General features: G+C 69.4%; 98 protein-coding genes and 2 pseudogenes (1 of these 100 running past the window's edge). 55 read left to right on the top strand and 45 right to left on the bottom strand.

Annotated elements, in window-relative coordinates:
- The 6 genes in view from MIC98_RS00685 to fabG are tightly spaced (at most 32 nt apart) and all read left to right on the top strand, a layout consistent with a single transcriptional unit that may run on beyond the window.
- Positions 1-162: the 3' portion of a dehydratase gene (locus MIC98_RS00685; protein WP_057640073.1), read on the top strand. 132 nt of this gene lie to the left of the window's left edge; the window shows 162 of its 294 coding nt (coding positions 133-294); the start codon falls outside the window, past its left edge; it ends in the stop codon at positions 160-162.
- The gene (locus tag MIC98_RS00680; RefSeq protein WP_239734932.1) at positions 159-1,142 is read left to right on the top strand and encodes an acyltransferase; all 984 of its coding nucleotides are present in this window, start codon (positions 159-161) and stop codon (positions 1,140-1,142) included. Before MIC98_RS00685 ends, MIC98_RS00680 begins: the two co-directional genes overlap by 4 nt.
- Complete coding sequence (locus MIC98_RS00675; RefSeq protein WP_239734931.1) at positions 1,081-1,752, top strand: LolA-related protein; 672 nt, start codon at positions 1,081-1,083, stop codon at positions 1,750-1,752. The genes MIC98_RS00680 and MIC98_RS00675 overlap by 62 nt, the downstream gene beginning before the upstream one ends.
- The gene (locus MIC98_RS00670; protein WP_239734930.1) at positions 1,749-4,091 is read left to right on the top strand and encodes an MMPL family transporter; all 2,343 of its coding nucleotides are present in this window, start codon (positions 1,749-1,751) and stop codon (positions 4,089-4,091) included. The genes MIC98_RS00675 and MIC98_RS00670 overlap by 4 nt, the downstream gene beginning before the upstream one ends.
- Positions 4,078-4,509, top strand: coding sequence for a phosphotransferase (locus MIC98_RS00665; RefSeq protein ID WP_239734929.1), 432 nt, complete (start codon positions 4,078-4,080; stop codon positions 4,507-4,509). The genes MIC98_RS00670 and MIC98_RS00665 overlap by 14 nt, the downstream gene beginning before the upstream one ends.
- A gap of 32 nt (positions 4,510-4,541) precedes the next feature.
- Positions 4,542-5,270 carry a 3-oxoacyl-ACP reductase FabG gene (gene fabG, locus MIC98_RS00660; protein ID WP_239734928.1) on the top strand — a complete coding sequence of 243 codons (729 nt, stop codon included), beginning with the start codon at positions 4,542-4,544 and terminating at the stop codon, positions 5,268-5,270.
- 6 nt (positions 5,271-5,276) lie between these two features.
- On the opposite strand, the gene MIC98_RS00655 is transcribed toward fabG, so the two are convergent.
- From MIC98_RS00655 to MIC98_RS00645, 3 genes are read right to left on the bottom strand one after another with little or no spacing between them, the layout of a single operon-like run.
- On the bottom strand, positions 5,277-6,053 hold the full coding sequence (locus MIC98_RS00655; protein WP_239734927.1) for a glycosyltransferase family 2 protein: 777 nt from the start codon (positions 6,051-6,053) through the stop codon (positions 5,277-5,279).
- Positions 6,046-6,825 carry a beta-ketoacyl synthase chain length factor gene (locus MIC98_RS00650; RefSeq protein ID WP_239734926.1) on the bottom strand — a complete coding sequence of 260 codons (780 nt, stop codon included), beginning with the start codon at positions 6,823-6,825 and terminating at the stop codon, positions 6,046-6,048. Before MIC98_RS00650 ends, MIC98_RS00655 begins: the two co-directional genes overlap by 8 nt.
- Before the next feature lie 5 nt (positions 6,826-6,830).
- Positions 6,831-8,054, bottom strand: a complete 1,224-nt coding sequence (locus MIC98_RS00645) for a beta-ketoacyl-[acyl-carrier-protein] synthase family protein (RefSeq protein ID WP_239734925.1) — start codon at positions 8,052-8,054, stop codon at positions 6,831-6,833.
- A gap of 208 nt (positions 8,055-8,262) precedes the next feature.
- On the opposite strand from MIC98_RS00645, the gene MIC98_RS00640 reads away from it, so the two are divergent.
- Both MIC98_RS00640 and MIC98_RS00635 read left to right on the top strand, forming a co-directional pair.
- Positions 8,263-8,538 (top strand): YcgL domain-containing protein, encoded by a 276-nt coding sequence (locus MIC98_RS00640; protein ID WP_239734924.1) that lies wholly within the window; start codon positions 8,263-8,265, stop codon positions 8,536-8,538.
- Complete coding sequence (locus MIC98_RS00635) at positions 8,531-11,851, top strand: ankyrin repeat domain-containing protein (RefSeq protein WP_239734923.1); 3,321 nt, start codon at positions 8,531-8,533, stop codon at positions 11,849-11,851. The genes MIC98_RS00640 and MIC98_RS00635 overlap by 8 nt, the downstream gene beginning before the upstream one ends.
- Positions 11,852-12,038: 187 nt before the next feature.
- On the opposite strand, the gene MIC98_RS00630 is transcribed toward MIC98_RS00635, so the two are convergent.
- A complete protein-coding gene (locus MIC98_RS00630; RefSeq protein WP_239734922.1) occupies positions 12,039-13,838 on the bottom strand; it encodes a monovalent cation:proton antiporter-2 (CPA2) family protein in 1,800 nt (599 codons plus the stop codon).
- Positions 13,839-14,161: 323 nt separating this feature from the next.
- Here MIC98_RS00630 and mgtE point away from each other — a divergent pair, with 323 nt between their 5' ends.
- The 3 genes from mgtE (at position 14,162) to MIC98_RS00615 (ending at position 19,081) form a co-directional block, all read left to right on the top strand.
- Entirely contained in the window at positions 14,162-15,532 is a 1,371-nt protein-coding gene (gene mgtE / locus MIC98_RS00625; RefSeq protein WP_239734921.1) for a magnesium transporter, read from the top strand.
- 83 nt (positions 15,533-15,615) lie between these two features.
- Positions 15,616-18,330: a bifunctional acetate--CoA ligase family protein/GNAT family N-acetyltransferase gene (locus tag MIC98_RS00620; RefSeq protein WP_239734920.1), complete on the top strand. Its 2,715-nt coding sequence runs from the start codon at positions 15,616-15,618 to the stop codon at positions 18,328-18,330.
- 25 nt (positions 18,331-18,355) lie between these two features.
- Entirely contained in the window at positions 18,356-19,081 is a 726-nt protein-coding gene (locus tag MIC98_RS00615; RefSeq protein ID WP_239734919.1) for an alpha/beta fold hydrolase, read from the top strand.
- Positions 19,082-19,123: 42 nt separating this feature from the next.
- On the opposite strand, the gene dkgB is transcribed toward MIC98_RS00615, so the two are convergent.
- On the bottom strand, positions 19,124-19,927 hold the full coding sequence (gene dkgB / locus MIC98_RS00610; RefSeq protein WP_239734918.1) for a 2,5-didehydrogluconate reductase DkgB: 804 nt from the start codon (positions 19,925-19,927) through the stop codon (positions 19,124-19,126).
- A 33-nt stretch (positions 19,928-19,960) separates the two neighbouring features.
- Entirely contained in the window at positions 19,961-21,175 is a 1,215-nt protein-coding gene (locus MIC98_RS00605) for an MFS transporter (protein WP_239734917.1), read from the bottom strand.
- Between the two features lie 127 nt (positions 21,176-21,302).
- Here MIC98_RS00605 and MIC98_RS00600 point away from each other — a divergent pair, with 127 nt between their 5' ends.
- A complete protein-coding gene (locus MIC98_RS00600) occupies positions 21,303-22,205 on the top strand; it encodes a LysR family transcriptional regulator (protein ID WP_239734916.1) in 903 nt (300 codons plus the stop codon).
- A gap of 111 nt (positions 22,206-22,316) precedes the next feature.
- On the opposite strand, the gene MIC98_RS00595 is transcribed toward MIC98_RS00600, so the two are convergent.
- Positions 22,317-23,273, bottom strand: a complete 957-nt coding sequence (locus MIC98_RS00595; RefSeq protein WP_239734915.1) for an aldo/keto reductase — start codon at positions 23,271-23,273, stop codon at positions 22,317-22,319.
- Positions 23,274-23,420: 147 nt separating this feature from the next.
- On the opposite strand from MIC98_RS00595, the gene MIC98_RS00590 reads away from it, so the two are divergent.
- Together MIC98_RS00590 and MIC98_RS00585 are read left to right on the top strand one after the other, a co-directional pair.
- Positions 23,421-24,278: a methyltransferase gene (locus MIC98_RS00590; protein WP_239734914.1), complete on the top strand. Its 858-nt coding sequence runs from the start codon at positions 23,421-23,423 to the stop codon at positions 24,276-24,278.
- Positions 24,279-24,394: 116 nt separating this feature from the next.
- Positions 24,395-24,937 carry a pseudouridine synthase gene (locus tag MIC98_RS00585; RefSeq protein WP_239734913.1) on the top strand — a complete coding sequence of 181 codons (543 nt, stop codon included), beginning with the start codon at positions 24,395-24,397 and terminating at the stop codon, positions 24,935-24,937.
- A 91-nt stretch (positions 24,938-25,028) separates the two neighbouring features.
- On the opposite strand, the gene MIC98_RS00580 is transcribed toward MIC98_RS00585, so the two are convergent.
- Together MIC98_RS00580 and hrpB are read right to left on the bottom strand one after the other, a co-directional pair.
- Positions 25,029-25,385 (bottom strand): hypothetical protein, encoded by a 357-nt coding sequence (locus tag MIC98_RS00580; protein WP_057640092.1) that lies wholly within the window; start codon positions 25,383-25,385, stop codon positions 25,029-25,031.
- Between the two features lie 360 nt (positions 25,386-25,745).
- The gene (hrpB, locus tag MIC98_RS00575) at positions 25,746-28,256 is read right to left on the bottom strand and encodes an ATP-dependent helicase HrpB (protein ID WP_239734912.1); all 2,511 of its coding nucleotides are present in this window, start codon (positions 28,254-28,256) and stop codon (positions 25,746-25,748) included.
- A gap of 105 nt (positions 28,257-28,361) precedes the next feature.
- Here hrpB and MIC98_RS00570 point away from each other — a divergent pair, with 105 nt between their 5' ends.
- A complete protein-coding gene (locus tag MIC98_RS00570) occupies positions 28,362-29,156 on the top strand; it encodes a TatD family hydrolase (RefSeq protein ID WP_057640094.1) in 795 nt (264 codons plus the stop codon).
- A gap of 63 nt (positions 29,157-29,219) precedes the next feature.
- Here the strand turns inward: MIC98_RS00570 and MIC98_RS00565 are convergent, their stop codons facing one another.
- The 6 genes from MIC98_RS00565 to MIC98_RS00540 all read right to left on the bottom strand — a co-directional run bounded on the left by MIC98_RS00565 (position 29,220) and on the right by MIC98_RS00540 (position 34,218).
- Complete coding sequence (locus tag MIC98_RS00565) at positions 29,220-29,921, bottom strand: hypothetical protein (protein WP_239734911.1); 702 nt, start codon at positions 29,919-29,921, stop codon at positions 29,220-29,222.
- Positions 29,922-30,053: 132 nt separating this feature from the next.
- Entirely contained in the window at positions 30,054-30,992 is a 939-nt protein-coding gene (panE, locus tag MIC98_RS00560; RefSeq protein WP_239734910.1) for a 2-dehydropantoate 2-reductase, read from the bottom strand.
- A 122-nt stretch (positions 30,993-31,114) separates the two neighbouring features.
- Entirely contained in the window at positions 31,115-31,867 is a 753-nt protein-coding gene (locus tag MIC98_RS00555; RefSeq protein ID WP_057640097.1) for a DUF3800 domain-containing protein, read from the bottom strand.
- The gene (locus MIC98_RS00550) at positions 31,867-32,658 is read right to left on the bottom strand and encodes an ABC transporter permease (RefSeq protein ID WP_239734909.1); all 792 of its coding nucleotides are present in this window, start codon (positions 32,656-32,658) and stop codon (positions 31,867-31,869) included. The genes MIC98_RS00555 and MIC98_RS00550 overlap by 1 nt, the downstream gene beginning before the upstream one ends.
- Positions 32,659-32,745: 87 nt before the next feature.
- The gene (locus MIC98_RS00545; RefSeq protein WP_239734908.1) at positions 32,746-33,699 is read right to left on the bottom strand and encodes an ABC transporter ATP-binding protein; all 954 of its coding nucleotides are present in this window, start codon (positions 33,697-33,699) and stop codon (positions 32,746-32,748) included.
- A gap of 108 nt (positions 33,700-33,807) precedes the next feature.
- Positions 33,808-34,218: a hypothetical protein gene (locus MIC98_RS00540; protein WP_057640100.1), complete on the bottom strand. Its 411-nt coding sequence runs from the start codon at positions 34,216-34,218 to the stop codon at positions 33,808-33,810.
- A gap of 85 nt (positions 34,219-34,303) precedes the next feature.
- Here MIC98_RS00540 and MIC98_RS00535 point away from each other — a divergent pair, with 85 nt between their 5' ends.
- The 9 genes from MIC98_RS00535 to MIC98_RS00495 all read left to right on the top strand — a co-directional run bounded on the left by MIC98_RS00535 (position 34,304) and on the right by MIC98_RS00495 (position 42,452).
- Positions 34,304-35,083 carry a ferredoxin--NADP reductase gene (locus tag MIC98_RS00535; protein ID WP_083490067.1) on the top strand — a complete coding sequence of 260 codons (780 nt, stop codon included), beginning with the start codon at positions 34,304-34,306 and terminating at the stop codon, positions 35,081-35,083.
- A gap of 121 nt (positions 35,084-35,204) precedes the next feature.
- Entirely contained in the window at positions 35,205-36,380 is a 1,176-nt protein-coding gene (locus MIC98_RS00530; RefSeq protein WP_239734907.1) for a GGDEF domain-containing protein, read from the top strand.
- A 195-nt stretch (positions 36,381-36,575) separates the two neighbouring features.
- Positions 36,576-36,746 (top strand): hypothetical protein, encoded by a 171-nt coding sequence (locus tag MIC98_RS00525; protein ID WP_161808894.1) that lies wholly within the window; start codon positions 36,576-36,578, stop codon positions 36,744-36,746.
- On the top strand, positions 36,743-37,339 hold the full coding sequence (locus MIC98_RS00520) for a hypothetical protein (protein ID WP_239734906.1): 597 nt from the start codon (positions 36,743-36,745) through the stop codon (positions 37,337-37,339). Before MIC98_RS00525 ends, MIC98_RS00520 begins: the two co-directional genes overlap by 4 nt.
- A complete protein-coding gene (locus tag MIC98_RS00515) occupies positions 37,336-37,533 on the top strand; it encodes a helix-turn-helix transcriptional regulator (RefSeq protein ID WP_057640104.1) in 198 nt (65 codons plus the stop codon). The genes MIC98_RS00520 and MIC98_RS00515 overlap by 4 nt, the downstream gene beginning before the upstream one ends.
- 69 nt (positions 37,534-37,602) lie before the next feature.
- Positions 37,603-39,150 carry an alpha/beta hydrolase gene (locus tag MIC98_RS00510; RefSeq protein WP_239734905.1) on the top strand — a complete coding sequence of 516 codons (1,548 nt, stop codon included), beginning with the start codon at positions 37,603-37,605 and terminating at the stop codon, positions 39,148-39,150.
- A gap of 25 nt (positions 39,151-39,175) precedes the next feature.
- Positions 39,176-39,931, top strand: a complete 756-nt coding sequence (locus MIC98_RS00505) for an ATP-binding cassette domain-containing protein (protein WP_057640105.1) — start codon at positions 39,176-39,178, stop codon at positions 39,929-39,931.
- Positions 39,928-41,121, top strand: a complete 1,194-nt coding sequence (locus MIC98_RS00500; protein WP_057640106.1) for an ABC transporter permease — start codon at positions 39,928-39,930, stop codon at positions 41,119-41,121. Before MIC98_RS00505 ends, MIC98_RS00500 begins: the two co-directional genes overlap by 4 nt.
- A gap of 353 nt (positions 41,122-41,474) precedes the next feature.
- Positions 41,475-42,452, top strand: a complete 978-nt coding sequence (locus tag MIC98_RS00495; protein WP_239734904.1) for an IS110 family transposase — start codon at positions 41,475-41,477, stop codon at positions 42,450-42,452.
- 193 nt (positions 42,453-42,645) lie between these two features.
- Here the strand turns inward: MIC98_RS00495 and MIC98_RS00490 are convergent, their stop codons facing one another.
- Both MIC98_RS00490 and MIC98_RS00485 read right to left on the bottom strand, forming a co-directional pair.
- A complete protein-coding gene (locus tag MIC98_RS00490) occupies positions 42,646-43,635 on the bottom strand; it encodes an energy transducer TonB (RefSeq protein WP_239734903.1) in 990 nt (329 codons plus the stop codon).
- Positions 43,636-43,846: 211 nt separating this feature from the next.
- Positions 43,847-44,428: a TIGR00645 family protein gene (locus tag MIC98_RS00485; RefSeq protein ID WP_239734902.1), complete on the bottom strand. Its 582-nt coding sequence runs from the start codon at positions 44,426-44,428 to the stop codon at positions 43,847-43,849.
- A gap of 112 nt (positions 44,429-44,540) precedes the next feature.
- Between MIC98_RS00485 and MIC98_RS00480 the strand changes: the two genes are divergently transcribed.
- A complete protein-coding gene (locus MIC98_RS00480) occupies positions 44,541-45,230 on the top strand; it encodes a glutathione binding-like protein (RefSeq protein ID WP_239734901.1) in 690 nt (229 codons plus the stop codon).
- Positions 45,231-45,315: 85 nt separating this feature from the next.
- On the opposite strand, the gene MIC98_RS00475 is transcribed toward MIC98_RS00480, so the two are convergent.
- The 6 genes and pseudogenes from MIC98_RS00475 to rpsU form a co-directional block, all read right to left on the bottom strand.
- Positions 45,316-46,287 (bottom strand): bile acid:sodium symporter family protein, encoded by a 972-nt coding sequence (locus tag MIC98_RS00475; RefSeq protein ID WP_239734900.1) that lies wholly within the window; start codon positions 46,285-46,287, stop codon positions 45,316-45,318.
- A 26-nt stretch (positions 46,288-46,313) separates the two neighbouring features.
- Positions 46,314-46,802 carry a sulfur transferase domain-containing protein gene (locus MIC98_RS00470; protein ID WP_239734899.1) on the bottom strand — a complete coding sequence of 163 codons (489 nt, stop codon included), beginning with the start codon at positions 46,800-46,802 and terminating at the stop codon, positions 46,314-46,316.
- Between the two features lie 119 nt (positions 46,803-46,921).
- The gene (gene dnaG, locus MIC98_RS00465) at positions 46,922-48,649 is read right to left on the bottom strand and encodes a DNA primase (RefSeq protein WP_239734898.1); all 1,728 of its coding nucleotides are present in this window, start codon (positions 48,647-48,649) and stop codon (positions 46,922-46,924) included.
- Positions 48,650-48,762: 113 nt separating this feature from the next.
- Positions 48,763-49,608: pseudogene (locus MIC98_RS00460) on the bottom strand (YihY/virulence factor BrkB family protein); the annotation flags it as partial.
- A gap of 267 nt (positions 49,609-49,875) precedes the next feature.
- Positions 49,876-50,322, bottom strand: a complete 447-nt coding sequence (locus MIC98_RS00455) for a GatB/YqeY domain-containing protein (protein ID WP_239734897.1) — start codon at positions 50,320-50,322, stop codon at positions 49,876-49,878.
- 136 nt (positions 50,323-50,458) lie between these two features.
- Positions 50,459-50,674 (bottom strand): 30S ribosomal protein S21, encoded by a 216-nt coding sequence (rpsU, locus tag MIC98_RS00450; RefSeq protein WP_002808376.1) that lies wholly within the window; start codon positions 50,672-50,674, stop codon positions 50,459-50,461.
- Between the two features lie 121 nt (positions 50,675-50,795).
- On the opposite strand from rpsU, the gene tsaD reads away from it, so the two are divergent.
- The 5 genes from tsaD to MIC98_RS00425 all read left to right on the top strand — a co-directional run bounded on the left by tsaD (position 50,796) and on the right by MIC98_RS00425 (position 56,643).
- Entirely contained in the window at positions 50,796-51,857 is a 1,062-nt protein-coding gene (tsaD, locus tag MIC98_RS00445) for a tRNA (adenosine(37)-N6)-threonylcarbamoyltransferase complex transferase subunit TsaD (RefSeq protein WP_239734896.1), read from the top strand.
- A 150-nt stretch (positions 51,858-52,007) separates the two neighbouring features.
- Entirely contained in the window at positions 52,008-52,370 is a 363-nt protein-coding gene (gene folB, locus MIC98_RS00440) for a dihydroneopterin aldolase (protein WP_057639193.1), read from the top strand.
- A 16-nt stretch (positions 52,371-52,386) separates the two neighbouring features.
- Complete coding sequence (locus tag MIC98_RS00435; RefSeq protein ID WP_239734895.1) at positions 52,387-53,664, top strand: mechanosensitive ion channel family protein; 1,278 nt, start codon at positions 52,387-52,389, stop codon at positions 53,662-53,664.
- 26 nt (positions 53,665-53,690) lie between these two features.
- Entirely contained in the window at positions 53,691-55,874 is a 2,184-nt protein-coding gene (locus MIC98_RS00430) for a glycoside hydrolase family 3 N-terminal domain-containing protein (RefSeq protein ID WP_239734894.1), read from the top strand.
- Between the two features lie 262 nt (positions 55,875-56,136).
- A complete protein-coding gene (locus tag MIC98_RS00425; protein WP_239734893.1) occupies positions 56,137-56,643 on the top strand; it encodes a hypothetical protein in 507 nt (168 codons plus the stop codon).
- Positions 56,644-56,777: 134 nt separating this feature from the next.
- On the opposite strand, the gene MIC98_RS00420 is transcribed toward MIC98_RS00425, so the two are convergent.
- From MIC98_RS00420 to MIC98_RS00385, 8 genes are all read right to left on the bottom strand, one after another.
- On the bottom strand, positions 56,778-57,002 hold the full coding sequence (locus tag MIC98_RS00420; RefSeq protein WP_239734892.1) for a hypothetical protein: 225 nt from the start codon (positions 57,000-57,002) through the stop codon (positions 56,778-56,780).
- A 124-nt stretch (positions 57,003-57,126) separates the two neighbouring features.
- On the bottom strand, positions 57,127-58,761 hold the full coding sequence (locus tag MIC98_RS00415; protein WP_239734891.1) for an acyl-CoA dehydrogenase family protein: 1,635 nt from the start codon (positions 58,759-58,761) through the stop codon (positions 57,127-57,129).
- A 43-nt stretch (positions 58,762-58,804) separates the two neighbouring features.
- Positions 58,805-59,950 (bottom strand): PQQ-dependent sugar dehydrogenase, encoded by a 1,146-nt coding sequence (locus MIC98_RS00410; protein WP_239734890.1) that lies wholly within the window; start codon positions 59,948-59,950, stop codon positions 58,805-58,807.
- A gap of 94 nt (positions 59,951-60,044) precedes the next feature.
- Positions 60,045-61,328 (bottom strand): cation:dicarboxylase symporter family transporter, encoded by a 1,284-nt coding sequence (locus MIC98_RS00405; RefSeq protein WP_239734889.1) that lies wholly within the window; start codon positions 61,326-61,328, stop codon positions 60,045-60,047.
- 72 nt (positions 61,329-61,400) lie between these two features.
- Positions 61,401-62,228, bottom strand: coding sequence for a L,D-transpeptidase family protein (locus tag MIC98_RS00400; protein ID WP_239734888.1), 828 nt, complete (start codon positions 62,226-62,228; stop codon positions 61,401-61,403).
- Between the two features lie 17 nt (positions 62,229-62,245).
- Positions 62,246-63,106, bottom strand: coding sequence for a MurR/RpiR family transcriptional regulator (locus MIC98_RS00395; RefSeq protein WP_239734887.1), 861 nt, complete (start codon positions 63,104-63,106; stop codon positions 62,246-62,248).
- A gap of 803 nt (positions 63,107-63,909) precedes the next feature.
- Entirely contained in the window at positions 63,910-65,007 is a 1,098-nt protein-coding gene (locus MIC98_RS00390; RefSeq protein WP_057639202.1) for a dipeptide epimerase, read from the bottom strand.
- Positions 65,004-66,434: an SH3 domain-containing protein gene (locus MIC98_RS00385; RefSeq protein WP_239734886.1), complete on the bottom strand. Its 1,431-nt coding sequence runs from the start codon at positions 66,432-66,434 to the stop codon at positions 65,004-65,006. Before MIC98_RS00385 ends, MIC98_RS00390 begins: the two co-directional genes overlap by 4 nt.
- 297 nt (positions 66,435-66,731) lie before the next feature.
- On the opposite strand from MIC98_RS00385, the gene MIC98_RS00380 reads away from it, so the two are divergent.
- From MIC98_RS00380 to MIC98_RS00335, 10 genes are all read left to right on the top strand, one after another.
- The gene (locus MIC98_RS00380) at positions 66,732-68,051 is read left to right on the top strand and encodes a transglutaminase domain-containing protein (protein ID WP_239737969.1); all 1,320 of its coding nucleotides are present in this window, start codon (positions 66,732-66,734) and stop codon (positions 68,049-68,051) included.
- Positions 68,052-68,101: 50 nt separating this feature from the next.
- Entirely contained in the window at positions 68,102-71,140 is a 3,039-nt protein-coding gene (locus MIC98_RS00375; protein WP_239734885.1) for a TonB-dependent receptor, read from the top strand.
- Positions 71,141-71,238: 98 nt separating this feature from the next.
- The gene (locus MIC98_RS00370; RefSeq protein WP_239734884.1) at positions 71,239-72,795 is read left to right on the top strand and encodes a serine hydrolase domain-containing protein; all 1,557 of its coding nucleotides are present in this window, start codon (positions 71,239-71,241) and stop codon (positions 72,793-72,795) included.
- 55 nt (positions 72,796-72,850) lie between these two features.
- Positions 72,851-73,594 carry an N-acetylmuramoyl-L-alanine amidase gene (locus MIC98_RS00365; RefSeq protein WP_239737967.1) on the top strand — a complete coding sequence of 248 codons (744 nt, stop codon included), beginning with the start codon at positions 72,851-72,853 and terminating at the stop codon, positions 73,592-73,594.
- Positions 73,595-73,624: 30 nt separating this feature from the next.
- Positions 73,625-74,323, top strand: a complete 699-nt coding sequence (locus MIC98_RS00360) for a M15 family metallopeptidase (RefSeq protein ID WP_239737964.1) — start codon at positions 73,625-73,627, stop codon at positions 74,321-74,323.
- Positions 74,324-74,382: 59 nt separating this feature from the next.
- Positions 74,383-74,763 carry a hypothetical protein gene (locus tag MIC98_RS00355; RefSeq protein ID WP_239734883.1) on the top strand — a complete coding sequence of 127 codons (381 nt, stop codon included), beginning with the start codon at positions 74,383-74,385 and terminating at the stop codon, positions 74,761-74,763.
- Between the two features lie 223 nt (positions 74,764-74,986).
- Positions 74,987-75,328: a hypothetical protein gene (locus MIC98_RS00350; RefSeq protein WP_057639208.1), complete on the top strand. Its 342-nt coding sequence runs from the start codon at positions 74,987-74,989 to the stop codon at positions 75,326-75,328.
- Positions 75,329-75,416: 88 nt separating this feature from the next.
- Entirely contained in the window at positions 75,417-76,154 is a 738-nt protein-coding gene (locus tag MIC98_RS00345) for an HAD family hydrolase (RefSeq protein ID WP_239734882.1), read from the top strand.
- Positions 76,151-76,720 carry a hypothetical protein gene (locus tag MIC98_RS00340; RefSeq protein WP_239734881.1) on the top strand — a complete coding sequence of 190 codons (570 nt, stop codon included), beginning with the start codon at positions 76,151-76,153 and terminating at the stop codon, positions 76,718-76,720. The genes MIC98_RS00345 and MIC98_RS00340 overlap by 4 nt, the downstream gene beginning before the upstream one ends.
- Positions 76,721-77,096: 376 nt before the next feature.
- Positions 77,097-78,455 (top strand): VOC family protein, encoded by a 1,359-nt coding sequence (locus tag MIC98_RS00335; RefSeq protein WP_239734880.1) that lies wholly within the window; start codon positions 77,097-77,099, stop codon positions 78,453-78,455.
- 810 nt (positions 78,456-79,265) lie between these two features.
- Here the strand turns inward: MIC98_RS00335 and MIC98_RS00330 are convergent.
- From MIC98_RS00330 to MIC98_RS00320, 3 genes are all read right to left on the bottom strand, one after another.
- Positions 79,266-82,385: an efflux RND transporter permease subunit gene (locus MIC98_RS00330; protein ID WP_239734879.1), complete on the bottom strand. Its 3,120-nt coding sequence runs from the start codon at positions 82,383-82,385 to the stop codon at positions 79,266-79,268.
- Between the two features lie 10 nt (positions 82,386-82,395).
- The gene (locus tag MIC98_RS00325) at positions 82,396-85,620 is read right to left on the bottom strand and encodes an efflux RND transporter permease subunit (RefSeq protein WP_239734878.1); all 3,225 of its coding nucleotides are present in this window, start codon (positions 85,618-85,620) and stop codon (positions 82,396-82,398) included.
- A 276-nt stretch (positions 85,621-85,896) separates the two neighbouring features.
- Positions 85,897-87,105: an efflux RND transporter periplasmic adaptor subunit gene (locus MIC98_RS00320; RefSeq protein ID WP_239734877.1), complete on the bottom strand. Its 1,209-nt coding sequence runs from the start codon at positions 87,103-87,105 to the stop codon at positions 85,897-85,899.
- Positions 87,106-87,409: 304 nt separating this feature from the next.
- On the opposite strand from MIC98_RS00320, the gene queF reads away from it, so the two are divergent.
- From queF to aceK, 5 genes are all read left to right on the top strand, one after another.
- The gene (gene queF, locus MIC98_RS00315; RefSeq protein ID WP_239734876.1) at positions 87,410-88,219 is read left to right on the top strand and encodes an NADPH-dependent 7-cyano-7-deazaguanine reductase QueF; all 810 of its coding nucleotides are present in this window, start codon (positions 87,410-87,412) and stop codon (positions 88,217-88,219) included.
- A gap of 98 nt (positions 88,220-88,317) precedes the next feature.
- On the top strand, positions 88,318-88,617 hold the full coding sequence (locus MIC98_RS00310; protein WP_239734875.1) for a LysM peptidoglycan-binding domain-containing protein: 300 nt from the start codon (positions 88,318-88,320) through the stop codon (positions 88,615-88,617).
- A gap of 71 nt (positions 88,618-88,688) precedes the next feature.
- Positions 88,689-89,165 carry a hypothetical protein gene (locus MIC98_RS00305; protein WP_239734874.1) on the top strand — a complete coding sequence of 159 codons (477 nt, stop codon included), beginning with the start codon at positions 88,689-88,691 and terminating at the stop codon, positions 89,163-89,165.
- Between the two features lie 459 nt (positions 89,166-89,624).
- Positions 89,625-91,850, top strand: coding sequence for an NADP-dependent isocitrate dehydrogenase (locus tag MIC98_RS00300; protein WP_239734873.1), 2,226 nt, complete (start codon positions 89,625-89,627; stop codon positions 91,848-91,850).
- Positions 91,851-92,158: 308 nt separating this feature from the next.
- Positions 92,159-93,871: a bifunctional isocitrate dehydrogenase kinase/phosphatase gene (gene aceK, locus MIC98_RS00295; protein WP_239734872.1), complete on the top strand. Its 1,713-nt coding sequence runs from the start codon at positions 92,159-92,161 to the stop codon at positions 93,869-93,871.
- A 146-nt stretch (positions 93,872-94,017) separates the two neighbouring features.
- Here the strand turns inward: aceK and MIC98_RS16985 are convergent, their stop codons facing one another.
- The 5 genes from MIC98_RS16985 to MIC98_RS00275 form a co-directional block, all read right to left on the bottom strand.
- The gene (locus MIC98_RS16985) at positions 94,018-94,140 is read right to left on the bottom strand and encodes a hypothetical protein (protein ID WP_275584454.1); all 123 of its coding nucleotides are present in this window, start codon (positions 94,138-94,140) and stop codon (positions 94,018-94,020) included.
- Between the two features lie 162 nt (positions 94,141-94,302).
- Complete coding sequence (locus MIC98_RS00290) at positions 94,303-95,133, bottom strand: hypothetical protein (RefSeq protein ID WP_239734871.1); 831 nt, start codon at positions 95,131-95,133, stop codon at positions 94,303-94,305.
- A 20-nt stretch (positions 95,134-95,153) separates the two neighbouring features.
- On the bottom strand, positions 95,154-95,315 hold the full coding sequence (locus MIC98_RS00285; RefSeq protein WP_239734870.1) for a hypothetical protein: 162 nt from the start codon (positions 95,313-95,315) through the stop codon (positions 95,154-95,156).
- Positions 95,316-95,345: 30 nt separating this feature from the next.
- A complete protein-coding gene (locus MIC98_RS00280) occupies positions 95,346-95,780 on the bottom strand; it encodes a hypothetical protein (protein WP_239734869.1) in 435 nt (144 codons plus the stop codon).
- A gap of 49 nt (positions 95,781-95,829) precedes the next feature.
- Positions 95,830-96,177, bottom strand: a complete 348-nt coding sequence (locus MIC98_RS00275) for a hypothetical protein (protein WP_239734868.1) — start codon at positions 96,175-96,177, stop codon at positions 95,830-95,832.
- A gap of 270 nt (positions 96,178-96,447) precedes the next feature.
- Between MIC98_RS00275 and MIC98_RS00270 the strand changes: the two genes are divergently transcribed.
- Complete coding sequence (locus tag MIC98_RS00270) at positions 96,448-96,816, top strand: helix-turn-helix transcriptional regulator (RefSeq protein WP_232528955.1); 369 nt, start codon at positions 96,448-96,450, stop codon at positions 96,814-96,816.
- Here MIC98_RS00270 and MIC98_RS00265 read toward each other — a convergent pair.
- The 4 genes from MIC98_RS00265 to trxA all read right to left on the bottom strand — a co-directional run bounded on the left by MIC98_RS00265 (position 96,806) and on the right by trxA (position 101,182).
- Positions 96,806-97,321 carry a recombinase family protein gene (locus MIC98_RS00265; RefSeq protein ID WP_239734867.1) on the bottom strand — a complete coding sequence of 172 codons (516 nt, stop codon included), beginning with the start codon at positions 97,319-97,321 and terminating at the stop codon, positions 96,806-96,808. The genes MIC98_RS00270 and MIC98_RS00265 overlap by 11 nt on opposite strands.
- 21 nt (positions 97,322-97,342) lie before the next feature.
- A protein-coding gene (locus MIC98_RS00260; RefSeq protein ID WP_239734866.1) for an IS3 family transposase occupies positions 97,343-98,499 on the bottom strand; the annotation gives its coding sequence in 2 pieces (ribosomal slippage) (positions 97,343-98,259 and positions 98,259-98,499; 1,158 coding nt in all).
- 395 nt (positions 98,500-98,894) lie between these two features.
- Positions 98,895-100,631, bottom strand: coding sequence for a transcription termination factor Rho (gene rho, locus MIC98_RS00255; protein WP_057641493.1), 1,737 nt, complete (start codon positions 100,629-100,631; stop codon positions 98,895-98,897).
- Positions 100,632-100,852: 221 nt separating this feature from the next.
- The gene (gene trxA / locus MIC98_RS00250) at positions 100,853-101,182 is read right to left on the bottom strand and encodes a thioredoxin TrxA (RefSeq protein ID WP_057641494.1); all 330 of its coding nucleotides are present in this window, start codon (positions 101,180-101,182) and stop codon (positions 100,853-100,855) included.
- 199 nt (positions 101,183-101,381) lie between these two features.
- Between trxA and rhlB the strand changes: the two genes are divergently transcribed.
- The 7 genes from rhlB (at position 101,382) to MIC98_RS00215 (ending at position 108,108) form a co-directional block, all read left to right on the top strand.
- Positions 101,382-103,061 (top strand): ATP-dependent RNA helicase RhlB, encoded by a 1,680-nt coding sequence (gene rhlB / locus MIC98_RS00245; RefSeq protein ID WP_239734854.1) that lies wholly within the window; start codon positions 101,382-101,384, stop codon positions 103,059-103,061.
- 264 nt (positions 103,062-103,325) lie between these two features.
- Positions 103,326-104,012, top strand: coding sequence for an ATP-binding cassette domain-containing protein (locus MIC98_RS00240; protein WP_057641495.1), 687 nt, complete (start codon positions 103,326-103,328; stop codon positions 104,010-104,012).
- A 14-nt stretch (positions 104,013-104,026) separates the two neighbouring features.
- Positions 104,027-104,968, top strand: coding sequence for a permease-like cell division protein FtsX (gene ftsX / locus MIC98_RS00235; RefSeq protein ID WP_239734853.1), 942 nt, complete (start codon positions 104,027-104,029; stop codon positions 104,966-104,968).
- 7 nt (positions 104,969-104,975) lie between these two features.
- Positions 104,976-105,818 carry a response regulator gene (locus MIC98_RS00230; protein ID WP_239734852.1) on the top strand — a complete coding sequence of 281 codons (843 nt, stop codon included), beginning with the start codon at positions 104,976-104,978 and terminating at the stop codon, positions 105,816-105,818.
- Positions 105,815-106,552: a uracil-DNA glycosylase gene (gene ung, locus MIC98_RS00225; RefSeq protein ID WP_057641498.1), complete on the top strand. Its 738-nt coding sequence runs from the start codon at positions 105,815-105,817 to the stop codon at positions 106,550-106,552. Before MIC98_RS00230 ends, ung begins: the two co-directional genes overlap by 4 nt.
- A 183-nt stretch (positions 106,553-106,735) precedes the next feature.
- The gene (gene rpoH, locus MIC98_RS00220) at positions 106,736-107,611 is read left to right on the top strand and encodes an RNA polymerase sigma factor RpoH (protein WP_057641499.1); all 876 of its coding nucleotides are present in this window, start codon (positions 106,736-106,738) and stop codon (positions 107,609-107,611) included.
- A gap of 95 nt (positions 107,612-107,706) precedes the next feature.
- Positions 107,707-108,108, top strand: a complete 402-nt coding sequence (locus tag MIC98_RS00215; protein ID WP_239734851.1) for a GFA family protein — start codon at positions 107,707-107,709, stop codon at positions 108,106-108,108.
- A gap of 6 nt (positions 108,109-108,114) precedes the next feature.
- Here the strand turns inward: MIC98_RS00215 and MIC98_RS00210 are convergent, their stop codons facing one another.
- Positions 108,115-109,410, bottom strand: a complete 1,296-nt coding sequence (locus MIC98_RS00210) for an NAD(P)/FAD-dependent oxidoreductase (protein ID WP_057641501.1) — start codon at positions 109,408-109,410, stop codon at positions 108,115-108,117.
- Between the two features lie 133 nt (positions 109,411-109,543).
- On the opposite strand from MIC98_RS00210, the gene MIC98_RS00205 reads away from it, so the two are divergent.
- Positions 109,544-110,365, top strand: a complete 822-nt coding sequence (locus tag MIC98_RS00205; RefSeq protein WP_239734850.1) for an NYN domain-containing protein — start codon at positions 109,544-109,546, stop codon at positions 110,363-110,365.
- A 62-nt stretch (positions 110,366-110,427) separates the two neighbouring features.
- The gene (locus MIC98_RS00200) at positions 110,428-111,048 is read left to right on the top strand and encodes a glutathione S-transferase (RefSeq protein WP_239734849.1); all 621 of its coding nucleotides are present in this window, start codon (positions 110,428-110,430) and stop codon (positions 111,046-111,048) included.
- Positions 111,049-111,282: 234 nt separating this feature from the next.
- On the opposite strand, the pseudogene MIC98_RS00195 reads toward MIC98_RS00200, so the two are convergent.
- Positions 111,283-113,204 (bottom strand): annotated as a pseudogene (locus tag MIC98_RS00195) (TonB-dependent receptor); the annotation flags it as partial.

Raw genomic sequence — 113,204 nt, 5'->3', positions numbered from 1 at the left:
GCCCTGCGCCTGCCGCAGGTGAAGTTCATGGCGCCGCTGCTGCCCGGGCAGCCGGCCCGGATCGAACTGGACGGGCAGGCGCCGCGCTGGAAGTTCCGGGTCTGGCGCGGCGACGTGCTGCTGGCCCGCGGCGAGCTGGCGGCCGGCGACGTGGCGGCATGAACGACGCCGACTGGAAGCACCGGCCCGAGGGCGGCGGCCGCGCCGCGATACGGCTGATCGCCGCCATCGCCCGCCACGGCGGCCGCGGCATCGCCGGGCTCTGCCTGTATCCGATCACCGCCTATTTCCTGCTGGTGCGTGGTGCCGAACGGCGTGCCTCGCGCGCGTACCTCGGCCGCGCGTTGGGCCGCCGCGTCGGCCTGTGGGACGTGGCGCGCCACATCCATACCTTCGCCGCGACCATCCTCGACCGGCTGTTCCTGCTTGGCGGGCGCATGGACCTGTTCACCATCCGTACCGAAGGCACGGGGCAACTGCTCGATTGCCTCGACCAGGGCCGTGGCGTGCTGCTGTTCGGCGCGCACCTGGGCAGTTTCGACGCGCTGCGCGCGCTGGGCCGGCAGCGGCCGGACCTGAAGCTGCGGGTGCTGCTGGACCGCGCCCACAACGCCGCCATCACCGAACTGCTGGCCGAACTCGACCCCGGCCTGGCCGCGGGCATCATCGACGCCGGGCAGGATGGGCCGACGGTGGTGCTCGCCATCCGCCAGGCACTGGACGAGGGCGCGATGGTGGCATTGCTGGTGGATCGCACACGCCCGGGCGAGGCCGCGCTGCCGGCGCCGCTGCTCGGCGCGCCGGCGGCGTTCCCGAGCGCGCCGTGGCTGGTCGCCAGCGTGCTGAAGGCACCGGTGATGCTGGCCTTCGGCCTGTACCGCGGCGGCAACCGCTACGATCTGTTGTTCGAGCCGTTCGCATCGACGGTCGAGGTGCCGCGCGCGCAGCGTGCCGAGGCCTTGTCGGCGCTGGTTCACCGTTATGCCGGCAGGCTGGAGCACCACCTGCGAAGCGCCCCCTGGAACTGGTTCAATTTCTATGATTTCTGGCATTCCCAAGCCCTTCCTCCCGTATCGCCGGATGCTGTCGGCGGCCCTGGCCGCGGGCTGCGGCATCGCCCCGGCGCTGGCCGGCGACGTTGATGCGGCGTGGGTCCTGCGCCAGCTGGCGCAGCCGGCCCCGAGCCAGACCGGCTTCGTCGAGCTGCGTGGCTCGGCGCTGCTGAAGGAGCCATTGCGGGTGGAGGGCCAATACCGCCGCCCGGACGCCGGCACGCTGGTGCGCGAAGTGCGCGCGCCCTACGCCGAAACCACCACCATCGCCGATGGCAAGGTCAGCATCGACCGCGCCGGCAAGCCGCCGCGCGTGTTCCCGTTGCAGCGCGTGCCGGAGCTGTCGGACCTGCAGGCCAGTTTCGGCGCATTGCTGTCCGGCGACCTGGCGGCACTGGAGCGGGATTACCGCCTGCACGCTTCCGGCAGCGCGCAGCACTGGCAACTGGTGCTCACGCCGAAGGCGCGGGCGCTGGCCGCGCGGGTGCGCGAGGTGACGCTGCGCGGCCGCGCCGGCGAACTGCGCTGCATCGAGACGCAACCGGCGCGGGGCGACCTGCAGCGCACCCTGCTCGGCAGCGCGGCCGCTGCCGCCGGCGAAGTACGCCAGGCCGACGCGCTGGCCGCGTTGTGCCGTGACGGCCGCGATGGCGATGGGCCGGCTCCCGCCGGGCTCGCTCCCGGCAGGAGCGGGCATTGAAGCTGACCCCGCGCCGGCGCATCGGCCTGGCGATCGGCTGGCTGCTGCTGCTGGGGCTGCTCAGCGCGTGGGTCGGCCAGCGCATGCAGGTCAGTGGCGACCTGCGCAAGTTCATGCCCGATGCGCGCACCCCGGCGCAGAAGCTGCTGCTCGACGAACTGGGCGAAGGCCCCGGCGCGCGGTTGCTGCTGCTGGCCCTGTCCGGCGCGGCGCCGGAACGGCTGGCCGCGCAGTCGCGGCAACTGCACGCGGCGCTGGCGGCCGATCCGCGGTTCGAGCTGGTCGCCAATGGCGGGCAGGCCGGGCTGGAGGCGTTTCCCGAACGCCTGCTGCCCTACCGCTACCTGATCGACGACCTGCCCGCCGACGCCTTCGACACCGGCCACCTGCGCGATGAACTGCAGGCGCGGCTGCAGGATCTCGCATCACCCGCCGGCGCGCTGGTCGAGCCGCTGCTGCCGTTCGATCCCACCCTGCAGGTCCTGCGCGTGGCCGAAGCCCTGCAACCGGCCAATGCGCCGCAGCGCATCGACGAGGTCTGGTTCGACCACACCGGCACGCAGGCACTGCTGCTGGTGCAGACGCACGCGGCCGGCTTCGACCCCGGTGCGCAGCAACAGGCGGTGGATACGATCAACGGCATCTTCGAGCGCATCGCCGCCGGCAGCGGCAGCCGGCTGGAGACGAGCGGGCCGGGCGCGTTCTCGGTGAAGATCGGCAACCGCACCGCCCGCGAGGCCGGCACCATCGGCAGCATCGACACGATCGGCATGATCCTGCTGCTGTGGCTCGCCTACCGCAGCTGGAAGATGCCGATCCTCGGCTTCCTGCCGCTGGCCAGCGCCGGGTTGGCCGGGTTGGCCGCGGTGGCGCTGACCTTCGACGGCGTGCACGGCATCACCATCGCCTTCGGCTTCACCCTGATCGGCGTGGTGCAGGACTACCCGATCCATTTCTTCAGCCACCAGCGCCCCGGCCGCTCGCCGTGGGACAACGTGCGCGCGCTGTGGCCGACGCTGGGCACCGGCGTGGTCGCCACCTGCATCGCCTACCTGACCTTCCTGTTCTCCGGCGTCGAGGGGCTGAAGCAGCTGTCGGTGTTCACCATCACCGCGCTGGCCACCGCGGCGCTGGCTACACGCTACCTGTTGCCGGCGCTGCTGGACCCGGCCACCCGCGACTTCGCCGATTCGGCATGGCTGGCCCGCCTGTGGCGGCATACCCGGCGGCTGCCGCGCCCGCGCCGCTCGCTGGCGGTGCTGGCGGCCGCCGCGCTGGCGGTGCTGGCCTGGGCGCCGGGACCGTTCTGGCAGAACGACCTGGGCAAGCTGACGCCGGTGGATGGCGCCGACCTGCTGCGCCATGCGCAGTTGAGCCGCGAGCTGGGTACGCCGGACGTGCGCTACGTGGTCGCCGTGCACGGCGGCGATGCGCAGGCGGCGCTGCAGGCCAGCGAGCGGCTGCGCCCGGCGCTGGACCGGCTGGTTGCCGATGGCGCGCTGGAGCGCTACGACATGGCCGCGCGCTACCTGCCCAGCGCGGCGTTGCAGCGCCAGCGCCAACAACGGTTGCCGGACGCGGCCACGCTGCGCGGCGCGCTGGCCGCGGCGGTGGCCGCCACGCCGTTCCGCGACGATGCGTTCGAGCCCTTCGTCGCCGACGTGCAGCGCGCCCGCGACGCACCGCTCTTGCTGCCGCGGGACCTGCGCGGCACGCCCCTGGCGACCGTGGTCGGCGGGCTGCTGCTGCAGGGCGGCGGCCAGGCCACCGCGCTGGTTTCGTTGAGTGGCCTGCACGACGTGGCCGCGGTGGCGACCGCCGCGCGCCTGCACGGCGCCGAGCTGCTGGACCTGAAGCACGCCTCCGAATCGCTGGTGGCCGATTACCGCGGGCGCGTGCTGGCGGCGCTGGCCGTCGCCGTGCTGCTGCTGGCCGCCACCGTGTGGGTGGCGCTGCGCTCGCCGCGCCGCGTGCTGCGGGTGCTGCTGCCGATGCTGCTGGCCACGCTGGTGGTGCTGGCCACGCTGCGCGGCGCCGGCATCGAACTGAACCTGTTCCACCTGATCGGGCTGATCCTCGCCGCCGGCCTGGGCCTGGACTACGGCCTGTTCTTCGAGCATGCCGGCGACAGCCTTGCCGACCAGCTGCGCACCTTCCACGGCCTGCTGGTGTGCAGCGTGATGACGCTGCTGGTGTTCAGCCTGCTCGGCCTGTCCTCGATCCCGGTGCTGCGCGCGATCGGCGGCACCGTGGCGCTGGGCGTGGTATGCAACTTCGTGCTGGCGCTGCTGATCGCGCGCGAACCCTGGCAGGAGGCCGCGGCCGATGCTGGCGCGTGAGGACATCCTGCAGCTGGTCCCGCACCAGGGCGGCATGTGCCTGTGGGACGAGGTGAGCGCATGGAGCGCCACGGACATCGCGCTGCGCGCCTTCAACCACCGCGCCCCGGATCATCCGCTGCGCAGCGGCGGCCGGCTGCACGCCATCCATCTGTGCGAATACGGCGCGCAGGCGATGGCGGTGCACGGCGGCCTGCGCGCACGCCAGCGCGGCGGCGCGGTGCAGCCCGGCGTGCTGGTGGCGCTGCGCGACGTGCAGCTGCACCTCGCGCGCATCGATGATCTCGACGGTGCCATCGAGGCCACCGCGCAGGTGCTGGCCGAGGCGGAAACCAGCCAGCAGTATGCGTTCCGCATCAGCCACGGCACGCGCGTGCTGGCCGAAGGGCGCGCCGCGGTGATGCTGCAACCCGGATGATGGATAAGGCAATGCACGAGGAGGGAATGACGATGGGCACGAAGCGACGCGCGCTGGTCACCGGCGGCAGTGGCGACCTGGGCGGTGCGATCTGCCGGCGGCTGGCCGCCGATGGCGTGCACGTGATCGTCCATGCCAACGGCAACCTGGCGCGGGCGCAGGCGGTGGCCGCGGAGATCGCCGCGGCCGGCGGCAGCGCGCAGGCGGTGGCCTTCGACGTGGCCGATGGCGCGGCCACCGCGGCGGCGCTGGAAATCCTGCTGGCCGACGGCCCGATCCAGATCGTGGTCAACAACGCCGGCGTGCACGACGACGCGCCGATGGCCGGCATGGATGCGGAGAAATGGCGGCGGGTGATCGACGTCTCGCTGCACGGCTTCTTCCACGTCACCCAGCCGCTGCTGCTGCCGATGGCGCGCACCCGCTGGGGCCGCGTCGTCAGCATTTCCTCGGTGGCGGCGGTGCTCGGCAACCGCGGCCAGAGCAACTACGCCGCGGCCAAGGCGGCCTTGCATGGCGCCTCGAAGTCGCTGGCGCGGGAAATGGCCAGCCGCGGCATCAGTGTGAACGTCGTCGCGCCGGGCGTGATCGCCGGGAGGATGGCGGCCGACGCCTTCCCGCCCGAGGTAATCAAGCAGATGGTGCCGGCCGGGCGCGCCGGCAAGCCGGAGGAAGTGGCGGCGCTGGTTGCCTTCCTGTGCAGCGATGCGGCCGCCTATGTCAACGGACAGGTGATCGGCATCAACGGCGGCATGGGCTGACCCGGCTCAAGTCTCGTCGATGACCGGCGGATTGGCGCGGATGGTGCGATGCACCTGCCGCACCCGCCCGTGGCGCAGCGCGAAGCGCACGATGTGGCTGGTGATGCGGTACAGGTCGCGCAGCGGGCGGAAATGGCTGGGGCGGAAGCATTCGCCATTGCCGGCATCGCGGTAGCGCGATTCGATCGGCACCGAGACGCAGCGCGTGCCCAGCCGCCGCGCGGCCGAGATCAGTACCTGCGCCTCGAACACGAACCCCTCGCCGGGCACCTCGTGCATGGCGATCACTTCGGCCGGGTAGAAGCGCTGCCCGCTCTGGCTGTCGGCCACCTGGTAATGCGTGCCCCAGGCCACGCCCCAGTCGCCGAATTCGTTGGCCAGCCGCCGCAGCAGGGGCTGCGAGGCGCGCTTGCGCAGGCGCGCGCCGATGATGATGCAGCCGGGGTGGCGGTTGGCGCTGGCCAGCAGCCGCGGCAGGTCGGAGGCGGCATGCTGGCCGTCGCCATCCAGGGTCAACGCGCCGCGCAGGCCGCGCCGCACCGCCTCGGCGAAGCCGCTGCGCAGTGCCGCGCCCTTGCCGCGGCGCTGCGGGTGGCGCAGCACGGTGACCGGCAGGTCGGCGATGCGCACGGCGGTGTCGTCCTCCGAGCCATCGTCGACCACGATCACGTGCGGGAAATGTTCCAGCGCACCCTCCACCACCTCGCGGATGCGCAGCGCTTCGTTGAGCGCCGGGATCACCACGGCGACGTCGTCCGGGCCAAGCGGCAACGAATCAGCCATGCCCGATGTCGACCCGCAGCCACTGCCCCGCGCCGGCCGGCAGCCATGCCTGTTCCTGTTCCAGCGCGAGCGCTTCCAGCAACGGCAGTGCCGGCTGCATCGCGTTGCCGGCCAGCAGCCGCGACAGCGGCCCGGGCACCTGCGTGCCGGTCTGCCCGGCCAATTCCAGCCGCAGCACCGGCAGGCCGGGGCAGGGCATGCGCGAGAGCACCAGCGCGATGCCGAGCAGGCCCTCGCTGGGCACCAGCGTGCCCAGCGGCCCGCAGGCCGGGCCGTCATAGGCGACCAGCAGCACCGCTTCGCTGCCCGCGGCCAGCTGCGCCACCGCCTCGACCAGGCCCTGCGCGAAGCTGCCCGGCCCGGCGCTGATCGCGGTGGCCGGCGCGTGTGCGCCGGTGCCGATGGTCCAGTAGCCGGCGGCGGCGTTGTGTACCGAGTTGTGGAAGCGGGTCGGCGAAATCGCGCGCGGGTCGTCGGCCAGCGTCGTGCACATGTAGTCGGTGATCGACATCTCGCCGTGGGTGGAGGCGAACACCGACGGCAGCGTCGCCGCTTCGCGCCCGGCTGCCTCGCAGGCGGCCAGCGCGGCGTCCAGCGCCACCGCCACGGTGGCCGGCGCGCGGCGGCGCTCGTTGGCCGCCAGCAGCGTCGCCGCCGGGCGCGCCGGTGCCTGCGGCGGGCGCCGGCCTTCGCGCACCCAGGCGCAGGCCGCGTCCCAGTCGGGCAGCCCGCTGCCCCAGAAGCCGATGCCTTCGACGATTGCTTCGCGCACGTGCCTCACCCCGCCTTGCCGAATACCAGCGAGCAGTTGTTGCCGCCGAAGCCGAAGGAATTGTTCATCGCATGGCCGATGTCCGCGCATGCGTTGTCGAACCGGATCTGCGGGCCGCAGGCTGGGTCGGGGACCTCGCTGTTGAGCGTGCCCGGCAGCAGGCCGTCGGACAGGGCCAGCAGCGCGAACACCGATTCGACGATGCCGGCTGCGCCCAGGGTGTGCCCGGTCCAGCCCTTGGTCGAACTGGCGTGCAATGACGGAGGGAACAACGCGGCCACCGCCGCCGCTTCGATGCCGTCGTTGGCCGGGGTCGAGGTGCCGTGCAGGTTGAGGTAGCCCACCTGCGCGGCGTCGATGCCGGCGCCGTGCAGCGCCCGTTGCATCGCCAGGCGGGCGCCCAGGCCCTGCGGGTGCGGCGCCGACATGTGGTGGGCGTCGCTGGATTCGCCGTAGCCGTGCAGTTGCAGCGCGGTGTCCGGGCCGGCGCCGGCGCGTTCCAGCACGGCGTAGCCGCCGCCTTCGCCCAGCGACAGCCCATTGCGGCGGGCATCGAACGGCCGACAGGGATCGTTGGCGACCAGCTGCAGCGAATGGAAGCCGAACAGCACGCTGCCGCACAGCGTGTCGACGCCACCCACCAGCGCGGCATCGGCGAAGCCGGCGTGGATCAGGCGCGCCGCCTGCGCGAATACCTTGGCGCTGGACGAGCAGGCGGTGGCCACGGTCACGCAGGGGCCGCGCAGCCCGGTGGCGGCCTGCACGAAGTCGCCCGGCGCGTGCGGGGTATGGATGCGCGGGCGCCGCAGGTCCGGCGGGAAGCACGCCACGCCGTCGGCACCGGCCTGCAGGTGCGCGTAGGCCTCCTCGGTGGCGCCGATGCTGGAGGTGGACGTGCCCATCACCACCGCCACGCGGCCGGCGCCGTGGCGGGCGACGACACCAGCCAACGCATCGAGCAGGCCGTCCTGCTGCAGCGCCAGCCACGCCAGCGCGTTGTTGCGGCAGGCGAAGCCGGCCAGGGCCGGTGGCAGCGCCACGTCCTCCACGCCCTCGACGCGGCCGATCCAGCAGTCCAGCGGGTCGCTGCCGAAATCGTTGCGGCGCAGCCCGCTGCGGCGTTGCGCCAGCGCCTGGCGCTGCGCATCCAGCCCGGCGCCCAGTGCGGTGGTGGCACTGTGCGCGAGGATGTTCAGCGGGAGCTGGCGCGGGGACGGAGCGGCGGTCACGCGGTTTTCCGGGGCCTGGACGGGGCGCGAGTATATCGGTGCGTCGTCCGCCGCATGGCTCCATGCCGGTATGCCGGCGTCGGCGTCTTGATGAAAATGAATGAAGCTTCGCCGAAGAAGGCGGCCGCTGCGGGCACAAATGCCTTTCGCCTGCGTCGGCTTTCCGACACAATCCTGCGTATTCCCAAGCAGGGCAAAGCCCGCGGGCATGCAAGCCTACGTTTACAAAAGCCAACGCAAGCAGGACACCTACGTCTACCTTGCCAAGCGCGATGATTTCGATGCGATCCCGTCCACGCTCGGTGCCACGCTGGCACCGTTCAGCTTAGTGCTGGAGGTCGCCCTGACCCCGGAGCGGCGGCTGGCCCAGGCCGACGCCGCGCTGGTGCGCGCCAACCTGGCCGAGCGCGGCTTCCACCTGCAGCTGCCGCCGCAGCCATTGGCGCCGGTGAAGATCGCCCGCATCGACGGCCGCGATGACTGATCCGCTGCGTACCCGTGCCGCCGGTGCGCTGGCCGCCGGCGCGCTGCTTGCCCTCGTCGCCGGGTTCGGTGGCGCGGCCGCCGCCGTGTGCGGCCTGCTGGCGCAACCCGCGTTTGCCCTCGGCGTGTCGTGGTGGCGGCGTACGCGTGCCGCCACCGCGCCGGTCGAATTGTTCAAGCATGAATTGCCGGCCCTGCTGGCGGTGTGGGCCGGCGGCGTACTGCTGCTGGCACTGCTGGTGTCGTGGCCGCTGCGGGCGCTGCGCGACAGCGGCAGCCTGCCGGCGGTGCTGGCAGTGAGCGTGGCGGTGAGCATCGCGGTGCTGGCGCTGTGGCGCAGCTGGCCGTTGTGGCAGGCGCTGGAGCGCGAGGGTGGCACGTTGCGCGCGCAGGGGCAGGCGCTGTCGGCGCGTGGCATGGAAAGCTGGCACGGGCTGGGCGCGGCGCTGGCGTTGCTGGTGCTGTGCGCGGCGGTGTTCGTACCGGCCTGGCCGGGCCTGCTCGGCACCGGCTGGCAGTGGCCGCTGGCGATCGCCACCGCGCTGCTGTCGCCGGTGCTGCACGGCGTGCTGCAACGGCTGCCCAGCGCGCCGCCGGCGCCGGTTGCCGAGGCGCCGGTATTCGATCCCTTCGACGAGCCGCTGGCCGAGCCGGCGCCGCTGGAACCGCTGGCACAGCACGAACTGCTGCCGCAGCTGTACGACGCCGCGCGCGGTGGCCGTGTCGACCGCGCATTGCAGTTGCTGGACGCTGGCGCCGATCCGCATGCGCTGCCGCCGGACGACTCGCGCGACCAGCGCAGCCTGGCGGTGCTGGCCGCGGTGTTGCCGGACCTGCGCCTGCTGCGCGCGCTGATCGGCCGCGGCGTCGACGTGAACCTGGCCCACCGCGGCATGACCCCGCTGCTGGCCGCTACCCGCGACAGCTGGCACGGCCGCCCGGAAGCGGTGATGACCCTGCTGGCCAACGGCGCCGACCCGCGCGCCACCGACGCCGACGGCAACACCCCGCTGCACCACGCCGCGCGCAGTTCCGACCCCGGCGTGGCCGCGCTGCTGCGCGATGCCGCCGCGCAGATCGACGCGCTCAACCACGACGGCCACAGCCCGTTGGCGGTGGCCTGCCAGAGCGGCAACTGGCGGCTGGCCAAGTTCCTGCTCGAACGCGGCGCCAAGGTGGAGCCGGCCGACGGCGTGCCGGTGCTGGTGCCCGCCGCCGCCACCGAGGACGACGACCCGGCCGGCGTGCAGCTGCTGCTCAAGCACAAAGCACGGCTGGACGCGCGCGACCGCCGCCGCCGCAGCGCGCTGCACGAGGCCGCGCTGGCCGGGCATGCCGAGATCGTCGAGGTCCTGCTCAACGCCGGCGCCAACATCGAACCGCGCGACGCCGCCGGCCGCACGCCGTGGCTGGACGCCGCCGCGCAGGCCCATGCCGGCGTGCTCGAACGCCTGCTGGCGCACAAGCCCGACGTCAACGCCGTCGATGGCGAAGGCAACAACGCGCTGCTGCTGGCCTGCCGCGCCGAGCAGGTCGGCGCGACGCTGGTGCGCTGGCTGCTCGAACTGGGCGTCGCCCGCGACGCGGCCGCCGCCGATGGCCGCCGCGCCATCGACCATGCCGCTGCCGCCGGGCGCTGGAGCATCGTCGCGCTGCTCGACCCGGACTATCCGCTGCCGGTCGCGGTCAGCGACGCGCCGGCCAATGGCGAAAGCGACGGCGCCGCCACGCCGTCGCCGTTGAGCGACCGCGCCCCGCTGGAGTTGCTGCGCGAAGCGCTGGGCTTTGGCAACATCGATGGCATGCGCTCGATGGCGCAGCTGTGCACGCCGGCCGAACTGGGCGGCCTGCTGCACGACCCCGAACTGGCGTTGCAACCGTGCGTGGTGGACTGGTTGCTGCAGCACGACATCGCGCTGGAACAGCAGGATGCCTGCGGCGACACGCCAATGTTCGCGCTGCTGGCGCGTGGCGTGGATGCCATCCCGACCCTGCAGGTGCTGCTGCGGCACGGCGTGTCGCCGGCCGGCCGCGGCGGGCTCGGCCGCCTGCTCGCCGCCTGCGCGCGCCACGACCACGGCTCGCGCGGTACCGAGCAGTTCGCGCTGGAACTGCTCGAACGCGGCGCCGACCCGTTCGGTGCTTCGCCGGCCGGCGACCCGCCGCTGGCGCTGGCCGTGCGCCTGGGCTGGCTGAAACTGCAGCAGGCGTTGCTGGCGCTGGGCGTGGACCGCGAGGCGCGCGACAGCCACGGCATGACCGCCTTGCACCTGGCCACCGCACTGGCACGCGAGGCCTCGCTGAAACTGCTGGTGATGCAGGGTGCCTCGCCGGACGCGCGCGCCGCAGACGGCCAGACCCCGCTCGGCGTGGCCCTGTCCAGCGGCCGCCGCGACCTGGCCGACTGGCTGGACTGGCGCGGCTGGCCGTTGCCGCTGCGCGCGCTGCGCGAGGCCGACGTGCCGGCCGCGGCGATGGCCGGCGACGCCGACGCGGTGCGCCGCCTGCTCGACCTCGGCCTGGCGGTGGACGCCACCGATGCGCAGGGCTGCACCGGCCTGCTGCGCGCGGCCGGCGGCGGCCATGCCGCGGCGGTGGACCTGCTGCTGGCGCGCGGCGCCGACCCGCAGCACGCCGCCGCCAGTGGCGCCACGCCGTTGTCGGCGGCGGTGAGCATGCGCCAGGGCGGCATCGTCACCGCGCTGCTCGATGCTGGTGCGCACATCGACCACCGCCTGCCCGGCGGCGTCACCGTGCTGATGCTGGCCGCCGCGCTGGGCCTGCCGGACATCGTCGCCAAGCTGCTGACCGCCGGCGCCGACGTGCATGCCGGCGACGACCAGCACCTGGCGCCGTTGCACTGCGCCGCGCTGTATGGCTTCACCGCGCGCGACCGCTCGCGCCTGCTGGCGCTGCTGGACACCCTGCTGCTGGCCGGCGCCGAACCCGACCAGCCCGCCGCCGGTACCGTCACCCCGTTGCTGCTGTTGCTGGGCGCGCGCGCCGAACCCGGCACCGCCTGCGACGAGCAGGTGGTGCTGGCCGCGGTCGAGCGCCTGCTCGACGAGGACGTGGCGCTGGACGTGCGCGACCCGCGCGGCTTCGGCCCGCTGCACCTGGCCGCGCTGCATGGCCTGCCGCTGCTGGTGCAGAGCCTGCTGCGCGCCGGTGCCGACCCGGACGCCCGCGACAACCTCAACCGCAGCCCGCGCGAGATCGCGGTGATGCGCGGTTTCGTCGACATTGCCGGCGCCTTCGAGCCGGCGGTGCCGGGCGTGTCGTCGATGGCCCGCTTCCTGCGTGACCGGGGCTGAGCCATTGAATTCGTAGCTGCGGGGCTTGCCCCGCAGGCCTTGAACCCACCGCGACGGGAAGCCCCGTACCGGGCAAGCCCGGCATCCGCGATTCCCGATGGGTGCCGACCGTTGGTCGGCACGGCCCCTTGCATTGAACTCTCCCGCCGCCCGAGCAACGGTCGAGCGCCAGCGTGACGATTGCGGGTTATTCGTTTTGCGGCGCCGCGTCGCTATCACCGACGTCGGCTTCGAACAGGTGCATCAGGTCGGCGCGGGCGTCGCGCGAGGTCTGGATCACCGCCGCCTCGTCGTCGTAGACCAGGTGCTGGGCCTTGAGCAGCTTCTCGTCGTGCTCGCGGAAGCGGCGCACATGCTCGCGCGCGGTGCTTTCGGGAATGCCCAGCGACGTCAGCACGCGCTCGCTGATTTCGAGGCTGGAGCCGAACACCTCGCGGAACGGTTCGGCCGACATGTCCATCAGCTTCCACGCGTGCTGACGGTTGCGGGCGCGCGCCAGCACCCGGGCCTGCGGGTACAGCCGGCGCACCAGCCGCACCGCGCGCAGGTTGGTGTCCGGGTCGTCCATCGCCATCACGAACATGCGGATCTGCTCGCCGCCGGCCGCGCGCAGCACCTCCGGGCGCGAAGGGTCGCCGTAGTAGAGGTGGTTGCCGAAGCGGCGCAGGTCCTCGACCGTCCCCGGGTCCGATTCCAGCGCCACGAACGGGATGCGCTGCGCGGTCAGCAGGCGCGCGACGATCTGGCCGAAGCGGCCCATGCCGGCGATCAGCACCTGCGGGTGTTGTGCCTGCGCCTCGCGCATGTCGTCCGCTGCGGGCGTGGGCGCCACGCCCGGTACCCGCGACTTCAGCAGGTGCTTGAGGCCGATCATCAGCAGCGGGGTCAGCGCCATCGACAGGCCGACGATGGCCACCAGCCGGTCGTGGTCGGCGTGGTTGAGCAGCTTGACCCGCTCGGCCTCGTTGAACACCACGAAGGCGAATTCGCCGCCCAGCCAAAGCACGCTGCCCAGCATCAACGCGCTGCGCAGCGGCAGCCGCGCGGCCAGCCCGACCAGCAGCAGGATGCCGAACTTGACCAGCAGCAGCGCGGCCACGCCGATGGCGATCAACGCCGGCTCGGCGGCGACGCGGTCCAGGTCGATGCCCATGCCCACGGCGATGAAGAACAAGCCCAGCAGCAGGCCCTTGAACGGCTCGATCTGCGCTTCGATCTCGTGGCGGAATTCCGAATCGGCCAGCAGCACGCCGGCCAGGAACGCGCCGAGGCTGGCGCTCAGCCCGGCCGTCTGCATCAGCCATGCCGTGCCCAGCACCACCAGCAGCGCGCTGGCGGTGAATACCTCCGGCATGCGCGTGCGCGCCACGCTGCGGAACAGGTAGCGCAGCAGCGGCCGCCCGAGCAGGATCACCAGCGCCAGCGCGCCCAGCGCGGCGGCGGCTTTCTGCCAGGTCAGGGTGGCGTTGCGGATGCCGCCCAGCAGCGGGATGGCGGCCAGCAACGGGATCGCCGCCAGGTCCTGGAACAGCAGGATGGCGAAGCCGAAGCGGCCGTGGTCGCTGTTCAGCGCCTTGTGCTCGGACAGCAGCTGCAGCCCCACCGCGGTGGAGGACAGCGCCAGCGCGGTGCCGACCACCAGCGCGCTCTTCCAGTGGAAGTGGTACAGCAGCAACAGCCCGCCCAGAGCGGCGGCGCTGAGCAGCACCTGCGCGCTGCCGCCGCCGAACACCGGGCGCCGCATCACCATCAGCCGCGACGGCGACAGCTCCAGCCCGATCAGGAACAGCAGCATCACCACGCCGATCTCGGCGGCGTTGAGGATGCGCTCGGCGTCCTGCACGAAGCCCAGCACGTGCGGCCCCAACACCACGCCGGCGGCCAGGTAGCCGAGCACCGCGCCCAGCCCGAAACGCTTGAATACCGGTACGGCGATCACCGCCGCCAGCAGCAGTACCAGGGCCAGCTCCAGACCGCCGCCATGCATCGGGTTCGTGCTCTCGAAAGGGAGGAAAGGGCGCCGCGCACCGCCATACGGCGGGCGATGACGAATGCGGCTATCGACGGGTGAAAGATTACCGCGCGGGCACCGGCATTGGAAAATTCACTCGGCGTTGCTTGACCCCCGCCGTGCCTGCCCGCAGACTCGCGCCGCTGCGCGGTGGACACCGCGTGGCATTCCTTCGGAGCCCACCCATGCCCAGCGACAGTAGCAGTCGATCTCGTTCGACGCCGGTGACGGCAACCGCCTGAGTGGGCCGGTTCGCCGCCACGGGCGTTGCGGTCGCACCCCCGTAAAGGCGAATCACGATGAACCAGAAGCAACTCCTGCGCCGCATGGCGGACGCCGCCGCACTGAGCGCACCGCTGGCGGATTTCAACACCGCCGACGCGGTGGTGTACCTCAACCACCTCGAATCGGCGCAGGCCGCCGACACCCTGGCCGCGCTGCCGCTGCCGCGCGCGGTCAAGCTGCTGGAGGCGCCCGAGCTGCAGCGCGCCGGCGAACTGGTCGCCGCGCTGCCGCCGGCCCGCGCCGCCGCGCTGCTGGGGCTGATGGCCGACGACCGCGCCACCGACATCGTCCACGAGCTGGACGAGGACGAGCGCGCGCGGCTGATCCCGCTGCTCGACCCGCAGGCGCGCCAGTCGATCCAGCTGCTGCTCGGTTTCCCGGCCAACACCGCCGGCGCGCTGATGACCACCGAGTTCGTCAGCGTGCCCGCCGACTGGACCGTGGCCCGGACCCTGCAGCACATCCGCGAGGTCGAGCGCACCCGCGAGACGGTGTACGCCATCTACGTGCTGGACCCGCACGACCAGCAGCTGCGGCAGGTGGTGACGATGCGCCGGCTGATCACCGGTGCGCCGGACGATTCCATCCTCGCCGTGGCCCAGGTCAACCCGCCGGTCACGGTCGGCCCGCTGCTGGACCAGGAAGAGGTGGCGCAGCTGATCCGCCGCCACGACCTGCTGGCGATCCCGGTGGTGGACGCGCAGCGGCGCATGCTCGGCATCGTCACCGTGGACGACATCCTCGACGCGCTGATCGACGAATCCACCGAGGACGTGCACAAGTTCGGCGGCGTCGAGGCGCTGGACAGGCCGTACATGCAGATCGGCTTCTTCGACATGATCAAGAAGCGCGCCGGCTGGCTGAGCGTGCTGTTCCTCGGCGAGATGCTCACCGCCAGTGCCATGCAGCACTACGAGGACGAACTGGCGCGCGCGGTGGTGCTGACCCTGTTCATTCCCCTCATCATGAGCTCGGGCGGCAACTCCGGCTCGCAGGCGACCTCGCTGCTGATCCGCTCGCTGGCCCTGCACGAGCTGCGCCTGCGCGACTGGTGGAAGGTGGCGCTGCGCGAGCTGCCCACCGGCGTGGTGCTGGGCGGCATCCTCGGCCTGCTGGCCATCGTGCGCATCACCGTCTGGCAACTGGCCGGGCTGCACGACTACGGCGCGCACTGGAAGCTGCTGGCGGTGACCATCGGCGCGGCGCTGGTGGGCATCGTCACCTTCGGCTCGCTGTCCGGCTCGATGCTGCCGTTCGTGCTCAAGCGGCTGGGCTTCGACCCGGCCAGCGCCTCGGCGCCGTTCGTGGCCACGCTGGTGGACGTGACCGGGCTGGTCATCTACTTCAGCATCGCCGCGATGATCCTCGGCGGGACGCTATTGTGAGATCACCTGCCTTTTGATCCGGCGCATCCCGCGTCCACCCGCGGCCGTGTACCTTTGACCACGTTCCCGCCGCCGGCCCCGCGATGAGCATCTATCACCTGCAGACCGTGTTCCGCCCCCGTTCCGTGGCCGTGGTCGGCGGCAGCCCGCGCGAGCGTTCGGCTGGGCGCGCGGTGGTGCGCAACCTGCGCGCGGGCGGTTTCGCCGGGCAGGTCGGCTGGGTCAACCCGCGGCATGCCGAGATCGACGGCATGCGCACGGTCAAGCGGCTCCGCGACCTGCCGTGGATACCGGACCTGGTGGTCATCACCACCCCGGCGGCGATGGTGCCGCAGGTGGTGGCCGCGGCCGCCGAACTGGGCGTGGCTGGTGCCATCATCCTCACCGCCGGGCTGGGCCACGGCCCCGGCTCGCTGGCCGCGCAGGTGGAAGCGGCGGCGCGGCCCCGTGGCATGCGCGTGCTCGGCCCGCACTGCCTGGGCGTGATCGCCCCGCATGCGCGGCTCAACGCGTCGATCGCCGCGCACACACCGCAGGCCGGCGACCTGGCGCTGATCTCCGAATCCAGCGCCATCGCCGCCGCGCTGGTGGAATGGGGCGTGGCGCGCTCGATCGGCTTTTCCGCGGTGGTGTCGCTGGGCGATGCGCTGGACGTGGATTTCGGCGACCTGCTCGACTACTTCGCCAGCGACTACCGCACCCGCGCGATCCTGCTCTACGTCGACCAGATCAGCGACGCGCGCAAGTTCATGTCCGCCGCGCGCGCCGCCGCGCGCGCCAAGCCGGTGGTGGTGGTCAAGTCCGGGCGCCAGCCGCGCGCGGCCGCGGCCGGCGCCGATTCGCATGCGCAGGCGCTGGCCGCGCCGGACGCGGTGTACGGCGCGGCCTTCAACCGCGCTGGCCTGCTGCGGGTGAACGCGCTGGACGAACTGTTCACCGCCGCCGAGACGCTGGGCCGGCTCGGCACCTTCCCCGGCCAGCGGCTGGCCATCCTCAGCAACGGCGGCGGCGTCGGCCGGCTGGCGGTGGACCAGCTGCAGGCGTTGGGCGGCACGCTGGCAGGCTTGTCGCCGGCCACCGTCGAACGGCTGGACGCGGCGCTGCCGCAGGGCTGGTCGCGCGACAACCCGGTGGACATCGTGGTCGACGCTGACGGCGAGCGCTACGCCGCGGCGGTGGAGGCGCTGCTGGCCGACGAGGCCAACGACGCGCTGCTGGTGGTCAACGTGCCGACCGCGTTCACCTCCTCGGCCGACGCGGCGCAGGCGCTGACCCGCAGCCTGGGCCAACGCCCGCGGCAACTGCGCGACAAGCCGGTGTTCGCGGTCTGGCTGGGCAACGACGAGCAGGCCACCGCGACGCTGAACACCGCGCGGGTGCCGACCTACCCCAGCGAGGCCGAGGCGGTGCGCGGTTTCCAGCACCTGGTGCGCTACCGCAAGGCGCAGGCGGCGTTGATGGAGACGCCGCCGAGCCTGCCGGCCGATTTTAGCGTCGATGCCGCCCGCGCCCGCGCGCTGGTGGAGGCGGCGTTGCGCAACGACCAGCAGTGGCTGGACCCGATGGCCACCCAGCAGCTGTTGCAGGCCTACGGCATCCCCTCGCTGGAGGTGATGGTCGCGCGCGACGCGCGCGAGGCGATGGAACTGGCGCAGCCGCTGCTGGAACAGGGCGCCAGCGTCGCGGTGAAGGTGTTCTCGCCGGACATCCCGCACAAGTCGGCGGTCGACGGCGTGCGCCTGAACCTGGGTACCCTGCAGGCGGTGCGGGTGGCGGCGGACGCGATCCTGCGGCGGGCTGCCGAGCTGCGCCCGGACGCGCGCATCGAGGGCGTGCTGGTGCAGCCGATGATGGTGCGGCCGAAGGCACGCGAGCTGATCGCCGGCATCGCCGACGACGCGGTGTTCGGCCCGGTGCTGGTGTTCGGCCGCGGCGGCACCGCGGTGGAGGTGATCGACGACAAGACCTTGGCGCTGCCGCCGCTGGACCTGCGCCTGGCGCACGAGGTGATCGGCCGCACCCGGGTGGCGCGCATCCTCAAGCCCTATGGCGACGTGCCGGCCGCCGACGAGCGTGCGGTGGCGCTGGTGCTGGTCAAGCTGGCGCAGCTGGCCGCCGACATCCCCGAGATCCGCACGCTCGACCTCAACCCGCTGCTGGCCGACCGCAACGGCGTCCTCGCGCTGGACGCGCGCATCGCCATCGCCCCGGTGCGGCGCCTGCACAAGGGCCGCGGCCACCCGCGCTTCGCGATCTTCCCGTACCCCACCGAGTGGGAGCGCAACATCGAACTGGCCGACGGCGGCAGCGCCTTCATCCGCCCGGTGCGGCCGGAGGACGACGCGCTGTTCCGCGCGTTCTTCGCCCGCGTCAGCGACGACGACCTGCGCCTGCGCTTCTTCCAGTCGGTCAGGCATTTCAGCCACGAGTTCATCGCCCGCCTGACCCAGCTCGACTACGCGCGCTCGATCGCGCTGGTGGCGATCGACCCGGACGGTGGCGAGATGCTCGGCGCGGTGCGCCTGCACGCCGACGCCGACTACGACCGCGGCGAGTACGGCATCCTGATCCGCTCCGACCTCAAGGGCCAGGGCATCGGCTGGAAGCTGATGCAGATCATGATCGAATACGCCGGCTGGCAGGGCCTGAACGTGGTCGAGGGCCAGGTGCTGCGCGAGAACAGCACCATGCTGGCGATGTGCCGCACGCTGGGCTTCACGGTCAAGGCCGACCCGGACGACCCGGCGATCATGAACGTGACCCTGCCGGTGCGTTCCACTGCGGCGGCTGTCGATTGACCGATGCCGGCGCGACAATGGCGGCATGGAAACCGCCGTTGCCGGGGATGCGCCCGGAAAGATCCCGCTGCTGTTGCTCCCCGGCCTGCTCAACGACGCCGGGTTGTGGCGCGCGCAGGTCGACGACCTGTCCGGCATCGCCGACTGCATGGTCGGCGACCTGACCCGCGGCGACAGCATGCAGGCGGTGGCCGAGGACGTGCTGGCGCAGGCGCCGCCGCACTTCGCGCTGGCCGGTTTTTCGCTGGGCGGCTTCGTCGCCCAGCAGATCCTGCGCATCGCCCCGCGGCGCGTGCGGCGGCTGGCGTTGATCGGCACCTCGATCCATGCCGATTCGCCCGAGCGTGCCGCGCAGCGTCGCGCGCAGCAGGCCGGCGTGCGCCGCCTGCCCGGCACTTTCCACGGCTTCGGCGACACGCTGATGCGCAACTACATCGACGCCTCGCGCCTGCACGATCACGACCTGGTGCAACGCGTGCGGGCGATGACCACGCGGCTGGGCGCGGAGGTGTTCCTGCGGCAGAGCGCGCTGGAGCGCGTGGACGGCCACGACGTGCTGGCCGGCTACCGCGATCCGCTGCTGATCGTGTGCGGCGCCAACGACCGCATCACGCCGCCGGCGATCAGCGCGGAAATGCACGCGCTGGTGCCGCATTCGCGGTTGCTGGTGTTGCCCAACTGCGGGCATCTGGCGCCGATGGAAAAGCCGGACGCGGTGAGTGCCGCGCTGCGGACCTGGTTGCGGGAGTAACGCCGGCCAGCGGCCGCCGCTATCGCCGCGTTGTCCCGGCCCTCAATCCCACGCCGGCGCGATGCCCTCCGGGTTGGCCAGCCGCCGGCCGCGGTCCAGCGTGGCGATCTGCGCCATGTCGTCCTCGTCCAGCCGCACGCCGGCGGCCTCCAGGTTGCCGGCGAGATTCCCGCGCCGGGTCGAGGACGGGATCACCGAGTAACCCTGTTGCAGCGCCCATGCCAGGGCCACTTGCGCGGGCGTGGCTTCGTGGCGCCGGGCGATGGACTGGATCACCGGGTCCACCAGTACCTCGCCGTAGGCCAGGCTCATGTAGGCGGTGACGTGGATGCCCTGTTCGCGCAGGAACGCCACCAACCGGCGGTTCTGCAGATAGGGGTGGACTTCGATCTGGTTGGTGGCGATCGCCTTGGCGCCGAGGATCCCGATGGCCTGCCGGGTCTGGGCGACGGTGAAGTTGGAGATGCCGATCGCGCGCGCCAGGCCCTGCGCCCTGGCCTCGGCCAATGCGCCCAGGTATTCGGCCATCGGCACCTCGTCGTCCGGCGAGGGCCAGTGGATCAGCGCCAGGTCCACGTGGTCGGTGCGCAGCTTCTGCAGGCTGGTGCGCAGGCTGGCCGGCAGCGCGTCGCGGCGGAATTCGCCGATCCACACCTTGGTGGTCAGGTACAAGTCTTCGCGTGCCACGCCGGATGCGGCGATGGCCTGGCCGATGTCCGCCTCGTTGTCGTAGATCTGCGCGGTGTCGATGGCGCGGTAGCCGACGTCCAGCGCGTCGCGCACCGAGTCGATGACGGTCTGGCCCTTGAGGCGGAAAGTGCCGAGGCCGATGGCGGGAAGGGTCATGGGAAGCTCCAGGGTGGGTGTGGAGTGAGGGGATCAGTGCGCGGCGACGGCGATGCCTTCGGCGCGGTCGTCGATGCCGTCGCGGCGGTCCAGGCGGCCGCTGAGCGCGGTCAGGCCATAGGCGGCAACCACCACCAGCGCGCCCAGCCACGGCGTGTGCATCAGGCCGGCGTGTTCGACCACCAGCCCGCCCAGCGAGGCGCCCAGCGCGATGCCGACATTGAACGCGGCGATGTTCAGGCCCGAGGCCACGTCGCCGGCCCGCGGCGCGTAACGCTGCGCCTGCCGCACCACGTACACCTGCAGGCCCGGTACGTTGCCGAATGCCACCGCGCCCAGCGCCAGCACGGTCAGCAGCACCAGCCATGCGTCGTGTGCGGTGAAGGTGAGCGCGAACAGCACCAGCGCCAGCAGCGCGAAGATGCGCTTGAGCGCCGGCACCGGGCCGAGGCGGTCGGCCAGGCGCCCGCCCCACAGGTTGCCGAATGCCACCGACACGCCATACACCAGCAGCACCGCGCCCACCGCGTTGGCGGAGAAACCGCTGACCTCCTGCAGGATCGGTGCGAGATAGGTGAACGCCAGGAAGGTGCCGCCGTAGCCCAGCGCGGTCATCGCGTACACCAGCAGCAGGCGCGGTTGCGCCAGCACCGCCAGTTGCTGCGCGAACGTGGCCGGTGCGCTGCGCGGCAGGTTGCGCGGCACGAACAACAGGCTGCCGAGCAGCGCCACCACGCCCAACCCGGCCACCGCGAGGAAGGTGGCGCGCCAGCCCAGGTGCTGGCCGATGAAGGTCCCCAGCGGCACGCCCGTGACCAGTGCCACGGTCAGCCCGGTGAACATGATGGCGATCGCGCTGGCGGCCTTTTCCTTCGGCACCACCGCTGTGGCGATCACCGCGCCGATAGAGAAGAACACGCCGTGCGCCAGCCCGGTGAGGATGCGCGCGGCGATCAGCGAGGCGTAGCCGGGCGCCAGCCATGCAAGCAGGTTGCCGGCGGTGAACAGCGCCATCAGCGCCACCAGCAGCGCCTTGCGCGGCACCCGGCCGGTCAGCGCGGTCAGCACCGGCGCGCCGACCGCCACGCCCAGTGCGTACAGCGATACCAGCAGGCCGGCCGAGGGCAGGCCGACGTGCAGGTCGGCGGCGATGGTCGGGATCAGGCCGACGATGACGAATTCGGTGGTGCCGATGGCGAACGCACCAAGCGTGAGTGCCAGCAGGGCGAGGGGGATGCCACGGGACATGGGGCGGCCTTCAGCGGGGGAGGGCGCACAGTCTGGGACCGCTACTGTTGCCGAAAAAGCGGAATTGAATCCAATGAATATTGATGGATGGTCAATAATCGGGCATCCACGGCCAGCCACGGTGCCCATGAAAACCACCCTCGACGAAATGCAGGCCTTCATCGCCGTGATCGACGGCGGCTCGATCACCGCCGCCGCCGAAGGCCTCGGCCAGACCCCGTCCGGCGTCAGCCGCACGCTGGCGCGGCTGGAGGAGAAGCTCGGCACCACGCTGCTGACCCGCACCACCCGCCGCCTGCACCTGACCGAGGAGGGCGCCGCGTTCCTGGCGCAGGCGCGGGCCATCGTGGCGTCGGTGGAGGCGGCCGAGGAACAGATCGCCGCGCGCCGCGAGCGCCCGGCCGGGCGCCTGCGCGTGGACGCGGCCATGCCATTCGTGCTGCACGTGATCGCGCCGCTGGTGGCCGGTTACCGTGCGCGCTACCCGGAGGTGGCGCTGGAACTGAACAGTTCCGAGCGCTACATCGACCTGCTCGAGCGCCGCACCGACGTGGCCATCCGCATCGGCCCGCTGGCCGATTCGACCCTGCATGCAAGGCCGTTGGCGCGCAGCCGTCTGCGCGTGCTGGCCAGCCCGGCCTACCTGCGGCAACGCGGCACGCCGAAGAGCGTGGCGCAGCTGGACGAGCATGCGCTGCTCGGCTTCAACGAGCCGGATTCGCTGAACCACTGGCCGTTGCGCGGCGCCGGGGACGCACGGCTGCACGTGCGCCCGGTGGTGGCCGTGTCCAGTGGCGAAACCCTGCGGCGGCTGGCGCTGGAAGGGGCGGGCATCGTCTGCCTGTCCGACTTCATGACCCAGCGCGACCGCGACTGCGGCACCCTGGTCGAGGTGTTGCCGAAGCAGACGCTGGATGTGCGCCAGCCCATCCACGCGGTCTATTACCGCAACACCGCGGTGTCGGCGCGGATCAGCTCGTTCCTCGACCATCTGGCGCAGGCGCTGGCCGAGGCGCCGTTCGCGCGCTAGGCATGCCGAACCGGTTGCGTGTTGCCTTCACCGTAGCTGCGGGGCTTTCCCCGCAGGGGCTTTCCCGGCAACACCTCGCGGTGCCTGCGGTATTCGCCGGCTGTCCTCGCCTTACGCCCCGGCGCTGGCCGCATCCAGCTGCGCGACGTCCTGTGCCGACAGCTGCAGCCTTGCCGCGGCCAGCACGTCGTGCAGCTGCTCCACGCGGGTGGCGCTGACGATCGGCGCGGTGATCCCGGGCCGCGCGATCAGCCACGCCAGCGCCACCTGTGTCGGCGTCGCCTTGTGCCCGGCGGCCACGTCGTCGAGCGCGGCGAGGATGCCCAGCCCGCGCGGGTTGAGGTATTGCGCGACCACCTTGGCGCCGCGCGCGCCGCTCTTGCCGGCGTCGTCCGCACTGCGGTACTTGCCGCTGAGGAAGCCGCTGGCCAGCGCGTAGTAGCTGATCACGCCCAGTTCCTGCTCGCGCGCCAGCGGCTCCAGCTCGGCCTCGTAGCCGGCGCGGTCGCACAGGTTGTATTCCGGCTGCAGGGTTTCGTAGCGCGGCAGGTGGTAGTCGGCCGAGACCTTCAGCGCGTCGCGCAGGCGCGTGGCGCTGTAGTTGGAGGCGCCGATCGCGCGCACCTTGCCGGCCTCGATCAGCCGCGCGAACGCGCCCAGGGTTTCCTCCAGCGGCACCGATTCGTCGTCCTCGTGCGCCTGGTACAGGTCCACCACGTCGGTCTGCAGGCGGCGCAGCGAATCGTCGATGGCGGCGTTGATGTTGTCGGCCGACAGGCCGGGGCGCTCGGCCCACTTGGCCACCTTGGTGGCGACCACCACCTTGTCGCGCTTGCCGCCGCGCTTGAGCCAGCGGCCGATGATGGCTTCCGATTCGCCGCCCTTGTTGCCCGGCACCCAGGCCGGGTACACGTCGGCGGTGTCCACCAGGTTGAAGCCGGCCTCGACGAAGGCATCGAGCAGGATGAAGGCGGTCTTCTCGTCCACGCTCCAGCCGAAGACGTTGCCGCCGAACGCGATGGGGGCGACCTGCAGGCCGGAATGGCCAAGTTCGCGGGACCGTGTCATGCGCACCTCCTTGCCGGATCGAGCGCTACAGCATAGTGGGCATGCCCGCCGACGCGGTTATGGAAGCATTAAGAGTGCGGGTTGGCAGCGCGCGAAGCCCTTGCCGACGCATGCTAGGCTCCGGTTTTCCCTGCCGGATGCCGTGCCATGAAGACGCCCGTTTCGCTGCTCGCCACCTGCTTGTTGCTGGCCACGCTGCCGGCCGCCGCGCAGGAACACGCGCACCACGACCACGCGGCCATGCAGGCCGGGCCCCAGGCGTCCGTGCCGTTGCAGGACGTGCTGGCCGGCGAATGGCGCAGCGACGCCAACCGCGCCCGCGACGAATACCGGCACCCGTTGCAGACGCTGGAATTCTTCGGCGTGCAGCCGCAGCAGACGGTGGTGGAGATCACCCCCGGCGCGGGCTGGTACGCGGAAATCCTCGCGCCCTGGCTGCGCGAGGGCGGCAACTACGTGGCGGCGGTGGTGGACCCGGCCGCGCTGCCGGCCGGCGGCGGCCGCGACTACCAGCAGCGCAGCCGCGACGGGCTGGAAAAGAAGTTCGCCGAAGCGCCGGCGCAGTTCGACCGCGCCAGCGTCGTCGCCTACGACCCCGTTGCCCCGGTGCTCGGCGCGCCCGGCTCGGCCGACGTGGTGCTGACCTTCCGCAACGTGCACAACTGGCGCGCCAGCGGCCAGGCCGAAGGCATGTTCCGCGCCTTCTTCGACGTGCTCAAGCCCGGCGGCACGCTGGGTGTGGTCGAGCACCGCGCCAAGGCCGACGTGCCGGCCGACGACAAGAGCGGCTACGTCGGCCAGGCGCAGATGATCGCAATGGCCGAGGCGGCCGGCTTCACGCTGCAGGGCAGCAGCGAAATCAACGCCAACCCGCGCGATACCAAGGACCACCCCAACGGCGTGTGGACGCTGCCGCCGTCCAACAACCACGACGCCGCCGATGATGCGAAATACAAGGCCATCGGCGAGAGCGACCGGATGACGCTGCGTTTCGTGAAGCCGTGAAAAGCAGGGACCGGGGAACGGGGAGCAGGGAATGGTGGTTGGCCGCGGGCCTTTGGGCTCGGCGTGCCAATCCGGTTCCGTTGTGACAAGGCGTTTTACCCGGTTCCCCCGTTCCCATGCTCGTAGCCTTCAACAAACCCTTCAACGTGCTGTGCCAGTTCACCGACCGCAGCCAGCCGCCGCGGGCGACGCTGGCCGGCTTCGGCCTGCCCAAGGGCGTGTATGCGGCCGGGCGGCTGGACCATGACAGCGAAGGCCTGCTGCTGCTCACCGACGATGGCGGCCTCGTCCACCGCCTGACCGACCCCCGGCACAAGCAGGACAAGACCTATTGGGTGCAGGTGGAAGGCGTGCCGACGCCGGAGAAGCTGCAGGCGTTGCGCGACGGCGTGCTGCTCAACGACGGGCCGACCCTGCCGGCGCGCGTGCACTTGCTGGAGACACCGCCGGCGCTGTGGCCGCGCGACCCGCCGGTGCGCTTCCGCAAGACCGTGCCGGACGCATGGCTGGCCATCACCCTGCGCGAGGGCCGCAACCGCCAGGTGCGGCGCATGACCGCGGCGGTGGGCCTGCCGACGCTGCGGCTGGTGCGTGTTTCGATGGGACCGCATTCACTCGGGGAACTGCTGCCCGGCCAGTGGCGGATGGTCGAAGGCTAGACGATCCGCAGGAGCGCACCTTGGTGCGCGATGCGGCATTACCGGGAAAGCCCCATCGCGCACCAAGGTGCGCTCCTGCCACAAGCGGCAATCAGGTGTCGCTGCCGATGTCGCTGGTTTCGTCGAGCACCGTGCTGGATTCGCGGCGGCGCTCGGCGATCTGCCGCGAGCGGGCCTCCAGCGCGGCGTTGTCGCGCCGGTTGCGGCGATAGACCGCGTAGCCGATCAGGCCCAGCCCGACGGCGGCCACCGCAATGGTGGCCGCGGGGTTGCGCCGCGCGACCCGGCCTACGGCACGGCCGCCGGTCTTCATCGCGCCGATGGCGGCGCCGGCCTTGAGCCAGTCGGCGGCGTTGGAACCGCCGCTCTTCAGGCTGTTGCCGGCATGGCTGGCCAATTCGATCGCCCGCTCCAGGGCAGGGCCGGTGATGTCGCTGAACTTGCTCATGGGGAAGTCCTCGAAGGTCCGCGGGGGAGACGCCCAGTGTCGGGGCTGGGGCGTGCAGGAAATGTTAGCCGGATGGGGCCTTGTCAATGAAACTCCGCCCGCAGGTCGGGGCTACGCCCCCGACAGGCGCGTGGCGTCGGGGGCGTAGCCCCGACCTGCGGTTTCACGTCCCGCGTGGTTTTGTCCGATGCGTTGCGGTTGCCGTCCTCGGATCATCCGGCCGCGCCACGCATGATTTTGTGCGGCCCAGCGCTGCTGCCGCGGCGTATTGCCCCGTAGGTGTGGGGCTTGCCCCACACGGGGCCGTACCGGTAGAGCCCCATGCGGGGCGAGCCCCGCATCTACGGCGAATCGTGCCGGTCACGTCCCACGCGGTTTTGCACGGTGGGTCGCGGTAGCACTCCATGGATCATCCGGCCACGGGTGCCGGGGATACCGCCCCTTCATCTCCTTCTTCACCTCGGCATAGGTGTTCTGCCAGAAATTGCGCAGGTCGGCGGTGACCTGCAACGGCTTGCCGCCGGGGGAGAGCAGGTGCAGTAGCAGCGGCACGCGGCCGTCGGCGATGCGCGGGGTGTCGGCCAGCCCGAACAACTCCTGCAATTTCACCGCCAGTACCGGCGGCCGCGGCGTGCTGCCATCGTCGTCCAGCGCATAGTCGATGGCGCGCTCCATGCCGGACGGCACGCCGATGCGCACCGGTGCATGGCGGTCGACCAGTTGCCGCATGTTCCAGTCGATGGCCGACTTCAGCGCCTCGCCCAGTTCCTGCTCGGCGAGCGCGTCCAGCCGCGTCTTGCCGGCGAAGGCCGGCAGCAGCCAGTCGTCCAGCGTGTCCAGCAGCGCCGCGTCGGACAGGTCGGGCAGCCCCAGTTCCGGCATCCACCGGCGCAGGCCCTGCACGCGATGGCGCCATTGGCGCAGGCCCTGCGTCCACGGCAGCGCGTCCAGCCCCAGTTCGTGCACCGCGTCGGTAAGCGCGCGCGCGGCCTGCGCGGGATCGACCTTCCCGGCCGGGCGGCTGTCCAGCACGATGCGGTCGAAGCCGGTTTCGCGGCGCGCCTCCAGCGCGCGCCTGTCGCCGTTCCAGCGCACCACGTCGTGCTGGTGGAAACGTTGCGGGAAATCACGGCGCAGGCGTGCCTCGTCCATCGGCGCTGCGCGCAGCACCAGCGCGTCGCGCGCCTCGTGGCGCAGTTCGCTGACCACCAGCCACGGCTCGCCGCGCAGGTCGCTGTTGTCGAACAGGCGCGCGCTGCGGCCGTTGGCCAGCTGGTAGCGCAGCGGATCGGTGGCGTGGCGCGCGGCGATGCGGTCGGGGAAGGCATGGGCGAGCAGGTCACCGAGTTCGTGCGCTTCGATGTCGGCCGGCGGCGTGGCATCGCAGCGCAGGCGGCGGCGCCATTGCCTCGCGGCGGTGTCGAGCGCGGCCAGGGCGCCACGACTGGCGTCGTGCGGGGCACGACCGTTGCGGAATGCGGCCAATGCACGCCAGCGTGCGGCCAGCGCGTCGCCGCCCTGGCGCAGCGGATCGCGTGCTTCCAGCAGGGCCGCCAGATCGGCGGCCAGCGCCTGCTCGCGCGGATTCGCGGCGGCGACCAGCATCGCCGCCAACCGCGGGTGGGTGCCGAGGGCGAGCATGCGCTTGCCGGTGGCGGTGATGCCGCCGTTGCCGCCGAGCGCGCCCAGCCGTTGCAGCAGTTCGCGCGCGGCGGCCAGCGCGCCAGGCGGCGGCGGATCGACGAAACGCAGGTCGTCGCTGCCCCACGCGGCCAGTTCCAGCGTCAGCGCGGCCAGTTCCACCTGCGCCATTTCCGGCCGCCGCTGCGGTTCCAGCCGCTGCGATTGCGGCCACAGCCGCAGCGCCCAGCCCGCCGCCACGCGCCCGGCGCGGCCGGCGCGCTGGTCGGCCGAGGCCTGCGAGATCGTCACCGCGTCCAGCCGCGAGAAGCCGCTGTTGGGGTCATAGCGCGGCTCGCGCGCCAGCCCGGCGTCGATCACCACGCGCACGCCGGGCAGGGTGACCGAGGATTCGGCGACGTTGGTCGCCAGCACCACGCGGCGGCGGCCATCGGCGGCCGGTTGCAGCACGCGCGATTGCTGTTCGATGGGGAGTTCGCCGTGCAGGGGCAGCACTTCGATGTCGCCGGGAAGCATGGACTCCAGCGCAGCCAGCACCCGAGCAATCTCGCGCTGGCCTGGCAGGAACACCAGCACGTCGCCCGGATGGTTCTCCAGCGCGTGCTCCACCGCGCGCCGTGCCTGTGCTTCCAGCGCCTCGTCGCGCCGGGCCGGAAAGTGGCTCACTTCCACCGGAAAACCACGGCCCTCGCTGGACAGGCGCGGCGCATCGAGGAAGGCGGCCAGCCGCTGCCCGTCGAGCGTGGCCGACATCACCACGAGGCGCAGGTCCTCGCGCAGCCCGGCCTGCACGTCCAGCGCCAGCGCCAGGCCGAGGTCGGCCGACAGGTGGCGCTCGTGGAATTCGTCGAACAGCAGCGCGCCCACGTTTTCCAACAATGGATCGTCCTGCAGCATGCGGGTGAGGATGCCCTCGGTGACGACCTCGACGCGGGTGCGCGCGGACACCTTGTTCTCGAAGCGGATGCGGTAGCCGACGGTCTCGCCGACCGCTTCGCCCAACTGCCTGGCCATGAACTGCGCGGCGCTGCGCGCGGCCACCCGGCGCGGTTCCAGCATCACGATCCTGCGGCCGGCCAGCCACGGCGCGTCGAGCAGCGCCAACGGCACCTGCGTGGTCTTGCCGGCGCCGGGCGGGGCCTCGAGCACCAGCCGCGGGTGCGCGGCCAGGCTGTCGGCGATGGCCGGCAGCAGGGGGGAAATGGGGAACGTGGACGACATGCGCGGCATTGTAGATGCGGGGCTTGCCCCGCATGGATGTTCATGGGAGGGCGCCATGCGGGGCAAGCCCCGCATCTACAATTACCGTCTCCCGATTCCCCATTCCCCCGTCCCATGCAACTGATCGACATCGGCGCCAACCTCACCCACGAATCGTTCGAGCGCGACCTCGATGCGGTGCTCGAACGCGCCCGCGCCGCCGGCGTGGTGCAGATGGTGGTGACCGGCGCCAGCCGCGAGCATTCGCCGATGGCGCTGGAACTGGCGCGGCGCCATCCCGGCTTCCTGTACGCCACCGCCGGCGTGCACCCGCACCACGCGGTGGAATACACCGACGAATGCGACGCGCAGATGCGCGCGCTGCACGTGCACCCGGAAGTGGTGGCGGTGGGCGAATGCGGGCTGGACTACAACCGCGACTTCTCGCCGCGCCCGGCGCAGCGCCGGGCGTTCGAGCGGCAGTTGCAGATCGCGGCCGACAACGGCAAGCCGCTGTTCCTGCACCAGCGCGACGCGCACGACGACTTCATCGCGATGATGAAGAACTTCGACGGCAAACTGGGCCCGGCGGTGGTCCACTGCTTCACCGGCGAGCGCCGCGAATTGTTCGACTACCTCGACCGCGACTGGCACATCGGCATCACCGGCTGGCTGTGCGACGAGCGCCGCGGTGCGCACCTGCGCGAGCTGGTGAAGCACATCCCGGCCAATCGGCTGATGATCGAGACCGACGCCCCCTACCTGCTGCCGCGCACGCTGCGGCCATTGCCGAAGGACCGCCGCAACGAACCGGCGTTCCTGGCGCACATCGTCGAGGAACTGGCACGCGACCGTGGCGAAGAAACCGCCATCACGGCCGCCAACAGCAGGGCAACGACGGCGGCGTTCTTCCACCTCCCACCGGTCTGAGCGCTTGAAACGAAGCGCCCGGCCTTGGCCGGGCGCTCCTGCTTTTCGTACCTGCGGTGGCGTTTACTTCGCGGGCGCTTCCGGCAGCGGGCCTTCGGCCACCATCAACGCGCCTTGGTTGTTGCCACTCTGGAACACCACCCAGATCGCCTTGTCGGCGCGGTGGATGACGTAGGTATCGGCATCGCTGTCGTACCAGTAGGCATCCCGGATGCGGCTGAACTCCTGGCGGAAATCGTCCACCGCCTTTTCATTCGCCTTGTAGACGGCGTTGTCGAAGCTGCGCTCGCCCAGGCGCACGCCGCCCAGCGCTTCAACAGCCTGCTGGATGTTCTTGCGGACTTCGAACTTGGAGTAGGTCTTGCCGTCACTGTTGTCGATGCTGTCGCTGAACACCTTGCCTTCCACCCACAGCAACTGGCTGCCGGTCCACACCGGGACGCGTGCCAGGTCCTTGCTGCGCTTGCCGAGGTCGTCGGCATCGTCGAACTCGTAGCCTGCCGGCAGCGCGACATACGGCCAGTCCGGCAACTCCGTGGTGCTGACGGGAAGTGAAGTGATGTCGAAGTCGGCCGCCGTGGCGGCGGCCGCCTCCGCGGCGGGAGCTGCCTCGGGTCCGGCCGTGGCGTCACTTTCGCTGGTCGCCGCCGGTGCTGCCGATGCGGCCGGTTCCGGCGGCGCGCTGGCAGCGTCTTCCTGCTTGTTGCAGCCGGCCAGCAGGGTCGCGGTCATGGCAAGCGCCAACAAGGTCCAGTTCTTCCTCATGTATCCATACTCCTCACTGTGGGATGGCGAGTGTAGCGGAGCCCGCATGGCGGGTCCGGATCAGGGCCGTTGTATCGGCGCCCGGTGCGCGCGACGCGCGTAGTACGTGCGCGGCAGGTGGCCTCCGCTCGACTAGCCTGCGCGCTGCGCCTCGTAGGCCTGCAGGTGGCAGTACGCCGCCTGCAGCAACGGTGCGGCATGGCCGGCCAGGCGCGCGCGTTCGAGCATGTCGCCGACGATGTGCGCGGCCTCCACGCGCTGCCCGGCTTCCAGGTCGCGCAGCATCGAGGCCTTGATCGTCGAACCGGGCTGGGTCAGCGCCGTCAGCGCGATGCCCTGCGCCTTCGGCGGGATCGGCTGGCCTTCGTGCGCGGCGGCGGCAAGGCACTCGTCGTACAGCGCGCGCATGAAGGCATCGCCGTCATCGCCGGCGACGATGCTGCCGATGTCGCTGCGCATCAGGCAGGTGCCCGCGGCCAGCGTGGCCAGGAAGGTGTACTTGATCCACTGTTCCTGCGCGATGTCACCCGATGCGACGTGGGCGATGCCGGCGGCTTCGCAGGCGGCCGCGAACGCGGTGACGCGTGGGCTTGCACCATTGCCGTCGCGCTCGCCGAAGGTGATGCGTGCGGGCTTGTCCAGGTGCACGATCGCACCATCGTCGGCCTTGGTCGCGCTGATGAAGCACAGCCCGCCCAGCACCGCGTCGCGGCCGAAGCGCGCGTCGAGCGCGGCATAGTGGCGCAGGCCGTTGAGGATCGGCATCACCGTGGTGCCCGCGCCGACCGCCGGGGCGATGGCGTCGATCGAGCCGTCCAGGTCGTAGGCCTTGCAGCTGAGGATCACCAGGTCGAACGGCCGCTCCCGCGCCAGCGCCGGCAACGCATCGGCGGTGACGTGCGCGACCGCGATGCGGGCGTCGCCGAGCGGGCTGCGGATCACCAGCCCGTCGCGCTGCAGCTGCGCCGCGCGCGCCGGGCGCACGAGGAAGGTCACGTCGATGCCGGCCTGCGCCAGCCGCCCGCCGAAATAGCCGCCGGTACCGCCGGCGCCGAGGATCAGGATGCGCATGTTGCTGGCTCCATCGAGGTTTCAGGATTGGACGGGGGTAATGGCAGTGCTATCATAGGCCCCGGATCGGGGATTCTCGGTCGGCATCTGGCTCTGGCGGAAACGCCGGGGCCTTTTGTTTTTCAAGGGAAGCACTTCAGGCCATAGCCGTTGATCTGCCCACCGGGACTCCTGTCCAGTTTTTCGCGGATGACGTCCCAGGCCCGGTTGGCCTGCTCGGGCTTCAGTGCCTGCATGCCGATGGGGCGGGCGACGAGATCGGCAAGTTGCAGGCCCACCGAGTTGCTCTTCTTGTCGCAGATCACCGGCTCGAACGGCATCTTCATGGTGCCGTAGTTGTCGCCGTCGCAGATGCGGCGGAACGCGAGTTCCAGTTCGGCATCCTCGTTGCGTCCACGTGCTTCGCACAGGACGTGGGTAGCCAGGGGCTGACGTTCATGCGCCACCTGCCCCTGCTTGGCCAGCTTGTAGTAGATGCGTTCCAGGCAGAAGCGCAGGGAGACCTCGTAGGGGTTCTCGTCCCGGTTCCGGTCCAGCAGCCTGCGCTTGTCGATGACGGCAGCGAATACCGTCATCGGTGCGGCGGCAAGGACGTCGGTCAGTGCCTCGATGAATGCCTGTTTCTTTGCCCGGTCCCGCAAGGTGGAAAACGGCCCCAGGTCGCGGCGTATGTCGCGTTCGTGCAGGACGACGCTGTCATGACCGAAAGTATCGAACTTCAGCCGCTGCACGGCCGGCACGATGGATTGCATGTAATCGCGCTTGCCAACGACGCAGCAGGAAAGCACGAACAACGGGTAGGCCGGATCGATGCTGGCCATGCCGTGATCGCCGCTTTCATCGACGAAAACGATGTAGTCGCTGAAATCCACCATCAGCTGCGCAGGCCGACGCCACGCCGCAGCAGCCGCAGCGACAGCGTGGTGAGCGCGGCGACGAAGCCGAGCATCAGCGCGTAGGCCACCCACAGCGGCACGTCGCTCTTGTCCAGCAGGCCGTAGCGGAAGGCGTTGACCATGTAGAAGATCGGGTTGGCGTGGGTCGCCGCCTGCGCCCAGCCCGGCAGCAGGGTGACCGAGTAGAACACGCCGCCGAGGTAGGTCAGCGGGGTCAGGATGAAGGTCGGCACGATCGCCACGTCGTCGAACTTCTTGGCGTAGACGGCATTGATGAAGCCGGCCAGCGAGAAGATCACCGCGCCCAGCAGCACCGTGCTCAGGGTCACCAGTGGGTGCGGGATGCGCACCGGGGTGAAGAACATGGCGATGAACAGCACGATCACCCCGACCATCACCCCGCGCAGCACCGCGCCGGCCACGTAGCCCCACAGGATCACCCAGTTCGGCATCGGGCTGACCAGCAGTTCCTCGACGTGGCGGCCGAACTTGGCGCCGAAGAACGAGGAGCTGATGTTGCCGTAGCTGTTCTGGATCACGCTCATCATCACCAGGCCCGGCACGATGAACTGCATGTAGCTGTAGCCGCCCATGTCGCCGATCTTCGAGCCGATCAGGCCGCCGAAGATCATGAAGTACAGCACCATCGTGATCGCCGGCGGCACCAGCGTCTGGCTCCAGATGCGCAGGATGCGGTGCACTTCGCGGCGGACGATGGTGCCCAGGGCGACGAGGTTGCGGCGGGTGTCGGTGGGTTGGGTGGTGGTCATCGTGTCCAATGTCTTTGGCTGCTGCCTCCCGGCGCGGGTGGTGCGTGGAGGCGGGCTTGGTGGGGTTTCGGCGCTGGCGACCGGGGACTACGCGGCTTCCTGCGCGAGGTTGCCGGTCAGGCGCACGAACAGCTCTTCCAGGCGGTTGCTCTTGGTGCGCATCGAGCGCACGCGGATGCCGGCGCCGCCCAGCGCGTCGAACACGCGGTTCAGGTCCATCGCGCGCGGCATGTCCAGGTCCAGCGTGTGGCTGTCGATGGCCGCCAGCTGCGCGCCCTCGATCCGCGGCAGTCGTGCCGGCAGTTCGCCGTCGATGTCGAGCAGGAAGCCTTCCACGTCGAGCTTGGCCAGCAGCGTGCGCATCGGCCCCTGCTCGACGATGCGACCGTGGTTGATGATGGCCAGGTTGCGGCACAGCTGCTCGGCTTCCTCCAGGTAGTGCGTGGTGAGGATGATGGTGGTGCCGGCGGCGTTGATTTCCTGCAGCGTCTTCCACATGTCGCGGCGGATCTCGATGTCCACGCCGGCGGTGGGTTCGTCGAGGATCAGCAGGCGCGGGCGGGTCATCATCGCGCGGGCGATCATCAGCCGCCGCTTCATGCCGCCGGACAGCGTGCGGCTCATCATCTGCGCCTTGTTCCACAGGTGCGCGCGCTTGAGCTCCTCTTCGGCGCGCGCTTCCGCCTCGGCGCGCGGGACGCCGTAGAAGCCGGCGTAGTTGACCAGGATGTCGAAGGGCTTCTCGAACAGGTTGAAGTTGATTTCCTGCGGCACCAGCCCGATCAGGCGCATGGTCGCGCTGCGCGCGGCCACCAGGTCGGAGCCGAACACCTGCACCTGCCCTTCGCTCAGGTTCACCAGCGAGGAGACGATGCCGATCAGCGTCGACTTGCCGGCGCCGTTGGGGCCGAGCAGGGCGAAGAAGTCGCCGGGGGCCACTTCCAGCGAGACGCCCTTCAGGGCCTGCACGCCGTTGTCGTAGGTCTTGCGCAGATCGCGCAGGCGCAATGCGGGGGAGTCGGTGTCGATCTGGGCAACCATGCGGGCGGGATCTTTCGGATTCGGGCGGGGCATGATTCTAGCGACAGCACCGCCGGCGTAACGTTTGAGCGCAGGACATTGCGTTGCAGCCGTGTTCCGCGACGCGTGTCACCGGGCCTTCTGCACCTGGCTCGCCGCGTCCAGCAGGGTCCGCCGGATCTGGTCGCATGCCTCCGTGCGCCGGCCTTGGTCCAGACCCTGGAATTTCCCGTATTGGCTGTCGTAGCTGGCCCGATAGAGGAGATCGACCTGGCCGGTATCGAACCCGTCGCGATGGAATTTCTGCCGGAGGCTGGCGAAATCGCGATCGGCCTTGGCCTTGTCGCTGAATTGGCAGGCGACGGCGGTGGCATGTGCGCTGCCGGCGGCATCGGTCACATGCACGCCGTAGGCATCGAGCGGCTTGCCATGTGCGGCCTGCTTGCCCTGCACAGGTGCCGGCTCGTCGGCTCCCATCCCGAAGGCCGGCGCGCATGCAAGGACGAACAGTGCCAATGCAGGCAGGGATTGGCGGTACATGGGCGATCCTGCGGATGGACGGGAGCCGGAGTGTAACGCCCGCGCCGCAGCGGATTGCGCCGGTCTTGTACCATGCCCGTCCTTCATGACTGCAGCAGTGCGAGCATCCGATATGGCCGTCCCCCATTTCCCGCTGACATTGACGGCCCGGCGGATGATTGCACCCACCGTGGCGCACCTGTCGTTCGTGCGTGCCGACGGGCAGCCGTTGCCCTGCATCGCCGGCCAGTTCGTGCAGGTCCATTTCAAGTACGCCGACGGCACCGACGCGCGCCGCAGCTATTCCATCGCGGTGGGCCGCGACCCCGACCTTGCACCGGACGGGCGGGTGGAGATCGCGGTCAGCTACGTGCCCGGTGGCGCGGCCACGGCGCTGTTCGAGGGCCTGCAGATCGGCGAGCAGGTCACCGCCAGCGGGCCGTTCGGGCGCTTCTGCCTGCAGCCGGGCGACCGCAACGACCGCTACCTGCTGATCGCCACCGGCACCGGCGTCACCCCGTACCGCTCGATGCTGCCGCTGCTGCGCCGGGCCATCGCCGAGCGCGGCGTGGAGGTGGTGCTGTTGCAGGGCGCGCGCACGCCGGCCGAACTGCTGTACGGCGACGATTTCCGCGCCTTCGCCGAGGCCAACCCCGGCTTCCGCTACCTGCCCTGCCTGTCGCGCGAGCTGCCGGCCGACCCGCATCCCGACATGCGCCGGGGCTACGTGCAGCAGCAACTGGCCGAGGTCGCCCCCGATCCGGAACGCGACATCGCCTACCTGTGCGGCAACCCGGAGATGGTCGATGCCTGTTTCGAGGCATTGAAGGCGGCCGGCTTGCCGGTGCCGCGGATACGGCGCGAGAAGTACGTCAGCAGCAAGTGAAGGCCGCGCCGGCGTTGTGTGAGAATCCGGCGCACGGGTGGCACCCTGTTGCCTCTCTCGCCCCGAGGGGAGAGGGGCCTGAAAACCGGGGGCCGCCCAATCCCTGCCTGCGAGTGTCTTGATGACCCTGGATTTTCCCACCATCGCCATCATCGGCCTGCTGCTGCACATCGGGCTGGCGGCGGGTTTTTCGCTGATCCTGCTGGTGATGCGCGGGCATCCGGTGCCGCGGCTGTGGGCGGCCAGCCTGTGGGCCGGCGCACTGGGCACCACCCTGCTCGGCCTGCAGGGGCAGATGCCGGAGCTGCTGTCGATCATGGGGCGCAACGCCTTCGCCGTGCTCGGCAGCGTGCTGCTGTTGTGCGGCGTGGCCCTGCACGTCGGCCGCCGCGCGCCGCTGCGCCCGGCGCTGGTGCTGGCCGGCGGCTACATGCTGTGCATCGTCTGGTTCAGCGTGGTCACGCCCGACCTGGGGATCCGCCTGGCGCTGTACAGCCTGCTGGTCATGATCTGGAAGGGCTGGGAAGTCTGGCTGCTGCTGCGCCACGCGCCGGCCGACATCCGCCGCAGCTGCCGGATCGCGGCGGCGGTGTTCGTGTTCGACGCGCTGCTGTTCCTGGTGCGGGCGCTGCTCCCGGTCGCGCCGGGGGCCGGCGGCGACATCCTGCGTGCCGGCCTGCCGATGAACGTCACCTACGTCGGCAGCCTGATCGTGATGATGGGCCATACCTTCGCGCTGGTGCTGCTGATCGTCGAGCGGCAGATGGTGGACCTGCGCAGGCTGGCGCGGCGCGATGGCCTGACCGGCCTGCTCAACCGCACTGCGCTGATGGACGACGGCCGCGGGCAACTGGCGCAATGCCAGCTGCGACGGCTGCCGTTCGCGGTGCTGCTGCTGGACCTGGACCATTTCAAGCGGGTCAACGACACCCACGGCCACCAGGCCGGCGACGCGGTGCTGCACCACATGGCACGCACCCTGCAGCGCAACCTGCGCGGCCGTGACAGCCTGCTGGGCCGCTACGGCGGCGAGGAATTCGTGCTGCTGCTGCCGGCCACCAGCCTGGAGCAGGCGCAGGCATTGGCCGAACGGCTGCGCACGGCGCTGGAGGCCTGCCCGCTGGACAGCGACATCGGCCCAATCGCGGTCACCACCAGCATCGGTGTCGCGGCCGACGTCGATGCCACGCTGGAGCGGCTGCTGGCGCGGGCCGACGCGGCGCTGTACCGGGCCAAGGCCGCCGGCCGCAACCGCGTCGTCTGCGACCTCGGTGTGGAGCCGGTGGCGGTGGCCTGAAGAAGTGGGTGGCATCGTGGGCCATCGCGTTGCAGGTCGAGGCTATACCCCCGACGGCACCGCGCAAAGGCGTCGGGGACAAGGCGTCGGGGGCGTAGCCCCGACCTACGGACATGCCCTGTAAAGCACGCTTGACAGTCAGCTTCGACGCGCGCATCCTCCTGTAAAGCTTCCTTGACAGGCAGGGGTGATGCCATGTGCAGGACACGGAATCGAAAGGACATCGGCGTCGTCTGGCTGGGCGTCGGCGTGGCCTTCCTCGGGATCGCCAGCGCCGGCCAACCGGCGTTCATGGGCGTGGGCATGGCCTTCCTCGGGCTGGGCATCGCCTTCCTCGCCAGGGCGCGGTGGAGCGGTCGCCCATGACCCTGCGCCGCTTCGCCTGGATCTTCGCCGCCATCGCGCTGGGTGCGCTGCTGCTGGCCGCTGCCGGCCACTGGCTGCTGCACTGGCCGCGCGGCGCCGTGCATGCCTGGCTGGGAATCGGCGCCGGCTACCTGTTCGGCGCCTTGCTGATGCTGCTGATGCCGCGCTGGTGGCGCGAGCATTGCGACGAGATGTATGCGCAGCCGGCCGGGCGCCGCTACCGGCGCGCGCTGTGGCCGATCATGATCGGCTATGCGGTGATGCTGTTCGCGTCCATGACCCTGATAAGGCACGGCATCGAATCGGTGCCGCTGCGCGCGCTGGTCGCGGTGGCCCCGGCGCTGGCCATCGCGCTGGTGATGCGCGCCGCGCTGCGCTACCTGCGCGAGGTGGACGAATTGCAGCGGCGCATCGAAACCGAGTCCATCGGCATCGCCAGCCTGCTGGTGGCGCTGCTGTATTTCGCCGGCGGCCTGCTGGACAAGGCGAAGGTGCTGGATTTCGATGCGGCCTCGGTGATGATCTGGGTGTTCCCGCTGCTGTGCCTGACCTACGGCATCGCCAAGATGGTCCTGACCCGGCGCTACCTGTGAACAACCGCCTGCGCGAACTGCGCGACGCCCGCGGGTGGTCGCAGGGCGAACTGGCCGAGCGGCTGGAGGTCTCGCGGCAGACGGTGAACGCGCTGGAGACCGGCAAGTACGACCCGTCGCTGCCGTTGGCGTTCCGCATCGCGCGGCTGTTCGAGACACGCATCGAGGATGTTTTCATTCCCGATGTCACATGACGGTGCCTGCCGCGTCCTGCATGGGCAGCACCGAATCCGTTCCACCCAACCAGAGGGGCCGTTCCGATGATGTCCCGCAAGACCCGCACCATCCTGGCCGTGGCCGTGATAGCCGGCGTGTTCGGCTACCGCGCCATGCAGCACAAACCCGATGCGCCCGATGCGCCCGATGCCGCGGCCGGCAAGGCCGACGCCGCGCCGGTGGCACCGGTCGAACCGGTGAAGCTGGGCAGCATCGCCTTCACCCCGTGCAGCCTCAGCGCGCCGATGAGCCGCACCAGCCTGGAAGCGCAATGCGCGACCTTCGAGGTGCCCGAGGACCGCGCCAACCCGGCCGGGCGCAAGATCGCGCTCAACATCGCCTGGCTGCAGCCCGGCGGCGGCGGCGAGAAGCTGCCCGACCCGGTGTTCTTCCTCGCCGGCGGCCCCGGCCAGGCGGCGGTGGCCAGCTACCCGCAGCTGGACCCGGTGTTCAAGGAAGTGCGCAAGCGGCGCAGCGTCATCCTCGTCGACCAGCGCGGTACCGGAAAATCCAACCTGCTGGCCTGCGGGGACGATGACGACGCGGCCACCGACATCTCGCCGGCGGCGATGCGTGCGCAGGCGGCGCAATGCGTGGAAACGCTGTCGGAAAAGGCCGACCTGCGCCACTACACCACCACCGACGCCATCGCCGACCTCGACGACGTGCGCAAGGCCATCGGCGCGGCGCAGATCAACCTGGTCGGCGTCAGCTACGGCACCCGCGTCGCCCAGCAGTACGCCATGCGCTACCCGGCCAGCACGCGCAGCATCGTGCTCGATTCGGTGGTGCCCAACACGCTGCAGCTGGGCAACATCTTCGCGCGCAACCTCGACGACGCGCTGGCACTGCAGTTCGCCCTGTGCAGCAAGGACCCTGCGTGCAAGGACAAGCTGGGCGACCCGCGCGCCGAGCTCGATGCACTGCTGGCCAGGCTGCGCGCGCAGCCGGTGGAGGTGAGCTACCGCGACGCCAGCAGCGGCGAGCAGAAGCAGGGCACGTTGCGCGCCGAATCGGTGGCCGGGCTGGTGCGCATGTACGCCTACATGCCGCTGGCCAGCGCGCTGCTGCCCAAGCTGATCCACGAGGCCAACGCCGGCCGCTACGAGAACCTGATGGCGCTGGTGCAGATGGTGGCCGACGGGATGAAGGACGCGATGGCGATGGGCATGCAGCTGTCGGTGGTGTGCAGCGAGGACGGCGACGGCATGGTCGCGCGCACCGAGGACGCCGGCACCGTGCTCGGCAACCGCATGTCCGAGGGCCTGGCGGCGATGTGCGAGGCGTGGCCGAAGGGGCAGGTGCCGGCCGACTTCCACGATGCGCTGTCCAGCGACGTGCCGGCGCTGGTGCTGGAGGGCGAGTTCGACCCGGTCACGCCGCCGCGCTACGGCGAGGAGGTGGTCAAGACCCTGCCGAACGGCCGCCTGTTCGTGCTGCGCGGGCAGGGCCACTCGGTGCTGGGCGCGGGCTGCATGCCCAAGCTGTTCGCCCAGTTCATGGAAAAGAACGACGCCGGGGCGCTCGACGGCAGCTGCCTGGAAAAGCTCGACTACGTCGCCCCGTTCACCAGCTTCAACGGCGCCGAGCCGTAAGCACACAGCCAACAGGAACCTTGCAATGATCGTTGCAGAACATCTCCGCAAGACCTTCCCCGGACGGGGCAAGGACAAGACGCCGGTGGTCGCCGTGGACGACGTCGGCTTCATCGCCCGCGACGGCGAGATCACCGGCCTGCTCGGCCCCAACGGCGCCGGCAAGACCACCACGCTGCGCATGCTCTACACCCTGATGTCGCCGGAAACCGGGCGCGTGCTGGTGGACGACGTCGACGTGGCCGCCGACCCCGAGCGCGTGCGCCGCAGCCTGGGCGTGCTGCCCGACGCGCGCGGCGTGTACAAGCGCCTGACCGCGCGCGAGAACATCGACTACTTCGGCCAGCTGCACGGCATGGGCGCACAGGAGATCGCCCAGCGCACCGCGAAGCTGGCGGCGGCGCTGCAGATGGAGGATTTCCTCGACCGTGCCACCGAGGGCTTCAGCCAGGGCCAGCGCACCAAGACCGCCATCGCCCGCGCGCTGGTGCACGACCCGCGGAACGTGATCCTCGACGAGCCGACCAACGGCCTGGACGTGATGACCACGCGCGGCCTGCGCGGCTTCCTCAAGGAACTGCGCGCCGAAGGGCGCTGCGTGATCTTCTCCAGCCACATCATGCAGGAGGTGGCGGCATTGTGTGACCGCATCGTGGTCATCGCGCACGGCCGGGTGGCCGCGCAGGGCACGCCGGACGAGCTGCGCGCGGCCACCGGCGAGGCCAACCTGGAGGACGCCTTCGTCAAACTGATCGGCAGCGAGGAGGGCTTGCACGCATGAACAGGACTTCGTTCTTCGGCAGCATGTTCACGGTGATGCGCAAGGAATGGCGCGACTTCTTCCGCGACCGCCGCACCTTCCTGCTCAGCCTGCTGGTCGCGCCGCTGCTGTACCCGCTGATCTTCTGGGGCATCGGCAAGCTCAGCCAGATGCGGGTGGAAACCCAGCTTGAAAAGAACATCGACGTACCGGTGCTGGGCATCGAACGCGCGCCCAACCTGCTCAAGTATCTGGCCAGCTACGGCATCGACACCCACCCCGCGCCGGCCGACATCGAGGCCCGCATCCGCGCCCAGAAGGAAGACGTGGCGCTGGCCATCAGCGAGGACTTCGCCGATGACTGGCACGCTGGCAAGCCGGCCAAGGTCGACATCATCACCGACACCACCCGCCGCAACAGCGACGTGGTGGTGGCGCGGGTGAGCAAGGTGCTGGAGGGCTACGGCAGCGGCGTCGGCGCGATGCGCCTGCTGGTGCGCGGCATCAATCCGGCCGTCGCCGCACCGCTGAACGTGGGCACCCGTGACATGGCCACGCCGGAAGCCAAGAGCAGCGGCTTCATGTCGGTGATATTGCCGATGATCCTGACCATCTTCGCCTTCATCGGCGGCGCCCATCTGGCGATGGATACCACCGCCGGCGAGCGCGAACGGCAATCGCTGGAACCGCTGCTGGCCACCCCGGTATCGCGGGCGGCGCTGGTGGGCGGCAAGATGCTGGCCGCCGCGTTGCTGGGCATGGTCTCGATGTTGTTGATCCTGCTCAGCTTCAAGCTCAGCGCCAGCGTTGCCGGCGGCAGCGCGGCGTCGATGGACGTCAGCTTCGCGGCGATGGGCAAGTTGTTGTTGACGCTGCTGCCGCTGGTGCTGATCGGCACCGCGCTGATCACCGCGCTGGCGGCCGGGGCCAAGAGCATGAAGGAAGCGCAGAGCCACATGATGTGGCTGATGATGCTGCCGATGCTGCCGGCCTACGGGCTGATGGCTTACCCGCTGAAGGACACGGCGCTGTGGCAGTACGCGGTGCCGTTTCTGTCGCAGAACCAGATGATCCAGAAGATCACCCGCGGCGAAGCTGCCTCGGCCGAACAGTGGGGCCTGTACCTGCTCAGCTCGCTGGTCCTGGCCGCGCTGCTGTGGGCGCTGGCGGTATTGCGCTACAAGCAGGAGAAGCTGGCGATCTCGGGCTGATGCGCAAAGCCCCTCTCCCCGTGGGGCGAGAGGGGCGATGCCCTCGCAATACCTGATTGCTGCATGCCGCAGGCGCCGGGCTTGCCCGGCAAGGCTTCATGCGGGGCAAGCCCCGCATCTTGTGTCTTGAAGCCTGCCCCGATCAGGCAGACTTCCCCGGAGTGATCCGGGAGGTTCCGATGATGCCGTCTCCGCACTTGAGCCTTCGAGCTCGCACCGTAGATCCGGCACATCGGAACCCTTTTCCGCCCTGGAGCTTGAACGGTATCTTCGGCCCGCTTTTGCGAGAGCCAGCACGAACAAGGGCAAGCCAGGCGGTCACTGTATCCGGTTCGACAGCAGGAGACAGAGACATGCAGGTGATAGGCATCGACGTGGCCAAGGCCACCTTCGACATCGCCCTGCCACTGGGGCAGGGCAAGTACCGCACCCGGGGCAAGCTCGGCAACACCGCCGCGGGTTGGGAACAACTGCTGGCCTGGAGACAGGCTCACGCCCCGGAAGCGGCGGTGGGCATGGAAGCCACGGGTATCTACCACGAGGCGCTGGCCGAGCGGCTGGTCGCGGCCGGGGTCACCGTCTACGTGGTCAATCCGGCGCAGATCAAGGCTTACGGCCAGAGCGAGTTGCTGCGGACCAAGACCGACCGGACCGATGCCAAGCTCATCGCCCGGTTCTTGCAGTCGCGCCTGCAGGAGCCGGACCGGCTTCATCCCTACGTGCCGCCGACACCGGTCGAGCGCACGTTGCGGGCCTTGGTGCGCCGACGGGACGAGCTCAAGCAGATGCGGCAGATGGAGCTCAATCGGCTGGAGAGCACCCATGCGGCGTTGGCCGCGAGCATCGGCCAGGTCGTGGCGACGCTGGAACAGCAGATCACCCAGATCGAGAAGGCGATCAACGAGCACATCGACAATGACCCGGACCTGCGCGGACGGCGTGACCTGCTTACCACCATCCCGGGCATCTCCGGCACCACCAGCGCCTTCCTGCTGGCGTGTCTGGGCGAGCTGAACCAGTACAGCGACGTGGGCCAGATCGTGGCCCATGCCGGGCTGAATCCAGCCCGCCGGCAGTCCGGCACGCACGAAGGCAAGGTCCGCATCTCGCGTGTCGGCAATGCCACACTGCGCGCCAAGCTCTACATGCCGGCCCTGGTGGGCAAGCGCCACAACCCCGTGCTGGCCGCCTTTGCCCGGCGACTGGCCGAACGGGGCAAGCCGCCCAAGCTCATCCTCTGCGCCTTGATGCGAAAGCTCCTGCACATTGTCTGGGGGGTGCTCAAGTCCGCTACCCCCTTCGATCCCCGAAAGGCCATTGCACACGCCTGAGCAAGACGGTATCTACGTGGAGTATCGATCCGCCTGAGCTTGCCGTAGGTGCCGGGCTTGCCCGGCACGGGGCTTCCCCGGTAACGCACCGATGCGGGGCGAGCGAGCCCCGCACCTGCGAGGTTTTGAGGAGAAAAAACGAAAGGCCCGGATCGCTCCGGGCCTTTCCTGTTTCCGCGACGCGGGGTGCCGGTCAGTTGTTCGGCTGGAACGCCAGCGTGCGGCGGGTGGTGGTCGGGCTGCTTATCGGCTCGAAGCGCCAGCGCTTGACCGCGTTGAGCGCCTCGCGGTCGAACACGCGCGGCGGGCTGGCGCGCAGGATGCGGGCATCGGTGACCGAGCCGTCGGTGCCGACGGTGATCTCGACCAGCACCTCGCCGGAAGTGCCCGAGCGCAGCGCGTCGGCCGGATAGCGCGGGGCCGGCGTGCTGACCGCGCGCAGCGTCGGCGCGGCGGCCGGCTTCGGCGTGGCGGCAGCCTGCGCGGCGGCGCGGGCGTCGGCTTCGCGCTTGGCCGCGGCCTGACGCTCGGCTTCCTGGCGCTCGCTTTCGCGGCGCGCGGCTTCCTGGCGTTCGGCCAGTTCGCGGGCGGCGGTGGCCTCGGCGGCCTGCTGCTGGGCCAGGCGCTGCTGCTCGACCTGCTGCTTGGCGCGGTTCTCGGCGTCGCGCTTGGCCCGCTCGGCCTCGTCCTGGGTGCGGCGCGAGGCCACCTGCATGCCGTTGCTGATGCCCTGCTTCAGTCGCGGCAGCGCCGGGGCCGAGGGGTCCACCTTCTCGATCAGGGCCACCAGCCGCTGCGCCTCGTCGAAGTCCTCGCGGGTCAGGCTCTGCTCGGCGGCGATCAGGGTGTAGGGCTGCAGGTCGGTCAGCGCACTCTTCACCGAGGCGTCGTCGGGCAGCTTGTCGCGCAGCGCCAGGTAGTACTCCATCGCGTTGTCGCCGGCCGGCGCGTACATGCGGTTCTCGCGCAGCGCGGTGCTGGCCGAATCGCGCAGCTGGTCGGTACCCATCGACTGCACCTTGGCGGCGGCCGCCGGTTCGGCGGGCGCAGCGGCCGGGGCCTTGGCGGGTGCGGCGGCGTCGGCCGGGGTGGGGGCGTCCTGGCCCGAACAGGCGGCCAGGGCGATGGCCAGCAGGGTGGGCGCGAGCAGGCGCGCTTTTCCGTGGAACGAGACGTACGACATCAATCTTCCCCTTGAATCGACTAACGCGAAGGTATGTTCGCCTGGAGCGTTGCAGGTGCGCGCGGCGTTTCCCGACGCCGCGCCGGCTCCGGTGCGAAGGCCGAATCTAGCATTGCCGCCCCCGGCTGCACGAGGCAGGGGGCATGGTAGGCACAAAAAGCGATGGCCGTCACATTGTGGCGGCGCATCGCCGGCGTCCCGGGGCAGGCTCTCAGTGGCCGTTCGGCCTGGCGTGCCCGTTCGACATCAGCTTGTCGGTCCAGGCGATGCCGATCGCCGACAGGATGAACACGCAGTGGATCAGGGTCTGCCACATCACCCCGGTGGAGGTGAACTTGGTGCAGGCGGTGCCGGCGGCCAGTTCCGGGCCGCACAGCGGCAGGCCCAGCTGGCCGGCCTCGATGAAGGTCTTGAGCAGGTGGATCGAGGAGATGCCGATGATCGCCATCGCCAGCTTTACCTTCAGCACCGAGGCGTTGACGTGGCTGAGCCACTCCGGCTGGTCCGGGTGGCCCTGCAGGCCCAGCCGCGAGACGAAGGTCTCGTAGCCGCCGACGATGACCATCACCAGCAGGTTGGAGATCATCACCACGTCGATCAGGCCGAGCACGATCAGCATGATCTGCTGCTCGCCCAGCGCGTCGGCGTCATGGATCAGGTGCCACAGCTCCTTGCCGAACAGGAACACGTAGACGCACTGCGCGACGATCAGGCCCAGGTACAGCGGCAGCTGCAGCCAGCGCGAGGCGAAGATCAGGGACGGGAGCGGGCTCAGGGGCTTGTGGTCGGACATGGGCGCGGCGGATCGCTGCGTTGCGGAGGTGCGGCAGATTAACGGCCACCCGTTGACCTGCCAAGCGTTACCGTAGCGGTCCCGACCACGGTTCCCCCACGGAGACGCATCCATGATCGACCTGCATTATTGGCCCACCCCCAACGGCCACAAGGTCACCCTGTTCCTCGAAGAGGCCGGGCTGGACTACCGGCTGCTGCCGGTCAACATCGGCAAGGGCGACCAGTTCCAGCCGGACTTCCTGGCCATCTCGCCCAACAACAAGATGCCGGCCATCGTCGACCACGCCCCGGCCGACGGCGGCGCGCCGCTGAGCGTATTCGAGTCCGGTGCAATCCTGCTGTACCTGGCCGAGAAGACCGGCCGCTTCATCCCCGCCGACCCGCGCGGCCGCGCGGCCACGCTGGAATGGCTGTTCTGGCAGATGGGCGGCCTCGGCCCGATGAGCGGGCAGATGGGCCATTTCAACGTGTACGCGCCCGAGCGCATCCCCTACGCCATCGAGCGCTACGACAGCGAGGTGCGGCGCCTGCACCGGGTGATGGACAAGCGCCTGTCCGAATCGGCGTATCTGGCCGGCGACGACTACGGCATCGCCGACATGGCCAGCTACCCGTGGATCGGCGCCTACGCCAAGCTGCCGGCCGATTTCGACGCCTTCCCGCACCTGCACCGCTGGCACCAGGTCATCGCCGAGCGCCCGGCCACGCAGCGCGCCTACGCGCTGGGCCCGACGGTCAACCCGGATGCGGGCAAGCCGCTGAGCGAGGAAGAGCGCAGGCACCTGTTCGGGCAGCGCTGAGCGGCTGCCTCGTGGCTGCGGGGCTCGCCCCGCAGGCATGCAGGCAAGATCGCGGGGAGGGCCGTGCACGGGGCAAGCCCCGTACCTACGTGGCCTTGCGCGCGTAGCGCCGCGCCACCATCGCGCATACGACCAGCTGCAGCTGGTGGTAGACCATGACCGGCAGCACGATCGCGCCGAGGCTGCCGCCGGCGAACAGCACCTTGGCGATCGGCACGCCGGTGGCCAGGCTCTTCTTGGAGCCGCAGAACACGATGGGGATCTCGTCCTCGCGGCCGAAGCCCAGCCGCCGCGCCAGCCAGGTGATGCCGGGCATGGCGATGGCCAGCAGCACCGCCGACACCAGCGCGACGGCCAGCAGCGAGCCGAGGGGCGTGTCGTGCCACAGGCCTTCGCTGACCGATTCGCCGAAGGCGCCGTAGACCACCAGCAGCACCGTGCCCTGGTCGGTGTGGCGCAGCAACGCGCGCTGCCGTTCCACCCAGCGCGCCAGCCACGGCCGCAGCAGGTGGCCGGCGACGAACGGCACCAGCAGTTGCAGCATGATCGCGCCGACCGCGTGCAGCGGGTCGGCCATGCCGCCCTGCGCGCCGGCCAGCACGCCCATCAGCAGCGGGGTCAGGAACACGCCGAGGATGCTCGACAGCGACGCGGCGCATACCGCCGCCGGCACGTTGCCGCCGGCCATCGAGGTGAAGGCGATGGACGACTGCACCGTGGACGGCAGCGCGCACAGGAACAGCACGCCCAGATAGAGCTCCGGGGTCAGCACGCGGCCGTCCAGCGGCTTGAACGCCAGCCCCAGCAGCGGGAACAGCACGAAGGTGCAGGCCAGGATCAACAGGTGCAACCGCCAGTGCAGCAGGCCGGCGACGACCGCCTCGCGCGGCAGCCGCGCGCCGTGCAGGAAGAACAGCGTGGCGATGGCCAGGTCGGTGAAGCGGTCCAGCCCGCGCGCGGCGGTGCCGGTCATCGGCAGCAGCGTGGCCAGCAGCACGGTGCCGAGCAGGGCGAGGGTGAAGTTGTCCGGCCGCAGGCGCGACCACCAGCGGGTCATCGGGGGAACGTCCTTCTCGGGTGGATTCAGGGCTTGGCCGGGTCTTCCAGCACCGCGCGCACGGCCGGTTCCAGCGAGGTCAGGCCGGCGGCGCGGCCGAGCTCCAGTGACTCCTCGGCCGAAGCGCCGTCCACGCGTGCATGCGCCAGCGCCAGCAGCGCGCCGACGCGGTTGCCCGAAGCGCAATGCAGCAACGTGGTGCCGGCATCCTGCTTGAGCAGGCGGTCCAGCGTGCGCGCATTGGTCTCGTTGATGTCGCCGGCGCCGCCGATGGGCAAGCGCACGTAGCGCAGGCCCAGCTTCTCGGCGGCGGCCTGTTCGTCGTAGCCGCGGTCTTCCTGCGGCGCGCGCAGGTCGATCACCGTGGTGACGCCGGCCGCGGCCGCCTCGTGCAGTTGCCGGGCGCTGGGCTGGCCGCCGGTGAGCAGGTGGGAGCGCGGTTGGTGCAGTTCGCTGGCGTGGCTACCGCCGGCAAGGGCGAGCGCCAGCAGGGCGATGCGGTGGATGTGCTTCATGACTGTCTCCTTTTGTTACGGTGCCGGCCGGGTGCGCGGTGTGCTTGTGTAGGAGCGACGCAAGTCGCGATGGAATGCCGGGTCGCGACTTGCGTTGCTCCTACAGGAGCGGGGGAGGGTCAGCGCATTGCCGCCAGCGCCTTCAGCAATTCGCGCAATTCGTATTTGTCGGTTTCGTCCAGGCCCTGCTGGCGTTGCTTGGCCTGCAATTCGCCCACGCGTTGCTGCAGCAGCTGCTTTTCCAGCTGGGCGATGGCGTCGTGCAGCTCCTGCGCCCAGCTGGCCTCGTCGCCGGGCAGGTCGAGGGCGGCGAGCTTGTGCAGCGCGGCCTGTTCCTCGCGGCCGTCGAAGTGCTGCAGCAGCGTGCCGGTGCTGATGTCCGGGCGCTGCTGCACGAGGTCCAGCAGCTCCAGCAGCAGTTCGATGCCGGTCAGGCGCAGGCCGGCGACGGCATGGTGGCCTTCGAGGCTGGCGGCCAGCGAGGGTTGTTGCAGCAGCAGGGCGATGGCCGCGCGCACCAGGCTGCGCTTCTGCACCGGGGCGGTAGGCGCGCGCCGTACCGGCGCCGGCGCCATGCCGGCGGGTGCGCGGCCGACGCCGGTCAGGCGTTGCAGCTCCTGCTTCATCAGGTCGCCGAAGGCGCCATCGGGAATCTGCGCCAGCATCGGCCGGGCGCGCTCGGCCAGCCGCGCCTTGCCGTCGAGCGTGGCGAGGTTGATCTCGCGGGTGAGCTCGTCGAAAAAGAACTGCGACAGCGGCGTGGCCTGCTTCAAGCGCGTGTCGAAGGCCTCGGCGCCTTCCTTGCGCACGATGGTGTCCGGGTCTTCGCCGTCGGGCAGGAACAGGAAGAACGCCTGCCGCCCATCCTTCATCCGCGGCAGCACCGATTCCAGCGCGCGCCAGCCGGCCTTGCGCCCGGCGTTGTCGCCATCGAAGCAGAAATACACGTCCGGCGCATTGCGGAACAGCAGCTCGGCATGGTCCGGGGTGGTCGCCGTGCCCAGCGTCGCCACCGCCTGGGTGACGCCGAACTGGAACAGGCTGACCACGTCCATGTAGCCCTCGACCACGATCAGCCGCTCGATCTTCTGGTTGGCCTGGCGCACCTGCCACAGGCCGTACAGCTCGCGGCCCTTGTGGAACAGCGCGGTTTCCGGCGAGTTGAGGTATTTGGGGCCGTCGTCCTTCTGCATGACCCGGCCGCCGAAGGCGATCACGCGGCCGCGGCGGTCGAAGATCGGGAACATCACCCGGTCGCGGAACTTGTCGTAGACGTGGCCGCGGTCGTTCTTGGAGAACAGGCCGGCGCGGTCGAGCAGCTTCATGCGCCGCTCGTCCTTGCCCAGTGCGTCCTTCAATGCGCTGTAGCCGTCCGGCGCGTAGCCGATGGAAAAGCGCGCGCGGGTGTCGGCATCGACGCCGCGGCCGTCGAGGTAGGCGCGGGCCTTGTCGCTGCCTTCCAGGTGTTTCTGGAAGAAGCGGCTGGCCGCGTCCAGCGCGGTGTAGAGGTCGCGGCTGTCGTCCTGCTGTTGCTGGCTGCGCGGGTTGGTTTCGCGCGGCACTTCCATGCCGGCGCGCTTGGCCAGTTCCTCGACCGCATCGAGGAACTCGAGGCGGTCGTAGTTCATCAGGAAGCTGATCGCGGTGCCGTGCGCGCCGCAGCCGAAGCAGTGGTAGAACTGCTTGGTCGGCGATACCGTGAAGCTGGCCGAGCGCTCGTCGTGGAACGGGCAGCGCGCGGCATATTCCTTGCCCTGGCGCTTGAGCGGCACGCGCGAGCCGACCACTTCGACGATGTCGGAGCGGGCGAGCAGGTCGTCGATGAATGCGTCGGGGATGCGGGCCATGACAGGCGCATAGGATGCCATGCGCGCGCTGCCCATGTAGGAGCGACGCGAGTCGCGACCGGGAACTTTCGCGGGAACCCGGTCGCGACTCGCGTCGCTCCTGCACGCTTCTATGATCGGGCGCGCTCGTCGATGACCGCGGTGACCAGCGCACCGCTGAAGAACACCACGCTGGCGTAGTAGACCCACACCAGCATCAGCACCAGCGTGCCCATCGAGCCGTAGGCGCTGCCGGGCGCGGCATTGGCCAGGTACAGACCGATGCCATAGCGGCCCAGGGTGAACAGCAGCGCGGTGATGGCGCCGCCGCCCAGTGCCTGGCGCCATGCCACCGGGCGGTCGGGCAGGTAGTGGTAGAGGAAGGCGAAGCCCAGCACGTACAGCAGCAGCGTACTCAGGTAGCCCACCGCCGGCAGCAGCGAGGGCAGGTGCGCGAACACCACCTGCAGCGCGGTGGTGGCGACCATCGACACGATCAGCAGGAAGCCCAGCGCCAGCACCACGCCGGCCGAGAAGATGCGTTTCTTCAGCCAGCCCAGCGCGCCGTCGAAGCGCTGTTCGTCCGAGCGGAAGATGCGGTTCAGCGCCGCCTGCAGCTGCGCGAACACCACGGTGGCGCCGACGAACAGCAGCAACAGGCTCCACGCCCCGGCCAGCGAGCCCAGGTCCGGCCGCGCGCTGGCGTTGGCGATCACCGTGCGCGCCACCTCGGCCACGCTGCTGCCGGCCAGGCCGGCGATCTGCTCGACCAGCGCCTGCTGTGCCGGCGGATACAGCGAGGCGGTCAGCCACAGCAGCAGCATCAGCAGCGGCGCCAGCGACAGCAGGGTGTAGAACGCCAGCGAGGCCGACTGGGTCATCACGTCGGCTTCGACGAAACGCTGCAGCAGCGCCGCCGGCAAGCTGCGTTGCAGCCGCTCCAGCCGTTGTTTCAGGGTGTCTGGGAGGGAAGGGGGCATGCGCGGGAGGGTAAGCGCGCACCCGTGGCGGCACAGCCTGCGACGCGGGTGCGCGGTGGCGTTGCCGGCCGCGAAGGATGTAACCGACGCAGCGGTAAAGGGGAGTGAAGCCGGTCGTGTTATGGAGCCATCCAAGCGAGGCCGGCCGTAGGTGCGGGGCTTGCCCCGCACGGAGTTTCCCCGGGAAAGCCCCTGTGCCGGGCAAGCCCGGCACCTACGCATTTGCGCGGGGCATCGGTTCCGCATCCACCTACCGGCGGCAGCGAATCAGCCGGCCAGCGCCTGCTTGACCAGCTTCGACACCAGCCCCATGTCGGCCTGCCCGGCCAGCTGCGGCTTGAGCACGCCCATCAGCTTGCCCATGTCGGCGGCGCTGGCGGCGCCGGTCCGGGCGATGGCGGCGTTGATCGCGGCGAGGATCTCGGCTTCGCCCATCTTGGCCGGCAGGTAGCGCTCGATCACCCCGATCTCCTCGCGCTCGACCTTGGCCAGGTCCTCGCGGTTGGCGGCCTCGTACTGGTTCACCGAGTCCTTGCGCTGCTTGACCATCTTGTCCAGCACGGTGATGACCGCGGCATCGTCCAGCTCGATGCGCTCGTCCACTTCCCTTTGCTTGATCGCCGCGTTGATCAGGCGGATCACGCCGAGGGAGTGCTTGTCGCCGCCCTTCATGGCGGCCTTCATGTCGTCGGTCAGTTGCTGTTTCAGGCTCATGGATCACCTCTTGCGGGATCGGGAATGTGGGGGTCGTGGGTGGAACCCGGGAACGCAAAAAGCCGGCTACGCTCGCGCGTGCCGGCTCCTGCTCCGGTACGGAAGGCCGGGGCCTCCGTCCGGGAGTTGCGTCCGATCAGTACAGGCGCTGACGCTTGGTGACGTCGCGCGAGGAACGGCGCAGCTGGCGCTTCACGGCAGCTGCGGCCTTGCGCTTGCGTTCCTGGGTCGGCTTTTCGTAGAACTCGCGCTTGCGGGTCTCGGCCAGCACGCCGGCCTTTTCGCAGGTGCGCTTGAAGCGGCGGAGCGCAAACTCGAAAGGTTCGTTCTCGCGGACTTTGACGCTGGGCATGGAATCTCCGGGACACAGTGATACCGGGTCACGCCCGGCGAGCCGCGCATTATAGCCGCTTCGCCGGGGCGTGCAAGTGGGGCGGGTAGGCGGGGCCGGGCAACGGGTCCACAATGGCGGCATGAAAGTCCTCGGCATCGAATCCTCCTGCGACGAAACCGGCGTGGCGGTCTACGACACCGCGCTGCCCGGCGCGGCCGCGCTGCGCGCCCATGCGGTCTACAGCCAGATCGCGCTGCACGCCGAATACGGCGGGGTGGTACCGGAGCTGGCCAGCCGCGACCACGTGCGCAAGACCCTGCCGCTGATCCGGCAGACCCTGGACGAGGCCGGCATCGCCGTGTCCGAGATCGATGGGGTGGCCTATACCGCCGGGCCGGGGCTGGTCGGCGCGCTGCTGGTCGGCGCCGGGGTCGCGCGTTCGCTGGCGTGGGCGCTGGACGTGCCGGCCATCGGCGTGCACCACATGGAGGGCCACCTGCTGGCGCCATTGATGGAGGACGACCCGCCGGCGCCGCCGTTCGTGGCGCTGCTGGTTTCCGGCGGCCATACCCAGCTGGTGGCGGTGGACGCGATCGGCAGCTATCGCCTGCTCGGCGAGACGCTGGACGACGCCGCCGGCGAGGCCTTCGACAAGACCGCCAAGCTGATGGGGCTGCCGTACCCGGGCGGCCCGCAGCTGGCCAGACTGGCTGAAACCGGCACGCCGGGGCGGTACAAGTTCGCGCGGCCGATGACCGACCGGCCGGGGCTGGATTTCAGTTTCTCCGGGCTGAAGACGCAGGTGCTGCTGGCCTGGCGCGACAGCGACCAGGGCGAGCAGACCCGCGCCGACATCGCCCGCGGCTTCGAGGACGCGGTGGTGGATACGCTGGCGATCAAGTGCGAACGCGCGCTGGACGAAGCCGGCTGCGACGTGCTGGTGGTGGCCGGTGGCGTCGGCGCCAACAAGCGCCTGCGCGCGAAACTGCAGGACGCCGCGCAGCGCCGCGGCGGCCGCGTCTGCTTCCCGCGCCCGTCGCTGTGCACCGACAACGGCGCGATGATCGCCTTCGCCGGCGCGCTGCGCCTGCAGGCCGGCCAGCACAGCGCGGCGGAAGTGAAAGTGGTGCCGCGCTGGGACATGGCGACGCTGCCGCCGTTGGCGGCAGGGAGCGGGGAACAGGGAACGGGGAATGCCTGATCGCGGCGGGCCGATGGCGTGTCCGATCGCGATGTGCGTCGCTCGACCCCATGTCTTGGCGCTTCGTCGCCGGATTCCGGGCCTGCGCTTCCCTTAACGCGCCAGCACGTAACATCCCCGGTTCCCCAATCCCGCATCCCCGCTTCACACATGGACAAGGTATTCATCGAAGGGCTGGAAATCGACGCCCTGATCGGCATCTACGACTGGGAGCGGCGCATCCGCCAGGTACTGGTGTTCGATCTGGAAATGGGCTTCGACAACCGCAGGCCCGCCGCCAGCGACGACATCGCCGACACGCTCAACTACAAGGCGGTCAGCAAGCGCTTGATGGAATACGTGCGCGGCTCGGACTTCGGGTTGGTGGAAACGCTGGCCGAGCGCTGCGCGCAGATCGTGCTCGACGAGTTCGAGGTGCAGTGGCTGCGGCTGAAACTGAGCAAGCCCGGTGCGGTGCGCGGCGCGCGCGCGGTGGGCGTGGTGATCGAGCGTGCTCGATCACCGGGAAACTGAGATACGGGAGCGATTGATGTTGGAAAAGATGGTGCAGTGGCCGTGGTTGCAACAGGCGCAGCAGGCGCTGGAAGCCCACCCGGGCGCGTATTCGGTCGTGGTGTTGGCGTTGCTGCTGCTGGCCGCATGGCTGGCCAACTACGTGACCAGGCGGATCCTGCTGCGCGGGCTCAAGCGCATGCTGCGGATGCTGCCGGCCGAGCAGGGCGGCGGCAGGCGCGACCTGAAGGTGATCCCGCGGCTGGCCAACGTGGTGCCCGCGGTGGTGATCGCCGCCGGCATCGTGCTGGTGCCGGGGCTGCCGCCGGGGCTGGTGCATTTCATCGCCGGTGCTTGCCAGGCATGGGTGGTGCTGACCGTGGCACTGGCGGCAAGCCATGCGCTGGACCTGTTCAACGCGATCTACGAGCGCCGCCCGGACGCGCGCGACAAGCCGATCAAGGGCTACCTGCAGGTGGTCAAGATCGTGGTGTTCGTGCTGGCCGGCCTGTCGATCGTGGCCACGCTGGCCGGGGTCAAGCTGCTGCACCTGCTGACCGGGCTGGGCGCGGCCACCGCGGTGCTGATGCTGATCTTCCAGGACACCATCCTCTCGCTGGTGGCCAGCGTGCAGATCAGCGGCGACGGCCGCGTGCGCATCGGCGACTGGATCGAGATGCCCAGCCAGAACGCCGACGGCGACGTGATCGACATCGCCCTGCACACGATCACCGTGCAGAACTGGGACAAGACCATCACCACCTTCCCGACCCGGAAGCTGGTCACCGAGTCGTTCAAGAACTGGCGCGGCATGCAGGAGTCGGGCGGGCGCCGGATCAAGCGGCCGCTGCTGCTGGACCAGCACAGCGTGGGCTTCCTCGACGACGCCGCGTTGGCGCGGCTGGAGCGCTTCGGCCTGCTCGACGACTACCTGGCCGGCAAGCGCGAGGAACTGGCGCAATGGAATGCGCAGGTCGCGCAGGCGCACCCGGAGGAGGTCAACGCACGGCGGATGACCAACCTCGGCACCTTCCGCGCCTACGTCGAGCGCTATCTGCGCAGCCACCCCGGCATCAACCAGGGCATGACCCTGATGGTGCGGCAGCTGGCACCGACGTCGCAGGGCCTGCCGCTGGAGCTGTACTGCTTCACCGCCTCGGTCGCGTGGGTGCAGTACGAGGCGGTGCAGGCGGACGTGTTCGACCACCTGCTGGCGATCCTGCCGGAGTTCGGCCTGCGCGTGTTCCAGCAATCCAGCGATGCGATGCTGATGGCGCTGCGGGAACGGGCGGCGGCGCTAGAATCCGCGGCCTGAAAGCGTTTTCCCCACAAGGACTGCCGGTGGCTGCCGACCGCATCGAAACCCTGCTCGCGCGCATGACCCTGGAGGAAAAGGTCGGCCAGCTGGGCGTGTTCGCCGACATGGTCCGCCCGTTCGCGCCCGACGTGAACCCTGAGTCCAACGTCCGCAACGCCGGACAGGTGCTGGAACAGGTGCGCGCCGGCCGCGTGGGCTGCCTGTTCAACGGCGTCGGCGCGGCGCAGGGCCGCGAGATCCAGCGGGTGGCGGTGGAGGAAAGCCGGCTCGGCATCCCGGTGGCGCTGGCCGCCGACGTGATCCACGGCATGCGCACGGTGTTCCCGATCCCGCTGGGCGAGGCGGCCAGCTTCGAACCTGAGCTGGCCCGGCGCACCGCCCGCGCCACCGCCATCGAGGCCACCGCCGCCGGCCTCCACTGGACCTACGCGCCGGCGGTGGACGTCGCCCGCGACCAGCGCTGGGGCCGTGGCGCCGAGGGCGCCGGCGAGGACGTGCTGCTGGGCTGCGTGTTCGCCGCCGCGCGCGTGCGCGGCTTCCAGGGCGAGGACCTGCGCGCGGCCGATTCGCTGCTGGCCACGCCCAAGCATTTCGCCGCCTATGGCGCGGTCGCCGCCGGCATGGAATACGCACAGGTGGACATCGCGCCGCAGACCCTGCACGACGTGCACCTGCCGCCGTTCAAGGCGGCGTTGGCGGCCGGCGCGCGCGCGCTGATGAGCGCGTTCAACGACATCAACGGCGTGCCGGCCAGCGCCAACCGCTGGCTGCTGACCGACCTGCTGCGCGGGCAATGGGGCTTCGACGGCGTGGTGGTGTCCGACTACACCGCCGACATGGAGCTGATCGCGCACGGCTATGCCGCCGACGAACGCGATGCCACCTGCAAGGCGTTCGGCGCCGGGCTCGACCTGAGCATGCAGAGCGGCTTCTATGCCGCGCACCTGCCGGCGCTGGTCGAAAGCGGGCAGGTGCCGATGGCGCTGCTGGACGCATCGGTGCGCCGCATCCTGCGCCTGAAGGAAGCCATCGGCCTGTTCGACGACCCCTACCGCTCGCTGGATCCGGCGCGCGAGGCCGACGATTCGCACATCGCCGCGCACGACGCGCTGGCGCGCGATGCGGCACGGCGCTCGATCGTGCTGCTGAAGAACGACGACGCACTGCTGCCGCTGCGCAAGGCCGGGCAGAGGATCGCGCTGATCGGCCCGTTCGCGCAGGACCGCGACAACATCGAGGGCTGCTGGACCCTGTTCGGCGACAAGTCGCGCTACGTCACCCTGGAAGCCGGCGTGCGTGCGGCGCTGGACGACGCTGCGCTGCTGGAGGTGGTGCCCGGCTGCGCGCTGGAGGAACCACTGGACGGCGGCATCGACGCGGCCGTGGCCGCCGCGCGCCGCGCCGACGTGGCGGTGCTGGCGCTGGGCGAACCGCAGCGCTACAGCGGCGAGGCGCAGTCGCGGGTGGAGATCACCCTGCCGCCGGCGCAGCAGGCGCTGGCCGAGGCGGTGGCCGCCACCGGCACCCCGGTCGTGGTGCTGCTGCGCAACGGCCGCGCGCTGGCGCTGCACGGCGCGGTGCGCGATGCGCAGGCCATCGCGGTGACGTGGTACCTCGGCACCCAGACCGGCCACGCCGTGGCCGACGTGCTGTTCGGTGACTACAACCCGTCCGCGCGCCTGCCGGTGAGCTTCCCGCGGCACTCCGGGCAGCAGCCGTATTTCTACAACCACCCGCGCAGCGGGCGCCCGGAACTGCCGGGGGTCACCGAGTTCAAGGCCCGCTGGCGCGAGGTTCCCAACGCGCCGCTGTACGCCTTCGGCCATGGCCTGGGCTACGCCAGCTTCGACTATGGCGTCCCGCGGCTGGGCACGCAGCGGCTGGGGTGGGACGACGAACTGGTCGTCTCCACCACCGTCACCAATACCGGCGCGGTGGCCGGCGAGGAAGTGGTACAGCTGTACGTGCACGACCGCGTCGCCAGCCGCGTGCGCCCGGTGCGCGAGCTCAAGGCCTTCGCCAAGGTCGCGCTGGCGCCGGGCGAAGCGAAGGACGTGGTGTTCCGGCTCGACCGGCAGCAGCTGGCCTTCACCGGCGTCGATGGCGTGTTCGCCGCCGAGCCGGGCCTGTTCGACCTGTGGGTGTGCGCCTCGTCGGCCAGCGGCGAGCCGGTGCAGTTCGAGCTGCTGCCGCCCGCCGACGTTTGACCGGGCGTGCCCGGTCAAGCGACGCGGGGGCTCGTACGTAGCTGCGGGGCTTGCCCCGCAGGAGGCTTTGGCGGGAAAGCCCCGTGCCGGGCAAGCCCGGCACCTACGGCGTGCGGCCTTGTACGTAGCTGCGGGGCTTGCCCCGCAGGAAGCTTCGGCAGGAAAGCCCGTGCCGGGCGCACCCGGCATCCACGGGTGACAGTTGACACCTTGAAGCGGCGGCCGGCCGTGCGATGCTCGCCGGGCCCAACGGAGAGCCGCCATGCCCGCACCGCTGCCCGTCTACATGCCCTGGTTGATGACCGCCGGCTTCGGCTGGCTGTACTACCGCCGCATCCGCCGCCATTTCGGCTGGCAGCCGTGGCGGCCACGCCGCACGCTCGTGCGCATCGTGCTGCTGGCGGTGGTGGTGGCATTGCTGGGGCTGGCCGCGCTGTACCTGCCGCACGTGGCGCCGGGCATGCTGGCCGGTGCGGTGGCAGGTACCGGGCTGGGCGTGTTCGCGTTGCGCCACACCCGCTTCGGCGCGCGTGACGGCCAGCCGGGCTATACGCCCAATCCGTGGATCGGCGGCGCCCTGTCGCTGCTGCTGGTCGCGCGGCTGGCATGGCGCTGGTACGACGGTGCGTTCAGCCAGGGCATGGCCTCGGGCGCGGGCAATGCCAGCCCGCTGACCATGAGCCTGGCCGCCGCGCTGGTCTGCTATGGGCTGGTGCAGGCCATCGGCCTGAGCCTGCGCATGCGCCGGGGGGATGGCGAGGGCGGCTGATGTCCGGTCGTCGGGTACCCGGCGGACCATGTCGAACAGCAATACCGCCGGGGACGTAGCCCCGGCCGACGAGGCTGCGCCGGTAGGTCGGGGCTACGCCCCCGACGCGCCATCGATCGAATGCCCGCCTCGCGTCACTGCGCTGGCTGCGGCCTGCGGTCGTCATGGCCCAGCAGCCGCGCCGGCAGCATCAGCAGGGCGCGCAGGAAGGCGAACAGCGCCGAGAAGGTGATGCCGACCAGCCGGAACGGCAGCGACAGCAGCCATGCCAGCGGCCACAGCACCAGCGCGAGCAGCGCCAGCGGCCAGCACAACACCCACAGCAGGCACCACAGCAGCAGGACGGTCAGGGCTTTCATGGTCGTGCTCGCGTCGCTCGGCGCTGCACATGCAGCGGCTGCCACGATGGAAGCCTTCGCCGCCGCCGGCAAGCGCGATGCGACGAAACCGGGAATGCGGCGACGAAATGCGCCTTTCCCGCCTTCAACCGGGCAGGTACGCGCGGGTGAGGGCAGCATCGGCGTCGATGCCGGCGGGCAGGGCGCCGTAGGTGGCCGCGCGCGCGTCGCCGAGGCGGGCGCCGCACCAGGCGCCCGCCAGCGGGTGGCCGCCGCGCAGCAGGGCCGCGCCCTGCAACAGCAGCGCCAGCCGTTCGACGAGGGCGCGCGCGCCGGCTTCGTCCGCGCCGGCTTCCAGCAGCGCCATGCCGGCGTGCAGTGCCGCGTCGAACCGTGCGTCGATGCCCGCCGCCGCCTGCAGTTCATGGCGCAGCGCCACTCCGGTCGCGGGCTCTCGCGCCAGCGCGCGCAGCACGTCCAGGCACTGGATGTTGCCGCAGCCTTCCCAGATCGAATTGAGCGGCGCCTGCCGGTACAGGCGCGGCAGCAGCGTGTCCTCGATGTAGCCGATGCCGCCCAGGCACTCCTGCGCCTCGTTGACCAGGCCCGGCGCGCGCTTGCAGATCCAGTACTTGCCGATGGCGGTGGCGATCCGCGCCAGCGCCGCCTCGTGCGGGTCGTGTGGCGCACGGTCGACCGCGCCGGCCACGCGCAGCGCCAGCGCGGTGGCCGCTTCCGACTCCAATGCAAGATCGGCCAGCACGCTGCGCATCAGCGGCTGCCCGAGCAGCGGCTTGCCGAATGCGCTGCGGTGGCGGGCGTGGTGCAGCGCCTGCCGCAGCGCCATCCGCATCAGCCCGGCCGAGCCCAGCATGCAGTCCAGCCGGGTGAGCATCACCATCTCCAGGATGGTGGCCACGCCGCGCCCTTCGGCACCGACGCGGTACGCCCAGGCGTTCTCGAACTCGACCTCGCTGGAGGCGTTGGACCAGTCGCCCAGCTTGTCCTTCAGCCGCATCAGGCGCAGCGCGTTCTTCGCCCCGTCCGGCTGCCAGCGCGGCAGCAGGAAGCAGCTCAGGCCGCCGGGCGCCTGCGCCAGCACCAGGAAGGCGTCGGACATCGGCGCGGAGAAGAACCACTTGTGCCCGACCAGCAGGTACTCGCCCTCCGCCGCCAGCGGCATGGCGCGGGTGGTGTTGGCGCGAACGTCGCTGCCGCCCTGCTTCTCGGTCATGCCCATGCCGAGGGTGGCGCCGCGCTTGTGCGCCAGCGGCAGGTCGCGGCCGTCGTAGTCGAACGCGCAGGCCTTGTCCGCCCATTCGCGCAGCGCCGGCGCCTGCCGCAGCACCGGCACCGCGGCGTGGGTCATGGTCAGCGGGCAGCTGCTGCCGGGCTCGGCCTGGTAGTGCAGGTAGCTCAGCGCGGCGCGTGCCACGTGCGCGCCCGGCTGTGGCTGCGCCCATGACAGCGCGGCCACGCCGTGCGCGATCGCCTTGCCCATCACGTCGTGCCAGGCGGCGTTGAACTCGACCCGGTCCAGGCGCCGGCCGTAGGCGTCGTGGGTCTTCAGGCGCGGGCGGTCGCGGTGCGCGTCGTCGGCCAGGTGCAGCAGTTCGCCGCCGGCCAGCGCGCCGTAACCGGCAAGGCGCGCGGCGAACGCATCGCCGCCCTCGCGCGCCACCGCTTCGCGCAGGCCGGCGTCGTCCTTCCACAGGTCGAACGGCCCGGGCGGTGGCGGCTGGTTGTGGACGTCGTGGGTCGCGAACGTGGCCTGTTTCATCGTGGCTTTCCCGGTAAATGCGCGTACGGGGCAAGCCCCGTACCTACGGGCGCGGCGTCAACTTCAGCAGCCGTGCCTTGCTGCCGTCCTCCAGCAGCCACAGCGCGCCGTCCGGGCCCTGCGCCACCGCGCGGATGCGCTGGCCCATGTCGAAGCGCTCGGCCTCGCGCGCGTCGTCGCCGTCGAAGGCCACGCGCACCAGCGATTGCGACGACAGCCCGCCGATGAAGGCGCTGCCGCGCCACTGCGGGAACAGCGCGCCGTCGTAGATGACCAGGCTGGACGGGGAGATCACCGGGGTCCAGCTGACCTTGGGCGCGACGAACTCCGGGCGGGTGTCGTGGTCGGGGATGTCGCGGCCGTCGTAGTGGTCGCCGTTGGAGACCAGCGGGTAGCCGTAGTTGCCGCCGCGCTGGATCAGGTTCAGCTCGTCGCCGCCCTTCGGCCCCATCTCGTCGGCCCACAGCCGGCCCTGCGCGTCGAAGGCCATGCCGAGGATGTTGCGGTGGCCCAGCGACCACACCTGGTCGGCCGGCGAACCCTGCGCGGCGAACGGGTTGTCGGCCGGCACGCTGCCGTCGTCGTTGAGGCGGATGATCTTGCCGAGGTTGGTCTTCATGTCCTGCGCCGGGTCGAACTTCTGCCGTTCGCTGGAGCTGATCCACAGCTTGCCGTCGGCGCCGAACAGCAGGCGGTGGCCGTAATGGCCGTTGCCGGACACCTTCGGCGTCTGCCGCCAGATCACCTGCGCATCCACCAGCTTGCCGCCGCCGTCGGCATCGAGTTGCAGCTTCGCGCGCGCCACCGCCGCGCCGCGGGTATCGCCCTCGCCTTCCTCGGCATGGCTGTAATAGACCAGCCCGTTGTCGGCGAAATGCGGATGCAGGGCCACGTCGCCGAAGCCGCCCTGGCCGCCGTAGGCGACCTGCGGCACGCCGGCGATTTCGGCGCGCTTGCCGCTGGCCGGGTCGAAGTGGACCAGCTTGCCGGCCTTTTCGGTGACCAGCAGGCTGCCGTCGGGCAGGAAGGCCATCGCCCACGGTTCGTCGAAGCGTGCGACCTCGGTGGTGGTGAAGGGTTGTTGCGCGGGCTTGAGCGCGGCCTCGGCGGCCGGGTCGGCGGCGCAGGCGGCGGTGAACAGGGCGGGCACGAGGCCAAGGGCCAGGCCAAGCAGCATGGAACGGGGCATGGTGTTCTCCCGGGAGTGGGTGGAAGGCGGTGCGCGTCGCCGCCGCCACACCATACACGCGCGGTGTGGCGGCGTGCTCACGGCACGGTGATGCTCAGCCGTCGACTGGTGCGTCGTCCGCCTGCGGCCCGCTGTGCCGGGCGACGATCGACGTCGCGGTCATGTCGCCGGTGGTGTTGCCGATGGTGCAGAACACGTCGGGGATGGTGTCCACCGCCAGCAGTACGCCCAGCGGTTCGATCGGCAGGCCCATGCTCTGGGTGATCGGCATGTTGTTGGTCATGAAGTTGGCTTGGCCGGGCAGGCCGGTGGAGCCCATGCTGATCGCCGCGGCCAGCAGCACCGCCACCGCGTACTGCGAGAACGTGATGTCGATGCCGTACAGCCAGGCGATGAAGCTGGCCACGGCGATGTACTGCGCCGGGCTGGTGATGCGGAACAGCGACACCGCCATCGGCAGCACCAGCGCGGTCAGCGCCGCCGGGTAGCCGAGGCGGTTGCGGGCGCTGTCGATCATCGCCGGCAGCGAGGCCAGCGAGGACTGCGTGCTGCCGGCGATCACCTGCACCGGCACCAGCGCGGCGGCGAAGCGGCGCAGACCCTCGTGCGCGGCGAGCAGGGCCACCAGGTACAGCAGCAGGGTGATCAGGACATAGATCACGCACATCAGCACGATGTACCAGCCGAGCACGCCGAGCACGCTCATGCCGACCTCGGCGCAGACCACCAGCACCAGCGCGAACACGCCCAGTGGCGCGGCCCACAGCACCCAGCGCACGATGGTGATCATGGTGTCGCCGACGATGCGGACGATGTCCAGCACGCGCTCGCGGCGCGCGGCGTCCTGCCGGCTCAGGGCGAAGCCGAAGAACATCGCGAACACCACCAGCGGCAGCATCGCGTTGGCCGAGGCCACCGCCAGCACGTTGCTGGGGATCAGCGAGGCGATCCACTGCCCGGCGCTGGCCGGCGCGGACTGCGTTTCCGGCGCGTGCAGGGCCTCGCGGAAGGCCAGCAGGGTGGCGCTGTCGTGCGGCACCAGCCCCAGCAGCGCCGGGGTGGCCACCGCGGAGAACGCCGCCGCGGCCACCAGCAGCACGATGAACACGGCGATCGCGTTGCGCGCCATGCGCCCGGACGCGGCGGCGTTGCTGGCGGTGTTGACGCCGACGATGACCAGCGCGGTGACCAGCGGCACCACGGTCATCTGCAGGGCATTGAGCCAGAGCCGGCCGATGGGCCGGGCGACGTCGGCCACCTGCAGCGCCAGCGCCTTGTCGGTGCTGGTCAGGGCGAGGCCGACCACGGCGCCGGCCAGCAACGAGAGCAGCACCTTGAGCGGTGCGGAGAGGCGGAAGCGACGGGCGGGTGTGGTCATGGGCGGGGAGGGGTGTTGCAGGAGCGACGCCAGTCGCGGCCTTGGGTTGTCGGGGGCAGCCGTAGGTCGGGGTTACACCCCCGACGCCGGCACCTTCATGTCTCGTGCGTCGGGGGTGTAACCCCGACCTGCCTTTGGTTGGGGGCTTTGCGCGGGCAGGCCCCAGCTTTCGCGCAGGCGCTCGTACTCGGCTTCCGGCAGCAGCACGAACAGCGGGTGCGCGGCCGGGGCGAGCCAGCCGAGCAGGGCGGCCATGTGCCCGGGCTCCATCGCGGTGCAGCCGGCGGTGGGCTCGCCGGGCTGGCGCCACAGGTGGGCGAAGATGCAGCTGCCGCGGCCGGGCTCGGCGCGCGGGTTGTGTTCGATCACGAAGCCCTCGCGGTAGCGGCGGTCGCCGTCGTCGTGCAGGTCCAGCCGCATCGGTTCGCTGGAACCTTCCACCGCGTCGGCGCCGACCGTCTCGGCATCGACGATGCGGTTGTAGAACGGCGAGTCGGGCACGTCCATGCAGTAGTTGCTCGCCAGCATCGGCCGGTACGGCATGCCGCTGTCGATGCGCGGCGCATAGCCGAACGCCTCGCCGATGGCGAACACGCCGGCCGGGCTGCGGCCGTCGCCTTCCTGCTTCTGCCGGCCGTCGGCCTGCGCCGGGTGCAGGCCGATGCCCCAGGCGCTGCCGTTGCGGCCCAGCGCCACGTCGAACGCGGCGCCGTGGGCCTGCCAGCCGTGCTCGGTGCGTTCATAGGCCTGCAGGCGGCCGGCCGGGGCGTCCCAGGACGGCGTGGTCACCACCACCAGCTGCGTGGCGTCGTGGACGGGCGTGGTGGCGATGGCCACCGGCGCGAGCAGGGCCAGCAGCGGCAGCAGCCGGCGGGCGGCGGAATGGAACGGGAAGGGCATGGCGGTGGCTCCGGTCATCAGGTGTCGATCATCTGCTGGATGCGTTCCTGGTTCTGCGCGAGCTGGCGCTGGCGGTCCGGGTTGGCGTGGCACAGCAGCACGAACACGAAGTCGAGCAGGTATTGCAGCGAGCAGCGGTACAGCAGCTGCGCCACCGGCGGCTGCGGGTCGTGGGCGCAGATCGCCAGCGAGGCGTCGGCGTGGGCGCGCAGCGGGTTGGCGGTGTGGCGGGTGATCGACACCACCTTGCCGCCGGTCTCCTGGAACTGGCGCGAGAGCTGCCACAGCTGCGGCAGCTTGCCGAACTCGGAGAACACCAGCAGCACGTCGCCGGGGCGCGCCGCGGACAGGTTGGCGGTCATCAGGATGGGGTCGGCGTGCTGCACGGTGAGGATACCCAGCAGCGCCAGGCGCATGGCGAACTCGCGCGCGTACAGGCCGTCGTCGCCGAGGCCGTAGACGAACACCTTGGGGGCGGCGTCGATCAGCGCGATCACCGCTTCCACTTCTTCCTGCGGGTTGGCGACGCGGGTTTCCTCTTCGGCGGCGGTCTTGGCGCGGCGCAGGGTGTCGGCCAGGTGCTGGTAGCCGCTGGGGGCCGCTTCGGGCGGCCATTCGGTGACGCCGCCGTTGCCGTTGCCGTTGCCGGCCAGGGCGACGGCGGCGCCGACGGAGTACTTGAGGTCGGGGTAGCCCCTGAAGCCGAGCTTCTGGCTGAACTTGACCACGCTGGACTGGCTGATGCCCAGGGCGTTGGCCAGTTGCTGGGAGGAGTAGTCGCGCAGCAGGTGGGCGTTGTCGAGGATGAAGTCGGCGATGCGGCGTTCGATCGCCGACATCTGGTCACGCTCGGAGCGGATTTTCACCAGTGGGGGCATGGGCGGGGCGTCGGCTGCGAAGGGGTGACTCTAAAAGGATTTGCGGGGCTTTTCTCCCTCCCTTGCGCGCAGCGCAGGGCCGGGGAGGGGGGCTGTTGCTGTTGCAGTTGCTCCTGCTCCTGCTTTTGACTTTCCGGGTTCCCTTCCGTAGCGACGGAGCCGACGGACAAGACCCCGCAGGGGCGGCGTGCATGGATGCACGTCGTTTTTCGACACGACATGGATGTCGTGTCGAAAAATCCCGGCGGCGGAGTGGACCCGCGGCACATAGTGCCGTGGGCGCGGAGGCAGGGCGTGCTTTCTTTTGGCTACCTTTTCTTTGCACGAGCAAAGAAAAGTAGCTCGCTCCCCGACAGGGGAGCGAAAGCCTTTGCTCCTGCTTCCCTTCATTGCCTCGCCTTCCCTTTCCCAAGGAACTTGATTCCCCCCCTCGGGAAGGGGGCAATAGCCAAGGCATGAAAGCAAAGCTTTCACTCCTGCTTCGCAGGAGCGAGTCACTTTTCTTTGCTTGTGCAAAGAAAAGTAACCAAAAGAAAGCACAGCCGGACGCGAGCCGATACGGCTGCGCCGCATCGGTCCCCTGCGCTCCTCGCGGGACGGGGGGACGGCGCACAACTCGCTTCGCTCAGACACGTGCGCCTCTTCGCCCCCCGTCCCGCTGCGGTGCTCGGCTCGCTTTACGGCAGGGGAAGTCAAAAGCCGAAGGGCAACGGCAAAATCACGGGCAACAGCAACAGCAACAGCAACAGCAACAGCAACAGCAACAGCAACAGCGCTGGTGCCGGTTGCCGGTGCTGCCGTGGTCATGGCTTCAGCATCTCCAGTCCTTCGACCTCGGTGATGCCCAATCCCGGCGCGTCGGTGATGCTGATTTCCGACTCGTTGAAGATCACCCCGCCGCGCACCGGGTTGAACTGTCCCAGCGACGGCCCGTCCAGGTCCACCTTGGTGATCGCGTCGGCCTTGGCCACCGCCAGGTGCACCGCCGCGGCCACGCTGATGCTCGATTCGAGCATGCAGCCGATCATGCACGGGATGCCGTGCAGCGCCGCGATGTCGGCCACCTTGATCGCGTTGGAAAGGCCGCCGGTCTTCATCAGCTTGATGTTGATGATGTCCGCCGCGCGCTGCTGGATCAGCTCGAACACCTGGTGCGGGCCGAACACGCTCTCGTCGGCCATCACCGGCGTGTTGACCCGCTCGGTGACGTACTTCATGCCGTCGATGTCGGCGGCCTTGACCGGCTGCTCCAGCAGCTCCAGCACCACCCCGGCGTTCTCCAGCGCGTGCATCGCGTACACCGCCTGCTTGGCGGTCCAGCCCTGGTTGGCGTCCAGCCGCAGCAGCGCGCGGCCCTCGACCGCGGCATGGATCGCCTTGACCCGCTCGATGTCCAGGCCGATGTCCTTGCCGACCTTGATCTTCAGCGACTCGAAGCCGCGCTCGATCGCCGACAGCGAGTCGGCCACCATCTTGTCGATGTAGTCCACGCTGATGGTGATGTCGGTGGTGATCACCGGGTCGCCGCCGCCGAGCATCTGGTACAGCGGCGCGCCGTGCAGCTGCGCCCACAGGTCGTAGAGGGCGATCTCCACCGCCGCCTTGGCGCTGGTGTTGCGCTCCAGCGAGCCCTGCACCAGCGCGCAGATGCGGTTGAGGTTGGCGACGTCCTCGCCGATCAGCCGCGGCTTGATGCACTGGGTGATCGCCTCGACGATCGAGCCGTGGGTGTCGCCGGTGATCACCGCGGTGGCCGGCGCCTCGCCGTAGCCGGTGTGGCCGCTGTCGGTGCGCACCAGCACCACGATGTCCTCGACCGTCTCCACGGTGCGCAGCGCGGTCTTGAACGGGGTCTTCAGGGGCACGCGCAGCATGCCCAGTTCGATGTCGGTGATTTTCATTTGGCGGTTCGCGGGCGGATGCGCTGGATGTTGGTGATGCGGTCGACGTAGCTGGCGGTGTCGCTGGCCATCATCGGCTGCAGCGGCGTCACCGAGACGCCATTGAGGTGGGCCGGCACGCGCTTGCCATCGGCGCCGAACCAGCTGCCGCCGGAGGTGTCGTGGATCATCCACGCCATGCCGTCGGCATGGCCGAGGGTGAGCATCACGTGGCCGGGGATGTAGACCAGGTCGCCCACCTGCAACGCGTCCACCGCGGCGTCGCGACGGGCCTTGCCGTCCTTGTCGCCGAAGGCGAGGCGGTCCAGCGCCGGGCTCACCGCCTGCGCGCTGGTGTTGCGCGGCAGCAGCACGCCGAAGCTGCGGTAGACCTCGGAGACGAAGCCGCTGCAGTCGCGGGTGTCGTAGGCATGGCCCCAGCCGTAGCGCTCGCCGAGGAACTTGAACGCCTGGGTGACGAGGTTGCGCGGGGTCAGCGGCAGGTAGTCGTCGCTGCTGTCCTGCGAGCGCGGCAGCAGCGCCGGCAGCAGGGCGAGGCTGCCGTCGTCGTTGCGCGCCGGCAGCTGGATGACGTGGCCGGCATGGCCCTGCTGGCCGTTGACCGGCTGCAGCGGCGGCCAGTCGGCCAGCACCGGCACGCGCACGCCCATGTCCAGCTGCAGCCGCGACAGGCGCGGTTCCTCCGGCGTGTAGGCGGTGGAGGCGGTGGCGCCGGTGATCACCCGGTACGGGCCGTGGGCGCCGTAGCCGAACACCTGCGCGGCGTCACCGATGCCGACGAAGCGCTTTTCGATCCATGCCACGTAGCGCTCGCTGGCGACGAACAGCCAGTCGCCGTCGGCGCTTTCGTGCAGCACCGCCACCGCATCGCCGGGGAACAGCGCCGATTCCTGGAAGCGGTCGATGTCGATATCGCCGCGGCTGCTGAACACGCGCAGCCCGGTGGGGACGGCGCGCAGCGCGGCGCGGTGCACGACCAGCCCGTACTGGAGCGGGCGGCTGGCGGGGATGCGGTCAAGCGCGAGGTTGTCGCTGATCGCGCGCAGCTGCGCGGGGCTGATCTCGTTGCCCTGCACGTCGTACAGGGTGCGCGGCGGCAGGTGCGAGATCGCATCGATCTTTTCGCGCACGAAATCGCGCGCCAGCGTGGCGGGCAGCGCGCGCAGGTCATGGATGGAACCGTCGAGCTGGCGCATGCGCGCGTTCTGCGCGGCGATGCCGGCGCGGTCGAGGATCACCCGGTCCGGTTCGGCCTGTCGGGCGATCCAGTAACCGGGCGACAGGTAGGCCTCGTGCAGGCCGACGATGCCGGCGTGGCCGGGCGCGACCACGGGCGCAGTGCCGCGCGCGAAGGCCGGCCCCGCGCACAGGGCCGCGGCCAGCAGCAGCACGCGCGCAAGCGGCAGCCGGGAGGAAAGGGCGTTCATCGGCGGGCTCCATCGGGATGCGTGAAGAATAGTTATTCCTTTGTTCGTCGAAAGCAAGAATAAATTATTGACCGCCCATCGGGGTCGTGCTACACCACCTCCACCACCCTGCACCCGGGAAGTGTTGCCGTGGAATCCGCGTTTCGCCAGTTCGCCCCCGTTCTTGTCGCCTCCCGGCAGCGCCGGCTCGCTGCCGGGCTGCTGTGCCTGCTGCCGTTCGCGGCCGCCGCGGGCGAGCCGCTGGCGCAGGTGGCCACGCGCGTGGACCGCGGCGATTTCGCCGCCGCGCAGGCGCAGATCGATGCGGCACTGCGGCAACAGGACCTGCCCGCGGCGCAACGCGAAGACTGGTTGTTCCAGCGCGAGCGCATGCGCCGGATACGGCTGGACTTCAGCCTGGACCGCGAACAGGCGATGGCGGCGGTGCGCCGCTACATCCCCGACCTGCGCGAGGAAGAATTCCGCGATTGGGACGAGGCCGGGTTGATCGAGCACCTGGACATCGACGGCGAGCGCCGCTGGTTCAAGCGTGCGCCGTCCAACCTGTTCCGGGTCAGCGCGGCGGCGGTGGCGCGGCGCGCGCCCACGATCAAGCCACCCGCGCCCGGCCCGTTCGAAGTGCTGACCCCGCACCATGCCGAAGTGCTGGCCGCCGCGCAGGCCAGCGGCGCTTCCAGCGTCGCGCCGCGGCGGGTGCGGGTGACGCAGTCGCTCACGGTTGAGGCCGACGCGGTGCCGGCCGGCGAAACCGTGCGCGCGTGGATCCCGTACCCGCGCGCCATCGCCGGCCAGCAGCAGGACATCCGCTGGCTGGGCAGCGTGCCGGAAGGCGCGCGGGTGGCGCCGGAATCGACCCTGCAGCGCACCGCCTACCTGGAGCGCACGGCGGTGGCCGGCACCCCCACCGAGTTCTCGGTCAGCTACGAGCTGACGGTGTACGCGCGCCACGTCGCCATCGACCCGGACAAGGTGCAGCCGACGCCGCACGACCCGGCGCTGGCGCCATATTTGGCCGAGCGCGCCCCGCACGTGCTGTTCACCCCGGCGCTGCGTGCGTTCTCGCGCGAAGTGGTGGGCGATGAAACCCACCCGTACCGCGTCGCGCGCAGGCTGTTCGACGCGGTGGACCGCATCCCGTGGGGCGGCGCGCGCGAATATTCCACCCTCGGCAACATCAGCGATCACGCGCTGCACGCCAACCACGCCGACTGCGGCCAGCAGACGCTGCTGCTGATCGCGCTGCTGCGGCTGAACGGCATCCCCGCGCGCTGGCAGTCGGGCATGGTGTATTCGGACGACGCGGTGGGCTACAGCAACCTGCATGACTGGGGCGCGCTGTACCTGGCGCCCTACGGCTGGGTGCCGATGGACGTGACCACCGGCGCGCTCGACAGCGCGCAACCGGCGCTGCGCGACTTCTATTTCGGCGGGCTGGACGCCTACCGCATCACCTTCAACGACGACTACGCGCAACCGCTGTGGCCGGCCAAGCGGCACTTCCGCTCGGAAACGGTGGATTCGCAACGCGGCGAAGTGGAGTGGGCCGGCGGCAACCTCTATTTCGACCAGTGGGATTACGACTTCCGGTGGCAGGTATTGCCGCCGCCGGAGGCTTGAAGCGCTGCACCACCGCCGTACTTCCAACCTCTGCAGGAGAGAGCAGAACGATGAACACGAAAATGCTGAAGAAGGCGGCGCTCTGCGTCGCACTGGGTGCTTGTCTGGGAGCGCTGGCGCCCACGGTCATGGCGCAGAGCGCCACCGGCGCCATCGCCGGCCGCGCCAACGCCGGCGACCAGATCACCATCACCAATACCGCCACCGGCCTGACCCGCACCGTCACCGCCAGCCGCGACGGCAACTATCGCCTCGGCCAGCTGCCGGTAGGCGACTACCGCCTGCAGCTGCAACGCGACGGCCGCAGCGAGGGCGAGCCGTTGAGCGTCAACGTGGCGCTGGGCGGCACCACCACGGTCAACCTCGGTGGTGGCGGCGAGGCGATAACGCTGGACTCGATCCAGGTGGTCGGCTCGCGCATCGTCAACCGGGTAGACGTGTATTCGACCGAGACGGTCACCACCGTTTCCCGCGAAGAACTGGCACGCATGCCGGTGGCGCAGGACATGGGCTCGGTGGCCCTGCTGGCGCCGGGCGTGGTCGGCGGCAACTCCTCGTTCGGCGGCATCAGCTTCGGCGGTTCGTCGGTGGCCGAGAACTCGGTCTTCATCAATGGCCTGAACGTCACCGACTTCTACCGCCGGCAGAGTTTTTCCAGCGCGCCGTTCGCCTTCTTCCAGGAATTCCAGGTCAAGACCGGCGGCTATTCGGTGGAGTTCGGCCGCAGCACCGGCGGCGTGATCAACGCGGTGACCCGCTCCGGCAGCAACGAATTCAAGAGCGGCGTGGAGTTCACCTTCGAGCCGAACGCATGGCGCTCGAAGGCGGACGACCACCAGTTCGACAGGGTCGACGGCGACGGCACCGCGGCCTCGGCCGTGTACAAGGCCAGCCACGACACCAGCAGCTTCATGAAGGCGAACGTGTGGGCGTCCGGCCCGCTGGTGAAGGACAGGCTGTTCTTCTTCGGCATGTACGAACAGCGCCAGGGCACCTACGGCAACACCAACAACGCCGGCACCGAGTGGTCGCGCGCCAAGTCCGACAACGGATTCTGGGGTGCCAAGCTGGACTGGAACATCACCGACGACCATCGGCTCGAGCTGCTGGCCTTCTCGGACGAGGGCAGCACCGACAATTCGACCAGTCTTTACGACTTCGACACCCGCGCCATCGGTGACCTGAAGGGCACCAGCGTGGACGATGGCGGCGGCAAGAACGGCTCGCTGACCTACATCGGCCAGTTCGGCGACAACTTCACCGCCAAGGCGATGTACGGCGTCAACCGCAGCCGGGCGCTCAGTGCCTCGCCGGCCGACGCGCTGTGCTCGCAGGTGCTCATCGACGCCAGCTACAACAGCGTCTACACCGCGATGGGCCAGCCGGCGGTCAGCTGCCACCCCAGCACGTCGACGTCGGTGGTCGACCACCATGACGAGCGCAAGGTGGGACGCCTGGATTTCGAATGGGTGCTGGGCGACCACCTGCTGCGCTTCGGCCTGGACCGCGAGGAAATGACCACGGACCGCACCACGCGCTACCCGGGTTCGACCGGCATGCGTTACTCGGTCTTCGCTGCCACGCCCGGCGCCGAGCTGGACAATGGCGCGCTCGTGCCCGGCGGCGTCGACGCGATCGTGATGGGGCGCCGGCGCATCGATGGCGGCGTGTTCGAGACCACGGCCAACGCGTACTACCTGGAGGACGTCTGGAGCGTCACCCCCAACCTGGTGCTGAACCTGGGCGTGCGCGTGGACGGTTTCGACAACAAGACCGCCAGCGGCGCCAGCTTCATCAAGATGGACAAGCTGGTGTCGCCGCGGCTGGGCTTCAGCTGGGACATGAAGGGTGACGGCAGCACCAAGCTGTCCGGCAACCTGGGCCGTTACTACCTGCCGGTCACCAACATCATCAACTACAACTTCGCCGGCGGCCTGATCGACGAGCGCACCTTCTACGCGCTGGACGGCTGGCGGGCGGCGACCAACCCGGTCACCGGCTCCGGCTACATGGAACCGGTCCTCGGGGCGCAGATCGGCCCGGTCGACGATTCCTACAACCTGCCGGTCGACGACTTGCGCCAGAGCGTGAGCCGCGACTTGGACGCGGTCTACCAGGACGAGGCGATCCTCGGCTTCCAGCAGATGATCAACCAGGCCTGGTCGTGGGGCGTCAATGCGACCTACCGGCGCATGCCCAACGCGATGGACGACATCCGCATCAACCACACCCCCTGCGGCCCGGTCGGCTACAGCCTGTGGCCGATCGCCAACCCCGGCGAGAAGGTGACCATCTGGGGCAACGAGGACATCGGTTGCGACACCGAGGGCTGGATCACCATCGACACCTCGAAGGCCGGCTACATCAAGGGGGGCAGTGGCGAGGTGGTGGGCTACTTCAAGCCCAAGCGCACCTACAAGGCGCTGGAATTCCAGATCGACCGCGCCTGGGACGACAAGTGGGCATTCAACGCGTCCTACCTGTGGTCCAAGTCCGAGGGCAACCACGAAGGCCCGGTGAACTCGGATACCAACTACGGCGACACCGGCATGGTCCAGCACTGGGACCACCCGGCCAACAACCAGGACTACGGTCCGCTGTTCAACGACCATCGCCACCAGATCAAGCTGCGCGGCAGCTACAAGCTCAACGAGATGTGGTCCTTCGGCGGCACCTTCACCGCGCTGTCCGGCGGGCCGATCACCGCGCTGGGCGTTGCATGGCCGGACGACAGCACCGGTGCCGCCAGTTTCGTGACCGAAGGCTCCGGCGGTGGCTCGTTCTGGCATTGCGTGAAGAACTGCGACGGCACCTGGGACCAGCGCGAGTTCGAATACGCCGGGCGTGGCTGGGGCGGACGCATGCCGTGGACCTACAACCTCGGCGCCAACGTCACCTGGACCCTGCCGGTGGACGGCGTCGACCTGAAGGCGCGTCTGTCGGTCTACAACCTGCTCAACGAGCAGGAAGTCATCAACCAGCGCGCACGCTACGAGAAGGGGCCGGGCGTCACCCGTGGCCTGTACGGCACCGGCACCCGCTGGCAGTCCCCGCGCTACGCGCAGCTGGTGGTGACCTGGAACTTCTGATCCGGGCCACTGCCGGCAATGCTTGCCGCGACACCCGCTGCCGTGCAGGAATGCACGGCAGCGCCGCTTTGGACAATCACGAACCGCGGAGTGGAACCATGCCGACCAAGCGCCTGCTGCTGTGCCTGCTGTTGCTGCCGGCCGCCGCCCATGCCGCCGTCGATGATGATGGTGCGGCACGCTACCAGCAGGCGCTGGACGCGGCCTACGCGCATTACCGGCTGCCGGGCATCGCAGTCGGCGTGATCGAGGACGGCAAGGTCGCCTATACCGGCGCCCGCGGCGAACTGGCTGCGGGCGAGGGTGTACCAGTCGATGCCGACACGTTGTTCAAGATCGCCTCCAACACCAAGGCGATGACCGCCGCGGTGCTGGCGCGGCTGGTGCAGGCCGGCAAGCTGCGCTGGGACGACCCAGTGACCAGGCACCTGCCGCAGTTCCGCATGCACGATCCGTGGGTGACCGCGCACATGCAGGTGCGCGACCTGCTGATCCACAACAGCGGCCTCGGGCTGGGCGCCGGCGACCTGATGCTGTGGCCGGAGCCGAACCATTTCAGCCGCGAGGACATCATCGCCGGGCTGGCCCACCTCAAGCCGGCGGGCAGCTTCCGCGCCGACTATGCCTACGACAACCTGCTGTACGTGGTGGCCGGCGAAGTGGCGGCCGCGGCCGGCGGCAAGCCGTATGCGCAGCTGCTGCGCGAGGAAATCTTCGAACCGCTGGGCATGGCGCGCTGCCAGGCCGGGCCGTGGTCGCCGGCGGCGGTCGGCAACGTCGCGCGCCCGCATCGGCGCGAGGCCGCGCGAAACATTCCGGCGGCGGCCGACCCGGCGCGCGTGGACGACTTCCCGTCGATGGCGGCCGGCGGCGTGCGTTGCAGCCTGAACGACATGCTGCGCTGGATGCAGGTGCTGCTCGACCCGCAACAGGCGCCGGGCTGGCTGGACGCAACCCAACGCCGCGCGCTGTGGACCGCGCACATGTCGATGCCGGTCGGCCAGCGCCAGCGCGACTGGGACAACACCCATTTCCACGCCTATGGCTACGGCTGGCGCCTGTCGGACATGGATGGGCAATGGAAGGTCGCGCACACCGGCACGCTGTCGGGCATGTATTCCTCGCTGGCACTGCTGCCGGACCGGCGCAGCGGCGCGGTGATCCTGATCAACGGCGAGGCCGAGGACGCGCGCACGGCGTTGATGCAGGCATTGCTCAAGCAGCAGACCCGGCCCGGCGCCGGCCTCGACGTGGCGTACTACGCCGGCCTGCTGGAACGGGAAGCCGCGCAACGCCGCGCCGGCGGCCACGGCCCCGTTCCCCTTCCGCAGGGCGTGCCGGCCACGGTGGCCGGCTTCGGCGCCGATGCCGGGGTGTGGGCCGACCCGTGGTTCGGCCGGGTCGCACTGTGCCCGGCCGGCGACGACATCGCCTTCGCCTCCGAGAAATCGCCGGCGATGCACGGCCGGGTGATGCTGGCCGACGGCCGCCCGTGGGTGCGTTGGCAGGGCATCGGCGAGGACGCCGATGCCTGGCTGGAATTCACCGGCGACGGCCCGCGGCGGCGCCTGCATCTGCGCGCCATCGACCCGGACATCGACTTCAGCTACGACTTCCAGGACCTGGAATTCAGCCGCGTCGGCGATTGCCGGTGACGCGGCGATGCACGGTCATGATGTTCACTTCAGGCACGATACCGGCATGAACACGATGCAGATCCGACTTGCGACGTTCCCGCTGCTGCTGGCCACCGCGCTGCTGGCCGGTTGCGGCCACGTACCCGCGCGCAACCCGCTGGCCACCTGGGTGCCCTCGCCGAACCACGACCTGCGCCGGCCCGTCCTGATCGTCATCCACTACACCGAGCAGGATTCGGTGCAGCGCAGCCTGGACACGCTGCGCAGCCGCAACAGCGGCGGCCCGGTCAGCGCGCACTACCTGATCGGCCGCGACGGCCAGCGCTACCAGCTGGTCAGCGACGAACGGCGCGCCTGGCACGGCGGCGCCGGCAGCTGGGGCACGATCACCGACATCAATTCCGCCTCGATCGGCATCGAGCTGGACAACGACGGCCGCTCACCGTTCGCCCAGGCGCAGATCGACAGCCTGCTGGTGCTGCTGGAGGACCTGTGCACGCGCCTGCGCATCCCGCGCACGCAGGTGGTCGGGCACCAGGATTTCGCACCCACCCGCAAGATCGACCCGGGCCCGCTGTTCCCGTGGCGGCGGCTGGCCGAGGCCGGCTTCGGCCGCTGGCCGGCGGCCGATGCGCCGCCGGCGCCGGACAGCTTCGACCCGTGGGCGGCGCTGCGGCTGGTCGGCTACCCGCTCGATGACCGCGAAGCCACCGTGCGCGCCTTCCGCAACCATTTTCGCGGCCTGGACGGCGGCGAACTGGATGCCGAGGACCTGCGCATCCTGCACGCGCTGGCGGCCGACGCCGGCAGGCGCTGAGGTCGCCGCATGGTCCATCCGCTCCGGCACATGGTCGTGATCGCCGCGTCGTTGCTGATCCCGGCCGGCGCGGCAGCCGGTGACGCGCCGGCGATATCGCCGGCGTCCGACCCGGCGCAGGCCGGCATGCTCGACGTCGCCACGCTGGCGCCGGGCTTCGTGCCGGACATGCGCTATGCCGGCAGCGACAACTTCACCGGCCGCCCGGTGCCCGGCTACGAGGCGCCGCGCTGCTACCTGCATGCCGCGGCCGCGCAGGCGCTGGCGCGGGTGCAGCGCCGGCTGCAGGCGCAGGGCCACGCGCTGCGCCTGTACGACTGCTACCGCCCGGTGCGTGCGGTGCAGTCGTTCATGCGCTGGGTCGACGACCCCGCCGACCAGCTGGCCAAGGCCCGCTACTACCCGAATATCGACAAGGGCCTGCTGGTGGAGCAGGGCTACATCGCCGCGCAGTCCGGCCACAGCCGCGGCGCCACCGTCGACCTGGGCCTGCTCGACTGCCGTGGCGGCACCTGCGTGGAACGGGACATGGGCACCGGCTTCGACCGCTTCGACCCGTTGGCCCACACCGACAGCGCGGAGATCACCCCGTCGCAGCGCCGCAACCGGCAGCGCCTGCTGGAGGCGATGCGCGCCGAAGGCTTCGCCAACTACCCGATGGAATGGTGGCACTACACCTTCCAGCCGGAGCCGACGCCCGGCACCGCCTACGACTTCCCGGTACGCTGATCCGTGCCGCCGGCGCGGCCCGGATACACTGCGGCTTTCCCGCCGACGACCGGTACCCGATGAACCTGCAACTGCACTACGGCCTGCTCGGCTCGCTGGAAGCAGCCCTGATCGCGCTGGCGGTCGGCTTCGTGGTGTTCATGCTGTGGTGGCAGGTCTGCCGCCGCATCGGGCTGTCGCAGGGCCACGCCATCGGCTGGGCCTGCCTGGCTGCCGTCGCCATCGGCGCCGGCGTGGACATCTGGAAGATGTTCTCGCTGGGCATGGTGCGGCTGGAGTCGCCGCTCTACGCGCGGCTGGCGTTGGCGAGCATCCACGATCCGGACCAGTTGGGCACGCGCGTCGTGCTGGAAGTGGTCGGCGCACTGGTCGGCGTGGGGCTGGGATGGCGGGCGTTCAGTTCGCAGGTGACGCGGGAAGGTGACACCGGCGGCGATTGAACGCCGCTTCCGGGCGGTGGCGGGTTCATGGATGGAACGCCCGAATGCGCGCCTCACCGGCCGCTCACGTCGGCCTAACCAGTGCCGTAACCGATCCCGTCGTGGCAAGGGTTAACGATGCATTCGCCGCGGATTTCCGCCACAAACGGAGTTCAGGGCGGGCTTGCGAGGGTGGGGCCGTGCGGAATCACCGCGCACCCCGAATCGCAGGAGGAAACATCCGATGACCGTTCGCAACCGCAACCCGCTGTTCGCCCTCGTTGCCGCCGCCGGTGCCATGCTGGCCATGCCGGCCTTCGCCCAGCAGACCCAGCCGGAACCGCAGCCGCAGACCCAGGACCCGGCGACGCAGGCGCAGCAGGGCACCGCCGCCGATGCCGCGGCCGCTGCATCCGGCGACCAGTCGTGGGAGAGCCTGGATACCGATGGCGACGGCGCCATCAGCCGCGCCGAGTCGCAGGCCCACGCCGGCCTGGCGTCGGTCTTCGACGCCGCCGACGCCGACAAGGACGGCAAGCTGACGACCGACGAATACCGTGCCTATACCGCCGCACAGCAGCGCTGAACCACGCGCCGGCGCATCCATGCATTGAACCGGAGGGAGCGGCCGCGGGCCGCTCCCTCCGGCCGCGGCAGGTTGCTATCCTGCGCCCATGACTTCCCCGAACACCGCTTCCGCCATCGGCCTGGTCGGCTTCGACGGCGACGACACGCTCTGGAAGAGCGAAGATTATTACCGCCGTGCCGAGCAGGACTTCGAATCCATCCTCGGCCACTACATCGACCTGCACGACGCCGGTACCGCCCGGCACCTGCTCAAGGTGGAGCGGCGCAACCTGGCGGTGTTCGGCTACGGCGCCAAGGGCATGACCCTGTCGATGATCGAGGCCGCCATCGAGCTGACCGGCGAGCGCATTTCCGCGCGCCACCTGCACGAGATCGTCGAGATCGGTCGCCGCACCCTGCAACATCCGGTCGAGGTCATCGACGGCGTGCGCGAGGCGGTGGCCGCCATCGCCGCGCGCTGGCCGGTGGTGCTGATCACCAAGGGCGATTTGTTCCACCAGGAGCAGAAGATCGAGCGCTCCGGGCTGCGCGACCTGTTCCCGCGGATCGAGATCGTCTCCGAGAAGGACCCGCAGACCTACGCGCGGGTGCTGGCCGAGTTCGACCTGCCGGCCGAGCGCTTCGTGATGGTCGGCAACTCGCTGCGCTCGGACATCGAACCGGTGCTGGCGCTGGGCGGCTGGGGCGTGCACACGCCCTATGCGGTGACCTGGGCGCACGAGGCCGAGCACGGCGTATCGGCCGACGAGCCGCGCCTGCGCCTGGCCGATACCGCATGGCAATGGCCGCAGGCGGTGGCCGCCATCGAGGCCGGAACCGCGTGAACGCGCGTGCGCCGCGAGCAGGGGCAGCAGCACGCCACGCGCTGCTTGCCGTGTTGCTGCTGTGCGGCGCAACCGCGTTACCGGCGTTGGGGCAGTCCACCAGCGAGGTCACGCCATCGGACGAAGGCGCCGCCTATGTCCCCGGCACCGGCGATGCCTGGCTCGACCGGCAACTGGCCGACGTCAACCGCTATGCCGATCGCTACCCGGAAGCCTTCGTCGATGAACTGGTGCGCTACGGCGGCGCGCGGCGCGGCTATCCCGAAGCGCTGATGCGACAGCACGGCTGGGCGGCCGCCGATGTCTGGTTCGCCTGTTTCTGGGGCAAGGCCATCGGCACCAGTTGCCGCGAGCCGGTGCGCGCGCGTGCGCAGCATCCGGACGAGGGCTGGAAAGCCGTGGTGCAGACACTGCCGGTGGCGCCCGACAACCTGCATTGGCGCGCGGTGCGGCATGCGCTGGTGGCCAGCTACGACCACTGGGACCGGCCGATCCGGCTCGACCCGCTGCTGCAACGCCAGCTCGGTGACCGCGCCAGGCGTGACGCCGCCGCCCGCCGAGATTGAAGCCCCCCTCCCGCTGGGAGAGGGGTTGGGGTGAGGGGCGAGCGAAGTCCATGATGGCTGAACCATCTGGACCTCGCTCGCCCCTCATCCGCCCTTGCATGCCGCTCCTGCGGCATGCCCTTCGGGCCGGCTTCGCCGTCCGCTTCGGCATCCTGCCTGCGCGAGCGGGCACCTTCTCCCGAAGGGAGAAGCCTCCGTAGGTCGGGGTTACATCCCCGACACCGGGCGCTCCCGTATCCCTTGCGTCGGGGGCGTAGCCCCGACCTACCCGTTGCACGGGCCTCATTCTTCGGGGCCATTTCTCCGGAAATGGCTGGAGACCCCGCATCCGGGCGAAAATGGCGGCTTTCCCGCCACCGCGCCCGCGCGCCCCGACATGACCGCCGACCGTTTCGTTTCGCCCGACCACATCCGCAGCCTGTTCTCGCAGTCGATGTCGCACATGTACCGTACCGAGGTGCCGCTGTACGGCACGCTGGTGGAGCTGGTCGGCGAAACCAACGCCAAGGTGCTGGACGCGCAGCCGGAACTGGCCGAGCGCATGCGCCGCAGCGGCGAGCGCGAGCGGCTGGACGTGGAACGGCATGGCGCGATCCGCGTCGGCACCGCGCAGGAACTGGCCACGCTGCGGCGGCTGTTCGCGGTGATGGGCATGCAGCCGGTGGGCTACTACGACCTGTCGGTGGCCGGCGTGCCGGTGCATTCCACCGCGTTCCGCCCGGTCGATGGCGAAGCACTGATGCGCAATCCGTTCCGCGTGTTCACTTCGCTGCTGCGGCTGGAGCTGATCGAGGACGAGGCGCTGCGCGCGCAGGCGGCCGACATTCTTTCCCGCCGCAACATCTTCACCCCCGGCGCATTGCAACTGATCGAGCAGTGCGAGCGCGACGGTGGATTGAGCGAAGAGGACGCCTGGCGCTTCGTGGTCGAGGCGCTGGAAACCTTCCGCTGGCACAACGCGGCCACCGTGTCGCTGGACACCTACCATGCCCTGCACGCCGCGCACCGGCTGGTGGCCGACGTGGTCAGCTTCCGCGGCCCGCACATCAACCACCTGACCCCGCGCACGCTGGACATCGACGCGGCGCAGGCGGCGATGCATGCGCGCGGCATCGCCGCCAAGGCGGTGATCGAAGGCCCGCCGCGCCGCGCATGCCCGATCCTGCTGCGTCAGACCAGCTTCAAGGCGCTGGAGGAACTGGTGCATTTCCCGTCGGGCGCGGACAACGCCGCCGGCACCCACACCGCGCGCTTCGGCGAGATCGAGCAGCGCGGCCTGGCCCTCACCCCGAAGGGCCGCGCGCTGTACGACACGCTGCTGGCGCAGGCGCGCGAGGGCGCGGGCAGCGCTGGCGGCGATTACGCCCAGCGCCTGCAAGCAGCGTTCACGGGCTTCCCGGACGACCACACCACCCTGCGCCGCGAAGGGCTGGGCTATTACCGCTACGCGCTGACCGATGCCGGCTGTGCCGCGCAGGCCACCGAACGCGCGCTGCCGGCCGAGGTGCTGATCGAGCGCGGACTGGCGGTGGCCGAGCCGATCATCTACGAGGATTTCCTGCCGGTCAGCGCCGCGGGCATCTTCCAGTCCAACCTCGGTGGCGAGGAGCAGCGCGCCTATGCCGCCCGCGCCAACCGCGATGCGTTTGAGCAGGCACTGGGCGCGCCGGCAGCCGACGAGTTCGCGATCTACGAGCGCTTGCAGGCGCAGTCGCTGGCGCAGTTGGCGATGTGATTCGTGGTGGCAAGAGCCGTGCCGGGCAAGCCCGGCACCTACGAGGCTCTGCCGCCCCGTAGCAGCGGGGCTTGCCCCGTTGGCTGTTGCCTTGGCTTTGGCTGTTGCTTCGGCTTTTGACCTCCCTGCCGTAGAGCGAGCCGAGCACCGCAGCGGGACGGGGGGCGAAGAGGCGCACGTGTCTGAGCGAAGCGAGTTGTGCGCCGTCCCCCCGGCCCGCGAGGAGCGCAGGGGACCGATGCGGCGCAGCCGCATCGGCTCGCGTCCGGCCGTGCTTTCTTTTGGTTACCTTTTCTTTGCACGAGCAAAGAAAAGTAACTCGCTCCTGCGGAGCAGGAGTGAAAGCTCTGCTTTCAAGCGCTTGCTTTGGCTTTCGTCGTTGCTTCTCTTCTGCTTGGGAAAGGCAGTGGCAAAAACAATGGCAAAGGCTTTCGCTCCCCTTTCGGGAAGCGAGTTACTTCTCTTTGCTCGTGCAAAGAGAAGGTAACCAAGAGAAGCGCTTTCCAACAGCCGAATGGCTGGTCAAGCACGCCCTGCCTCCGCGCCCACGGCACTACGTGCCGTGGGTCCACTCCGCCGACGGGATTTTTCGACGAGACATCCCTGTCTCGTCGAAAAACGACGTGCATCCATGCACGTCGCCCCTTTCGGGGTCTTGTCCGTCGGCTCCGTCGCTGCGGAAGGGAACCCGGAAAATCAAAAGCGCAGGAGCAAAAGCAAAATCACTGGCAACGGCAACGGCAACGGCAACGGCAACGGCAACGGCAACGGCAACGGCAACAGCAACAGCCAGCGAGGCAAGCCCCACCGCTACGGGGTGGCCCGGGTGGTGCGTTGCTGGCGGTGTGCCCTGCGCCGCGCCCGCCAGCCGCGCCAATGCTGCTGCAGGCACGAGAAGATCACGTACAGCGCCGGCGTGCTCAGCAGCGTCAGGCTCTGCGAGATCAGCAGGCCGCCGATCATCGCGATGCCCAGCGGGCGCCGCAGCTCCGAACCCTCGCCCAGCCCGATCGCCAGCGGCAGCGCCGCCAGGATCGCCACCATCGTGGTCATCATGATCGGGCGGAAACGCACGATGCTGGCCTCGCGCACCGCCTCGGCCGGGCTCTTGCCGTGCTCGCGCTGCGCCACCAGCGCGAAGTCGATCATCATGATCGCGTTCTTCTTGACGATGCCGATCAGCAGCACCAGCGCGATCATCGAGATCACCGACAGGTCGGTGCCGGTCATCCACAGCGCCAGCAGCGCGCCCATGCCCGCCGCCGGCAGCGTGGACAGGATCGTCACCGGGTGCACCAGGTTCTCGTAGAGCATGCCCAGCACGATGTAGACCGTGGCGATGGCGGCGATGACCAGCATCAGCATCGAAGTCGGGTCCAGCGCCTGGCGGAAGCCGCCGGGGGCGGCCTGGCGGATGTCGCCGGGCATGCGCAGGCCCTCGATCACCGACTTGACGATGGCATCGCCCTCGCCGCTGCTCACGCCCGGGGCGAGGTTGTAGCTCAGGTCCATCACCGTGTACTGGTTCTGGTGGGTCACCTGCGACGGCGCCAGCCCCGGCTCCTGGTGGGCGAAGGCGGTCAGCGGCACCATCTGCCCGCTGCTGGAGGCCACGTACAGGTCCTCGATGGCGGCGGGGCTGCCGGTCTGCCCCGGCAGCGCGTTGACCACCACGCCGTACTGGTTGAGGTCGGCGTAGATGGTGGAAATCTGCCGCTGGCCGAACGCGCCGTACAGCGCGCCATCGACCGCGCCGATGCTCACGCCCAGCCGCGAGGCCTTGTCGCGGTCGATGACGATCCTCTGCATCAGCCCGCCCTTGTCCACGTCCGAGCCGACGTCGCGCAGCTTCGGGTTCTGCTTCAACGCGGCCACCACCTTCGGCAGCCATTCGGCCAGCTGTTCGCCGTCGTTGCCCTGCAGGGTGACACGGTTCTGCGCGCCCTGGCCGCCACCGCCGCCATCGGAGGGCAGGTCCTGGATCGCGCGCAGGCGCACGTCGAGGTCGGGGAACTGCGCGGCCTTGGCGCTCAGCCGCGCGACCACCGTGCCGGTCGGTTCGCGGCGGCCCTCGGCCACGGTCTTCAGCTCGATGTTGAACTGCGCGCTGCTGCCCTGGCGGCCGGCGCCGAGCCGGGTGCCGACCATCTTCACCGCCGGGTCGGCCAGCATCATGTCGCTCAGCCGGCGCTGGCGCTCGCTCATTTCCGCGAACGAAACGGTGGCCGCGGAACTGGCGCGGCCCCAGATCAGGCCGGTGTCCTGCTCGGGGAAACTGCCCTTGCCGACCGCACCGGCGAGGTAGAAGGTGGCCACGATCAGCAGCAGCGGGGTCAGTGCCAGCAGCAGCGCGTGGCGCAGCGAGAAATCCAGCGCCACGGTGTAGGCGCGCAGCATGCCTGCGTGCGCGCGGTCGAGCAGCCGGTGCAGGCGCGATTCGCGCACATGCGCCTCGTGCGGTTGCAGGAAGCGCGCGCACAGCGCCGGGGTCAGGGTCAGCGAGACGACGGCCGAGACCATGATCGCGGCCACCAGCGTCAGCGTGAACTCGCGGAAGAACGCGCCGAGCATGCCCTGGGCGAAGATGATCGGCAGGAACACCGCGACCAGCGAGGCGGTGATCGAGACGATGGTGAAGCCGATCTCGCGCGCGCCGGCCATCGCCGCCTGTAGCCGCGATTGGCCGGCGTCGAGGTGGCGCATGATGTTCTCGATCACCACGATGGCGTCGTCGACGACAAAGCCAATGGCGATCACCAGCGCCAGCAGGGTCAGGTTGTTGAGGGTGAAGCCCAGCGCGGTCATCACCAGCGCCGCGCCGGCCAGCGACAGCGGCACGGTGACCGCGGCGATCAGCGTCGGCGCCAGCCGGCGCAGGAACAGCGCCATGGTCAGCACCACCATCGCCAGGCTGATCATCAGCGTGATCTGCACCTCGGCCAGCGAGGCGCGGATGGTCGGGGTGCGGTCGAAGTAGGGCGTGAGCGTGGTGCCGGCGTCGAGGTAGCCGGACAGCGCGGGAATGGCCGCCTTGACCCGGTCGACCGTCGCCACCAGGTTGTCGCCGCCGCGCAGGTACACGTACATCAGCACGCCGCGCTGGCCGTTGAACCACGCCGCCTGGAACGCGTCCTGCTGGCCGTCGTAGACGCTGGCGATGTCCCGCAGCCGCACCACCGCGCCGTCGTGGCTGGCGATGGCGATGTTGGCGAAGTCGGCGGCCTTGCGCACCTGGTCGTTGAGGACGATGGCGGTCTGGCTGCGGCCGTCGTCGAGGAAGCCCAGCGGCGAGGCGACGTTGGCCGCGCGCATGGCGTTGCGCAGGTCGTCCGGGCTCAGCCCCAGCGCGGTCATCGCGCGCAGGTTGAGGTCCACCCGCACCGCCGGCGTGGAGGCGCCGGCGATGTCCACCTGCGACACCCCGGGCAGCTGCCGCAGGCGCTGCGCCAGCAGCGAGTCGGCCAGGTTGTACAACTCGGCCACCGACTGCGTGTCCGAGGTCAGCGCCAGCGCGATCACCGGGTCGTCGTTGGGGTTGGCCTTCTGGTAGGTGGGCGTGCCGATGCCGGCCGGCAGGTCGGCCATCGCCGCGTTGATCGCGGCCTGCACGTCCTGCGCCGCCGAGTCGATGTCGCGGCTGGTGTCGAACATCAGGAACACCATGCTGCGGCCGTCGCTGCTGCTGGAACGCATGGTGCTGATGCCCGGCACCTGGCCGAGGTGGCGCTCCAGCGGCGCGGTGACGGTGGCAGCCATCGTGTTGGCGTCGGCGCCGATGTTGCTGGCCTGCACGAAGATCACCGGGATGGTCAGGTTCGGCAGCGCGGCCACGCCCAGGCGCAGGTAGCAGAGCAGGCCGGCGAAGAACAGGCCGATGGCCAGCAGGCTGATGCCGATCGGGCGCTTGATGAAGGGCGCGGAGAGGTTCATGCCGTGTGCCTCAGCGGGCCGCGTGCAGGCGCGCCGCGGCACGCTGCTCGCGGCGCCGCGCGGCCCATCCGGAGAGCCGCTCGAAGTACAGGTAGATCACCGGCGTGGTGTACAGCGTCACCAGCTGCGACAGCAGCAGGCCGCCGACGATGGCCACGCCCAGCGGCCGCCGCAGTTCCGAGCCGATGCCGGTGCCCAGCGCCAGCGGCAGCGCGCCGAGCATGGCCGCGGCGGTGGTCATCATGATCGGGCGGAAGCGCAGCAGGCAGGCGCGGCGGATCGCGTCGAAGGCGTTCATGCCGGCGCGCTGCGCGTCCAGCGCGAAGTCGATCATCATGATCGCGTTCTTCTTGACGATGCCGATCAGCAGCACGATGCCGACGATGCCGTCCACCGACAGGCTCATGCCGCACAGGTACAGCGCCAGCAGCGCGCCGACCCCGGCCGGCGGCAGCGTGGAGATGATGGTCAGCGGGTGGATCCAGCTCTCGTAGAGCACGCCCAGCACGATGTAGATCACCGCGATGGCGGCCAGCAGCAGCATCACCACGTCGCCTTGGCTGCTGGAGAACTCGGCGGCGGTGCCGATGAACTGCGCCTGCATCTGCTCGGGCAGCTGCAGCGCGGCCACCGCCTCGTTGATCGCCGCCACGCCCTCGGACAGCGAATAGCCCGGCGCGAGGTTGAAGGAGATCGTCGCCGACGGCAGCTGCTGCTGGTGGCTGACGATCAGCGGCGCGGTGCCCGGCGTGGCGCTGGCGATCGCCGACAGCGGGATGCTGCCGCCAGCGCCCAGAGCGATGCCGGTATTGGCGTTGCCGATGCCGGTGGCGGTGGAGGAGTTGCTCGAGGTCACCTGGCCCAGCGTGGTGGCGTTGCTGCCGGTCAGCGCGCCGCTGCCGTTGCTGCCGATCGCCAGCTGGTTCATCAGCGCGTCGGAGGTGCGGAATTCCGGCGCCACCTCCAGCACCACGCGGTACTGGTTGAGCTGGGTGAAGATGGTCGAGATCTGGCGCTGGCCGTAGGCGTCGTACAGGGTGTCGTCGATGGTCTGCATCGGCACGCCGTAGCGGCTGGCCTTGTCGCGGTCCACCTCCACGTGCAGGGCGCGGCCGTGGTTGGCGAGGTTGTTGTCGACGTCGGCCAGCGCCGGCAGGCGGCGCAGCGCGTCGGTGACGCGCGCGGTCTGCTCGGCCAGCTCGGCGCCGTCCATGTCCGACAGCGAGAACTGGTAGGCGGTGGCGGCCACGCGCGTGTCCAGGGTCACGTCCTGCACCGGCTTCAGGTACAACGCGATGCCGGGGATGTGCGCGGCGGCGGCCTGCAGCCGCGGCAGGATGGCGTCGAGGCTGCCACGCTCGCCGCGGTCCTTGAGCACGATGCTGAGCTGGCCCTGGTTGAGCGTGGGGTTCATCGTGCCGGCGCCGATGTAGGCGGCCACGCCGCTGACCGCTTCGTCGTGGCGCAACGCCTCGGCCACGGCGCGGGTGCGCTGCTGCATCTGCTCGAAGGCCACGTTCTGGTCGGCGATCACCACGCCGGTGACCATGCCGGTGTCTTGGTCGGGCAGCAGGCCTTTGGGTATCGCGATGTACAGCAGCACGGTCAGCGCCACCGAGCCCAGTGCGATGCCCAGGGTCAGGCGCTGGTGGCGCAGTACCCAGTCCAGGCTGTGCTCGTAGAGGTGCACCAGCTTCGACCACGCCGTGGCCTTGCCCTGCGCGACCGCCCGCTCGTGGGCGTCGTCGCCCTCGGGCAGCGCGTCGGGCTTGAGCAGGTAGGCGCACATCATCGGGGTCAGCGTCAGCGAGATCAGCATCGAGATCGACACCGCGATCGTCAGCACCCAGGCGAACTCGTGGAACAAGCGGCCGGTGACGCCCGGCATCAGGATCAGCGGCAGGAACACCGCGATCAGCGACACCGTCAGCGACAAGACGGTAAAACCGATTTCCTTCGCGCCGGTCTCGGCCGCTTCCTGGCCGTCCTTGCCCTGCTCGATGTAGCGCACGATGTTCTCGATCATCACGATCGCATCGTCGACCACGAAGCCGGTGGCCACGGTCAGCGCCATCAGCGACAGGTTGTCCAGCGACATGCCGGCGAAGGCCATCACCCCGAAGGTGCCCAGCAACGACAGCGGCACCGCCACCGACGGGATCACCGTCGCCCACAGCCGGCGCAGGAACACGAAGATCACCGCGACCACCAGGCAGATGGTCAGGATCAGGGTGAACTGCACGTCGTGCACCGAGGCACGGATGGTGACGGTGCGGTCGGAGAACACGTCCAGCTTCACGTCGGCCGGCAGCATGGCCTGCAGGCCGGGCAGGATCTGGCGGATGTTCTGCACCGTCCTGACGATGTTGGCGCCGGGCTGGCGCCGCACTTCCAGCAGCACCGCCGGCTTGCCGTCGGCCCAGGCGGCGATCTGGTCGTTCTCCACCCCGTCGACCACCTTGGCGACGTCGCGCAGCCGCACCGGCGCGCCGTTCTGGTAGCGCACGATGACGTCGTTGTAGGCCGCCGCGTCGTCGAGCTGGTCGTTGGTGGACAGCGTGTAGCTCTGGGTCTTGCCGTTGAGCGAGCCCTTGGGTGCGTTGACGTTGGCCTGGGTCAGCGCGCTGCGCAGCGCTTCCAGGGTCATGCCCATGTTCGCCAGCTGCGCCGGATTGGCCTGGATGCGCACCGCCGGGCGCACGTTGCCGGCGATCGACACCAGCCCCACGCCGTCGATCTGCGACAGGCGCTGGGCCAGCAGCGAGTCGGCCAGGTCGTTGACCTCGCGCAGCGGGCGCGTGTCCGAGGCCAGCTTCAGGGTCAGGATCGGCGCATCGGCCGGGTTCACCCGGTTGTAGACCGGCTGGTAGGGCAGCGAGCCGGGCAGGGTGGCCTGGCGGATCGCCGCCTGCACGTCCTGCGCGGCGGTGTCGATGTCGCGCTCCATCGAGAACTGCAGCACGATGCTGGACAGCCCGGCCGAGGAGTCGGAGGTCATCAGGTCCAGCCCGGAGATCTGGCCCAGCTGCCGCTCCAGCGGCGTGGTCACCAGCGCGGCCATCGTCTGCGCGCTGGCGCCGGGGTACTGCGTGGTCACCACCAGGCTGGGCGCCTCGATCTCGGGCAGCGCCGCCACCGGCAGGCGCTGGTAGCCGAGGATGCCCAGCAGCGTCAGCCCGACCATCAGCAGCGAGGTGGCGATCGGGCGGCGGATGAAGAGAGTCGAGAAGCCCACGGTCGGTTCCTGGAATGAAGGGGAGTGCGCCTGGCTGCCGGATCAGGCCCTGCCGCGCGTGTCCTGCGGCCTGTCGGCGCCTGATTAGCGCCAAGTGTCAGTTTCAGAGCCCCTCTCCCTCCGGGAGAGGGGTTGGGGAGAGGGTACGGGGCGAAGCCTTGCGGTGTTGGGCTGCATGAGGCTTCGCCCGAACCCTCATCCGCCCCTGCGGGGCACCTTCTCCCAGGGGGAGAAGGGAAAAACCGGGACTCGACGCTGATCAGGTGCCGGCGCGGCTCAACGCGGGCCGCGGCCGGCCCCGCGCCGCTGGCCGGCGGCCTTGAGCTGTTCCTCGCTCGGCGCCGGTGGTGCCTGGCCCGGCTGCAGCGGCGTGACCTTGATGCCCTCCTTCAACCGGAACTGGCCTTCGGTGACCACCCTGTCGCCGGCCTGCAGGCCCTTGTCGATGACCACGTGGCCGTCGTCCACCTGCCCGCCCTGCACCACATCGCGCAGGGTCACGGTGTCGTCCGGCGTGACCAGGTAGACGAAATCGCCGGCGCTGCCGCGCTGCACGGCCTCGGCCGGCACCACCACCGAGTCGGGCAGCTCGCCCAGCTTCATCCGCACGTTGACGAACTGGCCCGGCCACAGCGCGCCGTCGGCATTGGCGAACTCGGCGCGCAGGCGGAAGGTGCCGCTGCTGCTGCTGATCTGGTTGTCCACCACCTGCAGCGTGCCGTCGGCATTGACCACCTCGCCGCCGGCGCGGTCGAGCGTGGCGGTCCGCAGCGGGCCGGCGGCCTGCGCGGCGCGCACCGCGTCCAGCTGCTGCTCGGGCAGGTTGAACAGCACGTTGATCGGCTGCAGCTGGGTCAAGGTGACGAGGGAAGTGCCGGCGGCGACCACATTGCCCGGGTCCACCGCGCGGATGCCGGCCACGCCGTCGATCGGCGCGGTGATGCGGGTGTAGTCCAGCTGCACCTTGCTCTGCGCCATCGACGCCTGCGCCGCCGCCACCGCCGCCTGGTACTGCGCCACCTGGTTGCGCAGCGTGTCCAGGTCGGTCTGCGCCACGTACTGGCGGTAGGCCTCGGAATTGGAGCGCTCGTAGTTGGACTGCGCGGTGGCCAGCAGCGCCTGGTTCTGGCGCAGGCTGGCCACCGCCTGGTCGTACTGGGCCTGGAACGTGCGCGGGTCGATCTGCGCGAGCAGCTCGCCCTTCTTCACTGCCTGGCCCTCGCGGAAGTTGACGCTGAGCAGCTGGCCGCCCACCTGCGGGCTGACCGTGACCGTGTTGTAGGCGCTCACCGTGCCCTGCGCGGTGACGTACACCGGCACCGTATCGCGCACGGCCGCGACCACCGTCACCGGCACCTGCGCGTCGCCCTGCTGCCCGCCCCAGCCCGCCTGCTTCTGCTTGCCGCTCCCCAGCACCCGGTAGCCGATGCCGGCCACGAGCAATACCGCGACGACCAGCAGCGCGGTCTTCCAGAAACGTGACATGCGAAAACTCCTGAAACCTGGGGAGGAAAGGGCAGGCGGAAAGCATAGCGCCGGCCGGTGACGGCCAAGGCCATGACCGATGGGCCACGCACTGGGACCAATGTTGGTGGTGAACGTTCCACGGGGCCGTTGGTTGACCGGCCCGTTGGCTCTTCCCCATCGGGCGGGTGGGACTGCCGGTCCCGCTCCGCCCCGCGGTCGCTCCTGCGTGGTGGTTTCTCCCGGGAGGATCGGCTCGCCGTCCATCTACCCGTTGGTCATCCACGAATCCGCGGTTCAAGCGGACGCACATACAATGTCGCCCATGAACACCCCACAGGATTCCAGCCTCGGCCGCGAGGTCGCCTACCCCTCGCAGTACGACCCCGGCCTGCTGTTCCCCATTCCCCGCGCCGCGGCCCGGGCCCAGGTCGGCATCGACGGCGGGCTGCCGTTCGCCGGGGACGACCGCTGGCACGCCTACGAGCTGGGCTGGCTGGACGGGCGCGGCAAGCCGTGTGTGGCTACCGCCACCCTGCATGTGCCCTGCGACTCGCCGAACCTGATCGAATCCAAGTCGCTCAAGCTCTACCTCAACTCGCTCAATGCCACCCGCTTCGACAGTGCCGATGCGGCATGGGCCCGCATCGCCGCCGATCTTTCCGCCTGCGCCGGGGCCACCGTGCGGGTCGAGCCCGGCCTGCCGCCGGTGGCCGGTGCCGGTGGGGAGTCGATCGACGCGCTGGAGGTGGACATCGACTGCTACGGCCCGCCGGACGCCGGGTTCCTCGTCGCCGATGCCGACACCCCGGTCACCGAGACGCTGGTGTCGGAGCTGCTCAAGTCCAACTGCCCGGTCACCGGCCAGCCGGACTGGGCCAGCATCGGCATCCGCTACCACGGCCCGCGCATCGACCGCGCCGGCCTGCTGCGCTACCTGGTCAGTTACCGCGACCATGCCGAATTCCACGAGCAGTGCGTGGAGCGCATCTTCCTCGACCTGTCGCGGCACTGCCGCTGCCACTGGCTGGAAGTGGAAGCGCGCTACACCCGCCGCGGTGGGCTCGACATCAACCCGCGCCGCACCACGCTGGGCCAGCCGGCCAATGCGGCATTCCGTGACGCGCGCCAATAAGTTTTTCGCGGACATACGCCGGCTTTACACCGCAGCGATGAATCCTTAACAGGCAGCGTGCAATCGTGGGTCCCAGTCAAGAAGCTCAGGTGGCTTGGATGGGTACCGACAAGAAGGCCGATTTCTCGGGCGTGACCTCCACCGTGGACAGCACCGCCGAGGTCGTGCCCAAGGCGGATTTCTCCGGCGTCACCGCCACGGTGGACAGCACCGCGGAGATCGTGGGCGGGCAGCAGTACACCGTGCAGAAGGGCGACAACCTGTCGAAGATCGCCAAGGCGCAGTTGGGCGACGCCAACGCGTGGAAGCGGATCTTCGAGGCCAACCGCGACGTCCTCGACGACCCGGACAGGATATTTCCCGGGCAGGTGCTGAAGATTCCGCCACGCCAGGCCTGACCGTCCGCATCCGTTCCAGTGCGCACTTCACCGTCGCGCGCTTCCCCCAATACCAAGTTAGGGAGCACCCCATGAAGAAGACTTCGTTCGGCAATGTCCTGCTGGTCGCCGCCATCGGCGCCGTCGCCCTGGTCGGCTGCAAGAAGCAGGAACCCGCACCGGCACCGGCCCCCGAGGCCAGCATGCCGGCCCCGGTCAACGAGCCGGCCCCGGCGGCTTCGGCGCTCAGCGTCACCTCGGTCAGCGTCGGCAATGCGGCGGCGGCCGACAAGACCGTGGCGCCGTTGGCGACGCTGGGCGTCAAGGACAAGATCATCGTCTCGGTGAAGACCGACGGCACCGCCAGCAATGCGACCGTGGCCGCCAGGCTTACCTACCAGGACGGCCAGGTGGCCGGTGAGCAGAACGCCATGCTCAACACCGAAGGTGCCGAGACGACCAACCTCGTGTTCAGCAATACCAACGACTGGCCGACCGGCAAGTACCGCGCGGAAGTGACGTTGGACGGCCAGCCGGCCGGCATGGCCCAGGAGTTTGAAGTCAAGTAGGCGGCTTCCACCTGCCGTCCCTCTCTCCCGGCAGGTGTAGGGCACGGGCGCAGTCGCAAGGCTGCGCCTTTTTTTGTGTGCAGAAACCGGTGGAAACAAGCTGCGGGAGCGGCCTTTGGTTGATAGTGCCGGCCGTTGGCCGGCATCTGCATGAATGTTGGTAGTGCGAGGTTGCCGGCCAACGGCCGGCACTACGCGGTGGGTGCCGACCGTTGGTCGGCACTATCGGCCAGTGCGCAACAAGCCCCACGGCGCTGCGCGCCGCCGCCACGACCAACGGTCGGGCGCTACCGTGTCATGCGTGGTGAGCCTGATTCCCACTACATGAAGGAACACCATAAGCACGCCACCGCAGCCCATCCCGCAAAACCGTACTTATGCGTTTTGCCCGGACCGGGGCAACGCGCGACAATGCGCTGCTGACTTTCCAGCCTTTACTTCCGACGGAAACCATCCCCCATGTCCGATACGCCGAAGATCATCTACACGCTCACCGACGAAGCCCCGTTCCTGGCGACGCAGTCGCTGTTGCCGATCATCGACGCGTACGCCACCACCGCCGGCATCGCGGTGGAAACCCGCGACATCTCGTTGTCCGGCCGCATCCTGTCGTTGTTCCCGGACTATCTGGAGGACGCGCAGAAGATCAGCGATGACCTGGCCGAGCTGGGTGAACTGGCGACGAAGCCGGAAGCCAACATCATCAAGCTGCCGAACATCAGCGCCTCGGTGCCGCAGCTCAAGGCCGCGATCAAGGAGCTGCAGGACCAGGGCTACGCGCTGCCGAATTACCCGGATGCGCCGACCGACGACGTCTCGCGCGACATCAAGGCGCGCTACGACAAGGTCAAGGGCAGCGCGGTGAACCCGGTGCTGCGCGAAGGCAACTCCGACCGCCGCGCGCCGCTGTCGGTGAAGAACTACGCCCGCAAGCACCCGCACCGCATGGGCGCGTGGAGCGGCGATTCGAAGTCGCACGTCGCGCACATGGACGGTGGTGATTTCTACGGCAGCGAGAAGTCGGCCACGCTCGCCAGCGCCGGCAACCTGAAGATCGAACTGGTGCAGGACGACGGCCAGACCGTCGTGCTGAAGGAAAAGACCGCGGTGAAGGCCGGCGAGATCGTCGATGCCTCGGTGATGTCGCGCCGCGCGCTGGCATCCTTCATCGCTACGCAGATCGCCGATGCGCGCGCGCAGGGCGTGCTGTTCTCGGTGCACCTGAAGGCGACGATGATGAAGGTCTCCGACCCGATCATGTTCGGCGTGGTGGTCGAGGAGTTCTACAAGGACGTGCTGGGCAAGTACGCCGCCGAACTCAAGCAGGCCGGCTTCGACCCGAACAACGGCATCGGCGACCTGTACTCGCGCCTGCCGTCGCTGCCGGAAGCCATGCAGGAAGCGATCAAGGCCGACATCGCCGCCGAATACGGCAAGCGCCCGGCGGTGGCGATGGTCAATTCCGACAAGGGCATCACCAACCTGCACGTGCCGAGCGATGTGATCGTCGACGCCTCGATGCCGGCGATGATCCGCGACAGCGGCCGCATGTGGAATGCCGAGGGCAAGCTGCAGGACACCAAGGCAGTGATCCCCGACCGCTGCTATGCCGGTGTCTACCAGGCGGTGATCGACGACTGCAAGGCCAACGGCGCGTTCGACCCGGCGACGATGGGCAGCGTGCCCAACGTCGGCCTGATGGCGCAGAAGGCCGAGGAATACGGCAGCCACGACAAGACCTTCCAGATCCCGGCCAACGGCGTCGTGCGCGTCAGCGACGACGCCGGCAACGTGGTGTTCGAGCACAAGGTCGAGGCCGGCGACATCTGGCGCATGTGCCAGGCCAAGGACGCGCCGATCCAGGATTGGGTGAAGCTGGCCGTCTCTCGCGCGCGCCTGAGCAACACCCCGGCGGTGTTCTGGCTGGACAGCAACCGCGCCCATGACGCGCAGGTGATCGCCAAGGTCGAGCAGTACCTGAAGGACCACGACACCCATGGACTGGACATCCGCATCCTGTCGCCGGTGGAGGCCACGAAGTTCTCGCTGGAGCGCATCCGCAAGGGCCAGGACACCATCTCCGTCACCGGCAACGTGCTGCGCGACTACCTGACCGACCTGTTCCCGATCATGGAGCTGGGCACCAGCGCCAAGATGCTGTCCATCGTGCCGCTGATGGCCGGCGGCGGCCTGTTTGAAACCGGTGCCGGCGGCAGCGCGCCGAAGCATGTGCAGCAGTTCGTCGAGGAGGACTACCTGCGCTGGGACTCGCTGGGCGAGTTCCTCGCGCTGGCCGCCTCGCTGGAACATCTTGCGCAGCGCTACGACAACACCGCCGCCGCCGTGCTGGCCAAGGCGCTGGACGAAGCCAACGGCACCTTCCTCGACAACGACCGTTCGCCGGGCCGCAAGCTTGGCACCATCGACAACCGCGGCAGCCACTTCTACATCGCCCTGTACTGGGCGCAGGCGCTGGCCGCGCAGGACGAGGACGCCGCGCTGAAGGCGAAGTTCGCGCCGCTGGCCAAGGCACTGGCCGACAACGAGCAGAAGATCGTCGCCGAACTGGTCGCGGTGCAGGGCAAGGCCGTGGACATCGGCGGCTACTATCGCCCGGATCTCGGCAAGACCGGCAAGGCGATGCGCCCGAGCGCCACGCTCAATGCTGCGCTCGCAGCGCTCTGATCGCAGCCTGCAAGGTGGTTTGGCCGAAACCCGCATTTGATTAGCGCGAGGTTTCAGTTTTAAAGCCCCTCTCCCTACGGGAGAGGGGTTGGGGTGAGGGGCAATGGAGTCCCGATGGTTCAAGCATCATGGACTCCGCTCGCCCCTCATCCGCCCTTCGGGCACCTTCTCCCGAGGGGAGAAGGGAAAAGCTGCGAGTCAGTTTCGATTAGGAACCCGCATTGCCCCCGCGATGCGGGTTTTCATTTGAGGCATGAGTTGGCCCCGGTGCGGTAGGGTGAAACCCGGCCCGACTCCCCGCATTGCCGATGCCCACCGACCTCGCCCACGCCATCGCCACCTGCATCCGCGACGGTTTCCTGGACTACCACGCCCGCTTCGCCGCGGTCACCCGCCGCGCGCGGCAACGCTTCGAACAACGCGACTGGACGGCGGCGCGCGACGATGCGGTCGAGCGCATCGAACTCTATGACCTGTGCATCGGCGAGTGCATGGCCCGCTTGCAGGCCATTGCCGGCGGTGCACCCAGCCGCGCGTTGTGGGTGCAAGTGCGCGCCACCTTCGCCACGCTGGTCGAAGGGCTGATCGACGGCGAACTGCACAAGACCTTCTACAACACCCTGACCCGGCGCCTGTTCGCCACCCGTGGCGTCGATGACGCCATCGAGTTCATGGCGATCGAGATCGAGCCGTCCGACGCCATCACCCACCCGGTCGCGCGCCACGTCTATACCGTGTCCGAGGCGCGCCCGGCCGATGCCTTCGAGCGCATGCTGGCCGACTACCGCTTCGACGTGCCATATCTGCACCGCCTGCGCTGCGCCGCCGCCATTGCGGTACGCCTGCAGGACGACCTCGCGCACTGGGGACCGCATCCGGTACGCGCGATCGAGTTGCTGGAAACCGTGTTCTACCGCGAGCGCCGCGCTTATCTGGTCGGCCGCGTGTTCGGCGAGCATCGCTTCTCGCCGTGCGTGATCGCGCTGGTCAACGATGGCGATGGCTTGCGCGCCGAAGCAGTGCTGAGCCGCCGCCGCGATGTGGCGCATCTGTTCGGCGTTTCGCGCAGCTATTTCCAGGCCGATCTGCCCACCGTGGCCGACGCGGTGGTATTCCTGCGCAGCCTGCTGCCGGGCAAGCCGGTCGATGAAATCTACACTGTGCTCGGACGTGCCAAGCAGGGCAAGACCGAGCGCTACCGCACCTTTTTCCGCCATTTCCAGCAACAGCCGAACGAGCGGCTGGTGCAGGCCGAGGGCACGACGGGCATGGTGATGGCGGTGTTCACCCTGCCCAGCTACCCGCTGGTGTTCAAGCTGATCCGCGATCATTTCGCATGGCCGAAAACCATGAGCCGGCAGGACGTGGAAGACCGCTACGCGCTGGTGTTCAACCTTGACCGCATCGGCCGCCTGCTCGACGCGCAACCCTACCGCCACCTGCGTTTTCCGCTGGCGCGCTTCGCCCCGGATCTGCGTGAGGAATTGCTGGAGAGTTGCGCGCGCAGCGTGCATGTCGAAGGCGACGATCTTGTGATTTCGCTGTGCTACGTGCAGCGCCGCTTCCGCCCGTTGAACCTTTACCTGCGCGAACAGACCGCCGGGGCCGCGCGTGCGGCGGCGCTGGACTATGCGCAGGCCATTGCCGACATGGCACGCAACGACATTTTTCCCGGCGACATGCTGCTGAAGAACTTCGGCATTTCGCGCCACGGTCGTGCAGTGTTCTACGACTACGACGAGCTGTGCCGGGTCAGCGATTGCAACTTCCGCGACTGGCCGCAGCCGCGCGATGCCGAAGAAGCGATGGCCGCCGAACCGTGGTTCCACGTAGCGCCGAACGATGTGTTTCCCGAACGCTTCGGGTGGTTCATGGGCCTGCCGAAACCGCTGCTGGAAGCGGTGCGCGAAGCCCACGGCGAACTGTTCGACCCGCATTGGTGGCGCGACCTGCAGGCCGCCTTCGCGCGTGGCGAGTTTCCCGACAATCCGCCATATCCGCGCGCGCTGCGCCTGGCGTGACGCGGATGACCTCCGTAGGAGCGCACCTTGGTGCGCGATGGGGCCTTCCCAATAAAGCTTCATCGCGCACCAAGGTGCGCTCCTACAGGACGGGAACGAGAAAGCCCGGCATCGCCGGGCTTTCTCGTATCGAATGGCGCAGGAAATCAGCGCTTCATCGAATTGAAGAACTCGTCGTTGGACTTGGTGCTCTTCATCTTGTCGAGCAGGAACCCTATTGCGACGATTTCCACCATCGGGTGCGGGTGAGCTTCTTCGAGGATTTGCATCTTCCCAGACAGTCAAAAACCCTGTTTTTACGGTGTTCTACGATAGTTGAAGGTGTTCATTGCCTACGGCCAGAGCGATTGGTAGCGCACGGGGAACATAGGCTTGGTGGTCAATGTCGGAGTGCAAAGTCTGGGGGCAGGGAGGGGGTAGGCTCTATACGGTCAGTTCTCCAGAACAAACCGTCCACCGCTATACCGCCAAGCCTTCTTTGCCGGAAGGCTGCGGACCTTGACAGCACCGCCTGCCCCGTCGAGGTAGTAGTTGCTGCCATTCCTGTTGACATATCCGGGCAGAGTGGCAGCGCTGACATCCCACCATTGCTGACCGTCGAAGCGCTCCACGGTCAGGAACGGCGTGCCGGCATTGTTCTCGGTGTACATGACTAGCGTGTCGGTCGAACCGGGCGGCAGGAACATCTGCGTGCTGGCATCCAACTCCGCAAGGCCACTGGCGGCATCCACACGCACGAAGTCCGATACTGACAGGCTGGCGTGGTCGGGGTGCACCTTCAGGGCCGCGATAGCATCGTAGATGCTCTTGAAGCCCGCAGAGACCACCGGCTCCTTGTTGTCGCAATCCGAAGTCAGCGGCGACGTGGTTCGCTTGGCTTTCACGTCCGCCAGACGGGCTTCCAGTCGCTCATCGTACATTTCGTCTTCGGGCAGCACTCGCAAGCCCGACAGGACCATGGCCGCCTCGCCCTTGGCGTTGTAACCGCATCCGGCCCGATGCGGCCCTTGGGCAATGCCAAGCAGCTTTGCACCCTCGGCGGGATTGGACACGCACAGGGCACCGACGAACTGGCGTAGCTGGGGATTCCGTGCGGTAGATGCGGCATCCAGCCGGAAGCAAAGGCTTACCCCTTCATCCGTCTCCTTCTGCGATGCGTCGCGGTACTCCCATTGCCCACTGACCACCAGCGGGGTGACTTGGGCTTGCGATGCCAGCGGACACAGCGCCAAAGCCGTCACCAATACAATTCGATTCAACATATTTTCGTCCTTGTGTCAGCTCAATTCGAGTACGGCAGGCGATAGACGGACTGCGCCTTGTAACCGGGGTTCTGAGCTTCGGCGGTACGTCGGGCTTGGTCCGGGGTGCTGGCGTGGACCGTCACCACGAACGTGCCGCTGCCGCCACTGGGACGGCCCATCTTCACTTCATACGTAGCCATTGCGGTTCGCCTTCATCCTTGCTGGATTGGTCATAGGGATAGAACGGACGTGATGTCCTTTGCCTTCGGGTCGGAGACCAGTTCGCGCATCCGACTGTAAGGTGGAATGCTGTCCCTCACGTCAACACAGACCAGCGTTGCAGCCCCCTCTTCATAGAAGACGGTCGCGATTCGCTCCTCGCTTGGCTGCATCGTGGTACCCCATAGCGCATGCACGCGTTTTGAACTCCCCACCATGCGCCCCTGTGTATCGAAACCAGCGCACTCCATGTTCGCTTCACGCAGTCCGTTGAGGTAGTTCCTCATTACGCAGTTGTAGCTGATGGGGCCACGCCGCTCGCATGAAACAGGTCGAACGTAGCCGAATGACACCAGCTCACTGGGGCCGGCCATAGAGGCGAGCTGGTCGCAACCGGCTAGCGAGAACAGAACGATGGCAATGCAAAGCGAGCGGAAGGCGCGCATGAGGCTCCTCATTGGATGTTGTAAGGGAAATGCCGGTTGCCAGCGCCACTCAGCGCCGTTGCAGGTCGGCTTCGCAATTGGGGCAGGAATGGATGTCCCGGCTGCCCGAGAGCGCCAGAGCGCTTGCCAAGCCGCCCACGATGACAGCGGCCATCATCCCGATACCGCCAAACAGGACAGAGGCAATGCTGGCCGCAATCGCGGCCAGCAGGATGCTTCCCCACCAAGTGGCATACCAAGGTTTGATGCGCGCTTTGATGCCCATCGGACCTACGTAGCCGCATTCGAGGCAGGTGATGCGCTCCGCGTGCTGGTGGTACTTCTTCAAGTTCTGCCGGATGTGCTCGGGCAGGACCTCGGGCGGAGTGGAAGTTCCACTAGGCTCGTTCTGACTCATCTATGTCCCCTGTAGTTCGCAATTCCATGCAACGCGCCATAGGCGCGACCGACTAACTCACTTGCACCTTAAAACCAGCCGACCACCCTCAAAACCTTGCTGGGCAAGGCTTTCAGGGCAAGCGTCAGCACCCGTTCCTGCGAGAACAAACAAGTCGCCGGACGGCATTCCGGCCAGTCTAGATTCTCCGCACTTAGCGAGTATGGAATTTCATAACCAATAGAGTCAAGGCACGCCGAACGACACGAGTGCGGAAGCTCCATATTTTTGATGGCCCAGAATTCGCGGGCCATCGGCATGAAAGGCTTTGGTGACAGACTGCGCGAAGCGCGAACTGCGGCCGGCATGACGCAGGAACAACTTGGCTTCGCCTTGGGAGTCACGAAGGCGTCAATTTCGGCATGGGAGAACGGGCGCGAAACCCCAAGCTTCCGAGTGCTGCCGGAGCTACGGAATGCGCTGAAGCGCTCGCTTGACGAGCTTATTTGTGGGGTCGGTGCCACCAGCGCCGCCAAGCCCCACGACGGAGATGCGGCCGAACTGAGGGCTGGCAGCGTTCATGAGCGAACGCTACTGGTTCGCTTCAGGGCACTTCCTGCGAAGAAGCGCGAAGCCTTCTTGGAGATGCTCAAACCGTAGCGCTGGGCTGCAACGCCCTATACACGCTACTACGGCTGATTCCGAAGCGCTCCTGAAGTTGTCCGATGCTAAAGTTCTCTTCCGCACGCATCTTGCGGATGCGCTCCTCCTGAGCATCGGTCAACGCCTTCCTGCGACCGAACTTGACGCCCTTCCGCTTTGCCAGCGCGATGCCGTCAGCTTGGCGTTCAGCACGAATGTCTGCCTCAAACTCAGCGAACGCACCCAGCAGGTTGAACATCAACTTCCCTTCGGAGGTCGATGTGTCCAGTCCTTGGTCCAGCACCTGCAAGCTGACGCCCTTCCGCCTCAGTAGGTCGGCAATCTTCGCCAAATCGATGACGCTCCTTGCGATACGGTCGAGGCGGCTCACGACCAGCACATCCCCCTCCCGGACGTACTCAAGGGCCGCCTGAAGCTCCGGGCGGTTGTCTGCCTGCCTGCCCGAGCGCTTCTCCCGGTACACCTTGGTGCAGCCAGCCTTTGCCAGCTTCTCAAGCTGCACATCCAGCGACTGCCCCGGGTTCTACCCCGAAATCACGGACGGTTGTGAAAGAGCTTGGAACTCCCGATCGCGCCTGGCGACTCTTCGCCGCATCCTCGGGTTATGGAACCGCTCGACGTATTCGAACACATCAGTCTTCGCTGCATCGAGTGTCAGGTACTTCGTGCGGTAGATCCGCTCGCGCTTGAGCACGCCGAAAAACCCTTCGCAGGCCGCGTTGTCGCCGCAGTGTCCCACCGCGCTCATCGAACAGACCAGGCCGTTTCTCGACAGATACCGCTGGTAGTCGCCGCTTCGGAATTGACTGCCGCGATCGGAATGCAGGATCACCGGCTCCGCGCCTTGCCGCTGCCATACCGCCATCTGCACCGCCCGGATCACCATGTGCCGGTCCTGCCTGTGGTGCATCGACCAACCCACCACGCGCTGGTCGAACAAATCCAGCACGATGCATAGATACAGCTTGCCTTGTCCTGTTTTGATCTCAGTGATGTCGGTGACCCATTTGGTCTCCGGCTCCAGTGCGGTGAAGTCCCGCTCCAGCAGGTTGCGCACGCCCGGAGGCGTGAGCGCCGGCCGTCCGCGCTGACCGCGCCGCTTCGGGCGCGGCCAGCCCTGCAAACCCTCGGCCGCCATCAGTCGCGCCACGCGGTTCAAGCTGGCCGACTCGCCCTGATCGACCAGGTCTTCGTGCATGCGACCGGCGCCGAGAGTGCCACGGCTGTCCTCGTGCATCTCGCGGATTCGCGCGGCCAGGCGCTGGTTGTCGCGCTGTCGGGCGCTGGGCAGTCGCTGGCTCCAGTCGTAGTAACCGCTGGCCGACACCTTCAGGCAGCGGCACATCAGTCGAACCGGAAACGCGTCGCGGCAACGTTCGATCACCTGATACCTCAGGATGATCCCTTGGCAAAGAACGTCGCCGCTTCTCGCAAAAAATCCCGTTCCTTCCTCACCCGGGCCAGCTCGCGCTTGAGGCGGGCCAGCTCTTCGTCCCGGGGCGTCCCGCTGCCGCCGAAAGCCACCACCCCCTGGCTCTGGGCTTCCCGCTTCCAGCGGGTCAACAGGGTGTCGCGGATCCCCAACTCCCGAGCCACTTGGGCACAGCTCACACCCGGCTGGCTGGCCTGCTCAATAGCACCGCGCTTGAACTCGGCGCTGAACTTCCTTCGCTTCGACATGAACACTCCTCAGGCCTCGATCGGCCTTCTCGTAAGTGTCCGTGAAAACGGGGGTGAACCCGGCGCGGACTTGGGCGAGGGCCAGCCACTTTCGCCGGTTCGCTTCGTCAAGGTCGCGGGTATGCAGGGCACGTCGGATGTGCGTGTTCCCGACCCTGCCGCGTAGCGCGGCAGGTACCTTGATACGGATGTACCAAGACTGGCCTAGCTGCTGTAGGTAATGTCTCTTGCCCAATCCCCTGTCCTCGCGGTCAAGGGGTCCTTGAGCTGTCTGGTGGTCAAGGTTGGTGGTCAAACCCGGTGGTCAGACCGCCAATCCCGGCGCATTACTATCCCGATACGAATAGGGCCTCCGGTTGTCCGAAGGCCCTGTTTTTCAAGCGTTTTCCGATGGATTACCGCTTCATCGAATTGAAGAACTCGTCGTTGGACTTGGTGCTCTTCATCTTGTCGAGCAGGAACTCCATCGCCGCGATCTCGTCCATCGGGTGCAGCAGTTTGCGCAGGATCCAGATCTTCTGCAGCAGTTCCGGCTCGATCAGCAGGTCCTCGCGGCGGGTGCCGGAGCGGTTGATGTCGATGGCCGGGTAGACGCGCTTCTCGGTGATGCGGCGGTTCAGGTGCACTTCGCTGTTGCCGGTGCCCTTGAATTCCTCGTAGATCACCTCGTCCATCTTGCTGCCGGTTTCGACCAGCGCGGTGGCGATGATGGTCAGCGAGCCGCCTTCCTCGACGTTGCGCGCCGCGCCGAAGAAGCGCTTCGGGCGGTGCAGGGCGTTGGCGTCGACGCCGCCGGTCAGCACCTTGCCCGAGGACGGCACCACGTTGTTGTAGGCGCGCGCCAGGCGGGTGATCGAGTCGAGCAGGATCACCACGTCCTTCTTGTGCTCGACCAGGCGCTTGGCGCGCTCGATCACCATTTCGGCGACCTGCACGTGGCGCGCGGCCGGTTCGTCGAAGGTGGAGCTGACCACTTCGCCGCGCACGGTGCGCTGCATCTCGGTCACTTCCTCCGGGCGCTCGTCCACCAGCAGCACGATCAGGTGCACGTCCGGGTGGTTGTAGGTGATGGCGCTGGCGATCTGCTGCATCATCATCGTCTTGCCCGCCTTGGGCGGGGAGACGATCAGCGCGCGCTGGCCCTTGCCCTGCGGCGCCATCAGATCGAGGATGCGGCCGGTGATGTCCTCGGTGGAGCCGTCGCCGCGCTCCAGGCGGAAGCGCTTGCGCGGGAACAGCGGGGTCAGGTTCTCGAACAGCACCTTGTTCTTCGACGCTTCGATCGGTTCACCGTTGATGGTGTCCACGATGTTCAGTGCGAAGTAGCGCTCGCCGTCCTTGGGGAAGCGGATGCGGCCGGCGATGTGGTCGCCGGTGCGCAGGTTGAAGCGGCGGATCTGGCTGGGCGAGATGTAGGTGTCGTCCGGGCCGGCCAGGTAGCTGGCCTCGGCCGCGCGCAGGAAGCCGAAGCCGTCCGGCAGGATCTCCAGCACGCCGTCGGCGGCCACGCCCTCGCCGTGGCGGGTCAGCACCTTCAGCAGCGCGAAGATCACGTCCTGCTTGCGCGCGCGCGCCACGCCCTCGTGGATGCTCAGCTGCTCGGCGATTTCCAGCAGCTTGTGCGCCGGCATCCGCTTCAGGTCGCTGAGCGAGTAGACCGGGAAGCCTTCGGGTACGTTCGGATGCGGGCGCGGCACGAAGGTCTCGTTGCCGTTGTCGCTGGGCAGGCCGTCGTCGCGGAAACGATCGCGGTTGCGGTCGCGGCGGTTGCGGAAGCGGTCGCGGCGGTTGCCCTGGCCTTGGCCCTGCGGGTTCTGCTGGCCTTGGCGCGGGTGGTTGTTGCCGTCGTTGCGCGGCTCGCCATTGTCCTGCCCGCCCTGGGCGGCGGCAGGCGCGGGCGAACGTTCGCCGGCATCGGTGTTCGGGGCGGCAGCCGGAGCGGCGGGCGCGTCTTCACGGGGTGCGGCGGGAGCCGGCGGCGTGGCCGGCAGCGGCAGCGCGGACTGGGCCGGCGCCGCGGCGGGAGCGGTGTCGCTGGTTTCGACGGCGGCCTTGGCGGCGCGCGGCTTGCGCACGCGCTTTTCGACGGGCGCGTCGGTGCTCCCGGTTTCGGAAGGAGTGTTCTCGGACAAGTGTTGATTCCTCTCGCTGATACGTGCGAGCGCCCTGTGCGGGCGGCGAACTGGTGGGAATGGGCCGGACGAGAACCCGGCCGGAGGGTGCGGCAGGCGAATGCTGCCGGACGAGCGACACTAACACCGCCGCGCGCAACGGCGCAAGGTGCCGGGAAACGCCTGTTGGGCCACGGTATGGCTGGCCCGGGGCCGGCGGCCGTGGCCGCCGGCGGGGAAGGTCAGGCCAGCGCCTTGTCGACCATCTGGCTCAGCTGGCCCTTGCCGACGGCGCCGATCTGGGTGGCCTGGATCTGGCCATCCTTGAACAGCAGCAGCATCGGGATCGAGCGCACGTGGTACTTGACCGCGGTGGCGCGGTTTTCGTCGACGTTGAGCTTGGCGATCTTCAATTTGCCGTCGTAGGCGTCGGCCAGCTCGTCGAGCACCGGGGAAATCATCTTGCACGGGCCGCACCATTCGGCCCAGAAGTCCACCAGCACCGGGGTGTCGGACTGCAGCACGGCGGCGTCGAAATCGGCATCGCCGACGTGTAGAACCTTGTCACTCACTTGATGAGTCTCCTGGGGCAATGCGACGGCCCATGCCGGGTTGGCCGCTGCATTGCGCTAAACTGGGGCATTGCGCGGACAGAAGGCCATCGCCTTGGCGTCGCGCGACCCGGCGCAGGGGCCGCAGTGTGCGACGGTGCCCGTATCGATGCAAGCCGCCTGGCCGCTCCCGGCCAGCCGGCACTACCAAGACTGGACGATGAGCGACAAACCGCTGACTGATGTGACTTTTTCCTCCTTCGAACTGCAACCGGCGCTGCTGGCCGGGCTGGAAGGAGCCGGATTCACCCGCTGTACCCCGATCCAGGCGTTGACCCTGCCGGTGGCCTTGCCCGGCGGCGACGTCGCCGGCCAGGCGCAGACCGGCACCGGCAAGACGCTGGCGTTCCTGGTGGCGGTGATCAACCGCCTGATGAGCCGCCCGGCGCTGGCCGACCGCAAGCCGGAAGACCCGCGCGCGCTGATCCTGGCGCCGACCCGCGAGCTGGCCATCCAGATCCACAAGGACGCGGTGAAGTTCGCCTCCGACCTGGGCCTGCGCTTCGCGCTGGTCTATGGCGGCGTGGACTACGACAAGCAGCGCGAACTGCTGCAGCAGGGCGTGGACGTGATCATCGCCACCCCCGGCCGCCTGATCGACTACGTCAAGCAGCACAAGGTCGTCAGCCTGCACGCCTGCGAGGTCTGCGTGCTGGACGAGGCCGACCGCATGTTCGACCTGGGCTTCATCAAGGACATCCGCTTCCTGCTGCGGCGCATGCCCGAGCGCACCACCCGGCAGACGTTGTTGTTCAGCGCCACCCTCAGCCACCGCGTGCTGGAGCTGGCCTACGAGCACATGAACGAGCCGCAGAAGCTGGTGGTGGAAACCGACAACATCACCGCCGACCGCGTGCGCCAGCGCATCTACTTCCCCGCCGACGAGGAAAAGCTGCCGCTGCTGCTGGGCCTGCTGTCGCGCAGCGAAGGCGCGCGCACGATGATCTTCGTCAACACCAAGGTGTTCGTCGAGCGCGTGGCGCGGGCGCTGGAGCGCGCCGGCTACCGGGTCGGCGTGCTCTCCGGCGACGTGCCGCAGAAGAAGCGCGAGAGCCTGCTCAACCGCTTCCAGAAGGGCCAGCTGGAAATCCTGGTCGCCACCGACGTGGCCGCGCGCGGCCTGCACATCGACGGCATCAAGTACGTCTACAACTACGACCTGCCGTTCGACGCCGAGGACTACGTGCACCGCATCGGCCGCACCGCGCGGCTGGGCGAGGAAGGCGACGCGATCAGCTTCGCCTGCGAGCGCTATGCGATGGGCCTGCCGGACATCGAGGCCTACATCGAGCAGAAGATCCCGGTCGAGCAGGTCACCAGCGAGCTGCTGGTCGCGCTGCCGCGGCCGGAGCGTGCGCCGCTGCCGGAGGGCGAGGAAAACGAGAGCGTCGGCGCGATCTTCCGCGAGGCGCGCGAGCAGAAGGCCGCCGACGAGGCGCGCCGTGGCGGTGGCAGTGGTCGCGGCGGGCGTTCCGGCGGCGGGCATGGCGAGCGTCGCCGCGATGGCGGGGCGCGCAGTAGTGGTGAAGGCCGCGGCCGTGGCCCGCGCAAGCCGCGCGTGGAAGGCGAGGGCGCGCAGGCCAATGCCGCCGCAGCGCAGCCGCTGCAGCAGGCCAAGCCCGCTCAACAACCGCAGGCCGAAGGCGAGCGCGCACCGCGCAAGCGTCGTCGTCGTCGCCACGGCCGCCCGGTCGAGGGTGCCGAGGCCGCCGTGCAGGTGACCGCCAACGGCAGCCCGGTGCAGGTGCAGGCCAAGCCGATGCGCGCGTCCGGCAACGACAGCGATTCGTTCCTGACCCGCCTGGGCCGCAAGATCCGCCGCATGCTCGCGGGCGATTGATCGCGGCAGTGCCGGCCGCTGGCCGGCAACCTCGCATCACCCGACCTTCTCGCAGATGTCGGCCAGCGGCCGGCACTACCGCGTCGATTCTTGATGCGGCTCCCGGTGGGTGCCGACCGTTGGTCGGCACGCATCCATCCGCGCGCAACCGATCCCCGGCATGTTGCGCCGCCGCCCGACCAACGGTCGGGTGCCACCGGCGCGTGAAGCCGATCGCGCGCCGATGCGCCGCACCGCCGCCTTCGCCTCCGGCATAATCGGCGCATGAGCGTTCTGCGTTTCGACAATGTCAGCAAGCACTATGCGGGCGGCCACCAGGCGCTGGTGGACGTCAGCTTCGAGGTGGGCGCGGGCGAGATGCTGTTCGTCACCGGGCATTCCGGCGCCGGCAAGAGCACGCTGCTGAAACTGATCCACCTGAGCGAGCGCCCGACCCGCGGCGCGGTGCTGTTCGGCCAGCGCAACCTGCTCAAGGTGCGCGGCGGCAAGGTGGCGCTGCATCGGCGCGAGGTCGGCGCGGTCCACCAGGACCACCGCCTGCTGACCGACCGCAGCATCGGCGAGAACGTGGCGCTGCCGCTGATCCTGCGCGGTGACCGCCGCGGCGACGTCGGCAAGCGTGTGCGCTCGGTGCTCGAACGCATGGGCCTGGGCCACCGCGAGAAGGCGCTGCCCACGCAGCTGTCGGCCGGCGAGCAGCAGCGCGTCGGCATCGCCCGCGCCATCGTCGCCGAGCCGAAGCTGCTGGTCGCCGACGAGCCCACCGGCAACCTCGACCCCACGCTGGCCGCGGAGATCATGGCCCTGTTTGCCGAGTTGCCCGGCCGCGGCACCAGCGTGCTGGTGGTCAGCCACGACCTGCCGCTGCTCAAGCGCATGCGCAAGCGAGTGCTGATCCTCGACCACGGGCGGTTGGTCGACGACATCTCGCCGCAGGACCTGGCCGAATGAGCAGGAAGGAAGCAATGCCCCGGAATGGTGAAGCCGCCGCACCGTCGCGGCTGGGCGCGTGGTTCGCCCACCACCTGCACAGCGTGGTGTTCAGCCTCGGCCGCGCGCTGCGCAAGCCGTGGGCGACCGCGCTGACCGTGGCGGTGATGGCGCTGGCGCTGGCGCTGCCGCTGGGGCTGTCGATCGCGCTGGACAACCTCAAGGTATTCACCGGCAGCGTGCAGCAGTCGCGCGACATCAGCCTGTTCCTGAAACCGGCGATCGACGGCGCCACCGCGCAGGACCTGGCCGCCAGCCTGCGCGCGCGCGACGACGTCGCCGGAGTGGTGCTGCGCACCCCGGAAGAGGGCCTGGCCGAACTGCGCCAGAGCGCGGGGCTGGGCGAAGCCATCGATGCGCTCGGCGAGAATCCGCTGCCGAGCCTGCTGATCGTCACCCCGGCCGGCGATGACGACGCCGCACTCGCCAAGGCGCTGGAAGCCCTGCCGCAGGCCGACCTGGTGCAGCACGACGCCCTGTGGCGGCAGCGGCTGGATGCCTGGCTCGGCTTCGGCGCGCGGCTGGTGCAGGTGCTGTCGCTGCTGCTGGGGCTGGGCGCGGTGCTGGTGGTCGGCAATACCGTGCGCTTGGACATCCAGGCGCGGCGCGAGGAAATCGGCGTGCTGCAGCTGCTGGGCGCCAGCGACGGCTTCATCCGCCGCCCGTTCGTCTACCTCGGCGCGTGGTACGGGCTGGGCGCGGGCGTGCTGGCGCTGGCGCTGGTCGGCGCCTGCGGGCTGGCGCTGCGCGCGCCGCTGGCGGCGTTGTCGCGGAGCTACGGCAGCCCGTTCGTGCTGCATGGGCTGGATGCCCTGCATTCGGGTTTCGTGCTGCTGGGCACAGTGTTGCTGGGTTGGCTGGGGGCGTGGCTGGTGACCGGCCACTTCCTCAGGCAGACTCGCCCGACCGAAACCTGAGGCGCGCATGCCCACGCATGAACTCAAGCACCTGATCAGCGACGCCCCCCGGGTGATGGTGGTCGACGGCTCCAAGCTGGTGCGCAAGCTGATTTCCGACGTGCTGCAACGCGAGTTGCCGGACGTGGAAGTCGTCGGCTGCGCCAGCATCGAGGAGGCGCGCGAAGCGCTCGCCGCCGGGCCGGTGCACCTGGTCACCACCTCGCTGGCGCTGCCCGACGGCGATGGCCTGGCGCTGGCGCGCAGCGTGCGCGACGCCGCCGGGCAGGCCTACGTGCCGGTGATCGTGGTCTCCGCCGATGCCCAGCAGCACCTGGAGCAGCGCCGCTTCAACGAATACGTCACCGACTACTTCGACAAGGCGCTGGGCCACGAGGCGCTGGCCGCGTTCATCCGCGGCTACGTGCAGCCCGAGCCGATGCCCGGCGCCACCGTGCTCTACGTCGAGGACAGCCGCGTGGTCGCCGAGGCCACCAAGCGCATGCTCGAACGCCACGACCTGCACGTGGTGCACGTGCTCACCGCCGAGGACGCGTTCTCGCTGCTCACCGCCGAGTCGCTGGGTCGCACCGTGCGCCGCATCGACCTGGTGCTGACCGACGTTACCCTCAAGGGCGAGCTGAATGGCCGCGACGTGGTCGAGCGCGTGCGTATCGACTTCGGCTACGGCAAGCGCCGCCTGCCGGTGCTGGTGATGACCGGCGACAGCAACCCGCATAACCAGTCCGCGCTGTTGCAGGCCGGCGCCAACGACCTGGTGCAGAAGCCCATCGAGGAACGCCTGCTGGTGACCAAGGTGCTGTTCCAGCTGCGGCTGGCGCGCCTGTCGCAGCCGGCGGTGATGCTGTGAGCGGGGCGGCACCCAACATCCAGCTCGAACCGAGCTGGAAGGCCCACGTCGGCGACTGGCTGCTGCGCCCGGAAATGCGCGAACTGGCCGCCTTCCTGCGCCAGCGCAAGGCCGCCGGCGCGCGGGTGTTCCCGCCGGGGCCGCAGATCTTCGCCGCGTTCGACGCCACCCCGTTCGAGCAGGTCAAGGTGGTGGTGCTGGGGCAGGACCCCTATCACGGCTACGGCCAGGCGCATGGCCTGTGCTTCTCGGTGATGCCGGGCGTGCCGGTGCCGCCGTCGCTGCTGAACATCTACAAGGAGCTGGAGGACGACACCGGCGTGGTGCCGCCGTTCCGGCGCCCGGACCACGGCTGCCTGCTGCCGTGGGCGTGGCAGGGCGTGCTGCTGCTCAACGCGGTGCTGACGGTGGAGGAAGGCCGCGCCGGCGCGCACCAGGGCAAGGGCTGGGAGGGCTTTACCGACCATGTGGTCGACGTGCTCAACCGCGAGCGCGAAGGGTTGGTGTTCCTGCTGTGGGGCAGCTACGCCCAGCAGAAGGGCAAGGTCATCGACACCCGCCGCCACCGCGTGCTGAAGGCCCCGCACCCCTCGCCGCTGTCGGCGCACCGCGGTTTCTTCGGCTGCCGGCATTTCTCGCAGGCCAACGACTACCTGCAGCGCCACGGCCAGCCCCCGGTCGACTGGCGGCTGCCGCCGCGGGCGGAGCTGGAGGCCCGGCTCGCCGGAGCGTGAACCGGCTTGAATCCCGGTCATGCCGCCGCAACATCGCCTCTGATACGGTAGCGAAGTCGGGAAACCGAGGATGCTGTTGGTGTTTAAAATCCGGCCATTTGACGGAATTGACGACAAAAGCGGAACACTGGAACTTTTTCTATACCGGCCAGTCCAATAGCTTGGACTGCTAAGATGAGCCCCATGAACCCGAATACTTCTACTGCCCTTGTGGCAAACAATCTTCCGGTTCCCAGCGCGCTCGGCTCGCTGGATGCCTACATCGGCGCCGTGCACCGGATCCCGGTGCTGTCGGTGGACGACGAGCAGGACCTGGCGCGCCGCTTCCGCGATGAGCAGGACCTGGACGCCGCGCGCGAGCTGGTGCATTCGCACCTGCGCTTCGTCGTGCACGTGGCCCGCGGCTACAACGGCTATGGCCTGCAACTGGGCGATCTGATCCAGGAAGGCAACATCGGCCTGATGAAGGCGGTCAAGCGCTTCGACCCGGATATGGGCGTGCGCCTGGTGTCCTTCGCGGTGCACTGGATCCGTGCCGAGATGCACGAGTTCATCCTCAAGAACTGGCGCATCGTCAAGGTCGCCACCACCAAGGCGCAGCGCAAGCTGTTCTTCAACCTGCGCAAGTCCAAGACCCGGCTGGGCTGGATGAACGCGGCCGAGGTCAGCGCGGTGGCGAAGGACCTGAACGTCTCCGAGCGTGAGGTGATGGAGATGGAGTCGCGCCTGTCCGGCCGCGACGTCGGCTTCGACGCGCCCAGCGACGAGAGTGACGACCATGCGCCGCCGGCGCCGGCCGCCTACCTGGTCGCGCACGACGAAGACCCGTCGCAGGCCTACGAGCGTGCCGACAGCGAGGACAACCAGCTGCAGCTGCTGCGCGAGGGCCTGGCCAACCTCGACCAGCGTTCGCGCGACATCATCGCCCGCCGCTGGCTGGACGCCGACAGCAAGGTCACCCTGCAGGAGCTGGCCGACGAATACGGTGTGTCCGCCGAGCGCATCCGCCAGATCGAGGCCAATGCGCTGAAGAAGATGAAGGCACTGTTCACCGCCTGAGTCGCGGTGCCGGTGTTGCACGTCTGCTGGAAAGGCCCGGTCGTACCGGGCCTTTTCCGTTTCCGGGCACGATGCCCAGCCATAAGGGGAATGCCATGAAGGGAACCTGCCTGTGCGGCGCCATTGAAGTCACGGCCTCCGACCATGCCGACGTCGGCCTCTGCCATTGCGCGACGTGCCGGCGCTGGTCGGGCGGGCCGATGTTCGCGGTGCACTGCGGCAGCGATGTGCGCTTCGATGGCGCGCAGCCCAGCGCCTATCGTTCCTCGGACTGGGCCGAGCGCGGCTTCTGCCCGGCCTGCGGTACCCACCTGTTCTATCGGCTGTTGCCGACCGGCGAGTACATGCTGCCGGCCGGGTTGTTCCAGCAGCAGGAATTCCGGCTCGAAAGCCAGATATTCATCGACGAGAAGCCGGCGTTCTACGAACTGAGCAACGACACCGAAGTGCTGACCGGCCAGCAGGTGTTCGAGCGCTTCGCCTCCGGCAACGGCTGACGTCGTTCACTCCCGCGGCGGCGGATCGCCATCGTGCGGTTCGCCATCGGCATCGCCGAAGATGATCCGCGCGCCGCGCTGGTAGCTCCAGTAGGCGACCGCCCAGTTGAGCAGCACCACCAGCCGGTTGCGGAAGCCGATCAGGAAGAACACGTGCGCGGCCAGCCAGAACCACCAGGCCAGCAGGCCGGAGAGCTTCAGCCGACCCATGTGCACGATGGCGGCCATGCGCCCGATGGTCGCCAGGTTGCCCTGGTCGCGATAGCGGAACGGTGGCGGCGCCGGGTGCTGTTGCAGCCGCGCGCGGATCACCGCGGCCACGTACCTGCCCATCTGCTTGGCGGCCGGCGCCACGCCCGGCACCGGGCGGCCGTCGGCCTGCGCCAGCGCGGCCAGGTCGCCGGCGACGAAGACCTCGGGGTGGCCGGGCAGCGTCAGGTCCGGCTGCACCTGCACGCGGCCGGCGCGGTCCAGTGGCGTGTCCAGCGTGCGCGCCAGCGGCGAGGCGGCCACGCCGGCGGCCCAGACCACGGTGCGGGCAGGGACGAACCGCTCGCCGAGGTGGAAGCCCTCGGCGTCGATGGCGGTCACCGGCGCGCCGGCATGCACTTCCACGCCGAGCCGCTCCAGCTGCCGGCGCGCCTTCAGCGACAGCACCTCCGGGAAGCTGGACAGCACCCGCGGCCCGGCCTCGACCAGCCGCACCTTCGCCGAGGCCGGATCGATGTGGCGGAACTCGTTGCGCAGGGTGTGGCGCGCGATCTCGGCCAGGGTGCCGGCCAGCTCGACGCCGGTGGGGCCGCCGCCGACGATGGCGAAGCTGAGCCAGGCCGCCTTCTTCGCCGGGTCGGGTTCGGCCTCGGCCTTCTCGAAGGCCAGCAGCAGCCGGCGCCGCAGCGCCAGCGCATCGTCCAGCGTCTTCAGGCCGGGGGCGTGCGGCGCCCATTGGTCGTTGCCGAAATAGGCATGGGTGGCGCCGCTGGCGACCAGCAGCAGGTCGTAGTCCAGCGTGGTGCCGTCGCGCAGCCGCACCTGGCGTTGGTGCTTGTCGATGGCATCCACCTCGCCGAGCCTGACCTCGACGTTGCGCTGCCGGCCGAGGATGTGCCGCAATGGTGCGGCGATGTCCGGCGCCGACAGGCCGGCGGTGGCCACCTGGTACAGCAGCGGCTGGAACAGGTGGTGGTTGCGGCGGTCGACCAGGGTGATGCGCAGCTTCGCGTTGGCCAGCGCGCGGGTGGCCCGGAGGCCGGCGAAGCCGCCGCCGATGACCAGCAGGCGGGGAGGGCGGTCGTGGGGCATGCGGTACTCCGGTGGGGGCCGGCGGATGCCGGTTGGAGGGCGTGGACAACCGGCCGCCATCATCGCATGGGGTGCGCATGCTCGGGCCGATGGTCGATACTGGCTCCGAGCCGAATGCCGTGGAGGGAATGCCGTGTCCGATCCCGAAAAGCGTATCGCCCTGCTGATCGACGCCGACAATGCGCCGGCGGCGAAGATCGACGAGGTGCTGGCCGAGGTGGCGCGCTTCGGCGTGGCCAACGTGCGCCGCGCCTACGGCAACTGGAAGAGCCCGCGGCTGAAGGGCTGGGAGGCGGTGCTGCACGAATACGCGATCCGCCCGATCCAGCAGTTCGCCTATTCCAAGGGCAAGAACGCCTCGGACATGGCGATGGTGATCGACGCGATGGACCTGCTCTACGCGCGCAACCTCGATGGGTTCGCCATCGTCTCCAGCGACGCCGATTTCACCCCGCTGGTGATGCGGCTGCTGACCGACGGGGTGAAGGTCTACGGCTTCGGCGAGAAGAAGACGCCCGATCCCTTCGTCAACGCCTGCTCGCAGTTCACCTACCTGGAGGCGCTGGGGCAGGAGGATGCCGGCCGGGTAGCGGCGGATGCGGGGCAGCCGGGGCATGGCGAGGCCGCCGCGGATGCGCCTGCCGCGCCGGGCGGGGCGCAACCGCCGATCCAGCCGCGCCCGGGCAACGAATTGCGCGGCGACACCCGCCTGCTCAACCTGCTGCGCGGCGCGGTGGACGCGGCCGCCGACGAGCAGGGTTGGGCGGCATTGAGTGCGGTGGGCAACCAGATCGGCAACCGTGCCTCGTTCGATTCGCGCAACTACGGCTACCGCAAGCTCAGCGACCTGCTCGCGGCGATCGGCCTGTTCGAGTTGAAGAAGGACGACAAGTCCACGCAGGTACGGGTGTTGCCGAAGAAAGCCGCCAAGGCCGCCAAGGCGGGCGCGGCATGACGATGACGGCGGCCACTCCGGCGTATGGTGCGGGTCCTGCGTCGGTCACAACGGGAACCGGGATGCTGAAGATCTGGGGACGCCGCAATTCGAGCAACGTGCGCAAGGTGCTGTGGTGCGCCGAGGAAATCGGCCTGCCTTATGAGTCGATCGAGGTGGGCGGCGCGTTCGGCGGCACGCAGAGCGCCGACTACCGGGCGATGAACCCCAACGGGCTGGTGCCGGTGATCGAGGACCACGGCCTGCCGGTATGGGAATCCAACGCCATCGTCCGCTACCTGTCGGCGCGCTACGCGCTGGGCACGCTGTACCCGGAAGACCCGGCATTGCGCGCGCAGAGCGAGAAGTGGATGGACTGGACCATATCGAGCTTCGCCGTCGCCTTCCGCGACCTGTTCTGGGGCGTGGTGCGCACCGCACCGGCCGACCGCGACGCCGCGCGCATCGACGCGGCACTGGTGCGCTGCGGCGAGTTGCTGGCGCTGGCCGATGCCGAGCTGGAGCGGCAACCGTGGCTTTCCGGCGAGTCGTTCGCGATGGGCGACATCCCGCTGGGCGCCTTCGCCTATGCGTGGTTCGAGATGCCGATCCAGCGCCCGGACCTGCCGCACCTGGCCGGCTGGTATGCGCGCCTGCAGGTGCGCCCGGCTTACCGCAAGGGCGTGATGACGCCGCTGACCTGAGGCTTGCCGGAATGCCGTGGATGCGGGGCTTGCCCCGCATGATGCGCTCCCGGTGAAGCCCATGCGGGGCAAGCCCCGCATCTACGAGTAGGCCGGTGCCACGCCCCCGGCGATGCTTGCCCCCGTGTCGGGGGATAACCCGCTCCCACGAGCCATGAGTGGGCTGGTGCACAAACGACGACAGCCGCCTGTACCAGCGCGGCTGTCGACGTAGGCTGCCCCGAAGGGCAGGGGTCAGAACTTGTAGTTCAAGCCGAGGTAGACAACGCGACCGGCATAACCGTTGGAGTAGAAGCGGTTTTTGGTGTCGTTGCCCAGGTGGGTACGCGTCTCTTCCTTGGTCAGGTTCAACACCGAGGCGCTCAGGCTGAGCGCCGGGGTGACGTTGTAGGCGGCGTTCAGGTCGATCTGCTGGTAGGGCTCCTGGTAGAGGTTCAGGCCGCTGACCAGGCCCTGCACCACTTCGCCACGACGGTTCCACGAGGCACGCAGCAGCAGCTTCTCCACTTCGTAGAACACGGTAAAGTTGGCCTGGTTCTTGGCGCTGCCGACCAGCGGCGACTTGCCGATCTCGGTGCCGTCCTCGAGGGTGATGGCCGCTTCGTTGGTGTCGTTCCAGGTGTAGTTCGCCTGGAAGCCCAGGCCGAAATCCAGCGTGTGCTGGGCATAGAACTCCGCGCCCTGCGAAACCGCGTCGCGACCGCCGGCGGTGGTCGAGTAGTTCTGCACGACCACGGTTTCGCCACCGATGTCCTGCGTCACGTCCTGCACCACCGGCACCGAGAAGTTGCTGACGTCCTTGCGGAACAGGTCCAGGCCCACCACCGAGCCGGGGCGGAAGTACCACTCCAGGCCGATGTCGTACTGGGTGGCCTTGTAGGCCTCCAGGTTCTTGTTGCTGCCCGAGCCGTACCAGCCCTGTTCGCCGGCGCCGCCGGTCAGGCGGCGATCGTTGACGTATTCGGGGCTGAAGTATTCCAGGCTGCCCGGGGCGGCGATGTTGCCGTAGCTCGGGCGCGAGATCACCTTGGAGGCCGCCGCGCGCAGCAGCAGGTTCTCGCTCAGGTCATAGGCCAGGTTGAAGCTCGGCAGCACGTCGGTGTAGGTGCGCTCCAGGCTGCTGACCGCGAAGGTCTCCGGCCGGGCCACGCTGTCCGAAAGCCGCCAGTAGCCCTCGGTGCCGCAGTAGGTACGGTCGGGCGCGCCGCCCGGTACCGCATCGCCCGCCTGGCACGCCAGCGGATCGCCGTTGGCGTCGTCGTAGAAGTAGTCGTTGTAGAGGGTGACCTTGTCGGTGGAGTCGGCGTGCTGGCGGGTGCTGACCACGCGCACGCCGACGTTGCCGCGCAGGCGCTCGGTGCGGAAGTTGGCCTGCAGGTAGGTGGAGTAGATCTTTTCGTCGACGTTGTAGACGAAGTTGTCCTCGTTGCGGGTCTGCATCGGCCCGTAGGTCTTGTTCAGGTAGGCGATGTAGGCCGGGTAGTCGATGGCCGGGAACGCGCTGGCATTGATGCCGCCGGCCAGGTTGCCCATGCCGTACAGGAAGTCGGGCGAGAACTGCAGGGCCAGGTCGTTGCAGCCGCCGTTCCAATAGCGGTTTTCGTAGTCGCTCGGGTCGGTGCCCGGGCAGGCCCAGTAGCTGTTGCCGGTGCTGCGGTGGATGCCGCCATCGCGGTACTTGACGCCGAACTGGAACGACTCGAAGAAGCCGGCCTCGGTATGCCAGGTGGTGTCGATCTGGGCGTACTTCTGCTCGTTGGTGTTGCGGGTCCAGGACGAACCGGTGGAGCCGAGGTCGACCTGCAGGATGCCGTCCTTCAGGTTCTGCATCAGCTCCGGCGAGAACACCATCGACGGGGTGCCGTCAGGTCCCAGGAACTGGCCAGGTTGCCCAGGCTCCAGCTGCCGTCCGCATTCTGGCGACGCGGCTTGAGCGGCAGCGAGAACTGCAGCGAAGGACCGCCCTTGGCCCAGGTGCGCCCGCCCTTGAAGGCGACGTCGACCGACTCGCCGCGCCATTCGGCCGAAAAGTCGACGGTCTGCGACAGTGCCTTCTCGAGGTTGTAGCTGCCGGTGATCTGCGGGGTCCGGATGGTGCAGTCATCCGAGCCCCAACCGCCCGGCGCATGCCGGGCGTCGGCGGCCTCGTCCTCGCT

It is taken from the genome of Stenotrophomonas sp. NLF4-10 (genome assembly GCF_022359915.1).
GTDB lineage: Bacteria > Pseudomonadota > Gammaproteobacteria > Xanthomonadales > Xanthomonadaceae > Stenotrophomonas > Stenotrophomonas daejeonensis.
Note: the sequence above shows the minus strand (reverse complement) of the source record. Positions and strands in the feature narration are given on the sequence as shown.

What these genes read in the sequence shown, in the direction of transcription:
- MIC98_RS00680 (WP_239734932.1), top strand. Translation starts at nt 159, where the DNA reads ATGAACGACGCCGACTGGAAGCACCGGCCCGAGGGCGGCGGCCGCGCC.
- MIC98_RS00675 (WP_239734931.1), top strand. Translation starts at nt 1,081, where the DNA reads ATGCTGTCGGCGGCCCTGGCCGCGGGCTGCGGCATCGCCCCGGCGCTG.
- MIC98_RS00665 (WP_239734929.1), top strand. Translation starts at nt 4,078, where the DNA reads ATGCTGGCGCGTGAGGACATCCTGCAGCTGGTCCCGCACCAGGGCGGC.
- fabG (WP_239734928.1), top strand. Translation starts at nt 4,542, where the DNA reads ATGGGCACGAAGCGACGCGCGCTGGTCACCGGCGGCAGTGGCGACCTG.
- MIC98_RS00655 (WP_239734927.1), bottom strand. Translation starts at nt 6,053, where the DNA reads ATGGCTGATTCGTTGCCGCTTGGCCCGGACGACGTCGCCGTGGTGATC.
- MIC98_RS00640 (WP_239734924.1), top strand. Translation starts at nt 8,263, where the DNA reads ATGCAAGCCTACGTTTACAAAAGCCAACGCAAGCAGGACACCTACGTC.
- MIC98_RS00635 (WP_239734923.1), top strand. Translation starts at nt 8,531, where the DNA reads ATGACTGATCCGCTGCGTACCCGTGCCGCCGGTGCGCTGGCCGCCGGC.
- MIC98_RS00630 (WP_239734922.1), bottom strand. Translation starts at nt 13,838, where the DNA reads ATGCATGGCGGCGGTCTGGAGCTGGCCCTGGTACTGCTGCTGGCGGCG.
- mgtE (WP_239734921.1), top strand. Translation starts at nt 14,162, where the DNA reads ATGAACCAGAAGCAACTCCTGCGCCGCATGGCGGACGCCGCCGCACTG.
- MIC98_RS00620 (WP_239734920.1), top strand. Translation starts at nt 15,616, where the DNA reads ATGAGCATCTATCACCTGCAGACCGTGTTCCGCCCCCGTTCCGTGGCC.
- MIC98_RS00615 (WP_239734919.1), top strand. Translation starts at nt 18,356, where the DNA reads ATGGAAACCGCCGTTGCCGGGGATGCGCCCGGAAAGATCCCGCTGCTG.
- dkgB (WP_239734918.1), bottom strand. Translation starts at nt 19,927, where the DNA reads ATGACCCTTCCCGCCATCGGCCTCGGCACTTTCCGCCTCAAGGGCCAG.
- MIC98_RS00605 (WP_239734917.1), bottom strand. Translation starts at nt 21,175, where the DNA reads ATGTCCCGTGGCATCCCCCTCGCCCTGCTGGCACTCACGCTTGGTGCG.
- MIC98_RS00600 (WP_239734916.1), top strand. Translation starts at nt 21,303, where the DNA reads ATGAAAACCACCCTCGACGAAATGCAGGCCTTCATCGCCGTGATCGAC.
- MIC98_RS00595 (WP_239734915.1), bottom strand. Translation starts at nt 23,273, where the DNA reads ATGACACGGTCCCGCGAACTTGGCCATTCCGGCCTGCAGGTCGCCCCC.
- MIC98_RS00590 (WP_239734914.1), top strand. Translation starts at nt 23,421, where the DNA reads ATGAAGACGCCCGTTTCGCTGCTCGCCACCTGCTTGTTGCTGGCCACG.
- MIC98_RS00585 (WP_239734913.1), top strand. Translation starts at nt 24,395, where the DNA reads ATGCTCGTAGCCTTCAACAAACCCTTCAACGTGCTGTGCCAGTTCACC.
- MIC98_RS00580 (WP_057640092.1), bottom strand. Translation starts at nt 25,385, where the DNA reads ATGAGCAAGTTCAGCGACATCACCGGCCCTGCCCTGGAGCGGGCGATC.
- hrpB (WP_239734912.1), bottom strand. Translation starts at nt 28,256, where the DNA reads ATGCCGCGCATGTCGTCCACGTTCCCCATTTCCCCCCTGCTGCCGGCC.
- MIC98_RS00570 (WP_057640094.1), top strand. Translation starts at nt 28,362, where the DNA reads ATGCAACTGATCGACATCGGCGCCAACCTCACCCACGAATCGTTCGAG.
- MIC98_RS00565 (WP_239734911.1), bottom strand. Translation starts at nt 29,921, where the DNA reads ATGAGGAAGAACTGGACCTTGTTGGCGCTTGCCATGACCGCGACCCTG.
- panE (WP_239734910.1), bottom strand. Translation starts at nt 30,992, where the DNA reads ATGCGCATCCTGATCCTCGGCGCCGGCGGTACCGGCGGCTATTTCGGC.
- MIC98_RS00555 (WP_057640097.1), bottom strand. Translation starts at nt 31,867, where the DNA reads ATGGTGGATTTCAGCGACTACATCGTTTTCGTCGATGAAAGCGGCGAT.
- MIC98_RS00550 (WP_239734909.1), bottom strand. Translation starts at nt 32,658, where the DNA reads ATGACCACCACCCAACCCACCGACACCCGCCGCAACCTCGTCGCCCTG.
- MIC98_RS00545 (WP_239734908.1), bottom strand. Translation starts at nt 33,699, where the DNA reads ATGGTTGCCCAGATCGACACCGACTCCCCCGCATTGCGCCTGCGCGAT.
- MIC98_RS00540 (WP_057640100.1), bottom strand. Translation starts at nt 34,218, where the DNA reads ATGTACCGCCAATCCCTGCCTGCATTGGCACTGTTCGTCCTTGCATGC.
- MIC98_RS00535 (WP_083490067.1), top strand. Translation starts at nt 34,304, where the DNA reads ATGACTGCAGCAGTGCGAGCATCCGATATGGCCGTCCCCCATTTCCCG.
- MIC98_RS00530 (WP_239734907.1), top strand. Translation starts at nt 35,205, where the DNA reads ATGACCCTGGATTTTCCCACCATCGCCATCATCGGCCTGCTGCTGCAC.
- MIC98_RS00525 (WP_161808894.1), top strand. Translation starts at nt 36,576, where the DNA reads ATGTGCAGGACACGGAATCGAAAGGACATCGGCGTCGTCTGGCTGGGC.
- MIC98_RS00520 (WP_239734906.1), top strand. Translation starts at nt 36,743, where the DNA reads ATGACCCTGCGCCGCTTCGCCTGGATCTTCGCCGCCATCGCGCTGGGT.
- MIC98_RS00510 (WP_239734905.1), top strand. Translation starts at nt 37,603, where the DNA reads ATGTCCCGCAAGACCCGCACCATCCTGGCCGTGGCCGTGATAGCCGGC.
- MIC98_RS00505 (WP_057640105.1), top strand. Translation starts at nt 39,176, where the DNA reads ATGATCGTTGCAGAACATCTCCGCAAGACCTTCCCCGGACGGGGCAAG.
- MIC98_RS00500 (WP_057640106.1), top strand. Translation starts at nt 39,928, where the DNA reads ATGAACAGGACTTCGTTCTTCGGCAGCATGTTCACGGTGATGCGCAAG.
- MIC98_RS00495 (WP_239734904.1), top strand. Translation starts at nt 41,475, where the DNA reads ATGCAGGTGATAGGCATCGACGTGGCCAAGGCCACCTTCGACATCGCC.
- MIC98_RS00490 (WP_239734903.1), bottom strand. Translation starts at nt 43,635, where the DNA reads ATGTCGTACGTCTCGTTCCACGGAAAAGCGCGCCTGCTCGCGCCCACC.
- MIC98_RS00485 (WP_239734902.1), bottom strand. Translation starts at nt 44,428, where the DNA reads ATGTCCGACCACAAGCCCCTGAGCCCGCTCCCGTCCCTGATCTTCGCC.
- MIC98_RS00480 (WP_239734901.1), top strand. Translation starts at nt 44,541, where the DNA reads ATGATCGACCTGCATTATTGGCCCACCCCCAACGGCCACAAGGTCACC.
- MIC98_RS00475 (WP_239734900.1), bottom strand. Translation starts at nt 46,287, where the DNA reads ATGACCCGCTGGTGGTCGCGCCTGCGGCCGGACAACTTCACCCTCGCC.
- MIC98_RS00470 (WP_239734899.1), bottom strand. Translation starts at nt 46,802, where the DNA reads ATGAAGCACATCCACCGCATCGCCCTGCTGGCGCTCGCCCTTGCCGGC.
- dnaG (WP_239734898.1), bottom strand. Translation starts at nt 48,649, where the DNA reads ATGGCCCGCATCCCCGACGCATTCATCGACGACCTGCTCGCCCGCTCC.
- MIC98_RS00455 (WP_239734897.1), bottom strand. Translation starts at nt 50,322, where the DNA reads ATGAGCCTGAAACAGCAACTGACCGACGACATGAAGGCCGCCATGAAG.
- rpsU (WP_002808376.1), bottom strand. Translation starts at nt 50,674, where the DNA reads ATGCCCAGCGTCAAAGTCCGCGAGAACGAACCTTTCGAGTTTGCGCTC.
- tsaD (WP_239734896.1), top strand. Translation starts at nt 50,796, where the DNA reads ATGAAAGTCCTCGGCATCGAATCCTCCTGCGACGAAACCGGCGTGGCG.
- folB (WP_057639193.1), top strand. Translation starts at nt 52,008, where the DNA reads ATGGACAAGGTATTCATCGAAGGGCTGGAAATCGACGCCCTGATCGGC.
- MIC98_RS00435 (WP_239734895.1), top strand. Translation starts at nt 52,387, where the DNA reads ATGTTGGAAAAGATGGTGCAGTGGCCGTGGTTGCAACAGGCGCAGCAG.
- MIC98_RS00425 (WP_239734893.1), top strand. Translation starts at nt 56,137, where the DNA reads ATGCCCGCACCGCTGCCCGTCTACATGCCCTGGTTGATGACCGCCGGC.
- MIC98_RS00420 (WP_239734892.1), bottom strand. Translation starts at nt 57,002, where the DNA reads ATGAAAGCCCTGACCGTCCTGCTGCTGTGGTGCCTGCTGTGGGTGTTG.
- MIC98_RS00415 (WP_239734891.1), bottom strand. Translation starts at nt 58,761, where the DNA reads ATGAAACAGGCCACGTTCGCGACCCACGACGTCCACAACCAGCCGCCA.
- MIC98_RS00410 (WP_239734890.1), bottom strand. Translation starts at nt 59,950, where the DNA reads ATGCCCCGTTCCATGCTGCTTGGCCTGGCCCTTGGCCTCGTGCCCGCC.
- MIC98_RS00405 (WP_239734889.1), bottom strand. Translation starts at nt 61,328, where the DNA reads ATGACCACACCCGCCCGTCGCTTCCGCCTCTCCGCACCGCTCAAGGTG.
- MIC98_RS00400 (WP_239734888.1), bottom strand. Translation starts at nt 62,228, where the DNA reads ATGCCCTTCCCGTTCCATTCCGCCGCCCGCCGGCTGCTGCCGCTGCTG.
- MIC98_RS00395 (WP_239734887.1), bottom strand. Translation starts at nt 63,106, where the DNA reads ATGCCCCCACTGGTGAAAATCCGCTCCGAGCGTGACCAGATGTCGGCG.
- MIC98_RS00390 (WP_057639202.1), bottom strand. Translation starts at nt 65,007, where the DNA reads ATGAAAATCACCGACATCGAACTGGGCATGCTGCGCGTGCCCCTGAAG.
- MIC98_RS00385 (WP_239734886.1), bottom strand. Translation starts at nt 66,434, where the DNA reads ATGAACGCCCTTTCCTCCCGGCTGCCGCTTGCGCGCGTGCTGCTGCTG.
- MIC98_RS00375 (WP_239734885.1), top strand. Translation starts at nt 68,102, where the DNA reads ATGAACACGAAAATGCTGAAGAAGGCGGCGCTCTGCGTCGCACTGGGT.
- MIC98_RS00370 (WP_239734884.1), top strand. Translation starts at nt 71,239, where the DNA reads ATGCCGACCAAGCGCCTGCTGCTGTGCCTGCTGTTGCTGCCGGCCGCC.
- MIC98_RS00365 (WP_239737967.1), top strand. Translation starts at nt 72,851, where the DNA reads ATGCAGATCCGACTTGCGACGTTCCCGCTGCTGCTGGCCACCGCGCTG.
- MIC98_RS00360 (WP_239737964.1), top strand. Translation starts at nt 73,625, where the DNA reads ATGGTCGTGATCGCCGCGTCGTTGCTGATCCCGGCCGGCGCGGCAGCC.
- MIC98_RS00355 (WP_239734883.1), top strand. Translation starts at nt 74,383, where the DNA reads ATGAACCTGCAACTGCACTACGGCCTGCTCGGCTCGCTGGAAGCAGCC.
- MIC98_RS00350 (WP_057639208.1), top strand. Translation starts at nt 74,987, where the DNA reads ATGACCGTTCGCAACCGCAACCCGCTGTTCGCCCTCGTTGCCGCCGCC.
- MIC98_RS00345 (WP_239734882.1), top strand. Translation starts at nt 75,417, where the DNA reads ATGACTTCCCCGAACACCGCTTCCGCCATCGGCCTGGTCGGCTTCGAC.
- MIC98_RS00335 (WP_239734880.1), top strand. Translation starts at nt 77,097, where the DNA reads ATGACCGCCGACCGTTTCGTTTCGCCCGACCACATCCGCAGCCTGTTC.
- MIC98_RS00330 (WP_239734879.1), bottom strand. Translation starts at nt 82,385, where the DNA reads ATGAACCTCTCCGCGCCCTTCATCAAGCGCCCGATCGGCATCAGCCTG.
- MIC98_RS00320 (WP_239734877.1), bottom strand. Translation starts at nt 87,105, where the DNA reads ATGTCACGTTTCTGGAAGACCGCGCTGCTGGTCGTCGCGGTATTGCTC.
- queF (WP_239734876.1), top strand. Translation starts at nt 87,410, where the DNA reads ATGAACACCCCACAGGATTCCAGCCTCGGCCGCGAGGTCGCCTACCCC.
- MIC98_RS00310 (WP_239734875.1), top strand. Translation starts at nt 88,318, where the DNA reads ATGGGTACCGACAAGAAGGCCGATTTCTCGGGCGTGACCTCCACCGTG.
- MIC98_RS00305 (WP_239734874.1), top strand. Translation starts at nt 88,689, where the DNA reads ATGAAGAAGACTTCGTTCGGCAATGTCCTGCTGGTCGCCGCCATCGGC.
- MIC98_RS00300 (WP_239734873.1), top strand. Translation starts at nt 89,625, where the DNA reads ATGTCCGATACGCCGAAGATCATCTACACGCTCACCGACGAAGCCCCG.
- aceK (WP_239734872.1), top strand. Translation starts at nt 92,159, where the DNA reads ATGCCCACCGACCTCGCCCACGCCATCGCCACCTGCATCCGCGACGGT.
- MIC98_RS16985 (WP_275584454.1), bottom strand. Translation starts at nt 94,140, where the DNA reads ATGCAAATCCTCGAAGAAGCTCACCCGCACCCGATGGTGGAAATCGTC.
- MIC98_RS00290 (WP_239734871.1), bottom strand. Translation starts at nt 95,133, where the DNA reads ATGTTGAATCGAATTGTATTGGTGACGGCTTTGGCGCTGTGTCCGCTG.
- MIC98_RS00285 (WP_239734870.1), bottom strand. Translation starts at nt 95,315, where the DNA reads ATGGCTACGTATGAAGTGAAGATGGGCCGTCCCAGTGGCGGCAGCGGC.
- MIC98_RS00280 (WP_239734869.1), bottom strand. Translation starts at nt 95,780, where the DNA reads ATGCGCGCCTTCCGCTCGCTTTGCATTGCCATCGTTCTGTTCTCGCTA.
- MIC98_RS00275 (WP_239734868.1), bottom strand. Translation starts at nt 96,177, where the DNA reads ATGAGTCAGAACGAGCCTAGTGGAACTTCCACTCCGCCCGAGGTCCTG.
- MIC98_RS00270 (WP_232528955.1), top strand. Translation starts at nt 96,448, where the DNA reads ATGGCCCAGAATTCGCGGGCCATCGGCATGAAAGGCTTTGGTGACAGA.
- rhlB (WP_239734854.1), top strand. Translation starts at nt 101,382, where the DNA reads ATGAGCGACAAACCGCTGACTGATGTGACTTTTTCCTCCTTCGAACTG.
- MIC98_RS00240 (WP_057641495.1), top strand. Translation starts at nt 103,326, where the DNA reads ATGAGCGTTCTGCGTTTCGACAATGTCAGCAAGCACTATGCGGGCGGC.
- ftsX (WP_239734853.1), top strand. Translation starts at nt 104,027, where the DNA reads ATGCCCCGGAATGGTGAAGCCGCCGCACCGTCGCGGCTGGGCGCGTGG.
- MIC98_RS00230 (WP_239734852.1), top strand. Translation starts at nt 104,976, where the DNA reads ATGCCCACGCATGAACTCAAGCACCTGATCAGCGACGCCCCCCGGGTG.
- rpoH (WP_057641499.1), top strand. Translation starts at nt 106,736, where the DNA reads ATGAACCCGAATACTTCTACTGCCCTTGTGGCAAACAATCTTCCGGTT.
- MIC98_RS00215 (WP_239734851.1), top strand. Translation starts at nt 107,707, where the DNA reads ATGAAGGGAACCTGCCTGTGCGGCGCCATTGAAGTCACGGCCTCCGAC.
- MIC98_RS00210 (WP_057641501.1), bottom strand. Translation starts at nt 109,410, where the DNA reads ATGCCCCACGACCGCCCTCCCCGCCTGCTGGTCATCGGCGGCGGCTTC.
- MIC98_RS00200 (WP_239734849.1), top strand. Translation starts at nt 110,428, where the DNA reads ATGCTGAAGATCTGGGGACGCCGCAATTCGAGCAACGTGCGCAAGGTG.